Raw genomic sequence first — 115343 nt, 5'->3', positions numbered from 1 at the left:
TTCAGACTCCCGCGGGCGTGGCGACGTCGGCGTCGGACAGGTCGGCCGGTGAGGCCAGATGGCCGAGAACCGCTGTTGCGGCGGCGACCTGTGGCGAGACCAGGTGCGTACGACCGCCCTTGCCCTGCCGGCCCTCGAAGTTGCGGTTGGAGGTGGACGCGGAGCGCTCACCGGGCGCCAGCTGGTCGGGGTTCATGCCCAGACACATCGAGCAGCCCGCATGCCGCCATTCGGCGCCCGCCGCGGTGAAGACCTTGTCCAGACCCTCGGCGACGGCCTCCAGGGAGACCCGGACCGAGCCGGGAACGACCAGCATCCGTACGCCGTCGGCGACCTTGCGGCCCTCCAGGATCGAGGCGGCGGAGCGCAGGTCCTCGATGCGGCCGTTGGTGCACGAACCTACGAAGACGGTGTCCACGTTGATCTCGCGCAGCGGCTGACCCGCCGTCAACCCCATGTACTCCAGGGCCTTTTCCGCGGCCAGGCGCTCCGAGGCGTCCTCGTACGAAGCCGGGTCGGGGACGCTCGCCGAAAGCGGTGCTCCCTGGCCGGGGTTGGTGCCCCAGGTGACGAACGGCGCCAGGGAGGTGGCGTCGATGTGCACCTCGGCGTCGAAGACCGCGTCGTCGTCGGTGCGCAGCGTCTTCCAGTACGCGACCGCGGCGTCCCAGTCCTCGCCCTCGGGGGCGTGATCGCGGCCCTGCAGATAGTCGAACGTGGTCTTGTCGGGGGCGATCATGCCGGCCCGCGCGCCCGCCTCGATGGACATGTTGCAGATGGTCATCCGGGCTTCCATCGACAGTTTCTCGATGGCCGAGCCGCGGTATTCCAGGACATAGCCCTGGCCGCCGCCGGTGCCGATCCTGGCGATGATCGCCAGGATCAGGTCCTTGGCCGTCACGCCGTCGGGCAGCTCGCCGTCGACGGTGATCGCCATGGTCTTGAAGGGGGCCAGCGGCAGCGTCTGGGTGGCCAGGACGTGCTCGACCTGGCTGGTGCCGATACCGAACGCCAGCGCGCCGAAGGCTCCGTGGGTGGAGGTGTGGCTGTCACCGCAGACCACGGTGGTGCCGGGCTGGGTCAGTCCCAACTGCGGTCCCACGACGTGGACAACGCCCTGCTCGACATCGCCCAGCGGGTGCAGCCGGACGCCGAACTCCGCACAGTTCTTGCGCAGCGTCTCCAGCTGGGTGCGCGAGACCGGGTCGGCGATCGGCTTGTCGATGTCGAGGGTCGGGGTGTTGTGATCCTCGGTGGCGATGGTCAGGTCCGTACGGCGCACCTGGCGGCCGGCCTTGCGGAGGCCGTCGAACGCCTGCGGGCTGGTGACCTCGTGCAGCAGGTGGAGATCGATGAAGAGGAGGTCGGGCTCGCCTTCCGCGCGCCGGACGACATGGTCGTCCCAGACCTTCTCCGCGAGTGTCCGTCCCATCGCTTTCCCTCCGACCGGCCGCTTTGCCGGCCTTGCTCGTCCATGCGCGGTGCCCGCAGAAATCCCCCTGCCGGGCCGTACGCCGGGCCCTGGTCGAGGGCCACACCTACAGACTGACGACTTCCCTGGAAAATTGAACTTGCGTTTCACAGTGTGAGACGCGAGTATCGTTGCATGGACAACTCTAGCGGCGTCGGCGTTCTCGACAAGGCAGCTCTGGTTTTGAGTGCCCTGGAGTCCGGTCCGGCCACCCTCGCCGGGCTGGTCGCGGCGACAGGGCTTGCACGACCCACGGCTCACCGGCTGGCCGTGGCTCTGGAACACCACCGGATGGTGGCGAGGGACATGCAGGGCCGGTTCATCCTCGGCCCGCGGCTCTCCGAGCTGGCCGCGGCGGCCGGCGAGGACCGTCTGCTGGCCACGGCGGGACCGGTACTCACCCACCTACGCGATGTGACGGGCGAGAGCGCCCAGCTCTATCGCCGGCAGGGCGATATGCGTATCTGCGTGGCGGCGGCCGAGCGGCTGTCCGGACTGCGGGACACCGTCCCGGTCGGCTCCACGCTCCCCATGAAGGCCGGTTCGGCCGCCCAGATCCTGATGGCCTGGGAAGAGCCCGAGCGGCTGCACCGCGGTCTACAGGGCGCGCGCTTCACGGCCACCGCGCTCTCCGGCGTACGGCGCCGCGGCTGGGCCCAGTCGATCGGTGAGCGCGAGCCGGGCGTGGCGTCCGTCTCCGCCCCCGTACGCGGCCCCTCCAACCGCGTGGTGGCCGCCGTCTCGGTCTCCGGACCGATCGAGCGGCTGACCCGCCACCCGGGTCGTATGCACGCCCAGGCGGTCATCGACGCGGCCGCCCGCCTCTCCGAGGGCCTGCGCCGCAACAGCTGATCACAGCGCCCGGCCCCGCCCCTGCCCCACGATCCCCGCGGATCGGCGGGACGGGGCCGGGGCCCGGCGCTCAGACCGCCGGCCGGCCCGCGGCCGGCTCCCCGCGGCGGCCGACCGGCACCGCACCCAGGGCCTCCCCCAGCCCGAACGACGGCATATTGATGTAGATGCTCTCGTGCGCGCCCGCCGGGACGGCGAAGGTCTCGTGCCAGAAGCCGACCTTGTCCTTCCCCTCGCGCGCCCGCCGGTTGAACGCCGCCCACGCCGGCCGGTGCTCGCCACTCCGGTCCATCGCATAGGCCTGCAGCTTCTCCTTCGACTCCCAGTACTGGATGACGGCGAAATGCCGCGGGAGTCCCGGGAGCAGGCGATAGCCCAGCATCCCGCTATCCCGGTCCCGGGCCAGCTCCTTGATCATGCGCGGCATCGCCCGGAACACCGGCAGCCAACTGCGCACCGCGCGCCAGCTGTTGATCCGCATCCCGACGAGGAAGATCACCACCTCCCCGTCGCCGTCCGACGTCATCCGACCCTGCACCGGCTTGCCACCCACGACAGCCCCCTTCGACACATTGGATAGCGTCGCTATCCATGATTAGATAGTGACACTCTCCAATGGAAGGTGCAAGGGGTATGCGACTTGCGGAGCTGAGCGAGCGCAGCGGGGTGTCCACCGCCACGATCAAGTACTACCTGCGTGAACGGCTGCTACCTCCGGGCCGCCGGATCACCGCCACCCAGTCCGAGTACGACGCGGAGCATCTGCGCCGCCTGCGGCTCGTGCGGGCCCTGATCCAGGTCGGCCGGATACCGGTGAGCACCGCCCGGGAAGTGCTGGCCGCGGTCGAGGACGACGCCCGCGACCAGCTCTCACGCCTGGGCACGGCCATCGAGGCGCTCCCCCACGGCCCGGAGCCCGACGAGAGCGACCCCTCGACGGCGGTCGGCCGGCGCACCGCCACCCAGCTGCTGCGACGGCTCGACTGGCGCTTCAACCTCGAGATCGCGGACGGCTTCCCCGCCTTCCGGATGCTCGTCGCCGCCATCGCCGCGCTGCACCGCCTCGGCTACGCCTGCGACATCACACATCTGCTGCCCTACGCCCACCGGGCGGCACAGCTCGCGGTGGTCGACCTGGATCTGGTCGAGGAGTTCGGGACGCCGGCGGAGCAGGTGGAGGCGGCGGTGGCCCTGACGGTGCTCTACGAGCCGGTACTGCTGAGCCTGCGCCGGCTGGCGGAGGCCGAGGAGTCCAACAGGCGCTTCGGAACCGGCCGTTGACACGAAGAAGGCCCCCCGCATGATGCGGGGGGCCTTCTCTTCTTGTACCCCCGACCGGATTCGAACCGGCGCTACCGCCTTGAGAGGGCGGCGTGCTAGGCCGCTACACAACGGGGGCAAGTTTTCTTGCAGTTGAGCCTGTCGTAAAGACACGCTCCGCTGGGCTACCAGGACTCGAACCTAGACTAAATGAACCAGAATCACTCGTGCTGCCAATTACACCATAGCCCATGGTGGTTTAGACCAGTACCCCCGACCGGATTCGAACCGGCGCTACCGCCTTGAGAGGGCGGCGTGCTAGGCCGCTACACAACGGGGGCCCTAGCGATCCTGCATGAGTGACAGTGGGTGCGACCCGACTGTCTCCCTGGGAAGGATCTGTACCCCCGACCGGATTCGAACCGGCGCTACCGCCTTGAGAGGGCGGCGTGCTAGGCCGCTACACAACGGGGGCGTTGCAGATAAGCTCTGCGAGCTGGCCTACCAGGACTCGAACCTAGACTAACTGAACCAGAATCAGTCGTGCTGCCAATTACACCATAGGCCATCAAAGCGCAACCCCCTGTGCTGGGGGTCTTGTTTGACTTACGCTTCCCGGCCGGACCTCTCGGCCCTCTCGGGCGGCGCAGGAAGAACATTACCCGATCGTGGACGGGGCTCCAAAACCGATAACTCCGCGCAGCAGCTCGGGGAGCTCCGCCAGCCCGGCGATCCGCCGTACGCCCGGCGGCAGGTCCTCCCCGGTGTCCGTACGGTCCAGCCATATGGCGGTCAGCCCGGCATCCCGCGCGCCGAGCGCGTCGATGTCGAGACGGTCGCCGACGTAGGCGACCTCGGCGGGCGGCAGGCCCAGCGCCTCGCAGGCGCCGTGGAACGCCTCGCGGGCCGGTTTGGCATGACCCAGCTCGTCGGCGCAGACGATCGTCTCGAAGCGGGCGCGGATCCCCAGGGCGGTCAGCTTGCGCTCCTGGTTGGCGGTCGAGGAGTTGGACAACACCGCCTGCCGCACCAGCGGCGCAAGGGCCTCCAGCGCGGGTCCGGAGTCCGGGAAGAGGGTCCAGCACGCCTCGTAGTGGGCGACGTACCGGGCGAACCAGGCGTCCGCCTCGGCGTCGGAGAGCGCCACTCCCAAGAACGTCCGGGCGCGGCCCCTGCGGTGATCGAGAAACCCGACCTCACCGGCGAGGAACCGGGCGAACTCGGTCTCCATGGCGCTGCGCCAGCGGGCCAGCGCCACCTCCTCGCCGCCGTACGCGGCCACCAGCCCCTCGGCCCGGAGATGCCGCAGTACACCGGCACGGTCCGACCCGCTGTAGTCGAAGAGGGTGTCGTCGATGTCCCACAGGACGGCGCGAACGGGCATACGGGCAATCTAGCGGAGCCCCCGGATACACCACGGGCCCGGAAGCCGTGCGGCTTCCGGGCCCAGGGGCGTACGGCGACGTCAGCCGGCCAGCTTGGCCAGGGCCGCGTCGATGCGCTGGAGGGTGCGCTCCTTGCCGAGGACTTCGAGGGACTCGAAGAGCGGGAGGCCGACCGTGCGGCCGGTGACGGCCACCCGAACGGGGGCCTGGGCCTTGCCGAGCTTGAGGCCGTGCTCCTCGCCGGCGGCCAGGACGGCCTCCTTGAGGGACTCGGGGCTGGTCCAGTCGGCGTCGGCGAGCTTGGCGCGGGCCGTGGTGAGCAGGGCGGCCGGGTCGCCCTTCATCGCCTTCGCCCAGGACGCCTCGTCCTCGACCGGCTCCTTGAGGAACAGGAAGTCGACGTTGGCGGTGACGTCGGAGAGGACGGTGACGCGGGTCTGGGCGTGCGGGGCGATCGCCTCCCAGGCGGCCTGGTCGAAGTCCTCGGGGGCCCAGTTGGCGTGCGGGGCCTTCAGCCAGGGCTCGCAGGCCGCGGTGAAGTCCTTCACGTCCAGCTGCCTGATGTGGTCGGCGTTGATCGCCTCGGCCTTCTTCAGGTCGAAGCGGGCCGGGTTGGCGTTGACGTCCGCGATGTCGAACTTCTCGATCAGCTCGCTGACGGAGAAGATGTCCTGGTCTGCGGAGAACGACCAGCCGAGCAGCGCCAGGTAGTTGAGCAGGCCCTCGGGCAGGAAGCCGCGGTCGCGGTAGAGGTTGAGGGACGCCTGCGGGTCGCGCTTGGAGAGCTTCTTGTTGCCCTCGCCCATGACGTAGGGGAGGTGGCCGAAGGCCGGAATCTCCTTGGCCACACCCAGTTCGATCAGGGCCTTGTAGAGGGCGATCTGGCGGGGGGTGGAGGAGAGCAGGTCCTCGCCGCGCAGGACGTGGGTGATCCCCATCAGGGCGTCGTCGATGGGGTTGACGAGGGTGTACAGCGGCGCGCCGTTGGCGCGGACGATGCCGTAGTCCGGGACGTTCTCCGGGGTGAAGGTCAGCTCGCCGCGCACCAGGTCGGTGAAGGTGATCGGCTCGTCGGGCATCCGGAAGCGGACGATGGAGGTACGGCCCTCGGCCTCGTACGCGGCCTTCTGCTCGGCGGTCAGCTCGCGGCACGTGCCGTCGTAGCCGGAGGGCCTGCCGGCCTGGCGGGCGGCCTCACGGCGGGCGTCCAGCTCTTCGGTGGTGCAGTAGCAGTGGTAGGCGTGGCCGGCGGCGAGGAGCTTGTCGGCGACGTCCTTGTAGATGTCCATCCGCTGGGACTGGCGGTACGGCGCGTGCGGGCCGCCGACCTCAGGGCCCTCGTCCCAGTCGAAGCCGAGCCAGTGGAAGGAGTCCAGCAGCTGCTGGTAGGACTCTTCGGAGTCGCGGGCCGCGTCGGTGTCCTCGATGCGGAAGACCAGGGAGCCCTTGTTGTGCCGTGCGTAGGCCCAGTTGAACAGGGCGGTACGGATCAGGCCGACATGGGGGTTACCGGTCGGGGAGGGACAGAAACGGACGCGGACGGGGGTCGCGTTAGCCACGCTTGATCACCTTGTTGGTGAGAGTGCCGATGCCTTCGATGGTGACGGCGACCTCGTCGCCGACGTTGAGGGGGCCGACCCCGGCCGGGGTGCCCGTGAGGATGACGTCGCCGGGGAGCAGCGTCATCGCCTCGGTGATGTGGACGATCAGGTCCTCGATCGGGCGGAGCATGTCGCTGGTGCGGCCGAGCTGGCGCTGTTCGCCGTTGACGGTGCACTGGATCGTGAGGCCCTCGGCGATATCCGCCGGGGCGAGATCGGTCTCGACCCAGGGGCCGAGCGGGCAGGAGCTGTCGAAGCCCTTGGCCCGCGCCCACTGCTTCTCGCGCTGCTGGACGTCGCGTGCGGTGATGTCGTTGGCGCAGGTGTAGCCGAGGATGACGTCCTTGACGCGCTCACGGGGCACCTCACGGCACATCCGGCCGATGACGACGGCGAGCTCCGCCTCGTGGTGCACCTCCTGGGAGAAGGAGGGGTACGCGATGGGGTCGCCGGGGCCGATCACGGAGGTGGACGGCTTGAAGAAGGTGACCGGCACGTCCGGGACCGCATTGCCCAGCTCGGCGGCGTGTTCGGCGTAGTTGCGGCCGATCGCCACGACCTTGTTGGGCAGGACCGGCGGCAGCAGGCGGATCTTGTCGAGGGGGACCTTTTGGCCCGAGCGCTCGAATTCGGCGAAGGGGTGCCCCTTGATGACGTCGAGTTCGTCGCCCTCGACGACGCCGAAGCCGACGTTGCCGTCGATGGAGAATCTGGCGATGCGCACGGGTTGCCGCTGCCCCTCATTGATCACTGGCCGGAGTTGACACTCCAGGCTATCGCGGGGGCGCGGCCGCTCCGTCGTCCTTTATGGCCTGTTCCCCTGCTTCCGCTACGCCGGGACGTCCTGCTTGGGCGCGTCCATCAGGACGGTGCGGCGAGGGTTGGCGGTCTGCGCGGGGAGTTCGACGGTGTGCTCCGGCACCTCGGGGGCCGCGGTGCCGAGCTCGTCGGCGTCCGTGAGGTGGGCCAGGGTGGTGCGCCGCGGGTTGGCTATGTTGCGGAACATCGTCGTCGTCTTCACTGCTGTATGCCTCGCGATGTCGAAAGGGTCGGGAAAGGGGTTGCGGAAACCTGCCTTGTCGTTTCCGGCAACCATGTAAAGCGTCAGGCTAAGCGCGCTATTCCCTGCGAAGTGGTGGGGAACTCGACGATCTTCTTGTGAGTTTGCTCACGAACTGTGCGACAAATGCCGCATTTCCCTTGATCAACATCTATGGGCGAATCGGACAATGGCGGATTGAACCGCACGTTCCGCTCTGGATCACCGCACCTGGGACAGCCCGCAAGGGCGCACGACTCGCGGGCAAAAGTCCGTTATTTACCGCGAGACTCTCTACAAGTCGTGACGCGGCCCGTACATTGCGTCACTCATTGCACAGCGAGCGGCTCTGCTCTTGTTGGAGATCCTGCACTGTGCTGGAATTCCACGGACCGCCGCACGTTTCAGCCGGCGCGCAGGGCGCAAAGTGGCGCCGCGCGGTGGTGCCGCTCTCTCGGCCAGAGGGGGCAGCCCGCCGGTCAATCACGACCGCCATGGGGGACTTAGCGGTCCCCTATACGACTCGACACCGTCCCGCTGTGGTGGGACGCCTGGTCCAGAGGTTGCGACGCTAGTGCAGGGACGTTTCAAGAGGGATGGCAGCGCTGCGGCGGACCCGGAGCTGCGCGGCGGGACAGACCGCGCCTCCTCGCCCCAGCGCGCCCAGAGCAACGGCTCCGCGGGCGGCACTGTGCCGGCCGACCGGAGCGGCCAGGCGCCGGCCGTCGAGGCCGCGGACAGCACTGCGCCCAAGGAGCCGAAGGGCCCCACTGGGCCCGGCTCGCGAATAGCGCTGCGTAACTGGCGCATCAGTACCCGTCTGGTCTCCCTGCTCGCGCTACCCGTTGTCGCCGCGACCACGCTGGGTGGCATGCGCATCGCCACGTCGCTGGAGAACATCGACCAGCTCGACAAGATGCAGCTGCTCACCGAGATGACCCGGCAGGCGACCGAGCTCGCCGACGCGTTGCAGGTGGAGCGGGACAAGTCGGCCGGTCCGCTGGCCGGCAGCGGCAACGTCAAGGACGACGCCAACGTCGTCGCGCCCCGTGAGGCGACCGACCGCGCCCGGCTGTCGTTCAACCAGGCCACCGACGACATCCGTGGCCAGGACGCCACGATGACCGGTATCCACTCGACCGTCCTTGAGATCACCCGCCAGCTCAACAAGCTCAACGAGATCCGCACCAACGCGTACAAGGACGAAGACAACAGCGGGCGGACCGTCACCAGCTACAACCAGCTGATCAACTCGCTGCTGTCGCTCTCCCAGGACATGGCGCAGGCGACCAGCAACCCGGAGATGATCCGCAGTACCCGTGCGCTGGCGGCGTTCTCGTCGGCCAAGGAGTACGCGTCGATCCAGCGCGCCCTGGTCAGTGCCGGCCTCGCCCACAGCGGCGGCCCCCAACTGTCCTCCAACGACCGGCTGGCCGGCCGTAACGCCGAGGACAGCGAGAAGGCGGCCCGCGAGCGCTTCTCGCAGATCTACGCCAACAACACCGGCAACAGCGCCGACGGGCTCACCCGCGGTCTGGACGGCAGCAACGACGAGATCAAGGCCGCGGTCGCCTTCGCGCACCGCGCCTTCAACAGCAGTGACGGCATCCGCAGCCAGGACTACCGGTACCTCGACTGGTACGACTCCGACACCGTCAAGATCGACGAGATGTCGCGGATCGAGACCACGCTGCTCTCGGAGATGGAGCAGAAGTCCCGCGAGCTGCGCAACGAGGCCACCCAGTCCGCGATCATCAGCGGTGCGCTGATCCTGCTCGTCCTCGGCGTCTCGCTGGTCGGCGCGTTCGTCGTGGCGCGGTCCATGGTCCGCTCGCTGCGCCGACTGCAGGACACCGCGCAGAAGGTCGCCCAGGACCGGCTGCCCGAGCTGGTCAAGCAGCTGTCCGAGTCCGACCCGCAGGACGTGGACACCTCCGTCGAGTCGGTCGGTGTGCACAGCCGGGACGAGATCGGCCGGGTGGCCGCGGCCTTCGACGACGTGCACCGCGAGGCGGTCCGCCTCGCCTCCGAGCAGGCGCTGCTGCGGGGCAACGTCAACGCGATGTTCACCAACCTCTCGCGGCGTTCCCAGGGTCTGATCCAGCGCCAGCTCTCGCTGATCTCCGAGCTGGAGTCCCGCGAGGCCGACCCGGACCAGCTGTCCTCGCTCTTCAAGCTCGACCACCTCGCCACGCGTATGCGCCGTAACGGTGAGAACCTCCTGGTCCTCGCGGGTGAGGAGCCCGGGCGCCGGTGGACGCGGCCGGTCCCGCTGGTCGACGTGCTCCGTGCCGCCGCCTCCGAGGTGGAGCAGTACGAGCGGATCGAGCTCAGCGCCGTTCCGCAGACCGAGGTCGCCGGCCGGGTCGTCAACGACCTCGTGCACCTGCTCGCCGAGCTGCTGGAGAACGCCACCTCGTTCTCCTCCCCGCAGACCAAGGTCAAGGTCACCGGTCACGCACTGCCCGACGGCCGGGTGCTGGTCGAAATCCACGACACCGGTATCGGTCTGTCGCCCGAGGACCTCTCGGCGATCAACGAGCGGCTCGCCAGCCCGCCGACCGTGGACGTCTCGGTGTCCCGGCGGATGGGTCTGTTCGTGGTCGGCCGACTGTCGCTGCGACACGGCATCCGTATCCAGCTGCGGCCCTCCGACTCCGGCGGCACCACCGCGCTGGTCATGCTGCCGGTCGATGTCGCACAGGGCGGCAAGAAGCCGGCGCCGAGCAACGCCAAGGGCGGTGCCGGCGACGTCGGCGGCGGGCAGTCCAGCCGGCTCGCGGGGCTGCAGCCGCGCGGTCAGGTCGGTGCGGGCCCCTCGGCCGGCGGGCGCCCCGCGCTGCCCGGTCGCGGCGGTCCCGGCGGCGGCGCGCCGAACGCCTTCGGTGCCCCCGCGGCCCCGGGCCGTACGGCACCTCCCGGTGCGACTCCCCCCGGCGCGACTCCCCCCGGCGCAGCCTCCTTTGGCGCACCGGCGCAGGGCGGCGACACCCGTCCCTCCGCCGGCCGTCCCGGTGCCCCGCGCCCCTCGCTGCCCACCCGTGGTGCGGACAGCGGCCCGGCGCCCACCGTGGCGCCGCCGACCGGCGCACCGCGCCGCGAGGAGCGTCCGCAGCTGCCGCCGCGCAACGCCGCGGCCGAGCTGCCGGGCGGTCCGTCCACCGGCGGCCAGGGCGGCCAGGACAGCCAGGACCGGAGCGGTCAGCAGCCGGGCGGTACGAGCTGGGGTTCGCGCCGTGAGCGCGGCGCCGCCGACGACTGGCCGCTGGCGCCCCGCGAGGCGCAGGACCGGCCGCGTGGCCACGAGGAGCCGGACACCACCGGCAGCTTCGAGCGCCCCGCGCCGAGCGGCGGCCCCGGCGACACCACGCCGTTCGCCCGTCCCGACTTCAACGGCCCGCCGCCCGCGGCGGAAGGCTCCCAGGACGCGCTCCCGGCCGGCCGGGGTGCCGGCGGCGCGTACGACAACGACCAGTACGAGACGGGCCAGTTCCGGCAGCTCGACAGCGACACCGGCCAGTACGAGACGGGTAGCTACCAGCAGCCCGACAGCGACACCGGCCAGTACGACACCGGGCAGTACCAGACCGGCCAGTTCCAGCGGCCGGAAGCGGACCGCGCCGGGTTCGCCGACGAGCGGCAGAACACCGGCCAGTTCCCCGTGCAGCAGCAGCCGCAGGAGCGCGATGCGCGGTCCGAGGATGTGCTCGGCGGCGCGGACGCCGGTCCCGGTGACGGCCGTACGCCGATCTTCGACACGATCGAGTCCAACTGGTTCAACCACCCGGCGGCCGCCGCTGCCGGTGTGCCGCCGCAGGGCGCCGAGCCGGTCGAGCCGGCCGACGCGCCGCGGATGCCGCGCCGCGGGGCCGCGCAGGACGGCGCCCCGCGCGCCGACGCGCCGGTCAACGGCGCCCGCAACAGTGCGCCGGCCGAAGCCGCGCAGTGGCGCAGCTCGCCGAACGACGAGACCTGGCGGCAGGCGGAGCAGATCCGCCAGCCCGCAGCCGGCGGTATCACCACCTCCGGGCTGCCCCGAAGGGTCCCGCGGGCGAACCTCGTCGCGGGCACCGCGCAACAGCAGCAGTCCACCCAGAGCGGTCCACAGGTCTCGCGTGCGCCCAGCGAGGTACGGGGCCGGCTGACCAATCTTCGTCGGGGTATCCAGCAGGGCCGGCAGGCCGGGACATCGTCCACGGGCAACCACGGCATTGTCGACCCCACTCACCAGCAGGAGCGTTAGTTGAGTCCGATGAGCCAGGCGGCGCAGAATCTGAACTGGTTGATCACCAACTTCGTGGACAACACCCCCGGGGTGTCCCACACGGTGGTGGTCTCCGCGGACGGACTGCTCCTCGCGATGTCCGAGGGCTTTCCCCGCGACCGTGCCGACCAGTTGGCGGCGGTGGCCTCCGGGCTGACCTCGCTGACCTCCGGTGCGTCCCGCATCTTCGAGGGCGGGACCGTCAACCAGACCGTGGTGGAGATGGAGCGTGGCTTCCTCTTCATCATGTCCGTCTCCGACGGATCGTCGCTGGCCGTCCTGGCGCACCCCGAGTGCGACATCGGCCTCGTCGGTTACGAGATGGCTCTGCTGGTCGACCGCGCGGGCACGGTGCTGACGCCCGACCTGCGCGCCGAACTGCAGGGCAGCCTGCTGCACTGAGGCGTCCGCAGCGCCCCCGTTCAGCAATCCACCACCCGTTCAAGCCGCACCCCCCACCGGCCCAACCCGACGACAGTCAGCTGTCCCGTCCGGAGGACCCATGACCCCGCCACCTGCCACTTCCGGCCCGTACGGCGCCTACAGCCAAGCGCCGTACGGGAGCGAAGGTGACCAGCCGCTGGTGCGCCCGTACGCCATGACCGGAGGCCGGACCAGGCCGCGCTACCAGCTCGCCATCGAGGCACTGGTCAGCACGACCGCCGACCCCTCTCAGCTGCCCGGGCTGCTGCCCGAGCACCAGCGGATCTGCCACCTGTGTCGCGAGGTGAAGTCGGTCGCCGAGGTTTCCGCACTGCTGCACATCCCGCTGGGTGTGGCGCGGATTCTGGTCGCGGACCTGGCCGAGGCCGGGATGGTGGCGATCCACCAGCCCGGTGGCAGTGGCGAGGCCGGTGGCACGCCGGACGTGACCTTGCTGGAGAGGGTGCTCAGTGGACTTCGCAACCTCTGACAGCGGCGGGGGCCAGGCCCGCGCCACGACGTCCGCCAAGATCGTCGTGGCGGGCGGCTTCGGTGTGGGCAAGACCACCTTCGTCGGTGCGGTCTCGGAGATCAATCCGCTGCGTACGGAGGCCGTGATGACCTCCGCCTCGGCGGGGATCGACGACCTCAGCCACGTCCAGGACAAGACCACAACGACCGTGGCGATGGACTTCGGCCGTATCACCCTGGACCAGGACCTGATCCTGTACCTGTTCGGTACGCCCGGTCAGGACCGCTTCTGGTTCATGTGGGACGACCTGGTCCGCGGCGCGATCGGCGCGGTGGTGCTGGTCGACACCCGCCGGCTCGCCGACTGCTTCCCGGCCGTCGACTACTTCGAGAACAGCGGCCTGCCGTTCGTCATCGCCCTCAACGGCTTCGAGGGGCACCAGCCGTACACCCCCGACGAGGTCCGTGAGGCGCTGCAGATCGGCCCCGGGACCCCAATCATCACCACCGACGCACGGCACCGCAACGAGGCCAAGAGCGCGCTCATCACGCTCGTGGAGCACGCGCTGATGGCCCGCCTGCGCTAGGGCTCGCGTACGGCCCGTCCCACAACCGGCACGGGCCGTACGGAGTAGTGATCGGCCCGGTGCGCCGCCCTGCCCCGGGCCGGTTCCCGCCATCCATCAATGGATCTGTGTCCTTCGACACGCCCACAAATTTGCTTCATAACGTTTCGACAGTGAATCAGCGGGCTTTCGACACCCCGCGCGCATGCCCGGCTTCGCTGCGCTCACATTTCTCCTGCCTTTTGGCGCGGCTCGCCCTTAACGCCCCTTTTATCTAAGGCTCTTCTTCGCCCGCTCCGACTTTGTCCAGTGTTTGGAACGCACAGCCCTGACGTGCTGAAATTCGCTGAACTCCGGAGTAGGAACGCCCAGAAGAAACGGCACAGCAGGTCAGTGCCGGCGCCGAGAGGTTGTTGGTCGAGTGAGGCGAAGCAAGTCGAGCCCCGAGCCGCAGGAACCGCGGCGGGGCAACTTCACCCCGCCACCCAGAGGTGGCCTACCGGCTTCCGACGCGCCCGAAGACACGGTCGCGAAGCCTCCGGTCAGCGGCGGTAAGTACTCCCCGCGCAACTGGCGTGTGGCGACCCGTCTGAACGCCATCCTGCTGATCCCCGTACTCGTCGCCCTGGTCTTCGGCGGCCTGCGGGTGAACAGCTCGTTCGGCACCTGGCAGGAAGCGCAGGACGCGGAGAACACCGCGAAGCTGGTGCGCGCCGCGCTTTCCTACAGCACCGCCCTCATCGACGAGCGTGACCGCACCGCGGCGCCGCTGCTCAAGGGCAAGAAGGACGACCCGGTCGTGCAGCAGGCGCGGGACGCCACCGACGCCGCCGGGGACAAGTTCCACGAGGCCGCCAAGGCGATGCCCGACAAGCCGGGCCTCAAGCGCCGGCTCGCGGCGTTCGAGAAGACCGAGCCCAAGCTGGAGCAGCTGCGCCAGGCCGCCTACACCTCCAAGCTGCGCGGCGTGCAGACCGAAGAGGGTTACGTCGGGATCCAGCACCCGCTCATGGAGTTCGCCAACGAACTGGGCCTGGGCACCGGCAACATCACCTCCTACGGCCGTACCGTCTACGCCGTCGCGCTGGCCAAGGCCGCCGAGTCGCTGCAGCGCTCCATCGGCACCCACCTCCTGGTCGACCCGGCGTCCCCGCAGGGCGGCAAGGAGCACAAGCTGCAGCTGACCGCCTTCGCGTCGTACCGCTACCTGGAGGGCATCGCCATCGGCGAGTACACCTCCGGCGGTACGCCCGAGGACGTCCAGCGGCTGACGGACGACGCCGCGGCCCTCAAGAAGGCCGCGCAGCAGAAGATCGCACAGGCGAAGGAGCAGGCGCAGGCCGCCGGCCAGCCGTTCCGCACCCCGCCGTCGATCGACCAGATGTCCTCCCTGATCGCCACCGGCGCGGCGCCGGAGGCGCTGAGCGTGCGGGGCGTCACCTCCGACACCTACTTCGCGGCCGCGTCCGGCAAGTTCGACATGTACCGGTCCATCGAGAAGGACCTGGCGGACAAGGCCGTGAACGAGGCGGCGCAGATCGCCGAGGACGCCCGGCAGTCCACCTTCGTCGACTCCGGCATCGTGGTGGCCGCGCTGATCGTCGCGTTCCTGGTGGCCGGCATGATGGCCCGCCGGATGAGCCGCAACATGCGCGCCCTGCGCACCGCCGCCTTCGGCATCGCCGAGCAGCGGCTGCCGATGCTGGTCGACCAGCTCTCGCGGACGGACCCGGGCCGGGTCGACACCCGCGTGACGCCCATCCCGATCTCCACCACCGACGAGATCGGCGAGGTCGCCCGCGCCTTCGACCAGGTGCACCGTGAGGCCGTCCGGCTCGCCGCCGAGCAGGCCCTGCTGCGGGGCAACGTCAACGCGATCTTCACCAACCTCTCCAGCCGTAACCAGGGTCTGATCGAGCGCCAGCTGGAGCTGATCACCGACCTGGAGAACAACGAGGCGGACCCGGACCAGCTGGAGAGCCTCTTCCGGCTCGACCACCTCGCCACGCGTATGCGGCGCAACGGCGAGAACCTCCTCATCCTCGCGGGCGAGGAGCCCGGCCGCCGCTGGAACCAGCCGGTGCCGCTGGTCGACGTCCTGCGGGCGGCGATCAGTGAGGTCGAGTCGTACGAGCGAATAGACCTCACCGGCGTCCCCGAGAGCGAGATCCACGGCACCGCCGTGACCGACCTCGTGCACCTGCTGTCGGAGCTGCTGGAGAACGCCACCACGTTCTCCTCCCCGCAGACCAAGGTGCGGGTGGCCGCGACCCGGCTGCCCGACGGCCGGGTGATGATCGAGATCCACGACAAGGGCATCGGGCTGACCCCCGAGGACTTCACGGACATCAACCACAAGCTGGCCAACCCGCCGAGCGTGGATGCCGCGATCTCCCAGCGCATGGGCCTGTTCGTGGTCGGCCGGCTGGCCGACCGGCACGGGATCCGGGTGCAGCTGCGCCCCTCCGGCGAGCAGGCTGGCACCACGTCCCTGGTCATGCTGCCCGAGGCGATCACCCACGGTGGTGGCGGCGAGGAGCAGTACGAGGACGACTTCACGGTCTCGCGGATCGTGCCGGAGCATCAGCACGCTTCGTACGACAGCCAGCAGCGCACCGCCGCCGAGCTGGGCTTCGACGACAGCCGCTACGGCCGGTCGGGCGACGCCGCGGAGCTGGACATGGTGGGCCGCTCGCTGCTCCGCGAGGAGCGCCGGGCAGCGCTGGAGGCCCAGACGGTGGGTGATCAGCCGGCCGAGCAGGGCGCTGAGCATCCATTCTTCCGGGACGAGGCACCGGCCGACGGCGGCTACCAGGGCTACCCCGCCCAGGGATATGCGGAAGCTGATCAGCCGCTCTACGACGACCGCTCCCACGGCGGCCAGGCATTCGGCGATCCGGGCTTCTCGGAGACCACGGGCCAGCAGCCCTATGTCTCCCACGAAGCGGCACAGCCGGACGAATGGGCCGAACGCCCCTCGTTCGAGGGCTACTTCGGGACCGAAGCGGAATCCGACCGGAATACAACTGCCGCTCCCGCTGGCGCTCCTGAGCGCGTACCATTCGAGCGTCCGGGCCCCACACCGAGCGACGCTCCCTCGCTGACGGACGCCGGCCTTCCGCGCCGCGGAGGCCGCGACCAGCAGGCACCGCAGGTGCAACAGCAGCGGAGCGCGCCGGAGACCGGCCAGGACGACTCGGACTGGCGCAGCTCCAACGACGAGCGCTGGGAGCGGGCGGAGCGGCTGCGCGAGCCGAAGGCGGGCGGAGTCACAGCCTCCGGCCTCCCCCGGCGGGTGCCCAAGGCCAACCTGGTCGAGGGCGCCGCGGAGCAGACCCCGCAGGGCGGCCCTCAGGTCTCCCGCGCCCCGGAGGATGTCCGCGGCAGGCTGAGCAACCTGCGCCGCGGTGTCCAGCAGGGACGCAACGTCGGCACGGACCCCTCCGGGGTCCCCCAGAATGACCAACAGGGCTTCGGCCCCGGCAGCACCTACGATCAGGAGCGTTAGTGTGAGCCCGATGAGCCAGGCGGCGCAGAATCTGAACTGGTTGATCACCAACTTCGTGGACAACACCCCTGGGGTGTCCCACACGGTCGTGGTCTCCGCCGACGGACTCCTTCTCGCGATGTCCGAGGGCTTCCCTCGTGACAGAGCCGATCAGTTGGCGGCGGTGGCCTCCGGGCTGACCTCGCTGACCTCGGGCGCGTCCCGCATCTTCGAGGGCGGGAGCGTCAACCAGACCGTGGTGGAGATGGAGCGTGGCTTCCTCTTCATCATGTCCGTCTCCGACGGATCGTCGCTGGCCGTTCTCGCGCACCCCGAGTGCGACATCGGCCTCGTCGGTTACGAGATGGCTCTACTGGTCGACCGTGCGGGTAGCGTCCTGACGCCCGACCTGCGCGCCGAACTGCAGGGCAGCCTTCTCAACTAACAGACAGGCAGTGCGTTTCCCGCCACCGAGCCTTATGGTTCGGTGGCGCGACCGGCGTCAGACAGGCAAGTTGGAGGAGGAGACGTGGCAACGCCCCCGAGCGGATACCCGTATGGTTCCGGGCAGGAGTCCGGGCCACAGGGCGAGACCCATAACAACCGCTTCAACTTCCCGTCTGCGCCGAGCCGCCGGCCGCAGCGGCTCCAGCCGCCGCAGTCACAGCGCCCCCAGCAGCAACAGCCCCGGCCGTACGACTCCCAGCCGTACGAACCGTCGGTGTACGACCAGCCGCAGGCACCGCGCATCCAGCCGGTTCAGCCGCAGCGGCGCGCGCCGGAGGCCTCTCCCTCCGGCGGCACGAACAACTCGCTCGTGCGCCCGTACGCCATGACCGGAGGCCGGACCAGGCCGCGCTACCAGCTCGCCATCGAGGCACTGGTCAGCACGACCGCCGACCCCTCCAAGTTGCAGGGCCAGCTGCCGGAGCACCAGCGCATCTGCCACCTCTGCCGCGAGATCAAGTCAGTGGCCGAGATCTCCGCGCTTCTCTCCATCCCCCTCGGCGTCGCCCGGATCCTCGTCGCCGACCTGGCGGAGGCCGGACTCGTCGCCATCCATCAGCCCGGCGGGGACGAGACCGCCGGCGGACAGCCAGATGTGACACTGCTCGAAAGGGTGCTCAGTGGACTTCGCAAGCTCTAGCGGTGCAGCCCGCTCCACCACCTCCGCGAAGATCGTGGTGGCGGGCGGCTTCGGCGTGGGCAAGACCACGTTCGTCGGGGCCGTCTCAGAGATCAATCCGCTGCGTACCGAAGCCGTGATGACCTCCGCCTCGGCGGGGATCGACGACCTCACGCACGCGCCGGACAAGACGACCACGACCGTGGCGATGGACTTCGGCCGTATCACGCTGGACCAGGACCTGATCCTGTACCTGTTCGGTACGCCCGGTCAGGACCGCTTCTGGTTCATGTGGGACGACCTGGTCCGCGGCGCGATCGGCGCGGTGGTGCTGGTCGACACCCGCCGGCTCGCCGACTGCTTCCCCGCGGTCGACTACTTCGAGAACAGCGGCCTGCCGTTCGTCATCGCCCTCAACGGCTTCGACGGACACCAGCCCTACACGCCCGACGAGGTCCGTGAGGCGCTGCAGATCGGCCCGGACGCGCCGATCATCATCACCGACGCGCGGCACCGCAGCGAGGCCAAGAGCGCGCTCATCACGCTCGTGGAGCACGCGCTGATGGCCCGCCTGCGCTAGGACGCGTACGGGCTCCCCGTGCCCGCTCGCGCCGTATGACGAAAGGCCCCCTCACCGGTCAGGTGCGGGGGCCTTCGTCGTGTCCGGGGCGGCGCTCAGCGTGTCCGGCCCGGGGCCGCCCTCGGCCGAGGGTCTCGCCGGCCGCCGTGAGGATCAGCGCGAGGGAGACCGCGCCGGCGTCCGGATGGCCGTAACCCAGCGCTCCCATACGGGCCGCACGGCCGCGGGCCGGGGTGAGCTGAGCGGTGTCGGCGGTGTCGGCAGTGGCCCGGGTGGCGGCCTCCGCGGCCGCCTCGGCCTTGACCAGGACCGGCGCCGGTCTCGGCGAGCAGCGCGCCGTACAGGGCGCCCGAGGCGCCACACGAGGCGCCGCGAGGGCGAGGCCGGCGGTGAGCAGCCGGCGAAAGCGGCGCCGAAGGTGCTCGACGCACCCCAAGGTCGCCGTCGGCTGCGTGGTGCGCATCATCAACACCGCGCCGGAATTCGGCTTCCTGGTCTTCCTGCCCACCTTCTTCTCCAAGGAGTTGGGCTTCGGCGAGGGCCGCTGGCCGACCCTGCTCGCCGTCATCCACGGCACCAACGTCTTCTGCGCGGGCGGCGCCGCGTTCGTCGGCCCGGCCATCGTCAGTATTTTCCTCGGTCTGAAGCTCCCGGACGAACCGGCCCAGGCCTCTCCCCCGGCCACTCCCCCGGTCGAGCCGGCCGCGCGGGTACGCGCCTGACCCCGGGGCCCGTACGCACCGGCGTACGGGCCCCGGGTCAGCATCCCGGCATCACCTGCGCGGGGGGCACTGCTTCCATGCGAAGTGGTACAGGGTGTTGATGCTGCCGTCGGTGGAGTCCATGGCCATGAAGCTGGTGGCCTTGGGGTCCGCCGACTTGCCGTCCACCCTCAGTTCGGTGTTGATGTTGAAGTAGCGCTCCTCGCCGCAGGGTGCGTACACCAGCGCATCGATGTCGGTCTCGTCCGACGACTGCCAGTTGTTGTCGTAGGGCCCGGCGAAGGTGTGGCTCTTACGGGCCGTCTGCTGCTGGCCCTGGAAGTAGTAGTTCGCCTGCTCCAGCCCCTTGGCGCCCGGGGCCAGGGAGGCGTAGCCCCGGTAGTCGGCCCGGGCGATCGCGTAGGTGAAGCCTTGCGGGACATGCACGTTCAGCGCGATCTGGCAGTTCTTGCGGGCGTCGGTGGGCTGGCTGGAGCCGCCCGCCTGGGCGAGATACTCGCTGTAGGTGACGGTGAAGGCGGTGTTGTCGGGTGCGATGGCCACTGCGGCGCTGCCGGGTCTGCAGCCCGATCCGTTGACCGTCGCGACGGTTATCGTGATCTTGCCGGTCGGCGGTTCGTCGCCGAACCGTGCTGGCGTTGTGGGGGATGCCGATCCGGCGAGGAGCAAGGATGCCACTGCGGCACCAGCACTGAGCGTGCTGAGCATGGGCTCTTCCTTCCGGTCGTCCTAGGGCCCGCGGTGCGGGAACACCAGGAGTGGGATGACGAGCGCATGCCAGCACGGGAATCTCGGCTTGAACAGCTCTACTCCCCAGGATTGAGGCGAACCTACGCCTTGATCCGGCCGCGGGCTGCCGAACCGGTACACCTCGGCTGGAAAGTGATGGGGCCTCAAGTCGCTTTGTTGTGGCGGTAGTTGAGGCTTCACCGTCTCATGGCTGGGACCGGTTGCGCGTTCGCTTGGTGGGTGGTGGGCCGGAGGGGACACCCGGTAACCCTCCCCCAGCCTTCGGCCGGGAGGTGCCCCCACGGCGCGGGCGTCGCGGCTCCATGGGACTGATTACCCCGGCGTTTGCTCCAGGTCCTGCGGGCGGGTCACCGGGCATCCCCTCCGGCCTCCGCGCGTTGACGTCCGTCCCGCCGTACCAATGGCCGTTACGAACTGACACGGCTCGGGTCTTGGCGTACGCGTCGGCGCAGGGGCTTGTGGTCTTTGGTCTTTGGTCTGTGGTCTGTGGTCTGTGGTCTGTGGTCTGTGACGGGCAGTGCCACCGGGCGACAGACGGGACAACACGTAGGCCGGAGGGGACGTACCGGGACCCGCCCGCAGGACCTGGAGCAAACGCCGGGGTGCCTAGATCTGGGAGCCGAGACGCCCGCGCCGAGGACGGGTGCCGGTGCGGCCCCTCCGGCCCCCGCGACACACACGCAACCCGCAAGACCTCAGCCCCCACCGACCGGCAAGAGGGAGAACGGCAAACGACCGAGGGGCCCCGCAACAGCGCGGGGCCCCTCAGACCTTCAACGACTCGATCAACGCTGCCAGCTGGTCGCCCCGTGGAAGCCGCTCTGGCGCTCCAGCCGGCGCCAGCGGGCGGCCGTGGCGCGCGGGTGGGCCGGGGCGGCGGCCGGCTGGTGGGCGGCGCGGGCCAGGAGGACGGCGGTCAGGGCGGCGAGTTCTTCCTCGCTGGCCTGGCCCTTCTCCACGCGGATGGGGTCGGTGCGTTGGGCAGGATTCACGGTGTCTTCTCCGTCGTCGCGATGGCGTGGTGCCGGGTGCGGTGCGGTGCGTGTGGCTACTGGGGCGGGTTGCCGTGCTTACGAGCCGGCAGGTCCGCGTGCTTGGTGCGCAGCATGTCCAGGGCGCGGATGAGGGTGTGGCGTGTCTCGGCGGGGTCGATGACGTCGTCGACCAGGCCGCGCTCGGCCGCGTAATACGGGTGCATCAGCTCGGACTTGTACTCCTTGACCATGCGGGTGCGCATGGCCTCGGAGTCGTCCGCCTCGGCGATCTGCTTGCGGAAGATGACGTTGGCGGCGCCCTCGGCACCCATCACCGCGATCTCGTTGGTGGGCCAGGCGTAGGTCAGGTCGGCGCCGATGGACTGCGAGTCCATGACGATGTAGGCGCCGCCGTAGGCCTTGCGCAGCACGATGGAGATGCGGGGGACGGTGGCGTTGCAGTAGGCGTAGAGCAGCTTGGCGCCGTGCCGGATGATGCCGCCGTGCTCCTGGTCGACGCCGGGCAGGAACCCGGGCACGTCCAGGAGGGTGATGATCGGGATGTTGAAGGCGTCACACATCTGGACGAAGCGGGCGGACTTCTCGGACGCCTCGATGTCCAGCACACCGGCCAGCGACTGCGGTTGGTTGGCGACGATGCCCACCACCCGGCCGTCGAGCCGGGACAGCGCGCAGATGATGTTGGTCGCCCAGCGCTCGTGGACCTCGAGGTATTCGCCGTCGTCGACGATCTCCTCGATGACCTTGCGCATGTCGTACGGGCGGTTGCCGTCGGCCGGCACCAGGTCCAGCAGCGCGTCACCGGAGCGGTCGGCGGGGTCCTCGCAGGCCACCGTCGGCGGGTTCTCGCGGTTGTTGGCCGGCAGGAGGGAGAGGAGGTAGCGGACCTCTTCCAGGCAGGTGGCCTCGTCGTCATAGGCGAAGTGCGCCACACCGGAGGTCTCGGCGTGCACATCGGCGCCGCCCAGACCGTTCTGGGTGATCTCCTCGCCGGTCACCGCACGCACCACGTCGGGGCCGGTGATGAACATCTGCGAGGTCTCACGGACCATGAAGACGAAGTCGGTCAGCGCCGGGCTGTAGGCGGCGCCGCCCGCGCAGGGGCCGAGCATGACGGAGATCTGCGGGATGACACCCGAGGCCTTGGTGTTGCGCTGGAAGATGCCGCCGTAGCCGGCCAGCGCGGAGACGCCCTCCTGGATACGGGCGCCGGCGCCGTCGTTGAGCGACACCAGCGGGGCACCGGCCTGGATGGCCATGTCCATGATCTTGTGGATCTTGGTGGCGTGCGCCTCGCCCAGCGCGCCGCCGAAGATCCGGAAGTCGTGGGCATAGGTGAACACGGTCCGGCCGTGCACGGTGCCCCAGCCGGTGATCACGCCGTCGGTGTAGGGCTTCTTGGCCTCCAGGCCGAAACCCGTCGCGCGGTGCCGCCGCAGCGGCTCGACCTCGTTGAACGAACCCTCGTCCAGCAGCAGCTCGATCCGCTCGCGTGCCGTCAGCTTGCCCTTGGCACGCTGCGCTTCGGTCGCACGCTCGCTGGGGCCTCGCCGAACCTGCTCACGGATGGCGTGCAGCTCGGCGACGCGCCCGCGGGCGTCGTTGGCGCCGGCGGGCACATCTTCGACAGTGGTCATGTATCGACGGTACGTGGGCGAGGCGCCGCACACCGATGTCGGTTTCGTACAACGTCGCATGCGATTTGGTGGGCAGGCAGCACAGAACCGTCCTGTACGCGGCCTGCTGCCCGGCGTCCGTTCGGGTGGCGGGAGTGCCCCTCGTCTGTAGGGGCCCGACAAACGACAGCGGACGGATGTTGTCGTAACCGGTGGACCGGCAGGGGGCCGATCCGGTCAGTGCAGGCGCACCGTGCAGGTGTGGGTGGCGCAGCTCGTACCGGGTCGGATGCGCAGTCGCAGGGCCCGCCCGGTGGCCGGCACCTCGACCGACGGGTCGTGGTCGAGCACCGCGCGCACCGGCCGCGACCAGGTGATCTCCAGCGTATCGCCGGAGCGCTCCGGGCCGGCGATGCACAGCCGCGCCGTCCGGCCGTGTCCCGCCGTCCGCCGCTCGCGCACCAGCACGCTCGCCGGGCCGCTGCTGCGAAGCGGCCCGGCGTGGCCCGCCCGCCAGAAGTTGGCGGCCGTTAGGCCGAGCGGGTCGACGGCGATCGCCTGCCGGCCGGCGTCGTTGGCGAGGACGGTCAGCCAGCGCCGGTCGGCGGCGCGGGCGGCGACGGTGCGGGCGGTGGCGCCCGGCATGAGGAGGTAGGCGTAGCCCCCGTCGGTCGGGTCGGTGCCGTGGTCGTGCCAGAGGGTGAGATAGCGGCGGGTGAACGGCTGGGTGGAGGAGGTGGTGTTGATGTCGTGCCAGGAGCCGGTACGGGCCTCGCGCAGCGCCTGGAGGGGTGCGCCGCCGGGGAAGACATAGCCGCCGTGTCCGTCGAGGTGGGCCCAGTGGGCGCGGCCGAAGGAGCCGGTCGTGCCGGGCCGGCGTACGCCGTCGACGGTGAGCACCGCGTCGCCGGACTCGCCCAGGCAGCGGTTGTCGACGATGGTCTCGGCGGGGACGCCGTCGCGGCCGGTGATGCCGGCGCCCAGGCAGACGATGCAGTCCGCGAGCGCGAACCAGGATTTCTTGGCGGTGAGGGTGGAGGCCAGACCGCGCAGGTCCTGGCCGATCGCGGCGAATTCGCCGTCGGTGGTGCCGCCGACCCAGCGGGCGGCGGGCTTGGGCTCGCCCCAGCCGCCGCCTTCGTTGTCGGCGAGGCGCTTGGTGGACACGGTCGTACCGGGGAGCCGGTAGGGGTCGACGGTGGGCCAGAAAGCGTCCGTGTACTGGTCGCCCGCGAAATCGGCGCCCCACCAAGAGAGCATGCCGGCGCCGGTGTGCCAGCCGTGCGGGTTCTCGCCGTTGCCGTTCTCGTAGTACGCGATGCGGTCGGAGGCCATGGCCAGGCCGGCGGCCCAGCCGGGGCGGCGGTGCACGGCGCGGTCCATGGCGGGGAAGAGCCGGTGGCCGACGGGTTCGGGGGCGGCGGCCACGGAGCTGTCGGCGATCTTTTGGAGGCGGGCGAGGTCGGCGACGGTGTACTGCCGGTCGGTGAGAACCGGCAGCGTACGGTCGCGGGCGGTCCAGCCCTTGACCATGGCGTGCCAGCGGTCCCGCTCGGCGCCGCTCGCGGCCTGGCCGAGCAGCGCGACGGCGGCGATCAGCGCATGGCCGTGGTAGTGGTCGCTGCGCAGGATGTGCCGCTCGTCGTTGCGGAGGTAGCCGCGGCTGATGGCGCGCCCGTTGACGCTGTCCATCATCAGGCCGTTGTAGAGCAGCGGCGCGTAGGCATGCTCGACGCTGTCGAAGATGATCTGCCGGGCCGGGTCGGTCACCTCCCAGGACGAGCCGCCGAGCAGGGTGAACAGCCGGCCCAGGCCGTCCAGCAGGACATAGCCGTAGGTGCCGGAGTAGGCGACCCAGGTGTGCTGGACGAAGGAGCCGTCGGCGTAGAGGCCGTCCCCCTTGGTGACGTAGGGGAAGACCGGCGAGAGGGCGTCACGGGCGAGTGCGATCTTGGCGGGGTCGCGGCCGAGGATGCCGCACAGTGCGACCACCCGGCACAGGTCGACGCGGTTGGCGCCGGTGCTGGTGCCGGTGTAGTCGCCGAGCAGGGAGTCGGGGACGAAGTGGTCGACGGCGGCGAGGCAGCGGGCGCGCAGATCGTCGGGCAGACCGCCGTCGGGCAGGTGCTCGTCGAGGATCGTGAGGGTGTCCAGGAGGAGTCTGGGGCTGCCGATCTGCCATTCCCACCAGTTGCCGTAGCGGGTGGCGGCGGTGTTGTAGACGGTGGCTTCGAGGTGGTCGAGGCCCTTGAGGAGGTCGTCGGCGAGGCCGGGGTCGCCGGTGCGGCCGGTGCCGGGCTGGGCGTAGGCCTGGGCCATCGTGTTCAGCCGGCTGTAGCTCTGGGTGATGCCGGACGGCGGGTCGTAGCGGCAGTCCGGCCAGAGCGAGCCGGCGGCCGGCCGCATGCCCGCCCGGAAGGTGCCGGCGAGGGTGCCGGTCTCCTGGAGGACGGCGGCGTACGGCGGGGCGGCGGGGTCGAAGCCGGCGCCGAGGGTGAGCGCGCACCAGCGGGCGCGGAGGGCGTCGTACTCTCCCCCGGCCGCGGCAGCCGGTGCTGCCGGCCTGGGGGCGGCGTACCCGGGGCGGGCGGCGAGGCCGAGCGCGCTCGCGGTGGATACGGCGAGAAATCCTCTGCGTGACCAGACGGACGTGGCGGAGACAGGCGGCACGGTCGGTCCTCTCCATGGCGTCAACTGGGGTGTGGCGCTGCGCACTTGGGAGTTTTCGACGGTCTAGCACGGGCCGTGGCGGAGCGGCAATGGCCGCGCCGGAACGCCGGCCGCCACCCACCCTCCGCCACCCGCCCGGCCGAGCCCGGCAACACCCGACCGAGACAAGAGGTTGAATTTTGAACGACATGCCGCTACGGTGAATCTCGTTGAAGGTTAAACAAACCTGCTCGCACCGAGCGACCCGTCTTTGAGGAGGAGCCATGGCTCTGTTCAACCGCAAGCGCACTGCCGCCCCCGCCGACACCGCCCCCGCCGCGACCGCCGGGGCCGCCGTCCTCGAGGCGGACCCCGCGCTCGCCGCGCTGACCGGCGACTACACCATCGACCCGGCCCACAGCAGCATCGGCTTCACCGTCCGGCACGCCATGGTCACCAACGTCCGCGGCTCCTTCGGCGAGTACGAGGGCACGCTCACACTCGACGGCGCCGACCCGTCCCGCTCCACCGCGTCCATCGACACCAAGATCGCCAGCATCGACACCGGTATCGCGGACCGCGACGGCCATCTGCTCAGCGCCGACTTCTTCGACGCCGAGACCTTCCCGCTGATGACCTTCCGCAGCACCGCCGCCGAGCAGGTGTCCGGGGACCGCTACCGCATCACCGGCGATCTGACCCTCCGCGATGTCACCAAGCCGCTCACCATCGACCTGGAGTTCAACGGCTCGGCCACCGATGTCTACGGCGCCGAGCGGGTCGGCTTCGAGGGCAGCGCCGAGATCCTGCGCTCCGACTGGGGCCTGACCTGGAACGCCGCGCTGGAGACCGGCGGCGTGATGCTCAGCGACAAGGTCAAGCTCACCTTCGACATCTCCGCCGTCAAGGCGGCCCCGCAGGCCTGACCCCGCACAGGCCCACACAGCCCCGCGGCCCCGCACCCGCCCTTCCCCCGAGGGCCGTGCGGGGCCGCGGCCGTGCCACCGCCGCGGCGGTGCACACTCCGGATTCAGTCCTGCGGCTCGACCCCGGCCCGCAGCAGCCCGTACGCATACGCGTCGTCCAGCGCCTGCCAGGACGCGGCGATGACGTTCTCCGCGACGCCGACCGTGGACCACTCGCCCCGGCCGTCGCTGGTGGAGACCAGGACCCGGGTGATCGAGCCGGTGCCCAGCGCGCCTTCCAGGATGCGGACCTTGTAGTCGACCAGCTCCATATGGGCCAGCTGCGGGTAGATCCGCTCCAGGCCGACCCGCAGCGCCCGGTCCAGCGCGTTGACCGGGCCGTTGCCCTCGGCGGTGGCGACGATCCGCTCGCCCTTGGCCCACAGCTTCACGGTCGCCTCGTTGGCGTGCGTGCCGTCCGGACGGTCCTCGACGATCGCCCGCCAGGACTCCACCTGGAAGTAGCTGCGCGGGCGGCCCTCGACCTCGGCGCGCAGCAGCAGTTCGAAGGAGGCGTCGGCGGCCTCGTAGGTGTAGCCGGCCAGTTCACGCTCCTTGACCCGCTCGACGACCCGGCCGACCAGCGCGCGGTCGTCGCTCAGGTCGATGCCGAGCTCCTTGCCCTTGAGCTCGATCGAGGCCCGGCCGGCCATGTCGGAGACCAGCATCCGCATGGTGTTGCCGACCAGCGCCGGGTCGATGTGCTGGTAGAGGTCCGGGTCGACCTTGATGGCGGAGGCGTGCAGCCCGGCCTTGTGGGCGAACGCGGAGACGCCGACGTAGGGCTGGTGGGTGGAGGGGGTGAGGTTGACGACCTCGGCGATGGCGTGCGAGATCCGGGTGGTCTCGGCGAGCTTGCCCTCGGGCAGCACCCGGCGCCCGTACTTGAGCTCCAGGGCGGCGACGACCGGGAAGAGGTTGGAGTTGCCGACCCGCTCGCCATAGCCGTTGGCGGTGCACTGGACGTGGGTGGCGCCCGCGTCGACGGCGGCCAGGGTGTTGGCGACGGCGCAGCCGGTGTCGTCCTGGGCGTGGATGCCCAGCCGCGCGCCGGTGTCCGCGAGGACGGTCCGCACAACGGCGGTGACCTGCGCGGGGAGCATGCCGCCGTTGGTGTCGCAGAGCACCACGACATCGGCGCCGGCCTCACTCGCGGTCCGGACGACCTGTTTGGCGTAGACCGCGTCCAGCGCATAGCCGTCGAAGAAGTGCTCACAGTCGAGGAACACCCGGCGGCCCTGGGCGCGCAGATACGCGACGGTGTCCCGCACCATCGCGAGGTTCTCCTCGGGCGTGGTGCGCAGCGCCAGCTCCACATGCCCGACATGGGACTTGGCGACCAGCGTGATGACCGGGGCCCCGGACTCCAGGAGCGCGGCGACCTGCGGGTCGTCCTCGACGCGGACGCCGGCCCTGCGGGTGGCGCCGAACGCGACCAGCTGTGCGTGCCGGAAGTCGATCTCCTCCCGGGCCCGCTGGAAGAACTCGGTGTCGCGCGGGTTGGCGCCGGGCCAGCCGCCCTCGATGAATCCGACGCCGAACTCGTCGAGGTGCCGGGCGATGGTCAGCTTGTCGGAGACGGTCAGGTTGATGCCCTCGCGCTGCGCGCCGTCGCGCAGCGTCGTGTCGAACACATGGAAGTCGTCGGACACCGCGCCTTCGGGCCGGGGGGTCGAGGACGGGGAGGGCTCGTGTGCGTCCGTCATGCTGATCTGGCTCCTGTCGGGATCTCGGTCTACCGGAATAACCGGTTCCACCGTCCCTCCATGATCCCTCGCGCTCCGCCTCCGGTGAGGTGTGGGCCGGAAACGAAAAAACCTCTCGCGGGTGCGAGAGGTCTGCGCGCGGGTCTGGGACGACGGTGGCTACGCCGTACTCGGTTCGTACGGGCAGTCACTGCGGACCGGCGCGCCTGCTGCCAATAATCATGGCGAACGAGAGCACGGGGGCAGTCTGGCACAAACTGCCCCCGCGGCGTCGGTCGTCTCAGGATGCGAGCACGCGCTCGCCGCTGCCCTCGCCGGCGTCCTTCTTGCCGACGTGGTGCAGATCGATGGTGCGGGTCTCGCGCATCGTGATGTAGACGATCAGCGAGACGGCGGCGCAACCGGCGACGTACCAGTAGTAGCCGGACTCGATGCCGCCGTTCTTGAACCACAGGGCGACATATTCCGCGGTGCCGCCGAACAGGGCATTGGCGATGGCGTACGGCAGGGCGACGCCCAGCGCGCGGATGCCGGTCGGGAACAGCTCGGCCTTCACACAGGCGTTGATCGAGGTGTAGCCGGTGACCACGACCAGAGCCAGCAGCGAGAGCCCGAGGGCCGGCCAGAAGCTGCCGGCGTGCTGGAGCAGCGTCATGATCGGCACGGTCAGGAACGTCGAGCCGACCGCGAAGGTGATCAGCAGCGGACGCCGCCCGATCCGGTCGGACAGCTTTCCGGCGAACGGCTGGAGGCACATGAAGAGGAACAGGGCACAGAAGCTGACCAGGGAGGCGGTCGGCTTGGACAATCCGGCGCTGCCCGAGAGGTACTTGGTCAGATATGTCGTGTAGGTGTAGTACGCGACCGTGCCGCCCATGGTGAGCGCGATGACCAGGAACGCCTCGCGCTTGTGCGCCAGCAGCGCCTTGATGGTGCCGCGTTCCGGGTCGGCGTGGGCGTCCTCGTCCGCGGCGTAGACCTCGGTCTCCAGCATGTTGCGGCGCAGATAGAAGACGACGGCGGCGCCCAGCGCACCGACGATGAACGGGATCCGCCAGGCCCAGCTGTGCAGCGCGTCCTCGGACATGGTGCGTTGCAGCACGATCTGCAGGCCGAGGCCGAGCAGCTGGCCGGCGGTCATCGACACGTACTGGAAGCTGGAGGCGAAGCCGCGCTGCCCGGGCGCGGACGCCTCGGTGAGGTAGGTGGCACTGGCCGCGTACTCCCCGCCGACCGAGAGCCCCTGCAACATCCGGGCGATGAGCAGTACGGCCACACCGCCGTAGCCGGCGACGGAGTACGTAGGCGCGACGGCGATAAGGATCGCCGAGGCGGACATCAGCGTGACGGTCAGGGTGAGCGCGGCCTTACGCCCCTTGCGGTCGCCGACCCGGCCGAGCACCCAGCCGCCCACCGGGCGCATGAAGAAGCCGACGGCAAAGATCCCCATGGTGTTCATGAGGTTCGCGGTGTCATTCCCCTTGGGGAAGAACGAATCCGCGAAGTAGACCGCGAAACTGGCGTAGACGAACCAGTCGAACCACTCGACCATGTTGCCGGCCGAGCCGACCCAGATCTTCTTCCATTGCTCTCGTCCCATAGCCGATCACGGTCGCGGACCCGGGGGCCGTCGGCAAGAGCCGTGGCGGCAACGATCGTGCGTACTTGTGTGCGTTGTGGTCACGGGCGCACGGTGCCGAGCGATTCATCGAGGAAGTCGCCTATATGTTCCCGCACTTGGGCGCGGTCCGTGCCGGGGAGGCCGACGACGAGGTGGGTGCCGAAGCCGTCGAGGAGGGCGCGGGTGCGGGTGGCGAATCGTTCGGCGTCGACGGGCTGGAACTCGCCCTTCGAGGTGCCCTCGACGAGCAGCGCCACCAGGTCGCGGTGCCAGGCGAGTTCCAGGTCGAGCTGGCGTTCGCGGGTCTCCTCGTCGGCGTTCTGGGAGCGGTTCCAGACCTCCAGCCAGAGCGTCCAGCGCGGGTCGCGGTGGCCTTCGGGGAGGTAGAGGTCGACCAGGGCGTCAAGGCGTTCGCGGGCCGGGACACGGCGGGAGAGAGCGGCCCGGCGCTCGGCGCCGAGCTGCTCCTCGCTCCACTGGAGGGTCTGTAGCAGCAGCTCGTCCTTCGTACCGAAGTAGTAGAGGATGTGGCCGCTGCTCATGCCGACCTCGCGGCCCAGTCCGGCCATGGTCAGCCGGTCCAGGCCCTCCGCGGCGATGGTGGCCATCGCCGCGGCCAGGACCTGCTCGCGGGGCTGGTTGAGCCGGCGCCGGGGACGGCGCGCGGGACCGGGCACGGGGACCTCCGGGGTCGGCTGTGGACGGGGCCTGTCGGGGGCGATCAGACCTTCGGCTGCTGCTGGGTGATGCAGTGGATACCGCCACCCGCTGCGAAGATCGTACGGGCGTCGACGAGGGCGACCGTCCGGTCGGGGAAGAGCCGGCGGAAGATTCCGGCCGCGTGCTCGTCGCGCGGGTCGTCGAATCCGCACAGCACCACACCGTCGTTGCAGAGGTAGTGGTTGATGTAGGAGTAGTCGACCAGCTCACCGTCCTCCTCGATGACGGTGGGCGCGGGCACCTCCACGACCTCCAGCTGACGGCCCTTGGCGTCGGTGGCGGACCGCAGCAGCTTGACGATCTCGTGGCAGATCGCGTGGTCGGGGTGGTCGGGATCGGGCTGGGTGTGGACGAGTACGACGCCGGGGCGGGCGAAGGCGGCGACGATGTCGACATGGCCGCGGGTGCCGAACCGGCCGTAGTCGGCGGTGAGGCCGCGCGGCAGCCAGATCGCCTTGGTGGTGCCGAGGTGGGCGTGGATCTCGGCCTCGACCTCCTCGGCGGTGCGGCCGGGGTTACGGCCCGGGTCGAGCTGCACGGTCTCGGTGAGCAGGACGGTGCCCTCACCGTCGACGTGGATACCGCCGCCCTCGTTGACGAGGGGGGTGGCGTAGCGGCGGGCTCCGGCGAGTGCGGAGACCTGCTCGGCGATCTTCTCGTCGAGCTCCCAGCGGGCCCACTCCTGGGCGCCCCAGCCGTTGAACACCCAGTCGGCGGCGGCGAGCGAGCCCCTGCCGTCGGTGAGGAAGGTGGGGCCGATGTCGCGCATCCAGGCGTCGTTCAGCGGGCGCTCGACGAGGTCGATGTCCGCGCCGAGGAGTGCGCGGGCGCCCTCCGACTGGCCGGGGCCGGCGACGACGGTGACCGGCTCGAAGCGGCGGACCGCCCGGGCGACGGCGGCCCAGGCGCGACGGGCCTCGGCCAGTGTCTCGCCGCCCTCCTCACCGAAGGTGAAGTTGGGGCCGGGCCAGGCCATCCAGGTGCGCTCGTGCGGCGCCCACTCCGGGGGCATACGGAAGCCGTCGGCGACAGGGGTGTTCATGCGGAGGTCCTCACGGTTCACAGTGGGAGTCGGGCAAGGGTGCCGGTGGAGCAGGCGGGTGTCACAAGACGTACGGGTGTCACAAGAAGTACAGACGGGACAGCGAGACGGTGTCGGCCGGTTCCGAGCGCATCGGGTCGCCGTCGAGGGTGACCAGTCCGCTGTGCCCGTCGACCTGGACCTGTCCGACCCGGGAGTTGCGGACGAGATTGCCGGGGCCGATGCCGCGGGTGCCGCGGACGGCGACCCGGCGGCGACGGGTGGGCAGGTGGTCGCCGCCCTGTTCGGCCGCGGCGCGGGCGACGAAGGCGACCGAGATCTCGGCGGGGGTGGCGCCGTACGCCCCGAACTGCGGGCCGAGCACCAACGGCTCGCAGGTGTCGGTGGCGGCGTTCGGGTCGCCGGTGACGCCGTAGGCCGGGAAGCCGGACTTCAGTACCAGCTGCGGCTTGGCGCCGAAGTACTGCGGCTTCCACAGCACGATGTCGGCCATCTTGCCGACCTCGATCGAACCGATCTCGTGCGAGAGGCCGTGGGCGATGGCGGGGTTGATGGTGAGCTTGGCGATATAGCGCAGCACCCGCGCGTTGTCGTCATGGGCGCCGTCGCCGGCCTCCCCGTTTTGGGGAAGAAGGGGCCCGAGCTCGGCCTTCATCTTGCCGGCCATCGCGAAGGTACGGCGTACGGTCTCGCCCGCGCGGCCCATGCCCTGGGCGTCGGACGAGGTGATGCCGATCGCCCCGAGGTCGTGCAGCACGTCCTCGGCGCCCATCGTGCCGGCCCGGATGCGGTCGCGGGCCATGGCGGCGTCGCCCGGCAGATCGGTCTTCAGGTCGTGGACCGAGACGATCATGCCGTAGTGCTCGGCGACCGCGTCCCGCCCGAAGGGGAGGGTGGGGTTGGTGGAGGAGCCGATGACGTTGGGGACCCCGGCCATCTTCAGGACGTTGGGGACGTGTCCGCCGCCGCAGCCCTCGATGTGGAAGGCGTGGATGGTGCGGCCGTCCAGGACGCGCAGGGTGTCCTCGACGGTGAGGCATTCGTTGAGGCCGTCGCTGTGCAGCGCGACCTGGACGTCGTGGTCCTCGGCGACCCGCAGCGCGGTGTCCAGGGCGCGGGCGTGCGCACCCATGTCCTCGTGCACCTTGAAGCCGCAGGCACCGCCCTCGGCGAGCGCCTCGACCAGCGGGGCATCGCCCGAGGAGGAGCCGCGGCCGAGGAAGCCGATGTTGACCGGCCAGGCGTCGAAGGCGCCGAAGGCGTGCCCCAGAGCCCAGGGAGAGTTGACGCCGACGCCCCAGACCGGCCCGAATTCCTGGCCGATGATGGTGGTCACGCCGGAGGCCAGCGAGGCTTCCATGACGCGTGGCGAGAGCAGATGGACGTGGGTGTCGACGGCGCCCGCGGTGGCGATCATGCCTTCGCCGGAGACGATCGAGGTGCCGGTGCCGACGACGACATCGACGCCGTCGAGGGTGTCGGGGTTGCCGGCCCGCCCTATGGCGTGGATACGGCCCTGACGGATGCCGACGGACACCTTGCGGATGCCCTGGATCGCGTCGATGACCAGCACATTGCTGATCACCACATCGCAGGTCTCGCGCACCGCGGCGGCCTTGAGGTGCAGCCCGTCACGGGCGGTCTTGCCGAAGCCGGCCAGGAACTCGTCGCCGGGCTTCTGGGCGTCGGACTCGACCCGGACGACCAGGCCCGAGTCTCCGAGGACGACCCGGTCGCCGGCCCGCGGGCCGTGCACCGACGCGTACTCGTAGGGGTCGATGCTGCTGGTCATGCCTGCTCCTCCGCTCCCAGGTAGCCGCAGGCGGTGGCCCGCCGCAGCGCTTCTTCCTTGGCGCCCGGCGCGTCCAGCGGGCCGTCCACGAGACCGGCGAAGCCGATCGCGATCCGGTCGCCGCCGATCGGGACCAGACCGACCTCCGCGGCGCCGCCGGGGTCGAACCGCACCGACGAGCCGGCCGGGACGCACAGCCGCATGCCGTACGCGGCGCCGCGGTCGAAGTCCAGCCGGGGGTTGGCCTCGAAGAAGTGGAAGTGTGAGGTGACGCTGATGGGCACCGTCGCGGTGTTGCGGACGGTCAGCACCACCGTGGGCTCGGGCTGCGGGTCGGCCGGGCCGGGGAGCACCGCGCCGGGCGCGGGGGCCGCGGCCTCGTCGCGCTCCGCGGCCCGCGAGCCGGCGCCGATCGGGTCGCTGACCACCGCGAGCCGGGAGCCGTCGTCGAAAACGGCCTCGACATGCACCTCGGTGACCACATCGGCCACGCCCGGCAGCACATCGTCCGGGCCGAGCACGCCGCGTGCCGCCTCGATGGCTTGAGCGAGGCGGCGCCCGTCCCGCGCCGCCTCGCAGACTGTGTCCGCGATCAACGCGGTCGCCTCGGGCACATTCAGCTTCAGTCCGCGGGCCCGGCGCGTCCGCGCCAGCTCGGCTGCGCCGAACAGCAGCAGCCGGTCGCGTTCCGTCGGCGTCAACCGCATCCCGTCACACCTTCCAGCTCGATTAGAGCAGCACTCTAACCAACAAAATGGTCAACGCGAAAGCATTGACCTACTGCATGGGGATGAGCGACATTGAGCGCTGCTCTAACTAAGCAGCGAATTGAACGCCGCTCTAAATGATCTCGCGCCAAGAGTGCCCCTCACCGGCACCGCGAGTACCACTCGACGGAGCACTGTCCAGAACACGGAGCACTGCACTCGGAGCACTGCTCGCACACTGTTGTCCGGCCTCTCAGGGGAGCCCTCATGCCGATAGAACAACGCGGAGTCGACACCATCCCGGACGAGGAACGCACCAGCGGTCCCCGCGACCTCATCTCGATCCTGCTCGGCTCGAACCTCGCCCTCGGCGTGGTCATCTTCGGCTGGCTCCCGGTCTCCTTCGGGCTCGGCTTCTGGCCCTCGGTGACCTCCCTGGTCGCGGGCACCCTCGTCGGCACCCTGCTGACCGCCCCGCTCGCGCTGGTCTCGCTGCGCAGCGCCACCAACCTCTCCACCAGCAGCGGCGCCCACTTCGGCGTACGCGGCCGGCTCATCGGCTCGGTCATCGGTCTGCTGCTGTCGCTCGGCTACACCGCGCTGACCCTGTGGGTCGGTGGCGACGCGGTCGTCGGCGCTCTGCACCGCCTCGTCGGGCTGCCGACCGGCGGACCGACGTACGCCCTGGTCTACGCCCTGCTGGCGGGCGCCACCGCCGTCGGCGCGGTCTACGGCTACCGGGTGCTGCTGCGGCTGAGCAAGGTGCTCGCGATCGGCCTGACCGTCCTGCTGGCCGTCGGCATCGTCGCCTACGCCGGTACCTTCACCACCGCGGCGCCGCACGGCAGCTCGTATCTGCTCGGCGGCTTCTGGCCGACCTGGCTGCTGGCCGCCGTCTCCGCGGGCCTGAGCGGCCCCATCGCGTTCATCACCCTGCTCGGCGACTACAGCCGCTACATCTCCCCGCGCCGGCACAGCTCCAAGAAGGTCTTCGGCGCGACCTGTCTGGGCCTGGTGGTCGGTCTGCTGGTGCCGCAGCTCTTCGGTACGTTCACCGCGCTGGCGGTCGGCGCGGGCGAGGACTACGCGGGCCCGCTGGTGGCCGGCGCCCCCTTCTGGTACCTGGCGCTGCTGCTGCTCAACGCCTCGGCCGGATCGGTCGGCAACTCCGGTCTGATGCTCTACAGCATGGGCCTGGACCTGGACGCCATCCTGCCGCGGGCGACCCGCACCCAGGCCACGTACGTGGTCGCCGCGATCGCGACCGCGCTGGTCTACGCCGGCCACTTCCTGTGGGCCGCGCAGGACGCGATGACCTCCTTCGTCCTGCTGATGACCGCCGTCGGTACGCCGTGGGCGGTGATCACCGTGATCGGCTTCGTGCGCTGCCGCGGTGCGTACGACCCGGATGCGCTACAGGTCTACAACCGCGGTACGCGCGGCGGCGTGTACTGGTACCGGGCGGGCTGGAACATCAAGGCGGCCCTCGCCTGGGCGCTGGGCTCGGTGGTCGGCCTGATGGGCGTGGACACTCCGCTCTACTCGGGGCCGCTGCTCCCCTTCACCGGCGGTATCGACGTCAGCTTCCTGCTCGCGGCGGCCGTGGGCGCCGTCGCCTACCTGGCGCTCACCGCGCGCGAGCCGCGGCCGGTACCGGCGCTGCGGACCCTTGCGCCACATCCGCCGGCCGCCCCGGTGGAGGCCTCCGCGGAGGTCGGCTGAGCCGGCGTGACCATGGCTGAGGCCGCCCCCGACATCGTGTCGGAGGCGGCCTCGGTCGTGTTCGGGGCAGCGCCCCGGGGCGGGATCAGCCCAGGGGATGCATCCAGCTGTGCGTGTCCGCGGCAACGCCCCGCTGGATGTCGAGGAGCGCCTCGCGCAGCTTCAGCGTGACCTTGCCGGGCTCGCCGTCGGACTGGGTCCACGCGCCGCCCGCGCTCTTGACGGTGCCGACCGGGGTGATCACGGCGGCCGTGCCACAGGCGAAGACCTCGGTGAGCGTGCCGTTCTCCGTGTCGGTCTTCCACTGGTCGATGGAGACCCGGGCCTCCTCCGACGCGTAGCCCAGGTCGCGGGCGACGGACAGGAGGGAGTCACGGGTGACACCGGCGAGCAGGGAGCCGGTCAGCGTGGGGGTGACGATTTTATCGCCGTAGACGAAGTAGAGGTTCATCCCGCCGAGCTCCTCGACCCACTTGTGCTCCACGGCGTCGAGGTAGGCGACCTGGTCACAGCCGTGCACCGCGGCCTCGGCCTGCGCGAGCAGCGACGCGGCGTAGTTGCCGCCGGTCTTGGCGTCGCCCATGCCGCCGGGGACGGCGCGCACCCGGTCCTCGGACAGCCAGATGGAGACCGGCTTGACGCCACCGGCGAAGTACGCGCCCGCGGGCGAGGCGATGACGACGAAGAGGTACTCGTTGGCGGGCTTCACGCCCAGGCCGACCTCGGTCGCGATCATGAACGGGCGCAGATAGAGCGACTCCTCGCCGCCGTGCGCGGGCACCCAGTCCTTGTCCTGCTGGACGAGCAGGTCACACGCCTCGATGAAGGTCTCGACGGGCAGCTCCGGCATGGCCAGGCGGCGCGCGGAGGCCTGGAAGCGCCGGGCGTTGGCGTCGGGGCGGAAGGTGGCGACGGAGCCGTCGGGCTGGCGGTAGGCCTTGAGGCCCTCGAAGATCTCCTGGGCGTAGTGCAGGACATTGGTCGCCGGGTCGAGGGAGAGCGGCCCGTACGGCACGAGCTGCCCGTCGTGCCAGCCGCGGCCCTCCGTCCACTTGATCGTCACCATGTGGTCGGTGAAGTGGCGGCCGAAGCCGGGGGCGGCCAGGATCTGCTCCCGCTCCGCGTCGGACAGCGGGTGCGAGGAGGGCTTGAGCTCGATCGTGGGCGTCGTCATGAATGCATGTCCTTCACTGCGTGTTCCGATACCTGGGGGTACCTCCCAGCGTGCGCTGGGGGAGGGTCACCGGCCCAGCCCTCCGGCCGGGGGTCGGGGGGTCGGCCCCCCACCTTGCGGCACCGGTGCGGTTTGTGGCGGCCGCGCGCACGACGAGATCTTGAACGTACCGGTCGTTACTGGGACGTCCGAGTTTCCTCGCGGACGGCGACACCACGTCCGATTATCGCCCGTGGCTCTCCGCCGCTGGAACCGTGTGCGCGGTCCGGCTCCGATGGTCGCACCCAACCGGGCGGTAGCCCAGAGTGGATTAACGCGGACAGCGCCGGACCGTAGGCGGCCCGGCGCTGTCACGTTCTGCTCGGTGCGCGGGCGTCAGCCCGCTACGCGTGCCGCGAGCGCATCGCCAATCTCGTCCGTGCTGCGCGCCGTGCCGTCCCGGGCCTCCAGGTCGGCCGCGACGGCCTCCTCGATGCGGGCGGCCTGCGGCTCGAAGCCGAGGTGGCGCAGCAGCAGGGCGACGGAGAGGATCGTCGCCGTCGGGTCGGCCTTGCCGGTGCCCGCGATGTCCGGCGCGGAGCCGTGCACCGGCTCGAACATCGAAGGGAACTCGCCGGTCGGGTTGATGTTCCCGGAGGCGGCCAGGCCGATGCCGCCGGTGACGGCCGCGGCGAGGTCGGTGAGGATGTCGCCGAAGAGGTTGTCGGTGACGATCACGTCGAACCGCTCGGGCTGGGTGACGAAGAAGATCGTCGCGGCGTCGACATGCAGATAGTCGGTGGTGACCTCGGGGTACTCCTGGCCGACCTTGTCGAAGATGTTCTTCCACATGTGGCCCGCGTAGACCAGGACGTTGTTCTTGTGAACCAGCGTCAGCTTCTTGCGGGGGCGGGCGTTGGCCCGCTCGTACGCGTCCCGGACCACGCGCTCCACACCGTAGGCGGTGTTGACGCTGACCTCGGTGGCGACCTCGGCCGGGGTGCCGGTGCGCAGGCTGCCGCCGTTGCCGGTGTAGGGGCCTTCGGTGCCCTCGCGCACGACGACGAAGTCGATGTCGGGGCGGCCGGCGAGCGGGGTGGCCGTGTTCGGGAAGAGCTTCGAGGGGCGCAGGTTGACGAAGTGGTCGAAGGCGAAGCGGAGCTTGAGCAGCAGACCGCGCTCCAGCACACCGGAGGGTACGGACGGGTCGCCGATGGCGCCGAGCAGGATCGCGTCGTGCTGCTTGAGCGACTCCAGCTCCGCGTCCGGCAGGGTCTCGCCGGTCGCATGCCATCGCTTGGCACCAAGGTCGTACTCCTTGGTTTCCAGCTTGATGTCCTGCGGGAGGACCGCGGTCAGGACCTTCAGGCCCTGGGCCACGACTTCCTGGCCGATACCGTCACCGGGGATCACTGCGAGGCGAATGCTGCGAGACATGTTTGGACCCTACTCGCTGTCCCATTGATTGACACGTAACGTCCGCCATACGGACACATGGGAAGCCGGTCAGCTGCCGTTCACCCCAACGCCCCACTGTGGTCGGGTGATGCTGCGAAATTCGGCAGCATGACTGGAAACCCCCGGGGGGCCGAACCCCTGCCCTCGCACACCCCTCGCGTCGGTATACCGGAGCAGCTCGCGGCCCGGATGAGCATGCCCGAGCAGCATGACTACCTCCGTACGAAGCTGACCCGCCGGGGCCTGCTGCGCACCTCTGCCGCCACCGCGGGAGTGGTCGCGGGCTCCGGTCTGCTGGCCGGTTCGGCCCAGGCCGTCTCCCCCACCCTCCTCGCCTCGCGGGCCACCGCCACCGTCGACGGTTCGCTGGTGGCCCCCTTCGGCCGCCATCTGGCCTTCGGCGCCGACCCCAAGAGCCAGATGCGCGTCGGCTGGCAGGTGCCGTTCGCGGTGAAGCGGCCGTATCTGCGGGTGGGCCTCAAGCCGTGGGACCTGGGGCGCAAGATCGAGGCCGAGGTGCGCGATCTGCACACACCGTCGCTGTCCGCGAAGCTGCCCGCCGTGCAGCAGTACTACCTGCACGCCGCGCTGGACGGACTGCGCCCGGGAACGACGTACTACTACGGCGTCGGCCACGACGGCTTCGACCCCGCCGACCCGCGCCACTTCTCCACCGTCGGCACCTTCCGTACCGCCCCGGCCCGCGCCGAGAAGTTCGTCTTCACGGCCTTCGGCGACCAGGGCGTGAGCTACCACGCGCTCGCCAACGACCAGCTGATCCTGGGTCAGAACCCGTCCTTCCACCTGCACGCGGGCGACATCTGCTACGCGGACCCGGACGGCCAGGGCTCCGACCACGACACCTATGACGCACGGGTGTGGGACCAGTTCCTCGCCCAGACCGAGTCGGTGGCCAAGTCCGTGCCGTGGATGGTGACCACCGGCAACCACGACATGGAGGCCTGGTACTCACCCAACGGCTACGGCGGCCAGAACGCCCGCTGGACGCTGCCCGGCAACGGCCCGGACGCCAAGAACGCCCCCGGCGTCTACTCCTTCACCTACGGCAATGTCGCGGTCGTCGCCCTGGACGCCAACGACATCTCGTACGAGATCCCCGCCAACCAGGGCTACACCGACGGCAGGCAGACCCGCTGGCTGGACCGCCGGCTGGCCGAGCTGCGCGCCGCCAAGGGCATCGACTTCATCGTGGTCTTCTTCCACCACTGCGCCTTCTCCACCACCAACTCGCACGCCTCCGAGGGCGGGGTGCGCGACGCCTGGCTGCCGCTGTTCGAGAAGCACCGGGTGGACCTGGTCATCAACGGCCACAACCACGTCTACGAGCGGACCGACGCCATCAAGGGCGGCCGGGTCAGCAAGAAGATGCCGATCGGCGAGAGCGTCGACTCCGCACACGAGGGCATCGTCTACGTCACCGCCGGCGGCGCGGGCAAGTCGCTCTACGACTTCCCCGTACCCGACAGCTACGAGGGCCACGTCAAGGACCTCGACCACGTCGACACCTACCACTGGTCCAAGGGCCAGGTGAAGACCAAGGACACCGTGGAGTGGTCCCGGGTCCGCTACACCGGCTACTCCTTCATCGCCGTCGAGGTCTCGCCGGGCCACCGCCCCAGGATGAAGGTCACCGCGCTCGCCGAATCCGGCGAGCGCATCGACCACTTCGAGGTGACCCGCTCACACTGAGCCGGCTCACACCCACCCGCAGGGGCGCCCCGGATCCGGGCGCCCTTGTGGCGTTACGAGGGACCGATCCAACGGGCCAGCGACGACCGGATCCGCCACCAGCAGTGGCACAGCTCCGACGACAGCCGCGACGGCAGGGGCCCAACTTGTGCGCGCATCACTTCAGTGCCCGGTGGAGCCGCCGTTGTCGCGGCGGTCGAGGGCGCGCTGGAGAGCGGCCGCGGCGTTCCGGCGGTCGGCTTCGTTGGTCGTACGGGCGGAGTGACGGGTCCTGCGGACGGCAGTCTCGGCCATGATTCACGTCTCCAATGCCAAAGCCCCGAGAACGGTGGGGAAGCGTCGATCCAGAAGCGGCCGGTAGGGGCGGGGGCCTCGGCGCCGCAGGGGTCACCTGCGCTCGTGCACCGGGCCGCATCCGCAGTCGCTCGATGGAGCGTTACGTTCGGCTTCTACAAAGCTAGGGCAGCTCGGCCGTGATGTCTGCACAATTACTTGGGCTTCCTACTATCTGAGACGGCGACCGTGTTCCCGAACCGGTGATCCCCGGATATCCGCAGGTCACAGGCGTCCCACCCGATCCGGCTCGGCGGTGTCGGCTGCGCCACACGAAGTGCCCGGGAGCACGCCGACGGCCCGGCCGCCCCTGGTGAGGAGGGGCGCCGGGCCGTCGGTGTTCACGCGGGCATCAGCCCATGTGCGGGTAGCGGTAGTCCGTCGGCGGGACCAGGGTCTCCTTGATGGAGCGGGTGGAGGTCCAGCGCATCAGGTTCTGCTTGGCGCCGGCCTTGTCGTTGGTGCCGGAGGCGCGGCCGCCGCCGAAGGGCTGCTGGCCGACGACGGCACCGGTGGGCTTGTCGTTGATGTAGAAGTTGCCGGCCGCGAAGCGCAGCAGCTCGCAGGTGCGGGCCGCCTCGGCACGGTCCCGGGCGATGACGCAACCGGTCAGGCCGTAGGCAGAGGCGGACTCCATCTGGGTGAGCATGGCGTCGTAGTCGGCGTCGTCGTAGACGTAGACGCCGAGGATCGGGCCGAAGTACTCGTCCTTGAAGATCTCGTTCTCCGGGTCGGTGGAGACCAGGACCGTCGGGCGGACGAAGTAGCCCTCGCTGTCGTCGTACGTGCCGCCGGCCACGACCTCGACGGTCGGGTCGGCCTTGGCACGGTCGATCGCCGCCTTGTTCTTGGCGAACGAGCGCTCGTCGATGACGGCGGACATGAAGTTCGACAGGTCCGAGACATCGCCCATGCTGAGGGAGTCGACCTCGGCGGCGAACTCCTCCTTGAAGCCGTCGTTCCAGAGGGAGGCCGGGACGTAGGCGCGGGAGGCCGCGGAACACTTCTGGCCCTGGAACTCGAAGGCGCCACGGGTCATGGCGGTCTTCAGCACGGCGCGGTCGGCCGTGGGGTGGGCGACGATGAAGTCCTTGCCGCCGGTCTCGCCGACGAGCCGCGGGTAGGTCTTGTAGTTCTCGATGTTGAGGCCGACCGTCTTCCACAGGTACTGGAAGGTCTTGGTCGAACCGGTGAAGTGGATGCCCGCCAGGTCGGGGTGGGTCAGCGCCACCTCGGAGAGGTCCTTGCCGTCACCGGTGACGAGGTTGATGACGCCCTTGGGCAGCCCGGCCTCCTCCAGCAGCTGCATCAGCAGCACGGCGGCGTAGGTCTGGGTCGGGGACGGCTTCCAGACCACGACGTTGCCCATGAGGGCGGGCGCGGTCGGGAGGTTGCCGGCGATCGCGGTGAAGTTGAACGGCGTGATCGCGTAGACGAAGCCTTCGAGGGGGCGGTGGTCCGAGCGGTTCCAGACACCCGGGGAGTTCGCCGGGGGCTGCTCGGCGAGGATCTGGCGCGCGAAGTGCACATTGAAGCGCCAGAAGTCGATCAGCTCGCAGGGGGTGTCGATCTCGGCCTGCTGGACGGTCTTGGACTGGCCGAGCATGGTGGCGGCGGCCATCGTCTCGCGCCAGGGGCCGGCGAGCAGGTCGGCGGCCTTGAGGATGATCGCCGCGCGGTCGTCGAAGGACAGCGCACGCCAGGCCGGGGCGGCGGCCAGCGCGGCGTCGACCGCGTCCTGGGCGTCCTGGGCCGTGGCGTTGGCGTACGTACCGAGACGGGCGGAGTGGTTGTGCGGCTGCACGACGTCGAAGCGCTCGCCGCCGCCCATCCGCCGCTCGCCACCGATGGTCATCGGCAGCTCGATCGGGTTGTCGGCCAGCTCCTTGAGCTTGGCCTCCAGACGGGAACGCTCCGGGCTGCCGGGGGCGTAGGTGTGGACCGGCTCGTTCACCGGCACGGGGACCTGGGTCACAGCGTCCATAGCGGCCGTGTCTCCTTCGATTTCGCTCGTCGGTTTTCGTACGTCGGTGGGTGCGGCCGCGGCCACGTCGGGTGGGCGGCTGCGGGCGGCCACATCGGGGTCATCCCCCCGGCTTCCAGCATCCACCCGTGGCGCCGCCGGAGGCGATCAGCCTCGGGCCCTGTTCCGTCAGCCGCGGGTCGCCAGCGACCTCAGGAAGAATCCGAGGTTCGCCGGGCGCTCGGCGAGCCGGCGCATGAAGTAGCCGTACCAGTCGGTGCCATAGGGGATGTACACCCGCATACGGTTCCCCTCGGCGACCAGCCGCTGCTGCTCCGCCTCACGGATGCCGTACAGCATCTGGAATTCGTAGTCGGCCGGCTTGCGCCCGTTGCGGTGCGCCAGGTCCTGGGCGATGGCCACCATCCGCGGGTCGTGCGACCCGATCATGGGGTAGCCCTTCCCGGCCATGAGGATCTTCAGGCAGCGCACATAGGCCTTGTCGACCTCCCGCTTGTCCTGGAGGGCGACGGTCGCGGGCTCCTTGTACGCGCCCTTGACCAGCCGCACCCGGGACCCTTCCCCGGCGAGCGCATGGCAGTCGTCCTCGGTGCGGAAGAGGTAGGACTGCAGCACCGCACCCGTCTGGGGGAAGCGCTCGCGCAGGTCGGCGAGGATCGCGAGGGTGGAGTCGACCGTGGTGTGGTCCTCCATGTCGAGGGTCACGGTCGTTCCGGCCTCGGCGGCGGCCTCGACCACCGGAGTGACGTTCTTCAGCGCCAGCTCGTGCCCGCCGGTCAGCGCCTGGCCGAAGGCGGACAGCTTGACCGACATCTCGGCCTTCACGCCGAGCCCGTGCTCCTTGAGGGCCGCGGCCAGCTGGAGGTAGGCGTCGCGGTTGCGCAGCGCCTCGGCCGGGTCGGTGATGTCCTCGCCGAGGTGATCGAGGGTGACCTCCAGGCCTCGCGCGGCGAGGTTCCGCACCGCCGCCATGGACTCGTCCAGGTGCTCGCCGGCGACGAACCGGTCCACCACGGGGCGGGTGACCGGAGCGGCCGCGACGATACGGCGGATGCTGTCGCTGCGCGATGCGGCGAGAAGCACGGGACCCAGCATGGGGCACCTCCACGTTTCAGGGTGACAAGTGCCGGGCGGACACCGGACGGGGCGGACGCGTCGGCAAGATTGAGCCACCTGAAATTTAAGGATCGCGCCACTTCCCGGCCATCGACAGCTGTCACGCCTTCGTGGTCGGGATCTCAGACAGATGTATGAGAATAGGGGTAGGACACCCATGCCAGTGGTGACAGTGGTGTGACGGGTGTCCGAGATGCCGGCGGTGCCGGTGGTGTGGTGACAGGAGAGGGGCCGGACGGCGGATGAGGGGCGACTACCAGCAGCTTGTGGACGAGATCTCGGCGGCGCTCGGTGCGCCGGCGACGCTGGAGGACCGGGATTTCGGGCTGATTGCGTTCGGTGCGCACGAGGGCGACGACGACGAGGTCATGGACCCGGTGCGGACCCGCTCGATCCTGCAGCGCCGCTCGTCGGCGGCCGTACGGGCCTGGTTCGAGGCGTTCGGGATCGCCCGCGCCAAGACGGCGCTGCGCATTCCGCCCGACCCGGCGGCCGGGGTCTTCAGGGGCCGGATCTGCCTGCCCGTACGCCATCGGGGCATCGTGCACGGCTATGTCTGGCTGCTGGACGACGGGCATCTGACCGACCTCGCGCTGGGCGGCCGTGGCGCACCGCCCGACCCGCGGATCGCACAGGCGATGGAGACCGCCGCCCGGATCGGCGCGCTGCTGGCCGACGAGGCCCGTGCCGGGTCCGAACTCGGCGATCTGCTGCGGGAGTTGCTGATCTCGGAGCCCGCCGGGCGGCCCGGTGCCGCGGCCGCGCTGCGCGATGCGCTGCGGGACACCCTGCGCTTCACCCCGGGCGTCCCGCTCGCCCTGGTCGCGGTGCTGCCCTGGGACACCTCGGACACCGACGTGGCGCCGCTGCCGAGCCTGCCGGGCCTGCTCGCGGCCTGTGCGCTGCCGGCCGGCGGCGGCCCGGCCGACGCCGTGGAGCCCGCGCCCGTGGGGCCGGACGAGCCGGACACCGCCGCGCCGAACGGCAAGGGGCGCGGCCGCGCGGGGGACGCCGCCGTCCGCCCTCGGCCCACGGGGCCCGCACCGGCCCTGGCCGCGCTGGTACGACTGCGCTCGACCGGTGCGCTCGCCCCGGCCCATACGGTGGCCGAGCATCTGCTGCGCTCGCCGCGCGCGGGCGGCACACCGGCCGCCGCGGGCCGGTCCGGCGGCCCGGCGGACGGGCAGGCCGGGCGCGGCGCCGCGCGCGCCGGTGGCCCGGCCGGTCAGGGCGCCGCCGGAATCGGCATCGGCACAAGGGACTTGGCCGATCTGCCGGCCACCTGGCGGGAGGCGCTGGACGCGGCCCGCGCGGCCCGCGCCGAGCCCCGGCTGGGTCCGATCGCCCAATGGGATGCGATCGGCGGGTACCGCATGCTCACCGCGCTGCCGGCCGCCGCACCGGACCCGGCCATCGGCCCGCTGCTGGCCCCGGCACACGCCGAACTCGCCCGCACCGCCGAGGTGTTCCTCGACTGCGCGGGCCAGGCGAGCCGCACCGCGCAGGCGCTGGGCATCCACCGCCAGACGCTCTACTACCGCCTGGGCCGGGTGGAGAAGCTGACCGGCCTCGACCTGGACGACGGTGAGCACCGGCTGTTGCTGCACATGGCGCTCAAGGCGGCGCGGCTGTGAACCGGACGCGGGTCCGGGCTGATCCGAAAGACACGCCCTCGTCGGGGCCCGGCGGCGAACAACCCCCGGAAACAGCCGCGTCATCCGGAAAGCGGTCACCGGTAACACACTCTTCCTAGCCTCCGGGTCGCAGTCCCCACCGCACCCCAGGAGGCCTGGCATGAGCGTCGAGCCACAACTGACCGCACCCGACAGCGGCCGGCGGTTGCCACCGGCCGGGCCGAGCGCCGAGCAGGCAGCCGCCGATCACCTACGCCCCGACCAGGCGGTCACGGAGACCCTGGAGGACTACACCCTCCGGTTCGCCCCGCGGAGTTACCGCCGCTGGACGCCGATGGTGGTGGCGACCACCGCGCTGGGCGGTATCGCCTACATGGCCGACTTCTCCATCGGCGCCGGCATCGGCCTCGCCCACGGCACCGGCAACGCGCTGGCCGCGATCCTCCTGGCGGCCGTGGTCATCTTCGTCACCGGCTTTCCGCTCGCCTACTACGGGGCGCGCTACAACATCGACCTGGACCTGATCACCCGCGGCTCCGGCTTCGGGTACTACGGCTCGGTGCTCACCAGCGTCATCTTCGCCAGCTTCACCTTCATCTTCTTCGCGCTCGAAGGCTCGATCATGGCGCAGGGGCTGAAGCTGGGCCTCGGCCTGCCGCTGTGGCTGGGGTATCTGGTCTCCACCTTCCTGGTGATCCCGCTGGTCATCTACGGGATGAAGGCGCTCAGCAAGCTCCAGGTGTGGACGACCCCGGTCTGGCTGCTGCTGATGGTGGGGCCGCTGCTCTACCTGGTCGCCACCGACCCGGGAACGGTGAACCGCTTTCTGTCGTACGCGGGCGCAGACGGCCACGGCGGCGTCAACACCGCCTCGGTGCTGCTGGGCGCCGGCGTCTGCCTGTCGCTGATCGCCCAGATCGGTGAGCAGATCGACTATCTGCGCTTCATGCCGCCCAAGACCGAGGCGAACAAGCGCACCTGGTGGACGGCCGTGGTGATGGCCGGCCCCGGATGGGTGGTGCTGGGCGCCCTGAAGCAGGCCATCGGGCTCTTCCTCGCCGTCTACATCCTCGCCGAGGTGGGCCCGGCCGCGGCCACCGAACCGATCCAGCAGTTCAAGGGCGCCTTCGCCGCGATGATGCCGTCGTGGCTGGTGATCCCGCTTGCCGTGGTCCTCGTCGTGATCAGCCAGATCAAGATCAATGTGACCAACGCCTACTCGGGTTCGCTGGCATGGACCAACTCCTTCACCCGGGTCACCAAGCGCTACCCGGGCCGGATGGTGTTCGTACTGGCCAACCTGGCCTTCGCGCTGATCCTGATGGAGGCCGACATGTTCAGCTTCCTCAACGGCATCCTGGGCTTCTACTCCAACTGCGCCATCGCCTGGGTCGTCACCGTCGCCACCGACATCATGATCAACAAGTATCTGCTGAAGCTGTCTCCGCACGCGCCCGAGTTCCGCCGGGGCATGCTCTACCCGGTCAACCCCGTGGGCGTGGTGGCCTTCGTCGCCGCCTCCGGGCTGTCGATCGCGATGTACTTCCATGCCCTGGGCGACGCGCTCCAGCCGTACTCGCCGGTCGCCGCGGCCCTGATCGCGTTCGTCCTCACCCCGCTGGTGGCCGTGGTCACCAAGGGCCGGTACTACCTGCGGCGGACCGGCGACGGGATCGACGAGCCGCTGCTGGACGCGGACGGCAACCCCCGCGCGACCACGTACACCTGCCATGTGTGCCGGCAGGAGTTCGAGCGCCCGGACGTGGCCGCCTGCCGGACCCACGATGCGGTGGTCTGCTCGCTGTGTCTGAGCACCGACCGGATCGGCGACCATGTGCTGCCCGCGGAGCCCGCCACCTCGTAACACCCGGCGGCCGGCGGCCGGACCGGCGCGGCGGCCGTCGTCGCCGGGTGTCGCGCCGCCGTCCGTTACTTCCGCCCCAGCACCTCGCCCGCGCTGACCCGGCGCAGCGCGGACGCGAGGTCCTGGCCGGAGGGCATCGCGTCGGGCCGGATCAGCGACTGCACCATCAGGCCGGTGAGCAGGGCCTGGTAGAAGGAGCCGACGATGCGGGCAGCCTCCGCGTCGACCTCGGTGTCCGGCACCCCTTCGAAGATCGCGACGAGTCCCTCGCCGCCCTCCGGCAGCACCGCGCCGAGCGCCTCGCGCAACCCCTCGTCACGCGGCAGCAGCCCCAGCACCTCGACCTGCGCCGCGATGAACTCCCGTTCCGTGGCGATGCGTTGCAGGACCTTGTCCCAGACCACGGCGAACCGCTCCAGCGGGTCGCCGGCCTCCGTCGCGTCGCCGGTGGACTCGGCCGGCACCTCGGCCATGCCCCTGCCCCACTCCTCCGCGGAGGCGATGACCGCCTGGCGCATCAGCGCGTCCTTGGATCCGTAGTGGTATCCGATGGAGGCGAGGTTGGCGCCGGATGCCGCGACGATGTCGCGGGCGGTGGTGCGCGCATATCCCTTCTCCAGGAGGCAGCGCTTGGCGCCCTCCAGAAGATCTTCACGGTGTCCCATGGGGGCAGCTTATCCCCGGACCATACGCTCGTACCAGACGAACGTCTAATACGTACGTCTGGGACGGGCGTCTATCTGCCGGGAGTCGGGGGCCCGGGTCACCGTGGGCGGTCCGGGCCGGACTCCTTGCGTCCGCCGCCCCTGCCATCGTCGATCTCCAGCTCTTCCCTGCGGATCTCGGCGCTGACCTCCTGCTGCTCGGTCACCCACTCGGTCTCCAGCCGGACCCGTTCGACCGGCACGGTCTTCTTGCTGATCACGGCCTGTTCCTCGTGCAGCACGATCTCGACCTCGCCCTCGCCGAGCCGATGAGTGGTCCGTCCCGTCCGCCGCTCCTCCTCGGTGATCTTCTCGCGGACCACCCGCACCTCCTCATGGGTGAGGGGGACGGTGCGGTGCACCTCTTCGGTGACGACGTGCTTGCGCACATGGGCCCGGCCGCTCTCGCGCTCCTCGGTGCCGATCTCCATCTGCTCCTCGGACAGCACCATCTCGGGCGCCTGCTCCTTGCCGTTCACGGTGTCCAGCTCGTCGCGGCCGCGCGACATCGCCATCGGCCGGTCGAACAGCTTGTTGCGTTCGCCGCCCGCCGGGGGGTGGTGTGCGGTGTCCGCCGTCGGACGGGCGTGCTGTGCGGTGTCCTGGCTCGCCCGGTGCCTGATGCCGGTCGCCCCCGCCGCACCGGAGGGGTCGCCGGTCGTGTCGGGCCGGGGACCGGAGGACACCACGGTGTCCGCGCGCGAGGCGGCACCGCCGGGGCTCTCCAGCTCGCCCAGCTCGCCGGGGTTGGACATGCCCGGCCGGTCCAGCCCGTAGTGGCGGTAGAGCTCGGCCTCTTCGGAGGGGTCGAGATGGCCGTCGGCGTCGATCCTCGGCGCGTCCTTGATGGTGTCCTTGGCGTGCGGAACGTGCAGTTCATCGCCGGTCCGGCGGGCCCCGGCGAGCGGTATGAAGGTCTCCTTCATACCGAACAGCCCGGTACGCACGGTGATCCACTCGGGTTCGTTGGTGGCATCGTCCCGGTAGACCTGCTGGACCGTACCCACCTTCGCGCCGGTCGCATCGATCACATGCAGGCCGGTCAGACTCTGCGGGGCGTCACCCAGAGGTGCGTTCATGGCGTCTGTTCTCCTTCCGCACGCGCCGGCGGGGGCACGCACAGTTCCCATTGCGCGCCGCGAACATCTCCCCAGCGACTCGGGAAGCCCACAAGGCACCGGCTCCGACGTCCCCACCACGCTGCTGGCGGCCCCCTCGCCCTCACCACCGAATAGGCCATTCGGGTGAATGGTTGACGCATCAGCCAACGCCGGGCGCCGGTCCGCGGCGGCGTGCGGACGATGCCCGCACACGAACGGGCCCGGACTCCGCCGAAGCGGGGCCCGGGCCCGTTGACCTGCGAAAACCTACCGATCAGTGACCGAGGTTCACCGCGCGCACCGAGGTCGCGCCGATCTCCTCACCGATCTCGGCGAGCACATTCGGCGGAATGGTGTCGTCGACGGTCAGCGCGACCAGCGCCTCGCCACCGACATCGGCCCGGGAGACCTGCATCCCGCCGATGTTGATGCCCGCCTCGCCCAGGATCCGGCCGACGGTGCCGACGACACCGGGACGGTCGCTGTAGCGCATGAACGCCATGTGGTCGGCGAGCGACAGGTCGATGGAGTGCTCACCGACCGCGACGATCTTCTGGATGTTCTTGTGGCCGGCGAGCGTGCCGGAGATCGACACCTCGTCGCCGCCCGCGAGCGTGCCGCGCACGGTCACCACATTGCGGTGCTCGGGCGACTCGCTGCTGGTCGTCAGGCGCACCTCCACGCCACGCTCCTGCGCGAACAGCGGGGCGTTGACGTAGGACACCGTCTCGTCCACGACATCCTCGAACACGCCCTTGAGCGCGGAGAGTTCCAGCACCTTGACGTCGTGCTGGGTGATCTCGCCGTAGACCTCGACGTCGAGGCGCATCGCGACCTCGCCGGCCAGCGCGGTGAAGATCCGGCCGAGACGCTCGGCCAGCGGCAGGCCCGGCTTGACGTCCTCGGCGATCACCCCGCCCTGGACGTTGACCGCGTCCGGCACCAGCTCGCCGGCCAGCGCCAGTCGCACCGACTTGGCGACCGCGATACCGGCCTTCTCCTGGGCCTCACCCGTCGAGGCACCCAGGTGCGGGGTGGCGACGACCTGGTCGAACTCGAAGAGCGGCGAATCCGTGCAGGGCTCGGTCGCGTAGACGTCCAGACCCGCGCCGGCCACCCGGCCCTCCTTGAGCGCGCTGGCCAGCGCCACCTCGTCGACGATCCCGCCGCGCGCGGCGTTGACGATCCGGACCGACGGCTTGACCTTGTGCAGCGCCTCGTCGCCGATGAGACCGACGGTCTCGGGCGTCTTGGGGAGGTGGACGGTGATGAAGTCCGCGACCTCCAGCAGCTCGTCGAGGGTCAGCAGCTTGACGCCCATCTGCGCGGCCCGGGCCGGCTGGACGTAGGGGTCGTAGGCGACGACCTTCATACCGAACGCCGACATCCGCTGCGCGACCAGGACGCCGATCCGGCCGAGGCCGACCACACCGAGGGTCTTCTCGCTGAGCTCGACACCGGTGTACTTGCTGCGCTTCCACTCGCCGTTCTTCAGGGCGGTGTTGGCCTGCGGGATGTTGCGGGCCGTGGCGACGAGCAGACCGCAGGCCAGCTCGGCGGCGGTGACGATGTTGGAGGTCGGGGCGTTGACGACCATCACGCCGGCTTTGGTGGCGGCGGAGACATCGACGTTGTCCAGGCCCACGCCCGCACGGGCGACGACCTTCAGCTTCTTGGCGGCGGCGATCGCCTCGGCGTCGACCTTGGTCGCGCTGCGCACGAGGACGGCGTCGACGTCAACGATCGCGGGGAGCAGCTCGGCGCGGTCCGCGCCGTTGCAGTGCCGGATCTCGAAGTCCGGCCCGAGGGCGTCGACGGTGGCGGGCGACAGCTCTTCGGCGATCAGTACGACAGGTTTCGAGCTCACGTGGTCTTCAGTCCTCACTAGTCCTTCGCGGACGGCCGTCCCGACGGCCGAAGGCGGTGAAGGGGGAAAGCCGCGTGGAAGACACACGACGTTGTGAGCCTGACGCGCTTGTGATTGGCAGTGTAGTGGCGGTGGGGGGCGCGTCCTGTGCCGTTGCGGAAGGATCACCCGTGCGTGGTTCTACGCGGTGGACAAGGCGCCGTGACGGCGCTTGGGCGGACACATGGACGAGGGGGCCGCGAGTTGCTTCGCGGCCCCCTGTCCGTCGGGCTTACGCCTCGTCGTCCACCCAGCTCATCAGCTTCCGCAGCTGCTTGCCGGTGGTCTCCAGCAGGTGGTTCTCGTCGGCCTTCTTGTACTCGTTGTACTTCGGCAGACCGGCGTTGTACTCAGCCATCCAGTTGTTGGCGAAGGTGCCGTCCTGGATCTCGGCGAGCACCTTCTTCATCTCGGCCTTGGTGTTCTCGTTGATGATCCGCGGGCCGGTGATGTAGTCGCCCCACTCGGCGGTCTCGGAGACCGACCAGCGCATCTTCTCCAGGCCGCCCTCGTACATCAGGTCCACGATCAGCTTCAGCTCGTGGAGGCACTCGAAGTACGCGATCTCGGGCTGGTAGCCCGCCTCGACCAGGGTCTCGAAGCCGGCCTTGACCAGCGCCGAGGCGCCACCGCAGAGGACGGCCTGCTCACCGAACAGGTCGGTTTCGGTCTCCTCGGTGAACGTGGTCTTGATGACGCCGGCGCGGGTGCCGCCGATGCCCTTGGCGTAGGAGAGCGCGAGCGCGAAGGCGTTGCCGGTCGCGTCCTGCTCGACGCCCGCGATGCACGGGACGCCGCGGCCTTCCTCGTACTGGCGGCGGACCAGGTGGCCCGGGCCCTTGGGGGCGACGAGGGCGACGTCCACGCCGGCCGGGGGCTTGATGAAGCCGTAGCGGATGTTCAGACCGTGACCGAAGAACAGCGCGTCGCCGTCCTTGAGGTTGTCCTTGATGGACTCCTCGTAGACCTTGGCCTGGATCGGGTCCGGCACCAGGATCATGATGACGTCGGCCTCGGCGGCCGCCTCGGCAGGGGTCACCACGCGCAGGCCCTGCTCCTCGGCCTTCGCCTTGGACTTGGAACCCTCGTGCAGACCGACACGCACGTCGACGCCCGAGTCGCGCAGGGACAGCGCGTGGGCGTGACCCTGGCTCCCGTAGCCGATGACCGCGACCTTGCGGTTCTGGATGATGGACAGGTCGGCATCGTCGTCGTAGAACAGCTCGGCCACTTCGGGTATCTCCTTGGATCTAGCGGGGTGCCCACACAGTACGTCGGGCGGGGTCGGGAAGGTTGCGGGGTCTCGCCATACGGTCCAGTTGGACCGCGGGAATCAGGCCGAACGGTCCAGGGCGCGCAGCGAGCGGTCCGTGATGGACCGGGAACCCCGGCCTATGGCGATGGTGCCGGACTGCACCAATTCCTTGATGCCGAACGGCTCCAGCATCTTGAGCATCGCCTCCAGCTTTTCACTGGATCCGGTGGCTTCGATCGTGACGGCCTCCGGGGAGACGTCCACGGTCTTGGCGCGGAAGAGCTGGACGATCTCGACGATCTGCGAGCGGGTCTCGTTGTCGGCGCGGACCTTCACCAGGACGAGTTCGCGCTGGATGGCGGAGCCCGGCTCCAGCTCGACGATCTTCAGGACGTTGACGAGCTTGTTGAGCTGCTTGGTGACCTGCTCCAGCGGCAGCGATTCGACGCTGACGACGATGGTGATGCGGGAGATGTCGGGGTGCTCGGTGACCCCGACCGCGAGCGAGTCGATGTTGAAGCCGCGGCGGGAGAACAGGGCGGCGATCCGGGCGAGGATGCCGGGGGTGTTCTCCACCAGGACGGAGAGCGTGTGCTTGGACATGGTCTTCTCTCTTCTTCCGTGCGTCCGTGACGTCCTGGGCTCAGTCGTCTTCGTTGTCGCCGAAGTCGGGACGCACGCCCCGGGCGGCCATGACCTCGTCGTTGGAGGTGCCGGCGGCGACCATCGGCCACACCTGGGCGTCCTCGTGCACGATGAAGTCGATCACGACCGGACGGTCGTTGATGGCATTGGCCTTGGCGATGACCGCGTCCAGCTCGGCCGGGTCCTCGCAGCGCATCGCGACACAGCCCATCGCCTCGGACAGCTTCACGAAGTCCGGGATCCGGGTGCCTCCGCTGGGCTTGCCCTCCTCGGCGACGCCGTCCGACTCGGGGCCGGAGTGCAGCACGGTGTTGGAGTAGCGCTGGTTGTAGAACAGGGTCTGCCACTGGCGGACCATGCCCAGCGCGCCGTTGTTGATGATCGCGACCTTGATCGGGATGTTGTTCAGCGCGCAGGTGACCAGTTCCTGGTTGGTCATCTGGAAGCAGCCGTCGCCGTCGATCGCCCAGACCGTACGGCCGGGCTGACCGGCCTTGGCGCCCATGGCGGCCGGAACGGCGTAGCCCATCGTGCCGGCGCCGCCGGAGTTCAGCCACGTCGCGGGCTGCTCGTAGTCGATGAAGTGGGCGGCCCACATCTGGTGCTGGCCGACGCCCGCGGCGTAGATGGTGTCGGCGGGGGCGAGCTTGCCGATCCGCTCGATGACCTGCTGCGGGGAGAGGGTGCCGTCGTCCGGCTGGTCGTAGCCGAGCGGGTAGGTGTCGCGCCAGCGGTTGAGGTCCTTCCACCAGGCGCTGTAGTCGCCCTTGTGGCCGGCGTCGTACTCGGCCTGGACGGCGACGATCAGGTCGGCGATGACCTCGCGGGCGTCACCGACGATCGGCACGTCCGCGGCGCGGTTCTTGCCGATCTCCGCCGGGTCGATGTCCGCGTGCACGACCTTGGCGTACGGCGCGAAGGAGTCCAGCTTGCCGGTGACGCGGTCGTCGAAGCGGGCGCCGAGGGTGATCAGCAGGTCCGACTTCTGCAGCGCGGTGACGGCGGTGACCGCGCCGTGCATACCGGGCATGCCGACGTGCTGCGGGTGGCTGTCGGGGAAGGAGCCCAGCGCCATCAGGGTGGTGGTGACGGGGGCGCCGGTCAGCTCGGCGAGCACCTTGAGCTCGGCGGTGGCGCCGGCCTTCATCACTCCGCCGCCGACGTAGAGCACCGGGCGCTTGGACTCGACGATCAGCCGGGCGGCCTCGCGGATCTGCTTGGCGTGCGGCTTGGTGACCGGGCGGTAGCCGGGCAGCTCGGTGTGCGGCGGCCAGACGAAGGTGGTCTGCGCCTGGAGGGCGTCCTTGGCGATGTCGACCAGGACCGGGCCGGGGCGGCCGGTGGAGGCGATGTGGAAGGCCTCGGCGATCGTCCGGGGGATCTCGGCCGGGTCGGTGACCAGGAAGTTGTGCTTGGTGATCGGCATCGTGATGCCGCAGATGTCCGCCTCCTGGAAGGCGTCCGTGCCGATCGCCTTGGACGCGACCTGGCCGGTGATCGCGACCAACGGGACGGAGTCCATGTGGGCGTCGGCGATCGGGGTGACCAGGTTGGTGGCGCCCGGTCCGGAGGTCGCCATGCACACGCCGACCTTGCCGGTGGCCTGGGCGTATCCCGTGGCGGCGTGGCCGGCGCCCTGCTCGTGGCGGACCAGGACGTGCCGGACCTTCGAGGAGTCCATCATCGGGTCGTACGCAGGAAGGATCGCACCGCCGGGGATGCCGAACACGGTGTCGGCCCCGACCTCCTCGAGCGAACGGATGAGGGACTGCGCGCCCGTGACGTGCTCGACGGTGGCGGGCTGCTGCGGTCCGCCGGAGTTACGGGCCCGCGGCTGCGGATGGTGGGCCCCGGAGGCCTGCTCGGTCATCTGCGTCTCTTCTCGAAGCTGAGGGTTTTGACGGGATTTGTGAGGTTGCTGTGCAACAAAAAACCCCCCGTGCCAGGTGGCAAGCGAGGGGAGCGCGTCGGTGCGATTAGCCGGGTTTCGTCAGGGACCCAGCTTCAGCCGACGCGCTTTCCAAGTACGAGAATTCGGGTGCGCATGGCACTGACCCTCCCCCCGCCGTGCACCGAGTGTCAAGTGGGTGGGACGGAGGTCTCACTATTTGAGCGCAATGGCGGATGCACGAGCGCATCCGGTCCGGCCGGCCCGCCGTGCCGGACGGGCAGCGCACTGCCGCTGAGCACCACCGCCCGGCCCTGGCTCGCCACGTCCGGCACCGGATAGCCGTCGTGCGCCAGGGACCGCCGCAGCCGGTGCTCGTCGAGCGGTCCGGAGAACGCCGTGCCCATGCCGTGAGTGCAGCCCATCGAGCGCAGCGCGAGGACCTGCTCGGGCAGATCGACGCCGTCCGCGACGGACTGCATGCCCAGGTCACCGGCGATCCGCAGCAGCCCGGCGGTGATCTTGTGCAGCCGGGCGGACTCCACCACACCGTCGACCAGCCCGCGGTCCAGCCGCAGTACGTCGACCGGGAGCCGGCGCAGCGCGCTGATCGCGGCGTACCCGCTGCCGAAGCCGTCCAGCGCGATCCGTACGCCCAGACGGCGCAGCGCGACCAGTCGGCGCTCCAGGTCGTCCAGCGCGATACGGGGATCACTTTCGGACAATTCCAGGACGAGCGCGCGCGGGGGCAGACCGTGCCGGGTGAGCAGCGACTCGACGCCCTTGGGGGACAGTGCGCGGTCCAGCAGCCGCCGGGCGGAGAGCCGTACCGCGACCGGGACCGGATGACCGGCGCGGTGCCGCGCCGCGGCCTGCTCGACGGCCTCCTCCAGCTGCCAGCGGTCCAGCTCGGCGGCGCGGTTGCCGTCCTCGACGAACCGGCCGCGGTCCCCGACCCGCAGAAACTCGGCGGGGGTGAAGAGGATGCCCTGGGCGGAGCGCCAGCGGGCGTGTGCCGCGACCGCGGTGACCCGTCCGGTGGAGAGGTCCACGACAGGCTGGTGCAGCAGCGCGAATTCGCCCTCGTGCAGCGCCGTACGGAGCTTGGTGGCGAGCTCGGCGCGGTGTGCCACCTCGTCCTGCATCTGCGGGGCGTACAGCTCCACCCGGCCCTTGCCGGCCTGCTTGGCGCGGTACATCGCGAGGTCGGCGTTGCGCAGCAGGCCCGCGGGGGTGACTCCGGGCTCGGCGAAGGCGACCCCGATGCTGGCCGCCACCCGCACATCCCGGCCGTCGATGCGGTACGGCTCGGAGAGCTTGATGCGCAGCCGGTCGGCGATCTCGTGGATACGGAAGTCACGTGCGGCGCTGTCGCGGGTGCCGTCGCCCGTGATCAGCGCGGCGAACTCGTCGCCGCCCAGCCGGGCCGCTATGTCCCCCGAGCGCACGGACTCACCGAGCCTGCGGGCGGCCTGCACCAGCAGTTCGTCGCCCGCCTGATGCCCGATGGTGTCGTTGACCTGCTTGAAGCCGTCGAGGTCGATGTAGAGCACGGCGGTGTCGTGGTCGCTGGCCCGGCGGCCGGTGACGGCCTTGGTGACGCGCTCGGTGAACAGCGCACGGTTGGGCAGGTCGGTGAGCGCGTCGTGCGAGGCGTTGTGCTGGAGCTGAGCCTGCAGCCGGACCCGTTCGGTCACGTCTCGGGAGTTGAAGATCAGGCCGCCGTGGTGGCGGTTGACGGTGGATTCGACGTTCAGCCAGCCGTCGCCGCCCAGGCGCCGCTCACCGGCACGGAAGCGGCACTCGATACGGGTGGTCGGTTCGTCCTCGGGGGCGGCGGCGAGGAATCTGCGGACCTCGTGCACCACCCGCCCCAGGTCCTCGGGGTGGATCAGCGAGGCCAGCTCGGAGCCGACCAGCTCCTCCGCGTCCCGCCCGTAGACACCGGCGGCGGCCGGGCTCACATAGCGGAGCACACCGGACGGGGCGGCGATCATGATGACGTCGCTGGAGCCCTGCACCAGGGAGCGGAAGTGGTTCTCCTTCTGCGCCAGCTCCTGGGTGAGGGTGATGTTGTCGAGCAGCATGATGCCCTGGCGGACGACCAGCGCGAGAACGACCGTGCAGCCGGTGAAGAGCACCACGCGGTCGATCCGCCGCCCGTCGAGAACGTTGGTGAGGATGCCGAGCGTGCAGACGGCGGCGGCGAGATACGGCGTCAGCGCGGCGAGCGAGCCCGCGATCGGGCGGCTGCCGTGCGGCTGGGGCCGGCGGGCGGTGGGCTTGAGGTCCTCTTCGACGCACTCCTCGCCCGCGCGGCGGGCGACCCATGGCGCGTACGCGAGCAGCATCGAGCCGGCGAACCATCCGGCGTCCAGGATCTGGCCGGAGCGGTAGTGCTCGCGCAGCAGCGGCGAGCTGAACAGCGCGTCGCACAGCACCGTCAACGCCAGCGCCGCGACGGCGGTGTTGATGGCGGAGCGGTGCACCGAGGAGCGCCGGAAGTGCAGCGCGAGCACCATGCTCACCAGCACGATGTCCAGCAGCGGATAGGCCAGCGACAGGGCGCTCTGGGCCACGCTGCGGCCGTGGAAGTGGGCGGTGTGTGCGAGCGCGAGGCTCCATGAGAGGGTGAGCAGCGACCCTGCGATCAGCCAGGAGTCGAGGCCCAGGCAGACCCAACCGGCCCTGGTCACCGGCCTCTTGGCGAGCACCAGCAGGCCGACGATGGCCGGCGGCGCGAACAGCAGGAAGCAGAAGTCGGCCGGCGAGGGACTGGGGACCGCGGTCCCCTCGATGACCTCGTACCAGCCCCATACGCCGTTGCCGAGACCGGCCATCGCCGAGGATGCGGCGAAAAGCATCCAGGCCGGGCGGAACCGGCTGCGGTGCCTGCGTGCGTACAGACCGCAGGAGACGGCCGCCACCAGAGCCGCGATGCTGAGGCCGAAGTCCCCCATGATCAGCGCGACTTCGTGCGACCCCCAGCCGAGGGCGGCACCGACGGCATAGCCACCACAGAGCACGGCCAGGGCGATCTGCGGCACCGTGCTCGGCGGACGGTCGCCCGGCGCCGGTGGCCTGGAAAGCATCGCCCCGGGGGCGCTCACCGCGCACTCCCGTTCACCCGTACCGGGCGCCGTCGTGGGCGGTGCGCCAGGGGGCCTCGCAGTATTCCCGCGGGCGCTCGTGGATCGCGCATCTCGCGAATCATCCATCGGCCGTACATCGCCCGTCGCCCCCCTCGAGTTCCGGATCCTTCGCATTGCGCCGTATCCGTCCCGGCGCCGTCCCCGATCGGGACGATACACCAGATCCGTCACTCAGGGACATAGCGTCTCTACGGAGCGTGACTGATGGGGGGTTGACGAATACTCCTTGCAGTCGTACGGCCCCGTAGCGCTACCCGCAACCGCTTCAGTCGGCCGTGGCGATCACGTTCCGCAGGGGTTCGCCGGCCGCGAAAAGCGTCAACTGGTCGCGCAGCAGCCGCTTCGCACGGGGCAGGAATGCAGAGCTGGGGCCACCTACGTGTGGAGTGATGAGCACGCCCGGAGCGTGCCACAACGGGTGCCCGGCGGGCAGCGGTTCCGGGTCGGTGACATCGAGCGCCGCACGCAGCCGCTCCGACTCCAGTTCGGCGAGCAGCGCCTTGGTGTCGACGATCCCGCCGCGCGCGATGTTCACCAACAGTGCGCCGTCCTTCATCCGCGCCAGGAAATCGCTTCCGACCAGGCCACGGGTCCCGTCGGTGAGCGGAATCGCCAGAACGACGACGTCCGCGTCGGGCAAGAGGGCGGACAGGGAGGACAGTGGATGCACGGGACCGCGCACTGTGTCACGCGCGGTGCGCGCGACGCGCACCACCCGCGCGCATTCAAAGGGCGTGAGCCGGTCCTCGATGGCACTGCCGATCGAACCATAGCCCACAATGAGGACCGACTTGTCGGCAAGGGCCGGCCGGAAGCCCTGCCGCCACTCCCCCGCGTCCTGCCCCCGTACGAAGTCCGGGATATCGCGCAGTGACGCCAGGATCAGGGTGAGCGCGAGCTCGGCGGTGCTGGCGTCGTGCAGTCCGCGGGCGTTGCACAGTTGGGCACCGGACGGCATCTGCGACAGCCCGGGGAGCATGTGCTCTATGCCGGCGGTCAGGGTCTGCACCACCCGCACCCGGCTCATCCAGGACAGCGGCCGCAGGCTGACCTCCGCGCCCTTCATGTAGGGGACGGCGTAGAACACGCACCGGGCCGGATCGGCCGGGTAGTCGGGACCGGCGTCCCAATGGACGTAGTGGAGACCCTCGGGGAGGCCGTCGATCTCGTCGGGCGGGATCGGGAGCCATACGTCGTTCGCGCCGCTGCGCCGGTCTGCGGTTGCCATGGCCCGAGGCTATGCGAAGAGACGTTCTGCTCAGACGTTAGTTTGGTCTGGCCCTTGATCGGGGGCGAGGGGACGGAGGCACAACCAGGTGGAGCGCAGGACAATCGGTGCGGCGGCCCTCGAAGTGGGCGCCGTCGGGCTCGGCTGTATGCCGATGAGCTGGGGGTACACCGAGTCGCAGCGCAGCTTGGACAGCTCGCTGCGGGCCGTGCACACCGCGCTGGACCAGGGCTGCAGCCTGCTGGACACCGCCGACATGTACGGGCCGTTCACCAATGAGCTGTTGGTGGGCCGGGTGCTCAGGGAACGGCGGGCGGACGCGTTCGTGTCGACCAAGTGCGGGCTGCTGGTCGGCGAGCAGCACATCGTCGCCAACGGGCGGCCCGGCTACGTCAAGCGCGCCTGCGACGCCTCGCTGCGCCGGCTGCAGACCGACCGTATCGACCTCTACCAGCTGCACCGGGCCGATCCCGAGGTGCCCATCGAGGAGACCTGGGGGGCGATGGCGGAGCTGGTGGCGGCCGGGAAGGTGCGGTCGCTGGGGCTGTGCGCGGTGGGCGCCCGGGCGGTACGGCAGGCACGCACAGCCCGTACGGAGCGGCGGCCGGCGGGCCGTGGCGGGCTGCGCCCGCGCTCCCGGCTGCACGACGGCACACTGGCCCAACTGGAGCGTATCCAGCAGGTGTTCCCGGTCAGCAGTGTGCAGGCCGAGCTGTCGGTGTGGTCACCGGAGGCGCTGGAGGCGCTGCTGCCGTGGTGCGAGTCGCGGGGCGTCGGCTTCCTGGCGGCGATGCCGCTGGGCAACGGCTATCTGACCGGCACCCTCACCCCGGGGCAGGGCTTCGAACCGGAGGACATACGGGCCCGCCATCCGCGCTTCACCGCCGAGATGATGGCCGCGAACCAGCCGGTGGTGGCGGGGCTGCGGCGGGTCGGCGCCCGGCACGGCGCGACACCGGGGCAGGTGGCGCTGGCGTGGGTGCTGGCCCAGGGCCGTCATGTCGTCCCCGTACCGGGCACGAAGAAGGAGCGCTGGGCCGCGCAGAACGCCAAGTCCGCGGAGCTGGCGCTCACCCGCGAGGACCTGGCGGAGATAGCCGCCCTGCCGCCGGCGCGCGGCTCCTGGTACTAGGTCGGACACGCCCCGGGTCGGACACGCCCTGGGTTCCGCCGGCTCGCCCGCCCGCCGCCCGTGCCGGATCATGGCAGGTAGGGGCGGCTCCGGAACCCGTAACGCACGGCGCGGTGGCCCGCGATGTGGTGTTCTTGTGCACGCCCTGCCGACGAGAGGACCCCTGCCGTGCAACGCCGTTCCCAGACCGCCGTGTTGGCCGCCGCTTCGCTGCTCCTGGCAGCGGGCTGCTCGTCCGGCGGCGCGCAGCCCCACAGCGGCGGGAGTCCCTCCGCCCCGGCGAAGAGCCCCGGCGCCTCCGCCGGTGCCGCCTCGCCGAGCGCCACGCCGTCGTCCACCGCCCCGCCCGCCAAGGGCTCGGTGAAGGTGACCGACACCCTGACCACCGGTCTGAAGTCGCCGTGGGGCGTGGCGGTGCTGCCGGGCGGGGATCTGCTGGTCGCCTCCCGTGACACCGGGAAGATCGTCCGGGTCGCGGCGGACTGCGGGAAGACCACCGAACTGGGTTCGGTGCCGGGTGTGGACCCGGGGGGCGAGGGCGGTCTGCTGGGGATCGCGGTGTCCTCGACGTTCGGCGCGGACCATCAGGTGTACGCGTACTTCACCACCGCCTCCGACAACCGCATCGCCCGCATGATCTACGACGAGAAGCGCCCGCCGGGCAATCAACTGGGCGCGCCCGACACGATCTTCAAGGGCATCCCCAAGGGGCAGATCCACAACGGCGGCCGGATCGCGTTCGGCCCGGACAAGATGCTCTACGCCGGTACCGGCGAGACCGGTGACACCGGGCTGGCGCAGGACAAGGACTCGCCGGCCGGCAAGATCCTGCGGATGACGCCGGACGGCGAGCCGGCGCACGGCAACCCCGAGGCGGATTCGGTGGTGTACGACTACGGCCACCGCAACGTCCAAGGGCTGGCCTGGGACAGCGACAAGCGGCTGTGGGCCTCGGAGTTCGGGCAGGACACCTGGGACGAGCTCAATCTCATCGAGCCGGGCAAGAACTACGGCTGGCCGAAGGTCGAGGGCAAGGCCAAGGACAAGGCGGCCGGCTCCGGGTTCGTGGACCCGATCGAGCAGTGGAAGACCGCGGACGCCTCGCCCAGCGGTATCGCCTACGCCAAGGGCTCGATCTGGATGGCCTCGCTGCGCGGCGAGCGGCTGTGGCGGATCGCGCTGGACGGGACGAAGCCGGTGGCGGCGCCGCAGGCCTTTCTGAAGGGCACCTACGGGCGGCTGCGGACCGTTGTGGCGGCCGATGACGGTGCGTTGTGGCTGGTCACCAGCAACACGGACGGACGGGGCGAGCCGCGCAAGGGCGATGACCGGATTCTCCGCCTCGAAGTGAACTGATCCGGCTCGTCCCCTTTTCGCGTGACCTGCCTACACTCGGATGCCAGGGGGCGGGTGCGCGTTACGCCGAAAAGGGGGCAGGGCACCATGTTCAACATCGCGGAAGAACTGTTCGCACCTGGTCGCAAGCACACCGACGAGGAGCGGCAGAAGATGTCGCTGGTCGTCGATGACGTGGGCGACGGCGATCCCGGGAAGGGCCCGATAGACCTCTCCTCGGGGACCGTCGTCGTCAAGGCGCCACGGCGGCAGCAGGATCAGGGCGAGACCCAGGAAGAGCGCTAGCTGGGCGCCGGCTCGCTGAACAGCCGCAGACGGTGGGCGACCGCGCCCGCCTCGCCGCGGCCGGAGACGCCCAGCTTGGCGAGGATGTTGGAGACATGGACGCTGGCGGTCTTCGGGGAAATGAACAGCGCGTCGGCTATCTGGCGGTTGCTGCGGCCGTCGGCGACCAGACGGAGGACGTCCCGTTCGCGCGGGGTCAGCCCGAGGGATTCGGCGGGCGCGGCACCGGCGGATGAGGCGTCCTCGTCGGCGCCGCGGACGGCTCCGGCGGTCGTCCGCGGCGCGGCGGTCGATATCAGGCCCGGCAGCGGCATACGGGCGCGCTGGGCGAGGAGTTCGAGTTCGTCGGCGAGCGGGCGGGCGCCCATCGCCGTGGCGGCGGTGTGTGCCTGGGTGAGCAGGAGGACGGCGGCCTCGCGCGGGGTGCGGCCGTGCAGCCCGGTGGTGGCCCGCTCACTGCCGTGCAGCAGGGATTCGGCCCAGCGGTAGCAGGCCCGGGCGAGCTCGTGCGGACGCTCCAGGGGCTCGAAGGCGGCGACCGCCTCGGCCCAGGCATCGGGGGTGTCGCGGCCCTCGGCACGGCGGAGTTCGGCGTCGACCGCGCATCCGTACGCCTCCCAGACCGGGGAGAGCCGGGGCAGCTTCTTCGCGGCGTCCCGGATGTCGGCGAGGAGCGTGACCCGGCCGGGCTCGGCGGCCGGCAGTCCGCGGGCGTCCGATTCGGCGGCGGTGGCCGACCACAGCAGCGGCCAGGCGTAGCGCTGGGTGCCGGGCGGGAAGCCGGCGTCCAGGGCCTGCCGGACGATGCCGCGGGCGTCGAGGATCCGGCCCTGGGCCGCGGCGATCCGCAGGGCGTGGCGGGCGAGCGGGAGGGCGTGCTGCGGCTGGGGGTCGTGGGTGCCGTAGTGCTCGCGGGCGACGGCCAGTTCGCGCTCGGCCTCGGCGATCTCTCCCTTGTCCAGGGCGAGGTCGGTGAGGCGGTTGGCGGCCAGGGCGAGGGAGCGGGCGTTCTGGGCGAGGCGGCGGCAGTCGGCGGCGGCCTGGGCCGCTTCGTCCCAGCGGCCCAGTGACTGGAGCGATTCGGCGCGGTTGGCCGTCACCCAGCAGGTCTTGTCCTTGAGGCCGTAGCGGGTGGTGAGTTCGAGGCCCTGTGTGGTGACCTCGACGGCCTCGCGGGAGCGGCCGACGCCTTCCAGAGAGGACGGGAGGTTCACATGGCCGCGTCCGATGACGGCGAAGTAGCCGCGGTCGACGGCGCGGTCGAGGCCCGCGCGGAAGTCGGCGAGGCCCTCGTCCACCTCGCCGGCGTCGACCCGCAGCCCCGCGAGGGTCAGCCGGGAGTTGATCTCGGCCTCCTCGTCGCCCACCAACTGGGCTAGTTCCACGGCGCGTTCGGCCGTCGCGAAGGTGCCGGGGCCCGGTTCGTGCAGCACCGCCCAGCTGGCGACGGCGGCCATCACCTCGGCATGCACGGACGACGGCGGCAGTCCGCGCATCAGCTCCTGCGCCTTGCCCAGGTCCTCCCAGCCGTTGCCGCGGCCGGTGCCCTGGCAGAGCCGGGAGCGCTGCACCAGGAACCACGCCGTGCGGAGGGGGTCCTGCTCGGTGCGCAGGAACCGCAGGGCGCGCTTGGTGATCGTGAAGGCCCGCTCGCCGTCGCCGGAGAGCCGGGCGGCCACCGCGATCTCGGCGAGCAGGTCGAGGAAGCGCAGGGCGTCGTCGTCGCAGCCGTAGGCCGGATACGTCTCGGCGTAGTCGACCGGGCGGACCCCTTGCCGCACCTCCGGGGGCGCGTCGTCCCACAGCTCCAGGGCGCGGTCCAGCAGCCGCAGCTGCTCGGCGTAGGCGTGGCGGCGGCGGGCCTGGACGGAGGCGGCGAGGACGGCGGGCAGCGCCTTGGCGGCGTCATGGGCCTTGTACCAGTAGCTGGCCAGCCGGGCGGCGCAGACGTCGGCGCGGACCAGCGAGGGGTTGGTCTCCAGGGCCTGGGCGTAGCGGCGGTTGAGGCGGGTGCGCTCGCCGGGCAGCAGATCGTCGACGACGGCCTCGCGGACGAGGGCGTGCCGGAAGCGGTAGCCCGTGCCGTCCTGGGTGGGCACGAGGGTGTTGGTGCCGACGGCGGCCCGCAGCGCCTCGATGAGATCGTCCTCGGGCATCTGGCAGACGGCGGCGAGGAGTTCGTGCTCGACGGTGGAGCCGCCCTCGGCGGCGGTGCGCACCACCCGCTGGGTGTCCTCGGGCAGCGCCTCGACGCGCACCAGCAGCAGATCGCGCAGCGGGTCGCTGAGGCCGTGCAGACAGCCGTCGGCGAGGCTGCGGGCCAGCTCCTCGACGAAGAAGGCGTTGCCCTCGGAGCGCTTGAAGACCCGGTCGACGGTGTCCTCTTCGGGGTCGCTGCCGTTGATCCCGGCGATCTGGGAGCGGACCTCGTCGCGGTTGAAGCGGGCCAGCTCGACGCGCCGGACGGTCCGCATCCGGTCGATCTCGGCGAGGAAGGGCCGCAGCGGGTGGCGGCGGTGGATGTCGTCGGAGCGGTAGGTCGCCACCAGGAGGACGTTGGCGTCGTGCAGGGCGCGCAGCAGGTAGGCGAGCAGCTCGCGGGTGGAGCGGTCGGCCCAGTGGAGGTCCTCGACGATGATGACGAGGGTGCGGTGGGCGGCGAGCCGCTCCAGGAGGCGGGCGGTCAGCTCGAAGAGGCGGGCGCGGCCGATCTCCTCGTCGTGCGCCTCGCCGGGCGTCTCCCCCAATTCGGGCAGGATGCGGGAGAGTTCGCCCTCCTGGCCGGCGACGGCGGCGGCGAGCTCGTCGCGCAGATGCCAGTTGAGGGTGTGCAGGATGGCGGAGAACGGCGCGAAGGGCAGGCCTTCGGAGCCGATCTCGATGCAGCCGCCGAGGGCGATGAGCGCGCCCTGGGCGCGGGCGGCTTCGGTGAACTCCTCGATGAGGCGGGTCTTTCCGACCCCGGCCTCGCCCCCGATCAGCAGGGCCTGGGGCTCGCCTGAGGCCGCGATACGGGCGAGGGCGTCGCCCAGCGCGGCGAGTTCGGCCGCGCGGCCGACGAACACGGGACTGACGGACCTGGTCTCCACGCTGAGGAGCATCGCACAGCGGTCCGACAATCCGGCAGTGGGCTTCACCACGCAAAACGCCCGGCCCGGTGTGCGGAGCACCCGGGGCCGGGCGGAGTGCGGTCGGGCCGGCGGTGGGGCCGGCGCGCGGGACGGCATGTGCGCCTCGCGGTCAGGCGGCGGCGCGGCGTACCCGCACCCGCCGGCCCCACCGTGAACTCACCCGCCCTTCGGGATCGTTCGCCCCGGATCGGGCGGCGGCGCTCCGACCCTCGGTCGCCTCGCGCACCAGGCGCTGCCGGTCGGCCTCGCGGCGCAGCTCTTCGTAACGGACCCGGATCTCCAGCTCGGAGGTGTACATGGTGTCGCTCCCCTGACGGCGGTGAGGTGGTGTCTCGACGGCTTGTCGATGTGCTCAAGCCTCGTCGCCAAGGGGGGTCCGCCACATCGGGCGAGTTCCCGATCTTTGCGCCCGGGCGGTGCTTAGAAACCCGCCGCGCTGTCCGCGGGTTCCTTAGGCACCGTCCGCGGCACCCGTACGGAGTGGGGAAACCTGCGTCCGCGGCCGTCCGGAACCTAAGACTCCGGCTGCGTCGGCCGTGGGGGACTCAGGAGCCTGCCCCGGGGCCCTTAGGGATGCTGGGCATGCTGGCGAACAGGTCGAAGTACATGCCGGCGGAGATCAGGATCCCCAGCACACCGAGCGCCAGCCCGCCCCAGGCGACGGCCCGCACCCAGGTGGCGCGCGGGCGGCTCAGCACCACCGCGGCGACGATCACGGCGAGCAGTGCGAAGACGCCGTTGACCAGGGCGGTGGTGTGCCAGGGGGTGCCGTAGACGGCGGAGATCTGGTCGGTGGCCTGGCGCGACTGGAGCTTGATCTGGCCCAGCAGCGCCTGCCGCTCGGCCATCAGCGTGCCGAGCCAGGTGCCGGTGACGGACGCGAGGCCGAGCCCCGCGGCGACGACGGCACCGGCGCCGGCGGCGATGCCGGTGGCGGTCCCTACGGGCGCGGCGTCCTCGTCGTCGTCCTCGGCATCGTCATCAGCGCTCTCGGCGTCGAGGTCGCTGTCGTTGCCGTCCTCGTCGTGCTCGGCGGCCACGGCCCGGCCGTCGGCCGCGTCCGCGTCCTCCGTTGTGGCGGCCGCGTCCACGGCCTCCTTGCTCGTGGAGTCCTCCGTGGCGGCGGCCTGCGCCGGCACGGTCTCGTCGTCGGTTCGCTTCTCGGTCGTCCTGGTCGTTCCCATGGGCGCGACCGTAGGGGCCGCGTCTGAGAGTCGGATGAGAGCCGCTACGACGGGCGGGCGATCAGCGGCGACACGCCGCCCGGGCGCCAGGTCGTGTCCTGGCGCCCCGAGGGCATTTCCTAGACCCCGACCAGCGGCTTCTCGCCGGCCGGCTCGGCCGGGCCCGCCGCACCGTCCGGCTCCGGCGGCGGTTCGATGCTGATCCGGGGCAGCCGGCGGTCGAGCCATGACGGCAGCCACCAGTTGGCGCCGCCCAGCATGTGCATCAGGGCGGGCACCAGCAGCGTACGCAGGACGAAGGCGTCCAGGGCGACGGCGGAGGCCAGGCCGATGCCGAACATCGCGATCGTCCGGTCGCCGCTGAGGATGAACGCCGCGAAGACCGCGATCATGATGACCGCCGCCGAGTTGATCACCCGGCTGGTCTCGGCGAGTCCGACCCGTACCGCCCGGCAGTTGTCCCGCGTCAGCTGCCACTCCTCGTACATCCGGCTCACCAGGAAGACCTGGTAGTCCATGGACAGTCCGAAGAGCACCGACACCATGATGACCGGCAGGAACGGTTCGATCGGGCCGGCGCTGCCCAGCCCCAGCAGCTCACTGCCCCACCCCCACTGGAAGATCGCGGTGACGATCCCGAAGGAGGAGGCGACCGCCATGACATTCATCAGCGCGGCCTTGAGGGGGATGCCGATGCTGCGGAAGGCGAGCAGCAGCAGGAGCGAGCCGAACGCGATGACGACGCCGATGAAGAGCGGCAGCTTGCCGACGATGACGGACGCGAAGTCGTCGTAGCTCGCGGTGACGCCGCCGACCCGCACCTGCATCGTGGTCCGCCCCTCGGCGGCCGGCAGTACGTCCGTACGCAGCCGTGCCACCAGGTCGGAGGTCTGCCGGGACTGCGGTGAGCTGGTGGGTACCACCGTGATCACGCCGGTGCCGCGGCTGCCGTTGAACTCGGGGCCGCTGACCTGGGCGACGCCGGGCGTGTGCCGCAGCCGGTCGGGCAGTTTGTCGAAGGCGAGCCGGTCCTTGGCGCCGTCGAGGGTGCCGACGAGCGTCAGCGGCCCGTTGAAGCCGGGCCCGAAGCCGCCCCCTCGGCCGGCGCCGGCCCCGCCGCCGGCCAGCAGGTCGTAGGCCTTGCGGCTGGTCGACGTGGCGGGGTTGTTGCCCTGGTCGGAGGTGCCCAGGTGGAGGCCGAAGGTGGGCAGTGCGAGCACGATCATGAAGGCGGCCGCGGCCACGCCCAGCAGCTTGGGGTGCCGCTCGACGAAGCCCGACCAACGGGCGGCGATACCGGTGGGCCGCTCGCGCCGCGGTCCGTGCTCGGCCAGCTGCCGGCGCTCGCGGCGGCTCAGCGCCCGCATCCCGATCAGCCCGAGCAGCGCCGGCAGCAGGGTGATGGAGGCGGCCACGGTCAGGACGACGGTGAGCGAGGCGGCGAGGGCGACGCCGTTGAGGAAGCTCAGCCGCAGGATCAGCATGCCGAGCAGCGCGATACAGACGGTGGCCCCGGCGAAGACGACCGCGCGCCCGGACACCGTGACCGCACGGGTGGCGGCCTCGTCGACAGTGAGGCCCGCTCGAAGGCCCTTGCGGTGCCGGGTGACGATGAACAGCGCATAGTCGATGCCGACACCGAGGCCGATCAGCATGCCCAGCATCGGGGCGAAGTCGGCGACGGTCATGGCGTGGCTGAGCAGCGTGATGCCGGCCGAGGCGGTGCCGACGGCGGCGACCGCGGTGATGATCGGCAGGAAGGTCGCGGCGAGCGACCCGAAGGCGAGGAAGAGCACCACGGCCGCGGCGCACAGTCCGATGATCTCCGGGAGCTGGGCCCGTGGTGCCTCGGTCAGCGCGATCCCGGCGCCGCCCAGCTCGACCTGGAGCCCGTCGCCGGCAGCGGCCTGCGCGGTGTCGACGACCTTGTGGACCTGGGCCGGGTCCAGCTCGTCGGTGGGCCGGTCGAAGACGACGGAGGCGTAGGCGGTGTGCCCGTCCTTGCTGATCTGCCGCCCGCCCTGCGCTCCGTCGGCCTGCTTGCCGTACGGGCTCTGCACCTCGGAGACGCCGGGCAGCTCGGCGATCTTCGCCAGCGTACGCGACATGGTCTTCTCGACCGCGCCGGCCCGCACGGTGCCGGACTCCGTGTGCCACACGATGCTGTCGCTGTCCCCGGACCGGCCGGGGAAGGCCTGTGCCATCAGGGCCGAGGCCTGCCCGGATTCGGTCCCGGGCACCTCGTAGTTGTTCGAGTACGCGGAACCGGCCACCCCCGCGGCGACGGCGACCCCCGCGAAAGCGGCGAGCCAGAGGACGATCACCACGATGCGGCGCCTGAGACACCACCGAGCCAGAGCGGTCACGGATCTCGTCTGCTTCCCGGGTTGTGCGTCGATATCTCCCGGGGGCGGGTGGTGCCGAGCGCGGATGTACGGGTAGAAGGGGGCCCGCCGCTGCCGACGAAGGAGTGGCGGGCCCCCGACTGAGCAGACTGTCAGTCCGAAAAGATCCTTTGTCGCCTTTGTGGATTTCCCCACAAAGGGACGGGAAGCGGGAACTCTTCCCGCGGGCTGCTGCCCGCCACCTCAGCCGGTGATCGACTCCTCGCCGTTCTCCACATGCCCCATCAGCCGGCGGTGGAAGGTCGCGTCCTCGGCGACCGTGAGCGCGAGGTCGTACCAGCCGTGCGCGTCGGCGGCGGCATGCGCGACGGTGCGGGTGCTGTGGGCCTTCACCTTCACCGTGCGCGGCGCGGTGTCCGCGTACGCGAGCGGCTTGAGGGTGCAGGTCAGATCGTGGCGGCCGTGGTTGACGACGGTCAGATGGAGCTCCCGGCGCCCGGCGTCGATCCGCGTGCTGATCTTGACGGCCGCGGCCGCGCCCTGGCCCGTACCGGCGAATTCCCGTCGGAAGCCGTTCGGCCCGGTGACCGTGAAGCGGTACGTACCGTCCTTCACCGGCACGTCCCACTCCGCCGTGCCGCGCACATCGCGGTGCTGCGGCGCGTCGAACTCCTTCGCGTACGGATAGAGCGCGAGATGCGCGGAGGCCTTCCCGGCGTTGCGGACGGCCATCCGGAAGACCGAGGCGGCCGGGTCGAAGCCGCCGTCCGCGTCCGGCTGGTACGGCAGGGCCCTGGCCCGCCGGCTGCCGTGCTCCTGCCGCGGCAGCGCCTGCCGGGCCGGCGGCAGCGGCGACCAGCGCCCGCTGAACGCCGGGATCTCGCCCGGCTGCCGCACCGCCGGCTGCTTGCGCCCACGGGAGAAGTCGAAGGCGGCGGTCAGATCGCCGCACACGGTCCGCCGCCAGGCGCTGATGTTCGGCTCCTTGATCCCCGTCCAGCGCTCCAGGAACCGGTTGATCGAGGTGTGGTCGAAGACCTGCGAGCAGGCGTAGCCGCCGACCGTCCACGGCGAGATGACGATCATCGGCACCCGCATGCCCAGGCCGGTCGGGCGCCCGTCCCAGAACTCCCCGTCCGTCCCGGCCGGCGGCACCGGCGGCGGCACATGGTCGAAGAACCCGTCGTTCTCGTCGTACGTCAGGAAGAGCGCGGTGTGCCGCCAGACATCCGGGTTCTTGCCGAGCGCGTCCAGCACCTTGTAGACGATGGTGGCGCTCTCGACCGGCGAGGAATCGCCGGGGTGCTCGGAGTCCGCGGCGGACGGCACGATGTACGACACCTCGGGCAGCTTGCCGCTCGCCACATCGGCGGCGAAGGCGGTCGCGGTGGTGTCCGGCTCGCCCCGCCGCAGCGCCCGCTCGAACAGGCTCCGCTCGGCGCGGCTCAGCCCCTTGACACCCTCGTCCAGCAGCCCCTGCAGCCGCTTTTGGCCGGCCTTGTCGGCGCCGGCCACCTTCCCGTAGAAGGCGGTCATGGTGTGCACCCCGTCCACCTTCGCCAGGGCCTTCTTCGCGACCGCCTTGAAGCTCGCGTAGAACTCCAGGTTGTTGTCGGTGAAGTTGTCCCACTCCTGGTAGACCCGCCAGCTGCGGCCGGCCTTCTCCAGCCGCTCGGCGTAGGTCGTCCAGGTGTAGCCGGTGTGGGTGTCCTCGTCGTACGCGTCGTTGCCCACGGCCCGCTTGCCGTTGGGCTCGAAGCCGGTCCAGCCGCTGACCAGGTGGTTGCGGTTGGGGCTGGTGGAGGAGTGGATCGAGGAGTGGTACGCGTCGCAGACGGTGAAGGTGTCCGCGAGCTCGTAGTGCAGCGGAATGTCCTTACGGTCGTAGTGCGCCATCGTGGCGGCGGTCTTGGCGGTGACCCAGTTGTTCATCCAGCCGCCGTTCCACGCCTTGGACCCGCCGTCCCAGCCGTGGTCCAGCGCCCCGATGTACTGGAGGTCCTTGTTCTGCGCGGCGGCCGCCTCGCGCACCGAGAACGGCAGCACGGTCCCGACGCCCAGCAGCCCCGGCTGCTCGAAGACGCTCCGGCCGCCGGGCAGCTCGACCGCATTGCGGTCGGCGTAGCCGCGTACGCCGCGCAGCATCCCGAAGTAGTGGTCGAAGGAACGGTTCTCCTGCATCAGCACGACGACATGCTTGATGTCCTTGAGCCCGCCCTGCCCTCGCTCCGGCCGCGCCGCGTCGTCGGCCATCGCCTGCTGCAACGACGGCGGCAACAGTGAGCCGGCCATCGCCGCACCCGCCGCGGCAGCGCCAACTCCCAGTACGCGTCTACGAGATACCTCCGGTGCCACGCCCGACCTCCCAGTCGTCAGTCAATGGTTTGCACTCAGCCCATTGAGATGATGCGACGGGGACGGTAGCGAACTGCCGTGACGGGCGATAGGTCTCGGGGTGACAACTTTGGGAACGGTTGGTTCGCGCAAGTCCCCGATGCGCCCTACCTCTTGACCGGCCCATTGGTCTGAACCATTCTGTTGGCCCAGTAGCGGTGGCCACCGTCTCGCGCAGTTCTCCCCGTGTTCCCCCTTCGGCACTGGAGACAGGTATGCCTCGCACCGCACGCATCAGACGGTCCCGCCACAGACGCCTGCTCACCACACTCCTCGCGGTCGTCGCCGCCGCGGCGGCCACCACGACCGCCTCGGCCGCGCCCACCGCAGCCGCCGACGTCAACGTCGCCAAGAACGCCGGTTACGAATCCGGGCTGAGCAACTGGACCTGCTCGGCGTCGAGCGGCAGCACCGTCAGCTCGCCCACCCACAGCGGCACCGCCGCCCTCAAGGCCACCCCCACCGCCTCGGACAACGCCACCTGCTCCCAGACCGTCGCCGTCAAGCCCGACTCGACCTACCGGCTCAGCGCGTACGTCCAGGGCTCCTACGTCTACTTGGGCGCCTCCGGCACCGGCACCACCGACGTCTCCACCTGGACCCCGTCCGCCCCCACCTGGCAGCAGCTCACCACGAGCTTCACCACGGGCCCCCACACCACCTCCGTCACCGTCTACACCCACGGCTGGTACGCCCAACCGCCCTACTACGCCGATGACATCAGCGTCCTGGGCCCCGACGGCGGAGGCGGCACCGACCCCGGCCCCGAGATCCCGGCGACGCCCGGTGGCCTGGCCGCCGGTTCCGTGACCTCGTCATCTGTCGCCCTCTCCTGGAACCCGGTCTCCGGCGCCACCGGCTACACGGTCTACCGCGACGGCGCCAAGGACCGGACGGTGAACGGGACGTCCGCCACGGTCACCGGACTATCGCCCGCCACCGCCTACCGCTTCCAGGTCTCGGCCACCAACGCGGCCGGAGAATCGGCCCGTTCGGCAGAGATCACCGCCACCACCTCCCCGTCCGGCGGCGGCAGCGACCCTTCAGTCCCCCAGCACGCGGTCACCGGCTACTGGCAGAACTTCAACAACGGCGCCACCGTCCAGAAGATCAGCGACGTACCGGGCCAGTACGACATCATCGCGGTCGCCTTCGCGGACGCCACCACCACACCCGGCGCCGTCACCTTCAACCTCGACTCGGCCGGCCTGGGCGGCTACACCGTCGACCGGTTCAAGGCCGACATCAAGGCCAAGCAGGCGGCCGGCAAGTCGGTCGTCCTCTCCATCGGCGGCGAAAAGGGCACCGTCTCCGTCAACGACACCACTTCGGCGAACAACTTCGCCGACAGCCTCTACACCCTCATGCAGCAGTACGGCTTCAACGGCGTCGACATCGACCTGGAGAACGGCCTCGACCCCACCTATATGACCCAGGCGCTGCGCTCGCTCTCCCAGAAGGCGGGCAGCAAGCTCGTCATCACCATGGCCCCGCAGACCATCGACATGCAGTCCACCGCAGGCGGCTACTTCAAGACGGCGCTGAACATCAAGGACATCCTCACCGTCGTCAACACCCAGTACTACAACAGCGGTTCGATGAACGGCTGTGACGGCAAGGTCTACTCCCAGGGCACCGTCGACTTCCTCACCGCGCTGGCCTGCATCCAGCTCGAAGGCGGCCTCGACCCCTCCCAGGTGGGCCTGGGCCTGCCCGCCTCCACCCGCGGCGCGGGCAGCGGCTATGTCGCCCCGAGCGTCGTCAACGCCGCCCTGGACTGCCTGGCCAAGGGCACCAACTGCGGCTCCTTCAAACCGGCCCGAACCTACCCCGGCGTACGGGGCGCCATGACCTGGTCGACCAACTGGGACGCGGCGAGCGGCAACGCCTGGTCGAACGCGGTCGGCCCGCACGTTCACAGCCTGCCGTAGCCCTTGCCGTAGCCGCGGAACGCGCACCACACGGCCTTCCCCGGCACGCGCTCGCCGACGCCCCACGCGTCGGCGAGCGCGGACACCAGCAACAGCCCCCGCCCGGCCTCCCCCTCCACCTCGTCGTACGGCACCGGAACCCGCGGCTCCCCGTCACCGCTGTCATGCACCTCGACGCGCACCATCCCGTCCCCTTCCAGCGACAACCACAACCGGTAGCCGCGGCCGGGCGGGACGCCGTGCAGCAGGGCATTGGTGGCCAGTTCGCTCACGCACAGCAGGACGTCGTCCGCCAGGTGCTCCAGATCCCAGTCGGCGAGCGCGTTACGCGCGAACTCCCTTGCCAGCGGCACGGATCGGCGCTCTCGCCGGTAGAACGCCGTACGGGCGCAGAGCGCCTGCATCTCCTTTTGCATGCCGCCAATGTCACAGTGAGTGACTAGACTGAGCCACAGCGTGAAGTCGTACAGATGCGATGTACGACATTCCGCCGCATCAGACAGTCACGACGGGGGGAGGGCAAGCCGCATGTACCCGGCGAACAAACCACAGAGGATCACTTCCTGGCATGTGATCGGCGCCCAGTTGAGCCACTTCCGGAAGGCGGCCCGGTTAACGCAGCCGGCGCTGGCCGAGGCGGTGGGTCTGCACGAGGACACGATCGGCTCGATCGAGCAGGGCCGCAGGGCACTGAAGATCGATTTGGCCGAGACCTTCGATGAACTACTCGGCACCAAGGGCGCGTTGGCGGTCGCGGTGTCGAAGGTTCCGGAAAGAGAGAAGCTGCCTGCGTTCGTACAGGACCTGGTGGAGCACGAGGAGGAGGCGCTGACGCTGCTGTCGTACGAAAACCAGGTGATGCCTGGGCTGCTACAGACGGAGGCGTATGCGCGGGCGGTCTTCGACTGCCTCTATCCGCCACTCGACGAGGATCAGGCGGACGAGTGGGTCTCCGGGCGGCTCGACCGGCAGAAGCTGCTGGAACGCAAGAAGCCTCGACCGATGCTCAACTTCATTCTGGAGGAGGTGGTGCTGCACCGGCCGCTAGGAGGGCCGGACACCTGGCGTGAACAGATCCGCCATCTGCGGCGGTGCGCCGAACTTCCTTTCCTGGGGCTCCAGATCATGCCGACCGCCCGAGCCGCCCACGCTTCACTGGATGGGCCGCTCGTCCTCTTGGAGACGCCCGATCACGAACACCTCGTATACATCGAGGCACAACGGATCAGCTTCCTGGTCGATGACCCGGATGAGGTCAGCGTGTATCAACAGGTGTATGGGATGCTGCGGTCGCAGGCCCTCACCCCTGAGGAGACCAGGGGCCTGCTGGACGACTTGCTAGGAGAGCCATGACCAGCACACCAGCCCAGTCCTTCTCCAACGGCCTTGCCTGGTTCAAGTCCAGCTACAGCGGCAGTGCGGGCGGCAACTGCGTAGAGGTCGCCTACGCCTGGCGCAAGTCCAGCTACAGCAGCGACCAGGGCGGTGCCTGCGTCGAGGTCGCCTACGCCTGGCGCAAGTCCAGCTACAGCGCCAGCGGCGACTGCGTAGAGGTCGCCACCTGCTCGTCCCCCCACCCCACCATCCACGTCCGCGACTCCAAGAACCCCGACGGCCCGGCGCTCACTCTGAGCGCCACCGCCTGGGCCGCCTTCGTCGCGAACGTGTCCGCCTGACCGGCGCCGGGGCAACGATGAAGCGCCGTCGGCTCGGTACGCACGGTCCGGACGTCTCCGCGCTCGGCCTCGGCTGTATGGGGATGTCGACCGCGTACGGCGTCCCGGACGACGCGGAGTCCGTGCGGACCCTCGACCGCGCGGTCGAGCTCGGCGTCACCCTGCTCGACACCGCGGACGCCTACGGGCGGGGCGCCAACGAGGAGTTCGTCGGCCGCTGGCTGCGACGCCGTACGGCGTCGCAGCGGGACGGGCTGGTCGTGGCGACCAAGTTCGGGCTGCGGCACGACGCCGCCACCGGGCGGGTGAACGCGGTCGACACCTCCGCCGCCTGGGTGCGCGAGGCGTGCCACGCCTCGCTGCGCCGCCTCGGCACGGACCGCATCGACCTCTACTACATGCATCGCCGCGATCCGGCCGTCCCTATCGAGGAGACGGTGGGTGCGCTGGCCGAGCTGGTCGCCGCCGGTGCCGTACAGCATCTCGGCCTCAGCGAGGTGAGCCCGCAGACGCTGCGCCGGGCGCACGCCGTCCACCCCATCAGCGCCGTCCAGCTGGAGTACTCCCTCTTCACCCGCGATGTCGTGGAGGGCGAGATGCTGGCGACCTGCCGGGAACTCGGCATCGGCGTCGTGGCGTACTCCCCACTCGGGCGCGGCATGCTGACGGGTGCGCTGGCGTCCCGCGACGACCTCACCGCCGAGGACGCGCGGCGCCGGTGGCCGCGGTTCTCCGAGGAGAACATCGACCGCAATCTCCGCCTCGTCCAGGCCGTTCGCACCACCGCCGAGTCCCTCGGCCGCACCCCGGCACAGGCCGTGCTCGGCTGGCTGCTCGCCCAGGGCGAGGACATCGTCCCGATCCCCGGCACCAAGCGCCGGGCGTACCTGGAGGAGAACGCGGCGGCGGCCGGGATCCCGCTCGGCCCGGAGCAGGCGGCCCGGCTCCGGGCGGTCGTGCCCGACGGCGCCGTGGCCGGGGAACGCTACCCGCTCGCCGCCCTGGCCCGACTGGGCCACTGAGCCGGGCCGGGCGCCGCGGGAGTCGACTGCTTCGCCGCGGTGTGCCGCCCCGCACAACGTCCCCGCCCCCAGGCTCTCCGCGGCCCTCGCCACCAGCCGCAGCACGGCGGACTCGCCCATTCCGGCCTCACCGACAAGGAACGCCGCCTGAACGCTGTCTGCCCCGAACCCGTCGCAGCGAATGCCGCCGGCCTGGCCGATTCCGCCATCTCGGTCTCCCGGCCGAAGAAGCGCCCGTGGAATGCTCCATGCCCTCGCCTCTGTGCGTCAGTACGTGAACGGAGCAGGGACATCACCGGCCGGGTTCCTTTCACGTCAACGGAACCTTCATCTCCCGGGAGGCGGAATCCGTCGCCCGGTTCCCGCAATTCCGTCGTTGAAGGTCAGTCGTTGAAGGTCAGTCGTTGAAGGTCAGTCGTTGAAGGTCATCGGGTGCCGGGCGGGGGCGATGGAGTGGCCGCCGCACCAGATGTTGCGGATTTTGCGGGTGGCGGTGATGTCCGCCAGGGGATCGCCGTCGATGAGGAGGAGGTCGGCCCGTAGGCCCGGCTCGACGGCGCCGCGGTCGGTGAGCCCGAAGGCTCGGGCGGGCAGGATGGTGGCGGCCCGAAGCGCCTCCGCAGGGGAGAGGCCTGCCTGGACGAGGCGTTCCAGCTCGTGGTGAAGGCTTTCGCCGTGCTGAACGGCGAACGGGATGCCGGGCAGGGTGTTGGCGTCGGTGCCCGCCAGGACGTTCACGTGTGCGTGGTGGAGGTTGGCGACGCTCTTGAACAGGTGGGTGGTGGGCGCCCTGCCTGCCAGGACGCCCTCCATCATGGTGATCGTGGGGATGGCGATCTGGCCTGCCGCCGCCATCTTGGCGACGTCGGTCTCCGCGATGACCCCATCGTTGGGGACATGGGTGATGAAGTCCGCGCCGGAGTCGACGGCGATCGTGAACGCGCCGACGCCGGCCGCGTGGATGACCGTCTTCATGCCGTGCGCGCGGGCGGCGGTGACCAGGGCCCTCAGGCTCTCGCCGCTCGGGCCGCCGTCGCCGGGAGCCTCGGCGATGCCCTTGATGTAGTCGACGCCCTCCGCCACGCGGGCGGCGACATGGTTCCGGGCGTCCTGGGGAGTGCGGATGATCGCCTCCGGAGGCATCCCCGGGAAGCGGGAGTGGGCGCCGTCGGGGCCGATGGCGGGCAACCCGGCAGTACGGAAGTCCGCGTAGCCGGTGACCTTCCGCAGCGTGGCGACCAGTTCGGCGGGCCCGGCCCCCATGTCCAGCCCGGTGGTCACGCCGTAGGACGCCAGTTGCTCCAGCGCCCGGGAGTCGTGGAGGTGCACATGACTGTCGATCAGCCCCGGCAGCACGACGGCGCCGTCCGCGTCGAGCTCCTGCGCACCACGGGCATCGGTACCGATCCCGCCGCCATCGATGACGACGGTGCAGGGTGCGGACAGTTCCCGGCCGTCGAAGACACGCACGTTGGTCAGTGCGGTCTTGGCAGCGGATGTGGTGGCCATACGACACCTCCAAAATAGGGGACAGTTTTGTCCACTAACCTTACGCTACCGCCGCTCGGTTCGACGCACGGCAGCGGGCACGGCTATAACCGGAGAGGTGACCGGACTTCCTGGGGCCTCCGCCGACCCTCCTCCCCCCGCCGCTACAGAAGAGGGGGCGGCTGACGCCTCGCGCGCGCCTGCTCCCGCCGGGAAGTCGACGCGTCGGCGCGGAGGCGCGCTCACCCTGGCGATCTATGAGGCGACCTTCGAGGCGCTGGCCGCCACCGGCTTCGAAGGGCTCGCCTTCGACAAGATCGCCGCTCGCGCGGGCACCGGGAAGTCGGCGCTCTACCGGCGTTGGTCGACCCCCGCCGAACTGGTCCTGGCCGCCCTGGCAGACCCGGTCGCGGGCTTCGGCACCCCCGTCGTCCCCGACACCGGAACGCTGCGCGGCGATCTCATCGCCACGCTCGGCGCGTTCGCGCGTGTCCTGGACGAGCCCCGCGGGCGCGCCCTGCTGCCCTTGCTGACCCAGCGGGCCTGCCACCCCGAACTGTTCGCCCAGGTCCAGAGACTGGTCACCCTGCCCAACCAGAAGATCTTGCTGGGCATGCTCCGCGCCGCTGCCGACCGGGGCGAGACGGACCCGCGGTGCGTCACACCACGTATCGCCTCGGTGGGCCCACGCATGATCTTCGCCGAGCTGATGGCGAAGGGAACCGTTCCCGAGGAGGAGGTCTACGCGATCGTGGACGAGGTACTGCTCCCCCTCATGGCCCCGCAGAGGTAGGCCGGGCGCCCGGTCAGCTTCACCTTCTCGGCCACCAGCCGTGAGGGCCCGCACCGCTCGGCCGGCCGCATCACCGGGACCAGCCGGGCCTGCGCGATCGAATTCGGGTCGTCGAACACGGTGGATACCGCCGAAGCGGCACGGGAAGACCGCTAAGTCCCGTACACACTCGCCACGTTGTTCCGCGGCGCCGGCCGTGTCTTCGCGGCAGGGCCCACGGCGAACGCGCGGAGGAGGTTCTCGGTGGTGCGGGTGACGAAGGCTCCCGTTCGGCCGTCCATGCCGTGATTGCGGCCGTTCTCGCGCGTCCCGGCCATGAGGGCCTCGACCCACCGCATCGTTCCGGAGGAGAAGACTCCGGCGCCGCTCGGCACGGTGTGGTACGCGGAGTCCGCGTGGCTGCTCCGGCCGTTGCAGACCAGCGGGGAGTGGGCGAGGATCTCCAGCCGCGCCGGGGTGGGCGCCTCCGGGGTGACCCGGTCGTACTCGACCCCGATGAGGTGGTCGAAGGCCTCGCCGCGCTTCGCTCCGGTGCCCGCGAAGAGCCAGTGGTCCGCGCTGTGGACGACATAGGGCGCGTCCGTGGGGTAGCCCTCGTAGAGGACGCCGGTCAGTGCGGACTCCGGGTCGGCGGCGGGCGGTTGGCGGAAGTCGTGGGTCGGCGGTGCGCGGTGGCCGGCGAAGTCCGGATCGTCCCGGTAGGCGGTCTTGTAGCAGACCACGGTGCGGAACAGTTTCGGCTCAAGGGGAAGGTGGTGCACTGTCCACGAGGGAAACGCATGTCGAAACACAGTTCAGGGATGTTCCGAACTTTGCCAGAGCATTTCCCATGGGAGCGTTTTTACCTTGATGGGAAATCAAGGTTTCGACTGGGCCCCATGTATCGCCATTACGTGACTCGGTGTACATCGTCGACAGCTTCCGGTTAGGGTAGTCCCACGCCTGAAAGGTGCAGACCAGGATGTCATCCTGGAAGGCGGCGAGCGCGGGGCGAAAAGGGCTGTCGCGGGATGGGACTGTCTTTACGGGGCCCCATCCGCTGCCGTCGTAGGTTTGATATTGCAAATCGTTATTATAGTACCACCCGCAGTACAGGAGTCCGCCGAAAACGGCAGATGAATTGTGCCTACCTGCCACTGGAATTGAGGGGGCGGGTGCGCTCGTCCATCCCACTCCATCGAATGAGGCCATTGAGGTCGCGTTATTGCACGTGATCACAAAAAGCTTGCCCTTGAATACCGCAGCGCATAGCTCCCTATCGGGCGTGATGGCGACATGAGGGATGGTGAGCGGGGATTCCCAGGACTCGCCGTCGGTACTCGTGGAGTAGTACACCTCATCTGGGCCTGTATCCAAACTCCAGTTGACCCACGCGGCATACATCTGCTCCCTTCCGGTTTCCAGCTCACCGGTTACAAGAGCGGGGGAGCTTTTCTTCCCCTGAGGACTCAAGGGAAGAGCTTTGGTGCCGGACAGGTACCATGCGTCCCCATCTTCACTGTGGGCGATCTTACCTGAACTGTAGAGGCCGTACAGCTTCTGCTCGCCACTGGAATGGAATACGGTGAGAGCGGGGCCCTGATTTTCCTCCTCTGACGGGCCGATGACCGCAGTCGCAGGCGACCAATGATGGCCGTTGTAGCGCGAGCCCAAACTGGTCCAGCTTCCCCACTCTTCGTTTCCCTTTTGGTGCACTCCGGCCATGGCGTGTTCTCCTTTGGGTTGTGCTGGTGGGTGGTGTCTCTCGCTGGGAGGCCGCGGAGAGGTAGATGCGCGCTCCGTGTTGCTTTGCGACGAGATGCCGATTTCCCGGATGTACTTCTTGCGCCGGACCCCGAGTTTCTCGATGATGTCCTGGCGGGCGTCTAGATCTCCAGTTCCCGGAGGTACGCTTTGCGTCGGGCGCCGAGTTTCTCGATGATGTCCTGGCGGACGTCCGCGTATGCCTGCTGGTTGAAGGTCATGGTGCGGGTGCCCTTGTAGAAGGTGGCGTCCGATGCGCTGAAGTTGAACCACAGGAAATTGGTTACTTCCTGCCCTGCGGAGAAGTAGAAGGCACCAAGCTTCATCGCCACGGCGTCGTTCATCTGACTGCACAGGCCGATCTGGAAGTTCCCACCGTGGCTCTCGGAACTTTCCGACTCGAAGATCTTGACCTTCTCGTCCTCCTTGGGGAGTCCCCTGATGGCGTTGACGGTGCTTTCCGCGACCGTCAAGTCGTCACCGATGAGGATCGCCGCCAGCACTTCGAAGATCACCTTGTCGACCGTGAACGAGGCGGAATGTGCTTCCCAGTGGCTGAATTCTTTGCCCTGAATGACCCAGCCGCAAAGGTACTCCAGGACTTCGGTGTACTTGTGATACCAAGCGATCACGTCGTCCTCGCGGGGGTGGGCCTTGTTCGCCGCCAGTTGCGCGATGAGAGCGCTGTCCAGGACGTCCTGCCGCGCCAGTCCCTTAACCTCGGCGACGAACGAGACCAGGCTGCCGTCATCGACATAGCCTGCGGGCCGGTCTTCTTGGACCCGGACCTCCCCCTGAGGTGGAGCCTCGTCCTCAGGGGGCAAGGACAGAGCCCCGAGATAGGCCAGCCGCTCCGCCAAGGATGGGCCTGAGTTGGTCATGAGTGTTCCTCCTGCTCGGATTTGTGTTGCGCACTCAGAACATGCCGCGATGCTTCTTCCGCGGGACTTGGCGTGTGTCGTAGTCGTGGTGTGTTCCGTGCGACGTCCATGACTGCCTGCGCCGCGTGCGGCCATGTGTATCCACCGGCTGATTGGCCCCCGACATAGTGGGCGGCCGGGGCTTCTTCAGGTCGTTGATGACGTTCCACCACAGGGGCGGCCGGACGCCCGCATGCCCCTCGTCCCTGACCACGCAGGGGGCAGCGATACTCGCCGGCATGCGGATGGCGCCGATCAGGAGTTTCGCCCGCTCTCCTCAGCCATCAGAACGGGGACGCCCTGCTCGGTGGCTTCCAGACCTACGAGCCCGAACCCCTCCGTATGGGAGGGAACGATCACAGCGCGGGAGCCGCGGATGTCCTGCCCCTTCACAAAGGCTGGCGGCCCTAATGGAATTTAATGGCCACCCCCGAATCGAATAAATGGTGCGTTCCAGCGGATGAAACATCATTCTCATGACCCCCCTGCCCTTTGGGAAGAACGAAATTTGGACAGCGTTCTCCTGGGAAGGCAGGCGCACCACGGCGCCAACACAGAACACGAACCTTCTTTTTCAGTCCCGGCGCGCGCCCCTCGACAGGAATGCCCCCCTTTGCCGTCCCTCACAAGAGGCACTTTCGTGACTCCCCGTAAGGACGGGGCCCCGGTTCCATCTGGGCGGCTGCGCGTAAACGTGAATCGACGGCCATGGCCAATTTCGTTAATCCGCACGGGAATCTGTCACCTGTAACCACATCCGGGGACCTCAACGGACTGCGGACGAGGCGCCGCACCCTGCCAACTCGAAGCTCACGCATAACGGCGAACCCCACCAAGATCAATCACACCGGGATTGCCTGCACCTCAACTCACTGCTGTTTCATGGGTGTACAGCCGAGCGACACCGCCCCCGGCAGCGAGTGATTCGCACGAACGTCCCTTTGTCCGAGCAAGATCAAAAAGAGCCGCGCGAAGGTCGCGGAGAACCGGTCGGGTTCGCAGAACTCGCTCTCACGCAAAGGCGGGATGTACGACCCGAGTTGACCCGGCCGCCTGCTGTTCGCGTTCTTCGCCGCAATGGCGAAGAACGAGCGGGAGAACATCCAGGAGTCGCCCCTCGAAGGACTCGACGCGGCGGCCCACAAGGGCAAGCACGGCGGAGGGCCGCCCGTCATCACCGACGACATGCTGCACACCGTGCAACGGCGCCGCGCCGGCGGCGAGTCCGCGAGCAGATTCAGCCCGACCTGTTCATCCCCACCGGCGAGCGCAAGGGACAGAACCCGTCCGTGGCGAGCATCTACCGGGCACTCGCCGAGCACGCCAAGCACGAGGCGTACCCCGAAGCCGTCGAAGCAGCTCACGCCACTGACCTGTGCCAAGGCCCCACCCGACGTGTCATGTCAGGACCCGACACAGCCAAGAATGAAACGGGGCTTCAGCAAGCGCACCGCTACTTTGCACCGTGGGTCGGAGAGAGGAGACCGGGGCCTCCACTAGCTGGAGCCGGCGACCCCGTCCGCGTCCGCGGCGGACGGGGCCTCTCCCTGATCACAGCACGGCGGAACGCCCCGGCATTCCCGGGCCGGGCCAAACGGGTGGGGGTACGCGAAGCGGCCGCCCTCCCGTAGGAGGACGGCCGCTTCGCGCTACCGGATCAGTGGTGCGTCAGCCCTCGACGCCCAGCTTCTCCAAGATGAGTTCCCGTACGCGTGCCGCGTCGGCCTGGCCACGTGTGGCCTTCATGACCGCGCCGACCAGGGCGCCGGCCGCGGCGACCTTGCCGCCGCGGATCTTGTCGGCGATGGCCGCGTTGGCGGCGATCGCCTCGTCGACGGCGGTGCCCAGGGCGCCCTCGTCGGAGACGACCTTCAGACCGCGCTTCTCGACGACCGTGTCGGGGTCGCCCTCGCCGGCCAGCACGCCCTCGATCGTCTGGCGGGCCAGCTTGTCGTTGAGGGAACCGTCGGCGACCAGCGCGGTGACCCGGGCGACCTGCTCGGGGGTGATCGGCAGGGCGGCCAGCTCCACGCCGTCCTCGTTGGCGCGGCGCGCGAGCTCGCCCATCCACCACTTACGGGCGGCGGCGGAGTCGGCACCGGCCTCGACGGTGGCGGTGATCAGGTCGACCGCGCCCGCGTTGAGGATCGACTGCATGTCGTGCTCGGAGATGCCCCACTCCTCGCGCAGCCGGTTACGGCGTACGCGCGGAAGCTCGGGCAGCGTGCCGCGCAGCTCCTCGACCCACTCGCGGGAGGGGGCCACCGGCACCAGGTCCGGCTCGGGGAAGTAGCGGTAGTCCTCGGCCTCTTCCTTGACCCGGCCGGAGGTCGTGGAGCCGTCCTCCTCGTGGAAGTGACGGGTCTCCTGGATGATCGTGCCGCCGGACGAGAGCACCGCGGCGTGCCGCTGGATCTCGAAGCGGGCCGCACGCTCCACGGAGCGCAGGGAGTTGACGTTCTTCGTCTCGCTACGGGTGCCGAACTTCTCGGTGCCGTTGGGGCGCAGCGAGAGGTTCACGTCGCAGCGCATCTGGCCCTGCTCCATCCGGGCCTCGGAGACGCCCAGCGCCTTGATGAGCTCGCGCAGCTCGGCGACGTACGCCTTGGCGACTTCCGGAGCCCGCGACCCCGCTCCTTCGATCGGCTTGGTGACGATCTCGATGAGCGGGATGCCGGCGCGGTTGTAGTCCAGGAGGGAGTGCCGGGCGCCCTGGATACGGCCGGTGGCACCACCGACGTGGGTGGACTTGCCGGTGTCCTCCTCCATGTGGGCGCGCTCGATGTGCACCCGGAAGACCTCGCCGTCCTCCAGCTGTACGTCGAGGTAGCCGTCGAAGGCGATCGGCTCGTCGTACTGGGAGGTCTGGAAGTTCTTCGGCATGTCCGGATAGAAGTAGTTCTTCCGGGCGAAGCGGCACCATTCGGCGATGGTGCAGTTCAGCGCCAGGCCGATCTTGATGGCGGACTCGACGCCGATCGCGTTGACGACCGGCAGCGAGCCGGGCATGCCGAGGCAGGTGGGGCAGGTCTGCGAGTTGGGCTCGGCGCCGAGGGTGGTGGAACACCCGCAGAACATCTTGGTCTTGGTTCCGAGTTCGACGTGTACCTCGAGCCCCATGACGGGGTCGTAGGTGGCCAGCGCGTCCTCGTACGACACCAGGTCGGTGACAGTCACGGTGAAACTAACCTCTCAGGTCCGGCGCCGATCAGTCCGCGAGGACGTCGTCGTCGTTGAGACGGCGCAGTTCGCGGATGAGGAGCGCGACGCCGGTGACGATGGCGGCGGCGGAGACTACGGCGTCGACCAGCTGGAGCTTGTCCTGCTCCAGCTTGGCCTTCTTCGCCTGCTTGACGACGCTCACCGCGCCGAACAGCGTGGTGCCGATGGACAGATACGTACCGGGCTTGGACTTCTTGAAGCCCTTGGCCTTGGCAAGCTTTCCACTCACAGTGCGGGTGCCTCCTCTAGCAGCGGGTGGCCCCACTTGGCGGTGAACGCGGCCTCGACCGCGGCACCGACCTTGTAGAGCCGGTCGTCGGCCATGGCAGGGGCGATGATCTGCAGGCCCACCGGCAGCCCGTCCTCGGGGGCCAGGCCGCAGGGCAGCGACATGGCCGCGTTGCCTGCCAGGTTGGTGGGGATCGTGCACAGGTCGGCGAGGTACATGGCCATCGGGTCGTCGGCCCGCTCGCCGATCGGGAAGGCGGTGGTGGGCGTGGTCGGCGAGACGATCACGTCGACCTGCTCGAAGGCCTTCTCGAAGTCGCGGGTGATCAGCGTCCGCACCTTCTGGGCGGAGCCGTAGTACGCGTCGTAGTAGCCGGAGCTGAGCGCGTACGTGCCGAGCATGATCCGGCGCTTGACCTCGGGGCCGAAGCCGGCCTCACGGGTCAGGGCGGTGACGTCCTCGGCGGACTTCGTGCCGTCGTCGCCGACCCGCAGGCCGTAGCGCATGGCGTCGAAGCGGGCCAGGTTGGAGGAGCACTCCGAGGGCGCGATGAGGTAGTACGCGGACAGCGCCAGGTCGAAGGACGGGCAGTCCAGCTCGACGATCTCGGCGCCCAGCTCCTTCATCAGCGCGACCGACTCGTCGAAGCGCTGGATGACACCGGCCTGGTAGCCCTCGCCGCGGAACTGCTTGACGACGCCGACGCGCATGCCCTCGACGCTGCCGTTGCGGGCGGCCTCGACGACCGGCGGTACGGGCGCGTCGATGGAGGTGGAGTCCAGCGGGTCGTGCCCGGCGATCACCTCGTGCAGCAGCGCCGCGTCCAGGACCGTACGGGCACAGGGCCCGCCCTGGTCCAGGGAGCTGGAGAAGGCGACCATGCCGTAGCGGGAGACGCCGCCGTAGGTGGGCTTGACGCCGACGGTGCCGGTGACGGCGGCCGGCTGGCGGATGGAGCCGCCGGTGTCGGTGCCGATGGCGAGCGGGGCCTGGAAGGAGGCGAGCGCGGCGGACGAGCCGCCGCCGGAGCCGCCGGGGATCTTGGTCAGGTCCCAGGGGTTGCCGGTCGGCCCGTAGGCGCTGTTCTCGGTGGAGGACCCCATGGCGAACTCGTCCATGTTGGTCTTGCCGAGAATGACGACGTCGGCGGCCTTGAGCTTCTTGGTCAGGGTCGCGTCGTACGGCGGGATCCAGCCTTCGAGGATCTTCGAGCCGACGGTGGTGGGAATGCCCTCCGTCGTGAAGATGTCCTTGAGCGCGAGCGGGACGCCGGCCAGCGGGCCGAGCTTCTCGCCGCGGGCCTTCTTCTCGTCCACGGCGCGGGCCTGGGCGAGCGCGCCCTCGCGGTCGATGTGCAGGAAGGCGTTCACCTTCTCGTCGACGGCCTCGATCCGGGCCAGGTGGGCCTCGGTCACCTCGACGGCGGTGAGCTCGCCGGCGGCGATCTTCGCCGCGATCTCGGCGGCGGTGAGCTTGATCAGGTCTGCCATGTCGGTCACTCCTCACCCAGGATCTGCGGCACCTTGAAACGCTGCTGCTCCTGGGCCGGGGCGCCGGAGAGCGCCTGCTCGGGGGTCAGCGACGGACGGACCTCGTCCGGCCGCATGACATTGGTCAGGGGCAGCGGGTGGGAGGTCGGCGGTACGTCTTGGTCGGCGACCTCGGAGACGCGGGCGACCGCGCCGATGATGTCGTCGAGCTGTCCGGCGAAGTGGTCGAGCTCTTCGCCCTGCAGCTCCAGACGTGCCAGCCGGGCGAGGTGAGCGACCTCCTCGCGCGTGATGCCAGGCATGCAGCGATCCTCTGGTGTTCTTGGCGGAGTGTTCCGGGTGGAATGTCCAGGCGGAGCCTTCTTGGCGAATGCTCCTGTGAACTTTTCCGGCCCAATCCTATGGCGTACGGGAGAGCTGCCGCGAAACCCTTTCCCCGGGGCGGCCGGCGAACGCCGGGAGCGGCGGCTCTCCACGATCGGCCGGAGGGGGTGTGGCCTGCTAGGGAGCCTCCTGCCCGGGCGTTTCCTCCGCCTCGGCGGCACCCTCGGCCGCGTCCGCGTCGCCCGTCCCGTCGGCCTCGTCCGTCCCACCGGAGGGGTCGGGCTCGACGGATGCGTCGGACTCGTCGTCCGGCCCGGACTCATCGGGCCGGTCCTGCGCTGTGGGCACCTGCGAGGGGTCTTCGGAGCGGGGACACGGGACGGCCGGTGGCCGGGTCAGTTCAAGACCTGTCCCGAAGGGCGCTCGGCGGCCTTCTCCGCCGCCAGGGCGGCCGTCTCCGATTCGCGGTGCCAGCCGTGCTCGCCGCGGGCTCTCAGCCAGGCCGTGGTTTCGTCCGGTGGCATCGCGGCCGCCACCAGCCAGCCCTGTACGGCGTCACAGCCGAGGTCGCGCAGCCGCTCCCAGGTCTCGTCGTCCTCGACGCCCTCGGCGACGACCAGGAGGCCGAGGGAGTGGGCGAGGTCGAGGGTGCAGCGGACGATCTCGGCGTCCTCGTTGTCGACGGCGAGCCGGGCCACGAAGGAGCGGTCGATCTTGAGCTCGCTGACCGGGAGGCGCCGCAGATGGACCAGCGAGGAGTAGCCGGTGCCGAAGTCGTCGAGGGACATCTTCACGCCGTGGGCGGTGAGCCCGGCGAGGGTGTCGGCGGCCCGCTGCGGGTCCTCCAGGAGGACATGCTCGGTTATCTCCAGCTGGAGGGCGCCCGGTGGGACGCGATGCCGGGCCAGCCGGGCTGCGACCGCTCCGGCGAAGCCCGGGGAGTGCACATCGCGGGGGGAGACATTGACCGCGACCGGCACCTCCAGGCCCATCGCGCGCCAGCGCGCCACCTGGGCGAGCGCCGTCTCCAGGACGTACTCCGTCAGCCGTGGCATCAGGCCGGAGGACTCGGCGATGGCGATGAATTCGTCCGGTGGCACCCTGCCGCGGTCCGGATGCACCCAGCGGACCAGGGCCTCCAGCCCGGCGACATGGCCGTCGAAGCCGACCTTGGGCTGGTAGTGCAGCTCGACGTCGCCGGCGTCCAGGGCGCGCCGCAGATCGCCCAACAGGCCGAGCCGGTCGGGGGTGTTGCCGTCCCGCTTGGCCTCGTAGAGCTCGACGCCGCTGCGGTCCCGCTTGGCCTGGTACATCGCCACATCGGCGCGGCGCAGCAGTCCTTCGGCGTCCAGGGCGTGGTCCGGGAAGACGGCGACCCCCGCGCTGGCTTCGAGCACGAGGGTCAGTCCGTCGAGATCCAGGGGGGATCCGAGGGCGGCGACGAGGTTGCGGGCCACCCGCTGGGAGCTGGTGAGGGAGTCGGTGGTGGGCAGCAGGACGGCGAACTCGTCGCCGCCGAGCCGGGCCGCCTCGGCGCCGCGCGGGAGGGCGTGCCGCAGCCGGTCGGCGATCTGCAGCAGCAGGCGGTCGCCCGCGAGGTGGCCGAGGGTGTCGTTGACGGAGCGGAAGCGGTCCAGGTCGATGAGGACCAGCGCCGAGCGGGTGCCGACGCGCTCGGCGTCGTCCAGCGCGGTCCAGGTGCGCTCCAGCAGCCACTGCCGGTTGGGCAGGCCGGTGAGCGGGTCGCGCAGCTGTTCCTCGGCGCGGGCGCGGGCTATCCAGAGGGTGGAGTCCAGTGCGATCAGCGGGACCGCGAACAGCGGCAGCAGCAGCGGCGCGTGGACGGCGCAGATGGCGATCAGCGGGGAGATGCCGAGCAGCGCGATGCCGACGAGTGCCTGGCGGACGACGGCCGTTCGGGGGATGGCGGGCAGCCCGCCGCTGCGCGGGGCGAGGCTGACCCAGAGCAGGGCGCGGCTGACGAGGAGGTAGCCGGCGGCGGTGACGAGGACCTCGGGCAGGACGGAGAGGTTCCAGGCCTCCGGGGTCCAGGGGCGGCGGACGCTGGAGACCACGCCGAACGCGGCGAGGCCGAGCGCCGCGGCGCCGATGCCGAGGATGTCCACGGCACCGTGCACCAGGGCCTGTCGCCAGCGGTGCCGGCGGGCGGCACCGACGAGGACGACGACGGAGAGGCTGACGAGGGTGGCGGGCAGCCAGCCGTACAGCAGCAGGACGGCGAGGGAGAGCGCGGCGCCGGAGCCCGTGCCGCCCCACCAGCGGTCCCGGCCGAGGGCGACCAGGTGCCCGACGATGACGCCGGTGAGTATCGCCAGCGACCAGCCTACGGAGCCCCCGGGGAACAGTGCGTCACCTTCGCCCAGGGTGCGTATGACACCTGTGGCGAGCGCGAGGCCCGCCACGATGACGATGGTCGCGGGCAGCGCGGGCACGACGAGCCGCCGGAGCCGCGACGCCGGAGCGGCGCTGTCGGTCGGTTTCATTCCGATCCCTCTCACAGCCGGCTGTGCCCGCGCCACGGCAGGCGCACACCTCAACAGTAGGCCGCGGAAGGCCGCTGCGGGCAGCGATCGACGACGGTTGCCCGAATGCGACCTGGCGTCCCGGATCAATCTGGTATGCGCCGATGGGGTGACACCTCACTCCTCCTCAGGCGGAGTGACAGCTACCGCTCGTGCCGCGTCAGGACCCTGCTCCAGCAGCACCGCGAAGCCATCATCGTCCAATACGGGGACCTTCAACTGCATGGCTTTGTCGTACTTCGAACCGGGGTTGTCGCCCACCACTACGAAACCGGTCTTCTTCGAAACGGATCCGGTCACCTTCGCTCCGAGGTTCTGGAGGGCCTCTTTCGCGCCATCTCTGGTGTGTGACTGAAGTGTGCCCGTTACGACGACGGTGACGCCTTCCAGCGGCCGCGGGCCCTCATCACCCGTTCGCTCCTCCTCCATTCGGACCCCTGCGGCCCGCCACTTCTCGATGATCTGCTGGTGCCAGTCCTCGGCGAACCACTGCTTCAACGAGGCGGCGATCGTGGCCCCGACACCGTCCACGGCGGCCAGCTCGGTCTCGTCCGCGTCCCTGATGCGGTCGATCGAGCGGAACTCGCGCGCCAGTGCCTCGGCCGCCACCGGGCCCACATGGCGGATCGACAGACCGGTGAGGATCCGGGCCAGCGGGCGCTGCTTGGCGGCCTGGATGTTCTCCAGCATGGCCAGGGCGTTCTTCTTCGGCTCGCCCTTCTGGTTGGCGAAGAAGGTGACGACCTTCTCCCGGCCGGTCTTCGGATCGCGCTTGGGCAGACCGGAGTCGGGGTCGAGGACGTACGACTTGATGGGCAGCAGCTGCTCGATGGAGAGGCTGAAAAGATCACCCTCGTCCTTCAGCGGCGGCTCGGCGGGCTCCAGCGGCTGACTGAGCGCCGTGGCCGCGACATAGCCGAAGTTCTCGATGTCCAGGCTTTTGCGGCCGGCCAGGTAGAAGAGCCGCTCACGGATCTGGGCGGGGCAGGAACGGGCGTTGGGGCACCGCAGGTCGATATCGCCTTCCTTGGCGGGCTGCAGCGCCGCCCCGCACTCGGGGCACTCGGCCGGCATCACGAACTCCCGCTCGTCGCCGTCCCGTAGATCGACGACCGGACCGAGGATCTCCGGGATGACATCGCCGGCCTTGCGGATCACGACGGTGTCGCCGATCAGCACGCCCTTGGCCTTGACCACGTCCTGGTTGTGCAGGGTCGCGAACTCCACCTCGGACCCGGCCACCGTCACCGGCTCGACCACGGCATACGGCGTGACCCGTCCCGTGCGGCCGACGCCGACGCGGATGTCGACCAGCTTGGTGTTGACCTCCTCCGGCGGGTACTTCCAGGCGATCGCCCAGCGCGGCGCCCGCGAGGTCGAGCCCAGCCGTCCCTGGAGGCGGATCTCGTCCAGCTTGACGACCACTCCGTCGATCTCGTGCTCGACGGCCGTACGGCGGGTCTCGGGGTCGCCGTAGTGGGCGATGAACTCCCGCACCTCCTCCAGGGAGTCGACGACCCTGTTGTGCGTGGCCGTCGGCAGGCCCCACTCCTTGAGCAGGTCGTACGCCTGCGACAGCCGGTCGATCTCCAGGCCCTCGCGGGCGCCCAGGCCGTGCACGACCATGTGCAGCGGGCGGCCGGCCGTGACCTTGGGGTCCTTCTGGCGCAGCGAACCGGCCGCGGCGTTACGGGGGTTGGCGAACGGCGGCTTGCCGTCGGCCACCAACCGCTCGTTGAGCTCCAGGAACTTCTCCATCGGGAAGTAGACCTCCCCGCGCACCTCGACCAGATCCGGGATCCTCTCGCCCTTCAGGCGGTGCGGGATCTCGGCGATCGTACGGACGTTGGGGGTGATGTCCTCGCCCGTACGCCCGTCGCCACGGGTGGCGGCGCGGGTCAGCCGGCCCTGCTCGTAGGTGAGGTTGACCGCGAGACCGTCGACCTTCAGCTCGCACAGGAAGTGATAGCCGGCGCTCTTGGGATCGCCGCCCAGCTCACCGGCGATCCGCTCGGCCCAGGCCGCCAACTCGTCGTTGTCGAAGGCGTTGTCGAGCGAGAGCATCCGCTCGCGGTGCTCGACCTCGGTGAACTCCGTGGCGTACGCCCCGGCGACCTTCTGGGTCGGCGAATCCGGGGTGCGCAGCTCCGTGTACTCGTCCTCCAGGGCCTCCAGGGCGCGCAGCAGCGTGTCGAACTCCGCGTCGCTGACGATCGGGGCGTCCTTCACGTAATACCGGAAGCGATGCTCCTCGATCTGCTCAGCGAGCTGCGCGTGCTTCTCCCGCGCCGCTGCGGGCACCTTGGATTCCGCTGCGTGCTGTTCGCCAGCCACCGTCTTGTCCTCCCGTGGTCCTTGAGTGCGGTCACTCAGGGTTGTCTGCGAGTGATCTCGCCGCCCGGACGCAGTGGGCGAGGGCGGAGCGGGCATATGCGGGCGAAGCGCCCGCGAGTCCGCACGACGGAGTGATGACCACGGACTCGCTGAGAGTCCCCGGCGTCAGCCCCAGCCTGCGCCACAGCGTCCTGACACCCATGACGCTACCGGCAGGGTCTGACAATCGGCCGTCCACGCCCGGCACCACGCCCGCGAACAGCGCGGTACCGCCCTCGACCGCCTCCCCGATCGCCTCCTCCTCACGCTCGGTGAGCAGCGAGAAATCGAACGAGACGCCCGTGACACCGGCCCGTCGCAGCAGCCCGAACGGCACCTCGGGCGCGCACGAGTGGACGACCACGGGACCGCCCTCCGCCACCCCGACAAGATCACGCAGCGCGCCCTCGACGACCGCCCGGTCCACGGCCCGGTGGGTGCGGTAGCCGCTCGCGGTCTTCACCCGCCCCTGGAGCACCGCCGTCAGCGACGGCTCGTCGAGCTGGAGCACCACCCGCGCGCCCGGCACCCGTCGCCGCACCTCCGCGAGATGGCCGCGCAGCCCCTCCGCCAGGGACGCCGCGAGGTCCCGGCAGGCCCCGGGGTCATGCAGGGCCGCCTCGCCGTTGCGCGTCTCCAGTGCGGTGGCCAGCGTCCACGGGCCGACCGCGGAGACCTTCAGCGGCCCCTCGTAGCCTTGCGTGAACTCCTCCAGGGCATCGAGGTCCTCACCGAGCCAGGACCGGGCCCGCCGGGTGTCCCGGCCCGGCCGGTCGCTGATCCGCCAGCCGCTGGGCTCCACATGGCCGTAGACCTCGACGAGCATCCCGATGGTCCGCCCGATCATGTCGGCGCCGGGCCCCCGCGCCGGGAGCTCCGGCAAATACGGGAAGGTCTCCAGCGACCCGGTGACGGTCCTGGCCGCCTCCCGCGCGTCACCGCCCGGCATCGACCCGATCCCGGTCGCCGCACCCGCGGCCCACTCGTACGTGCTGTTCTCGCTCACCCAGGAAGGGTATGCGGCGGTGGGGTGGCCGGGGCGCGCCCACCCCACCCGCCCCCCGGTCAGGCCCGCTCGCGCATGCCCGCCCAGCCGGCCACCGCCGCGACGGCCAGCGCACCCGCCGTCAGCGCGAAGGCGTGCACCGCGCCCTGGTAGCCGCCGCCCGCCGCCGTCAGTACGGCGCCCATCCCGGCGATGCCGACCAGCGAGCCGACCTGGCGGTTGGCGTTGAGGGTCGCACTGCCGATGTCGGCGTGCTCACGGCCCGCGGCCTCCATCAGGACACCGGTCATCGCCGGGGAGCTGACCCCGCTGCCGATGTTGGTGACCGCGAGGACCACCGCGATCACCCAGTACGGCAGTTCGGGCGCGAGGATCAGGAACAGCAGCACATAGCCCGCCGCGGAGAGCGCCAGCGAGCCGGCGAGCGCGACCCGGTTGCCGATCCGCAGTCCGATCCGGGCGTAGAGCATGTTGCCGAACGGGATGACCAGGACGGCCGGCAGCATCTGCAGCCCCGCCGTCACCGGGCTCGCACCGCGCGCCGTCTGGAGGAAGAGCCCGAGGACGAACAGCGCCCCGTAGAAAGCGAAGTTGAAGAGGAAGCCGACCGCGTTCGCCGCGGAGAACCGGCTGTCCGAGAAGAGCGCGACCGGCAGGATCGGGGTGCGGGCGGTCCGTTCGCGGACGAGGAAGCCGGCCGCCGCGACCGCCGCGACCGCGAACGCACCCAGGACGAACGGTGCGGACCAGCCCTTGTCGGGCCCTTCGATGAGCGCGTAGCTGAGAGATCCGAGGGCGAGCAGTCCCAGGACGTGGCCGCTGCCGCCGAGCGCCGAGCCGCGGGCCGGGATCGCCGCGACGACCCGCCGGGTGAGCAACAGCCCCGCGACACCGATGGGGAGGTTGACCAGGAAGATGCTGCGCCAGCCGAGGGTGCCGACCAGGAGGCCGCCGATGGTCGGCGCGAGCCCGACGGACGTGGAGACGATCGCCGACCAGATACCGAGGATCTTCGCCCGGCGGGCCGGCTCCGGGAAGGCGTTCATCAGCAGCGACAGCGAGCTGGGCATGAAGAGCGCGGCGCCCACCCCCTGGGCGAAGCGGGCCGCCACCAGGACGGTGCCGTCGGGTGCGACGGCACCCAGCAGGGACGCGGCGGTGAACGCGGCGAGTCCGACGAGGTAGATCCGGCGGGCACCGAACCGCTTCGCCAGCGAGCCGGCGAGCAGCAGAAGCGACGCGAAGGCGAGAACATAGCCGTCGACGACCCAGGTGAGGCCGGACATGCTCAGTCCGAGCCGGGCCCGCAGGTCGTTCGAGGCGACATTCATGATGCCGGTGTCCAGGCTCGCCATCACGAACCCGAGGGCGAGGACGACGAGTTGGGCCCCGCCACGGGAACGGGAACGGGTCCGGGTGCGGTCGTCCGTCCCGCCCTGGGCCGTGCGGTCCTGGTCCCGGGCCGTCCGCCCCTCGCTCGCCGTCGCGTCCGGCGCCGCATTCTCAGTGATCATGGATTTAGTTAAAGCTGTATCCATCCTCACCGACAATAGTTACAGCTATAACTTTACTGAACGCATACGAACGAAGCCCCGGGCAGACACCCGGGGCCTCGGCAAGGTCCTTTGGAAAGCGGCCGGCGGCCGCGAGCGGCTACTCGCCCCGCCCCAACGCCTTCAGCAGATCGTCGCGCAGCGCGATCCGCTCCTCGTGCGAAAGATGGTCGAGCGGCGATGCGGTACCCATCCGCCGCAGCAGATCGAGCCGCAACTCCCGCCCCGCCTCGGTCAGTACGAGCTGCTTGGCCCGCCCGTCCAACGGGTGCGGCTGCCGCACGACCATGCCCTGCTTCTCCAGTTTGGAGATGACATACGTGACATTCGGCGGCTCACAGCACAGCACCCCGGCCAACTCCCGCGCGGTCTTCGGCTCACCGAGCTCCTCCAGCGCCTTGGCCTGCGTCGGCGTCAGATCGAGCTCGGCGATCCGGCTGCGCTGATGGGCGTCCAGCCGGCGGCTCAGCTCGGTGACGAGCCCCCGGATCTCCCGGAACCCGCACCCCGCCGCCGCGGTCGACTTCGCTTCAGTGGTCACCCCAGCAGCGTACGTCGCCTCGGCGGGCCCTTGCGGGCTCAGCGCCCCGGCCGCACCGACACATCGTTGATCTCCGCGTCCCGCGGCAGATCGATGGCGGTGAGGATGGCCGTCGCGACCGACTCCGGGTCGATCCAGCGGGACGGGTCGTACTCCTTGCCCTCCTGCCGGTGGGTGCTCTCCTGCATCGGCGTGGCCGTACGCCCCGGGTAGACCGAGGTCACCCGGACGCCGTTGCCGTGCTCCTCCGCCCGCAGCGAGTCGGCCAGCGCCTTCAGGCCGTGCTTGCTCGCGGCGTAGGCGCTCCACTGGGCGTGCGCGTTGAGCCCGGCACCGGAGTTGACGAAGACGACATGCCCCTTGGCGACCCGTACCAGCGGCAGCAGCAGACGGGTCAGCTCGGCGGGCGCGACGAGATTGGCGGCGAGCTGCCGCTGCCAGGCCTTGGCCGGCAGATCGGCGACCGCGCCCAGCTCGATGACGCCCGCGATGTGCTGAAGGGAGTCGATACGGTCCGGCAGCGGCTGCTGCCCGAAGGCCCAGGACAGTTTCTCAGGGTTGGCGAGGTCACCCACGAGCGTGCGGGCGCCGGGGAACTGCGCGGCCAGCTCCTTGGCCCGGACCGCGTTGCGGGCCAGCAGCCACAGGTCCTCCCCGCGCTCGGCGAGCCGCCGTGCGACCGCCGCTCCGATGCCCGACCCTGCGCCCGTGATCAAGTGCGTACCCATGAGGCCGATCCTAACGAGCGGGCCGGCGAAGGCCCGGCTCCACCGGGGCGCCGGACGCGGGCGACGGGCTGCGGGGCGGGCGGTGGCTCACGCCTGCACGCCCGCCTTCTCCTCCAGGTACGCCAGCGCACCCACGCCGTCCGCCGCGAAGAAGACCAGGTCGGTCAGCGGGAGCGGCAGGAACCCCTCCGACTCCATCCGCTGGAACTGCTCCTTCAACCCGTCGTAGAAACCGGCGGTGTTCAGCAGCACCACGGGCTTGGTGTGCAGCCCGTGCTTGCGCAGCTCCAGGATCTCGGTGGCCTCGTCCAGCGTGCCCATACCGCCGACCATGATGACGATGGCATCGGCGCGCGCCAGCATCTGCGCCTTCCGCTCGGCGAGGTCCTTGGTGACGACCATCTCATCGGCGCCCTTGCGCGCCTTGTGCGCCAGGAACTCCACGGAGACACCGATCAGCTTCCCGCCGGCCTCCTGCACCCCGTCGGCCATGACCTTCATCAGACCGGCGTCCGAACCGCCCCAGACCAGCGCATGCCCGCCCTTGCCTATCAGCTCGGCGAACTGACGGGCGGGGGTGACATAACGGTCGTCGAGATCGGCCGCGGAGCAGAAGACACAGATATTCATGCGGCCACCTTACGAGCCGGGGCCGGGGGCGGGGGCGCGGCCGGCGTCACCGGCCCCGCCCCCGGGCTCGCCCTTCCGGCCCCGCGCCCGGATCAGATCAGCCCCTGGTCCAGCATCGCGTCCGCGACCCGCTCGAAACCGGCGATGTTGGCGCCGGCGACGTAGTCACCGGGCAGCCCGAACCGTTCGGCGGTCTCGTAGCAGGTGCGGTGGATCCCGCGCATGATCGCCGCGAGTTCGCCCTCCGTACGCTCGAAGGGCCACGCCTCACGTGCGGAGTTCTGCCGCATCTCCAGCGCGCTGGTCGCCACGCCGCCCGCGTTGGCGGCCTTGCCGGGGCCGAACGCCACCCCGGCCTCCTTGAGGAGCGTCACCGCGTCCGGCGTGGTCGGCATGTTGGCGCCCTCGGAGACCGCCTTGACGCCGTTACGGACAAGGATCCGGGCGGCGTCCGCGTCCAGCTCGTTCTGGGTCGCCGACGGCAGCGCCACATCGCACGCGACATCCCACACCCGCCCACCGGGCACGTAGGTGGCGGACACCCCGCGCCGCTCGGCGTACACGCTGATCCGGCCGCGCTCGACCTCCTTGATCTGCCGCAGCAGCGCCAGATCGATGCCCTTCTCGTCGACGACATAGCCGCCGGAGTCCGAGCAGGTCAGCACGTTGGCGCCGAGCGCCTGCGCCTTCTCGATGGTGTAGATCGCGACATTGCCGGACCCGGAGACCACCACCTGCTGCCCGTCCAGCTCCTCACCGCGCTGCTTGAGCATCTCCTCGGTGAACAGCACATTGCCGTAACCGGTGGCCTCCGTACGGGCCTTGGAGCCGCCCCAGGCCAGGCCCTTGCCGGTCAGTACACCGGCCTCCCAGCGGTTGGTGATCCGCCGGTACTGGCCGAAGAGATAGCCGATCTCCCGGCCTCCGACGCCGATGTCGCCGGCGGGTACGTCGGTGTGCTCGCCGAGATGGCGGTGCAGCTCCGTCATGAACGACTGACAGAACCGCATCACCTCGGCATCCGACTTGCCGTGCGGGTCGAAATCGCTGCCGCCCTTGCCGCCGCCGATGTTCAGGCCGGTCAGGGAATTCTTGAAGATCTGCTCGAAGCCGAGGAACTTCACAATCCCCAGATTCACGGACGAGTGGAAGCGCAGACCGCCCTTGTACGGACCGAGCGCGCTGTTGAATTCCACCCGGAATCCGCGGTTGACGTGAATCGCCCCGGAATCGTCCTGCCAGGGAACCCGGAACATGATCTGCCGCTCCGGCTCACAGATCCGCTCCAGAATTCTCGCCTCGGCGAATTCCGGGCGGGCGGTCAGTACGGGGGCGAGCGTCTCCAGTACCTCCAGAGCCGCCTGGTGGAATTCGGGCTCCCCGGGATTCCGCCGGACCAGCTCGGCGTACAGGGATGCCGGCCCGGCCCTATGAACGCCGGGCTTGACCTCAGTTTGCACAGTCGACATGACTTCCGTTCCCTTCGTCGCCGAGGAAAGGCCGCCTGCGGTCCGGACCGTGACGCGCCTTCACGAGTCCTTCAACTCCTCACGAGTCCTCGGCGTCACCCATCCTTGGCGCAGTTGCCTGTGCCCTCCCGTCGCTCCGCCGACCCTATTTGCCGACACCCCACCGGCCGGCTGTGGGATACACGACAAATCGATCCCCTATGCAGGCGCACCACCCCGCCCACTCCCCCGGGCCCGCCCCTTCCGTACGCCATGCCCCCAGGTCAGCGTGCCGGCGTCGGCCACGCCCGGCCTCGCACGCCCATCGCCCGCTGTGCGACACCTCACAGTGGACCGCCGCGCCCTGACCCGCCGTGAGCCCGCCGCCCCGTTCGGCCGCCTGGCGAGGGACACCGTCACTCACAGGGGCGGATTTCGGACGGTATGCGCATAACGCGGAACTCCGGGTGCCACCCTCTCCGTGGCTGTCCTGAGACACAGGCCATCTCGCCTCACAGCCCCCGGACAGGGACTCACAGCGAAGAGAGATCTCCTCATGCTCACGCTTCGGCGCACCACCACGACCGTCTCCGCCATGGCAGCCGGTCTGCTGCTCGCCATGGCACCCGCCCTCGCCCACGCCGTCACCCCGGCGGCCGCACACACCGCCGTCTCCCCGGCGCGGGTGGTCGCCCACTGCGGCTACTACGACGGCGATGCGACAACCGGGTTCGGCGATACCGGCTACCGGGTCCGCGAGATCCAGTGCCTCATCAACCACTGGAGGGGAGGCACCCCGCTGGAGGTCGATGGCGACTTCGGTCCGCGCACCGAGAGTTGGGTGGCGCGCTTCCAGGACGTGAAGGGCCTCCTCGTCGACGGCGTGGTCGGCCCGCTGACCTGGGCAGCCCTGCGAGGTGCCTGAGCCGGCCGACCCCCGTATCGGCCGCCCGGCTTCAGCCGCCGGCGCCGACCACCGCCGTGGCAGCGGAGGCGTCGGCAGCGGCAGGCGCGGCCGCCGTCCCCGCTTCGCCCTCACCGGTCCCGGCGGTGCGCTCGATCTCGGCCTTGACCATCTTCTCCATCGGTTCGGCGGAGCTTGCGCCCGCGATGAACATGGCCAGCAGGATGGCCACGATGGTCAGCACCGTGCTCAGCCAGACCATCGTGTGCACCGGCAGGGTGTACGCGCCGATGACCTTGAGCACGCACTCGGTCAGCAGCGCGGTCCCCCATATCGCCGAGAACCGCCGCTCGGCCCGCCGGAACCGCTCCGAGCCGGCCAGCAGCCGGTCCCAGGCGGCGTTGCCGGCCGCGCTCCCCTTGGTGACCCAGGGCTTGAGGCCCGCGGTCATCAGCGGCCGCTTCGTCCGTACGGAGAGGAGGATCGCGATGCCGACGACGCTGCTGACGCCGCTGTCCTTGGCCAGCATCAGCCGCGGATCGCCGGCCACCGTGCTCAGCGCCAGGCCCACGACGTTGACGATCAGTATCAGCAGTGCGAGGCCGTTGACGCTGCGGCTTCTGACCAGGCCCCAGACCGTGCGCAGCGCCGGGACCACGCTGCTCCAGCCCAGTGCGGCCACCGTGCTCATCCCGAAGCCTTCGCTGAGGAGGTAGTACGAGGCGAGCGGAATCCCGGCGTCCACGATCAGCGGCATAAAGCTGTCGAGCAGCGGGTTGCTCCGCTTGCCCTCGGCGACGGGCTGGCTCTGACTCACGGCGCACTCCCCCAAGTTGGGCTGTGAACTGCTGCTTCCTGCAACGCATTCAGCTTCGTCCACAGCCCCGCCCGGCAACAGTTTCGACTGTCCTGGGTTCGGCATGACATTTGTCAGGCCGGGCGCCGAAAAAACACGCCCTACGCCTGCACGCGCCCTGCGCCTGTCCGCGCGCCAGGCCTGTCCGCGCGCTACGCCTCTGCTCGCGCCCGCCGCTCCGTGGTGGCGATGGTCGCCGAGCCGACCACCCGCGTCCCGTCGTAGAGGACGATCGCCTGGCCCGGTGCCACACCGCGGACGGGCTCGGTGAAGGACACCTGGAGTTCGCCGCCGTCGACCAGCTCGGCGGTGACCTCGGTCTCGCCTCCGTGGGCGCGGAGCTGGGCGGTGTACGTGGCGGGGCCGGCGGTCGGGGGGCGGCCGCACCAGCGAGGGCGGATGGCGGTGAGGCCGGTGACGTCGAGGGACTCGGCGGGGCCGACGGTGACGGTGTTGTCGACCGGCGAGATGTCGAGGACATAGCGCGGCTTGCCGTCGGGGGCCGGGTGGCCGATCCGCAGGCCCTTGCGCTGGCCGATCGTGAAGCCGTACGCGCCCTCGTGGGTGCCCAGGCGGTTCCCGGACTCGTCGACGATGTCGCCCTGGGCCGTGCCGAGCCGCTTGGCGAGGAAGCCCTGGGTGTCGCCGTCGGCGATGAAGCAGATGTCGTGGCTGTCCGGCTTCTTGGCGACGAACAGACCGCGGCGGGCCGCCTCTTCGCGGATCTCGGCCTTGGTGGTGAGGGTGTCGCCGAGCGGGAACATGGCGTGCGCCAGCTGGCGGTCGTCGAGGACACCGAGGACGTACGACTGGTCCTTGGCCATGTCGGAGGCGCGGTGCAGCTCACGGCTGCCGTCCTCGCGCAGCACGACCGTGGCGTAGTGGCCGGTGCAGACCGCGTCGAAGCCGAGGGCCAGGGCCTTGTCGAGGAGCGCGGCGAACTTGATCTTCTCGTTGCAGCGCAGGCAGGGGTTCGGGGTGCGCCCGGCCTCGTACTCGGCGATGAAGTCGTCGACGACGTCCTCGCGGAAGCGTTCGGCGAGGTCCCAGACGTAGAAGGGGATGCCGATGACGTCGGCGGCGCGGCGCGCGTCGTGGGAGTCCTCGATCGTGCAGCAGCCGCGGGCACCTGTACGGAACGACTTCGGGTTCTCGGAGAGCGCGAGATGCACGCCGGTCACATCGTGGCCGGCCTCGGCGGCGCGGGCGGCGGCGACGGCGGAGTCGACACCGCCGGACATGGCGGCGAGTACGCGGAGGCGGCGGGGGGCGTCATCAGTCATAGCCCGTCCAGAGTAGACGGAACCGCCGACAGGTCGGAAAGCGTTATGCAGCGCATGGGGATGAGGGCTGGGGAAAAGGGCGGCAGGAGCGGCGCCAAGGGGGGCTCGTCCGGGGTCACACGGCGGCGGGCGTTGTGGATCGGCGGCGGGGCGGTGGCCACCGGGGCCGCCGCGCTCGCGGGGCGGGACGAGCTGGCGCACTGGTGGTGGCGGCTGCCGGGGCATGACAAGCCCCGCACACCGGGCGCGGTCGACCATCCGGGCGCCCAGTGGGTCGAGGCGTCCCCGGAGAACTACCGGCGGGCGGACCGGCCGGCGGATTACGAGATCGACCGGGTGGTCGTCCATGTCGTCCAGGGCAGCTTCGCGACGGCGCTGAAAGTGTTCCAGGACCCGGATCATGAAGCCGCCGCCCACTACGTCGTCCGCAAGGACGGGCACATGGCCCAGATGATCCGCGAGCTGGATGTGGCGTTCCACGCCGGGAACCGCGGCTACAACGAGCGGAGCGTCGGCATCGAGCACGAGGGGTTCGTGGACCGGCCGGAGTCGTTCACGGCTGCCATGTACGCGTCGTCCGCGCGGCTGACGGCGGGGATCTGCCGGCGGTACGGCTTCCCGGCCGACCGGGAGCACATCGTGGGGCATGTCGAGGTACCCGGAACGGATCACACCGATCCCGGACCGCACTGGGACTGGGACCGCTACCTGCGGCTCGTACGGGCCGAGCTGCGCAAGCCCGTACGGCCGAAGGGGCACAAGCCCGTACGGGAGAGCTAGCCCCCTACGGGAGAGCTAGCTCAGCCCCGCGCTCCGCGCCCGTTCCACCACCGGGCCGATGGCCTGCGCCAGCGCCGCCACGTCCTCCGCGGTGGAGGTGTGCCCCAGGGAGAACCGCAGGGTGCCGCGGGCGAGCTCCGGCGACATACCGGTGGCCAGCAGGACATGGCTGGGCTGGGCGACGCCGGCGGTGCAGGCGGAGCCCGTGGAGCAGGCGATGCCCTGGGCGTCCAGGAGGAGCAGCAGGGAGTCGCCCTCGCAGCCGGGGAAGGAGAAGTGCGCGTTGGCGGGCAGTCGGCCCGCGGGGTCCGGGTCGCCGCCGAGGACGGCGTCCGGGGCGGCGGCGCGTACCGCCTTGATCAGGTCGTCGCGCAGTGCGCCGATGTCGCGGGCGAAGTCCTCGCGGTGCGCGACGGCGTGCCGACCGGCGGCGGCGAAGGCGGCGATGGCGGGGGTGTCCAGGGTGCCGGAGCGCACATGCCGCTCCTGGCCGCCGCCGTGCAGCACCGGAACGGGGGCGTACTCGCGGCCCAGCAGCAGCGCGCCGATGCCGTACGGCCCGCCGATCTTGTGGCCGGAGACCGTCATCGCGGCGAGTCCGGAGGCGGCGAAGTCGACCTCCAGCTGGCCGACCGCCTGCACCGCGTCCGCATGCAGCGGGATCTCGAACTCCCTTGCCACCTCGGCCAGTTCACGGACCGGCTGGATGGTGCCGATCTCGTTGTTGGCCCACATGACAGTGGCGAGCGCGACATCGGCGGGGTTGCGCTCGATGGCCTCGCGCAGGGCGTCGGCGTGCACCCGGCCGTAGGTGTCCACCGGCAGCCAGTCGATATGGGCGCCTTCCTGCTCGGCGAGCCACTGCACGGCGTCGAGGACGGCGTGGTGTTCGACGGGGCTGGCGAGCACGCGGGTGCGGGCCGGATCGGCGGCCCGGCGGGACCAGTACAGGCCCTTGACCGCGAGGTTGTCGGCCTCGGTGCCGCCCGCCGTGAAGACGATCTCGCTCGGGCGTGCGCCGAGGGAGGCGGCGAGGGATTCCCGCGCCTCCTCGACGGTGCGCCGGGCCCGCCGGCCGTCGGCGTGCAAAGAGGACGCATTGCCGGTGACGGTCAGCTGGGCGGTCATCGCCTGCACCGCCTCCGGGAGCATCGGGGTGGTGGCGGCGTGGTCGAGGTAAACCATGGTGTGCCGATTCTACGAGGCGCCGCCAGGGCGCAGGCAGGGCGCGGTGGCGCATTCGTTCGAGACGCGGACTTCTCCACTCGACTGTACAGAAGTGTACACTTCTGTACATGAGTGACACGGTGCCCATGACAGAGGCCAGAGCGCGCTTCGGATCGCTGGTCCGCCGGACCGCACTCGCACGAGAGCGCATCACCATCACCGACCACGGCCAGGCCGCGGCCGTCTTGATAAACCCACAGGAGTTGGCGGATCTGGAGGACGCACTGGCGCTCTACGAGCACCGGGCGCGCCAAGCCTCCGGGACGTTCCGCGGCATCCCGCACGACGAGGTACGCGCCCGACTCGGCCTGGAGCCCGAGTGAGCTGCACCATCATCTGGGACGAGTCCGCCCTGGACACGGCGGCTCGGTTCCTCAAGGACGACCCGGAGGGCTTACGTCAGCTTTTCGCGTCCATCGACCTCTTGGCCGGCTCCCCTCGGCCTGCGGGCTCCCTTCCGTACGGTTCCCCGGATCTGCGCCGCATCCATAGCGGCAGGTACCGCGCGCTCTACGAGATCAACGACTCCACGGTGACGATCATCGTCATCCACATCGGGCGGGCAGGCTGACCGGCCGCGCGGATACGAGCTGCCGACACTGATCTGCTGGGGCGCCCAGGACAGCTGGATCCCGGTGGCGAAGGGCCGCGAGCTGGCCTCGCGGATTCCGGGTGCCCGGCTCCGGATCATCGAGGGCGCGGGGCATCTTGTGCAGGAAGATGCCCCGGGCGAGCTCACGGCGGCGCTGGCGGATTTCCTCCGGGAGGGTGAGGGGGGCCGGGGGACTCCTACCGGGTGAGCCGGCGGCCGAGGTCGCGGACCGTGGCGGCCGCATCGGCCACTCCGACCGCTCCGGACGTCGACTCCGTCAGCGCCTCGTGGGAGGTCACCGTCTCCAGGGATGACCGCAGACGTGTCAGGTCGGCGCGCGGAGGGCGGCCCGTACGCGCGAACTCGGCGACCCGATCCGCGAGTTCGGCCTCGACGGCGCCAAGGATCTCCAGGGCTTCGAGGGTGCCGCGGGGGGCGGCCGGTCCGCCGGCCGGGTCGGCTCCCGGGTCGGCCGTCCCGTGGTCGGGCTGCACGACGGCCTGCTGGAGCCTGAGCCGGTCGTGGAGGGTGCGGACGGCCGCCGTCAGATCGCGCAGGACCGTGCCGGTGCTCGCGGTGTCCGCGGTGCGCGAGACGCCGGGTCCGCGCGAACCGGCCGACGACGGGCCCGTCTTGTCCCGCAGCAGGGCCCGCACACCGCGCGCCTCCGGGGCGTCGAACGCCTCGTAGACGGCGAGCGCCTCCCGCCAGTGCGCCCGGGCTCCCTGCTTGCGGCCCAGGGCCGTCTCCGCGTGCCCCAGCGCGACCAGCGCGTCGGCACGCCAGCGCTCACCGCCCGGCACCAGCAGCCGCTTCGCCGCGACCTCCGCGGCGGCCGCCGCGTCGCTCGGCCGGATCAGGGCGACCATCGCCTCGGCCGTCCGGCAGCGGGTGCGGCCCGCCCAGAGGTGCTGCCGGTCCTCCTCGAACAGCGGCAGGGCCTGGACCAGTTCCCGGAGCGCGTCGGCATGCCGGCCGGCCGACGACAGCGCCTCGGACAGCGCGTACAGACCGTGCGCCAGCCGTGGGGAGTCGCCGCCGGTCCGGCGGTGGATCCCCACGCTCCGCTCGGCGAACAGCACGGCGTCGTTGCTGCTGCCGGTCGCCGCCCAGACCCGGGCCAGCGCGCCGAGCACGGCCGCCTCCCCCAGCTGGTCGTCGCGGGTGCGGCAGCGCTCCCAGACCGCGGTCAGATGGCGCTCCGCCTCGTCGTGCCTGCCCTGGTGGAGGGCGATGACCGCGCGTGCGTACGGGGCGCGGAAGCCGGTCAGCGGGTCGCGGGAGCGGCCGGCGAGCCGGTCCGCCCGCCGTGCTTCGGGCTCGGCCTCGGTGAACTTGCCCATCGTGAGGTACGCCTCGGCCAGCGCGGCCCGGGCCCGGCCTTCCGCCCGGTCGTCGTCCGCCATGGCGGCCCGTTCGGCCACCGCCCGCGCGGCCGGTTCGTACGCCGCGGAGAGCACCCCGGAATCCGCCGTCACCTGGGCGAGCAGCAGGAGATCCGCGGCGCGCCGGACATGCCGCGGGCTCCGCACCGCGATCTGGCGGACCAGCGCGAGCAGTTGGGGCGTCTCGTCGGCCCAGACGGCCAGGGCGGACGTGCTGTCCTTCATCTTGGGCAGGCCCGTCCTGGGGAGGGCGGACGACGCGACGCGGGTGAGGTCGTTCCGCCACCGCTCCCCGGGATACCGCCGCTCATGGACCTGGCGGCCCAGGGCCAGATAGAAGTCCAGCAGCCGGGACAGCGCCTCGTCGTGCTGTGCTTCGGGCAGCTCCTGAACGGCGGTCTCGCGGGCGAGGGCCCGGAGTTCACCCGCGTAGTGACAGCGGCCGGGGGCCGTCCTGCGGAGCACACCGGCCGCCTGCAACTCGTCCAGGGAGGAACGGGTGCGGTCCGCCGTCGTGTCGAGAAGCGCGCTTGCGGCGCCGAGCGAGATCACCGCGGACGAGAGGTCCGCCTCGGGCACGGCGAGGACCCGGAAGGCGCGCCGCGCGGGCGGGGTGAGCTGGGCGTCGAGCCACTGGAGCAGCGGGCGCCGGGGCAGGGCGCGGTGCGCCTCGGCGGCCGTCAGCCGGTCCAGCGCGAGGGCGCCGGTGAGCGAACGGTGCTGTGGGCGGCGGCGGCCGGTGAGGAGTACGGCGCCGCCCCGGGCCGACGGTGTGCCCGTGGGGCCCGGCAGCACGGAGGTCAGCGTCTCCGCCGCATCGGACGCATCGTCCAGCACGATCAGGACGCGGCGCTCCGCCAGCAACGTACGGCAGAGCGTGAGGCGCTCGGGTCCGCTGTCGCGCAGGTCCACGAACAGCTGCCCGTCCGGGAAGTGTTCCGCCGCCTCGTGCGCCACCCGCAGCGCGAGCGCCGTCTTGCCGACGCCGGCCGGTCCGTGAACGGCCCAGCAGGGCGGCGAGTCGCCGTCGGTGCGGGTCAGCTCCTCGACGAGCCGGGAGATCTCCTTCGTACGGCCGAAGAAGTGCTCGGGGGCGGGGGGCAGGGCGCGGGGCAGGGCCACGGGTGCCGGCTCGGGTTCGCGGTCCTGCGCCAACGGGCGGTACACCTCGGCCATGAGGTCGTTCCGCCACCGCTCCAGCCGCGCACGGTGCGCCTCGGCGAACGGTCCCGGCAGCCCGGCGAGCGGTGCGCCCTCCCACAACGCCAGTGCCGCATCGCGCAGTTGGCGGGCCTCGGCCGGGTCTTCGGCGTGGCGGGCGCGGGCACGGGCGATCAGCCGGTCGGCCTCGTCGAGGTCGAGGTCCGGGTCGGGGTCGGGGGCGAGGGCGGGGTCGTGCGGCCCGGCTCCGGGGCGGCGGAGGGTGTAGCCGCCGCCCGGCTCGCGTGCCAGCACGTCCGCGCCCAGCGCCGTACGCAGCCGTGAGGCGTATGCGTGCAGCGTCGCGAGCGCGCTCCGGGGCGGCTCATCGCCCCAGATGTCGGCCACCAGCTCGGGCGCGGTGGCGGAGCGCCCGGGCCGCAGCAGGAGCGCCGCGAGCAGCGCCTGCTCCTTCAAGCTGCCCAGGCGGACCGGGGTGCGGCCGCGCCAGGCACGTACGGAACCGAGCACCGCGAAGCGCACCGGCTGCGGCGGCGAAGCGGGCACGGACCGCGGCCCGGCGCTGTCCGGGCTGCCGGTCCGCTGCCCCGGCACCACCCCGTCCAGCCGCTCCGGCACCACACCCCCCATCCGCTCCAGCACCGGACTCGCGAGGACGGCGAAGGCCCGCGCCGACGCATGCAGCCGCAGCTCCCCCTCCTCGTCGCCCATCAGGACGGGGAAGTCCGGCAGCCGGCCCATGTACGGCTCCAGGGACCGGCCGACGGCCTCGACGACCTCCACGGCCTGTTCGGCGCCGAGCCCGGAGAACAGCAGCTCCCGTACGCCGGGGCGGAAGTCGTATACGGGCTGCACCGGTTGGCCCGGTGGTGGGGCGCCCAGGGCACGGTCCAGTGTCAGCGCGGCGGCCGCGTCCCGTCCCTGGTCGGTGCGCTCCAGCAGGCCACCGAGCAGGATCTCCGCGACATGGGTGGGGCCCGCGTCGCGCATCGTGGCGGCCCGCACCAATTGCATCAGCGGTGTGGTCAGGGGCCGGATCGCGGAGAGCCGGACGGCGAGCCGATAGGACTCGGGCGAGAACGCTCCCCGGAAGTGGGTCAGCAACTCCTCGGCGGTGCCGTGCGGTTGGCGCGGCAGGACCGGCGGCGGCGCCTCGTCCAGCAGCGCCGTTTCGATCAGGTGCGGCACTCCGGGGCGGGTGAGCAGCCCGGCCCACTGCTCCAGCGCGGAGGCGGTCGGATGCAGGACGGGCAGCGCCAGGACGCCGTCCGCCTCCGGGTCGGGCTCACCGCTGAGCGCATCGCAGACGAGGAGCCGCCCGACGCCGTCGAACTCGCCCGGTGCGGTGAGCAGCCGGGGCCGTGCGTCCAGGGCGGTGCCCCGCCACAGCCGCCGGGGCAGCGGGTTGAGTACGGCTACCGGGCCGCCGCGGCCCCATGCGGACAGGGCCCGGACGGCCTGCGGGGCGCGCCATCCCGGGCTCGTGCCGTCGGTGAGCAGGAAGGTCACCGCCGCGCCCGCGGCCGGCCGGCGCCGCGCCGGGCCGCTCGGGTCCTGGGGGTCGATCGTATGGACCTGGACGGAGCGGAAGACGGTGCTCCGGGTGAGGAGTGCGCGCAGCTCGGCGGCCAGCGGCCCCCACACCTGCATGGACGGCGAGCAGTCCACCAACAGCACGGCCGACCAGCGCCGTTCCTGGTCCGGGCGGGAGACGACGTCGAGGAAGCCGGTCTCGGCGGCGATCCGGACGGTGGCCTCGATGTCGGTGACGGTGCGCTGCGGGTGGTCCCGGGACCGGCGCAGCGGGCGCAGCGCCCGGCCCAGCTGCTGGGCGTCGGGCAGCGCGCGCCCGCCGGGGACCCGCGCCGGCCGGACACGGTCGGCGCCCGCCTCGCCGCCCTGACTGCCCATCGCGTAGAGGGCGCGACGGGGCGGGCCGGCGGGAGTCACGGGCTCAGGGTGATCGGTGAGGCGGGTGGAACCCTGCGGGTCGGTGGCATCGGCGGGATCGGCGTGCTCCGTGCGATCGGTGGGATCGTCGGGCCCGGTGGGATCGTCGGGCCCGGTGGGATCGTCGGGCCCGGTGGGATCAGCAGAATCGGTGGGATCAGCGGGATCGGCAGGGCGTGCGGGATCGGTGCCGCCCGGGCGCCCGGCCGACGCCGAGGCGTCGGCGGACCCGGCGGGCGCCCCGTCGGCCCGCGCGGGCTCACCGGATGCGGCCTCCGTCTTCTCGGCAGCCGCAGGTCCGGCACCGTCACCCGCCCCGGCCGCACACTCTCCCGGGTCCGCCGCACCGCCCGTCTCGCCCGGCTCACCCGTCTCGCGCGGCTCGCCCGGCGTCCCGCGCCCCTCCATCACCCGCGCCAGCCACAGCACATCGAGGAGCTCCGTGGCCCCGAGGTCGTAGCCGGCGGCCGACATCGCCTGTCGTAGTGGTTCGATCATGGCGACATGGGCTCGTCGAGGCGGTGCAGCACGGCGGCGAGCAGCTCTTCCTTGCTGAGATCGGCGCCGCTGATCCGCAGATGGACGGCGGCCAGCAGCTGATCCGTGGCGAGCGTCTGGGTCTTCGAGCGCTGGTGGAAGACCTCGATGAGGTCCTCGGCGGCGGCGACCGCGCGCTCGCCCAGGTTGTGTTCGATGATCTTCCGCAGCCGGTCGCCGGTCGGCTCCGGCAGATCCAGCCGTACGCAGCGGCGCATGAACGCGGGCGGGAAGTCGCGTTCGCCGTTGCTGGTCATGATGACGACCGGGAAGTGGGCGCAGCGGACCACCCCGCGGTGGACCGTCACCCGCTCCCGGCTTCCGCTCAGCAGGACCTGGACCTCCTGCTGGTGCTCGGGCAGCCGGGCCAGTTCCGGGATCTCGAACTCGCCCTCCTCCAGGACGACCAGCAGGTCGTTGGGCAGGTCGATATCGGCCTTGTCGAGTTCGTCGACGAGCAGGACCCGGGGCCGGTCGGCGGCCAGTGCGCTGCCGAGCGGGCCCAGGCGCAGGTACTGACCGATGTCGCCGGCCGACGGCGTACGCCGGGCCCTGGGGCGGCGGGCGGAGCCGCGCGGCGCCGTCTCGTGCTCGCGGCGCAGCGAGGCCTCCCGCAGCCGGCCGACGGCGTCGTAGCGGTAGAGGGCGTCCTGGAGCGTGGAGCGGCTGTTGACCGACCAGCGCAGTACGTCGCCCAGGCCCAGCTCCTCGGCGACGGCGCGGGCCAGCGAGCTCTTGCCGGCGCCGGGGCGGCCGGTGACCAGCAGGGGGCGGTGCAGATGCAGCGCGGCGTTGACGACGGAGATCTCGTTGCGCTCCAGGAGGTACGGCGCGCGGGGCGCCGTGCCGCGAGTGGCCGGAAAGCGTCGCCAGGGCGGTGGGGCGGGCAGGTCCGACGGGCCGCGGAAGACCCACCAGCCCTCCGGCTCCGCCACCGGGTCGTCATGTGCGCCTGCTGCGCTCTGTCCGGTCACCGCACGTTCTCCTCGTTCATTGCTGCGTCCCCCACACAGGCGTTCATGGTTGCGTCAACACCCAGGCATCAGGGGCGAGTTGCGGGGGCCGGTGGTCCGGCGCGTCGTACAGCAGGGACAGCCGCCTGCCGTGGTGGGTGTCGCTCTCCGGCTCGGCCATCGCCTTGGCCCGCTCCAGGCGCACCACCTCGGGGACCTCGGAGTGGTCCGTGCCGTCCACCAGGGCCAGCAGGTCCTGGGCGATGCGTTCGCCGTGTTCGGCGCGGTGCCACAGGACCGTGTGGACGCCCGCCTGAACGCACTGCCGCAACAGCGTTCCGTGGTGGTGCGGTTCGCAGCACACGATCACCGTGCCGGCGTCGCGGTGCACTTCCAGCTGCGCGCGGGCGACCTTGCGGTCGGTGTGCCGGTGGTCCAGGACCAGCCGCTTGGCGTGCGGCAGCGCCGCGGTGCGCTGTTTCCAGCCGGCGTAGCTCTCCCGGGAGCGTTCCGTGGTGCGCACCACCACCCGGCGGGTGATACCCGGCGCGAACGGCCCGTCCTCGTCGCTGTCGGGCGACTCCCAGGAGTCGACGTCCAGGCCGAGCCAGGCGGACGGCAGGAAGTACTCCACCAGTGCGGTCTCCGGGTCCTCCCTGACCTCGGTGCGCAGCACCCGGCGGATGTCGTCGACCACCTGCTCGCTGCCCGCCTCGGCGTCCCTGACCAGCGCGAGGCGGTGCGACTGGCGGTCGGCGAAGGTCCAGATCTGGTACGTGAAGCGGCGTCCGGTGGGGGTGGGCAGCAGCTCCACCTGGACGCGGGGAGCGGTGGCCGGCGCCTCGGGTCCGCCGCCCGGCCGGCCGGGGGCGCGCACCGGTGTCGCGGCCGCCTCGACATCCGCACGGAACTGGCTGACCGCCGCCTCGTCGACACCCGACCGGGCGGCCACCCGCTCGACCCAGGCATCCAGGTCCTCGGCGGGATAGGCACCGGCCGCCCGCTCCTCGACGCTGATCCGCACCACCCCTTGCAGCAGCGGCGGCACCGGCGCGCCGGTGGTGGAGCTGAAGCCCTCCAGGGCGTCCATGGCATCGGCCAGGCCGGTGACGGCGGGCAACTCGGGGGCGTGCGGCAGTACGCGTTCCAGGAGGGTGCGAGGGTCGGTGCGGGTGCAGTGGGCCAACAGGCCGGAGAGGTCACGGCGTTGGCGGGTGGTCAGATACTCGCCGGGGCGGACCGTGCGGGCGGCGCGGCGGAGCCGTTCCCAGTCCTCGCGGGCGCCGTAGAGGCCGGGCCGGGCATGCGGGTCGTAGGGGTCGGCGAGGACCGGTGGCTCGTAGTCCCGTACCAGGTCGAGGAGTTCGGGGATACCGCGGCGGACGCCGACCGCCAGGCCGACGAGCCGTTCGAGGTCGGCCGCCGGGCCCGCCGAGGGCCTGCCGAGCCGGGCGGCGAGCCGCTGCTCGCAGGCGAGCACCGCCTCCCGGCCTTTCAGTACGCGTTCCAGTGCGGTGAGCAGCTGCTGCACCCCGCGCCGGGCGGTGGGCACCGCCGAGGGCGGAAGGTCGGGGAGTTCGGCCTCGACGGCCGGGACGCTGATGGCGTACATCGTCGTCGGCCGGTCCCCGGGGGCGGCCGGCTCGGGGGCCCGGTGCACGGCCGCGACCAGGCCGACCACGGCCTGCCGCTCGCGGTCCCACAGCGGCCCGCCGCTGAAGCCCTCGGTGACCTGGGCGCCGCCGAGCACATCCAGCGCGATCCAGGGCGGCGCCGAGACCCGGGGCACCGCGCGGACCGTGGGCAGCGGATTGCCGCTGGCCCATAACGCGATGGTTTCGTTGGCGTAGCTGTGCTGGAGGAACGGTGCCGGTTCGGCGCCGTCGGGCGGGGCGGCGGTCAGTTCGAGTACGGCGAGGTCACCGTGGTACGGCACCCGTCCGGGCTCGACCGGATCCCTCCCGGTCGCCTTGGCCCTGGGCGGCACCCACATCTCGCGCACCACCCGCGCGGTCAGATCCCGGCCGGCCGCGACATGGGGCAGCCGGAGCGTGACCGTGTCGTCGTGGCCGGGGGTGTCCTGGGTGAAACGTCCCCTGCCCAGCGCACTGTTGACGACATGGGCGCAGGTCAGGACGAGCCGCTCGGCGACCAGCACGCCCGCGCCGACGGCCTGCCCGCCGTGGCGCACGGAGACGAAGGAGAGCTGGAGCGGGGTGTCCGGGCCTGCGCCTTCGATCACGGCGCCGTCCCGCCGGGTTCACCCGCGCCACTGCCGAGGTTCCAGGTGGCGGAGACCTTGAAGCTCGCCTCGCCGTTGCCGGAGAACACACCGAGGCGCAGATCGGATCCGAGCGTGACGCCGAACTCCACGGTGACCTCGTCGGGGCGGTGGCTGCCGCTGGAGATCGAGCGGTGGATCTGGCCGAGTACGCCGCCGAGCGGACGCAGGGCTTCCTCCAGGACCTCCCCGCCGCGGGTCAGCGCCCGGGCCGCCCGGCTGTCCACGCTGACCGGCTGCGCGGACCCGAACCCGTCGGGCAGCTCCAGTTCGCCGTCGGCGGCCGGGGGTTGGTCCGGGGCCGCGCCAAAGTGCCCGTCGGCCACCGGCACTTCGGCCCGCAGCCATACGACGGTTCCGTCATCCATCTTCAGTGCCACGTCCCCCATGGCGATCAGTCTGACATGAGCCGCACCGCCACCGCGCGCGGTTTCACGTCACAGTCTCCGCTTGTTCACCCGGAGCCACCTGCGAAAAGGGCACCGGCAGCGGCGCCGGGGACGGTGGGCTACGCCGCCTGTACCGCGCGCGCCAACTGCCGTGACTGGGCGACCAGACGGTCCTCGGCGTCCCACACCTCGGCGTCCTCCTCCAGGAAGCCGCCCGCCAGGTTGCGGGTGGTGATCGCGACCCGGAGCGGGCCGGGGGCCGGGCGGTGGCGGATGTGGGTGGTCAGTTCGACGGTGGGGACCCAGCCGGACAGGCCCATTTCGAAGGCGGTGGGCGGCAGCGCGTCGACGGCCAGCAGAAGGGAGAGCGGGTCGGGGTCGCGGCCGTCGGCGAGGCCGAACCATGCGCGCATCTCGCCCTTGCCGGACGGGGCGCCGACGGCCCAGCCGGCGGTCGCCGGGTCCAGCCGGAGGGTGAGCCGGTCGGCGATGGCCGTGCTGCCGGGGATGGCGGGGCGCTCGCCGGGGGCGCTGTCGGGGCCCAGGCAGTGTTCGTACGGCGGGATGGCGGGCGGCTTGGCGGTCGTGCGGACGTCGTCGGACAGCGCGCCGAGGTCGCCGTACGTGGCGAGCACCCGCAGCCGCTCGACCTCGCTGCCGTCGTCCGCGAACTGGACGAGGGTGGCGGTGCCGGTGGACATCGCGCGGCCGGTGCGGACCACTTCGGTGCGGATCACGGCGGGGCCCGGCACGGAGGCGGTCAGATAGTGCGCGGTGACCGAGAGCGGGTCGGGGTGCGGGAGGGCGTCGCCCAGGGCGCGGCCCATCAGGGCGAGGAGGTAGCCGCCGTTGACCGCGCGGATGATCGTCCAGCCGGCGGAGAGATGGGCGTCGTACACGCCGGGGGTGCGACGGGTGACCGCCGTATCGCGGTCGAACTCGCTGTTGCCTATGGTCACCAGAGCCATGGGTTGCACGCTACACCGGATAGTTACCGACCGGTAGTGTCAGATTTAACGGCCTCGCGCGGAAGCACTCCCTCCGGGCCTGCGATTATGGCGCCATGCTTCATGTGCTCTACCTGGCCGGCGTCGCGGCCTTCGCGGCGAGCGGAGTGCTGGCCGCCTACCGCGCCAACATGGACCCCTTCGGCGGACTGGTGCTCGCCTTCGCCGCCTCGATCTCCGGCGGCACACTGCGCGATCTCGTCCTCGACCGGCAGCCGCTGTACTGGACGCACGACTGGGTACTGCTCACCGTGATCATCTGTGTCGGCGTCGGCACCATGATCTATCTGCGGTTCTGGTCGCTGCCCCGCAAATCGCTGCTGGTGGTCGATGCGGTCGGACTGTCCGTCGTCACGGTGATCGGCGCCCGGGCGGCCATCGACGCGGGCGCCACCCCGCTCGCCGTGATCATCCTGGCGGTGCTGACCGGTGTCGCCGGTGAGGTCATCCGCGATGTGCTGTGCGGGGAGTTCCCGCCGCTGCTGCTGCGCGAGGACGTATACGCGATCGCCGCACTGGCCGGCGGCTGCTGCTATCTGCTGCTGCACCACCTCGGCGTCGGGGCCACCCCCGCCGCGGCGGTCTCGGCGGGGGTGGTGTTCGCGCTGCGCATGGGCGCGGTCTATCTGGGGCTGCATCTGCCGCGGCCGCAGCAGCTGCGCAGCCGCAGCGGACAGCAGGACTCCGACTGACCCGTACGGGACAGCAGGACTCCGACTGACCCGTACGGGTCGATGTGCTCGACCCGTACGGGCCGGGGCCCTACTTCGCCGGCAGCGCCGGCTTGCTCTCCGTGTTCAGCCAGACGTCGAAGAGATCGTCCAGCTGCTGACCGGAGATCTTCTCGGCGAGCGCGATGAACTGGGAGGTCTCCGCGTTGCCGTAGCGGTGCGCGGAGGTCCAGGCCGGCAGCAGCTTGAAGAACGCCTTGTCACCGATCCGCTCGCGCAGCGACTGGAGCGTCATCGCGCCCCGCTGGTAGACCGCGCTGGAGAACATGGTGTCCCGCTGGGGATCGGCGATCTTCTGCTTCCAGAAGCCGTCGTCGGCGGGGAGGGCGTTGTAGGCCTTGCGGAAGGCGTCATGGGCGCTCTGGGTGCCGCGGTGCTCGGCCCACAGCCACTGCGCGTACGTGGCGAAGCCCTCGTTGAGCCAGATGTTCTTCCACTGCTTGACCGAGACCGAGTCGCCGAACCACTGGTGGGCCAGCTCGTGGACGATCGTCGACTCGCTGCGGACCGCCGAGTAGACGGGCTTGGACTGCACCTCCAGCGAGAAGCCGGCCTGCGGCATGTCGTCGACGATCGCGCCCGTCTCCTCGAACGGGTACGGACCGAAGACCTTCGACCAGTAGTCGGTGGCCTCGGAGGTGATGCCGTAGACATCGACCTTGCCGGTGGGCAGGGTCGGGTCGGTGGCGACGTAGATGGGCGTGCCGCCGGGCGTGGTGCCCGTACGGACGTCGAACTTCCCGATGGTGGCGGTGGCCAGGTACGTCGCCATCGGGCGCTTCTCGCGCCAGTGGGCGTACGAGCGGCCGTGCGCCTCCCCCGAGCTGATGAGCCGGCCGTTGGAGACACCGGTCAGGCCCTTGGGGGCGTCGATACGGATGTCGTAGGTGGCCTTGTCGGCGGGGTGGTCGCTGGAGGGGAACCACGTCGAGGCGGCGTTCGGCTCGCAGGCGACGAAGACGCCGTCCTTGGTCTTCATCCAGCCGTAGTCGGAGCCGAAGATGATCGGGCCGCCGAGCGGCTTGGGGACGCCGTGGTAAGTGACGGTGACGGTGAACTTTCCGCCACTGCGCAGCCGGGAGTCGGGGCGTACGGATATCTCGTCGCCCGACCTGCTGAAGTGGGCCCGCCGGCCGTTCACCTTCACCGAGTCGACCGTCAGCTTCTGCAGATCGAGATCGAAGGCGGAGAGGTTCTGGGTGGCCCTGGCGGTGAGGGTGGTGCGGCCGTCGAGGCGGCCGCTGTCGGGGTGGTAGCTGACGCCGAGGTCGTAGTGCAGGGCGTCGTAGCCGCCGTTGCCCAGGTCAGGGAAGTAGGAGTCGCCGACGCCCGGGGCACCGGGACTTGCGCCGGGTGCGGCGGCGATGGTGGCGGCCGAGGCCACCGCGGTCGCCAGGGCGAGCCAGCGGGAGGTGCGACGCGCAGAACGGGAGAGTGCCATGAGCCATCCCTTCGGACACACGGATAAAGTCGAAAAAAGTTCGAACAACCGTGCTGACTCTGCACTCTCCCGTCCCGCTTTACCCAGGACTTTGCCAATTCCTCAGGTGTTACTTGTCGGTTGCTGCCTTACCGACCGGACCTTCGGTCGCCGCGGCGGCGGCCGGGGCCTGGTCCGGCGCGTTCTCCGGGTGGTGGCAGGCCACCTGATGGCCCGTCCGCAGCGCGACCAGCGGCGGCTCGGTGGTGGTGCACACCTCGGTCGCCTTCCAGCAGCGGGTACGGAACCGGCAGCCGGAGGGCGGGTTGATCGGCGAGGGCACATCGCCCTTGAGCAGGATCCGGTCGCGCTGGGTGCGCCGCTTGGGGTCGGGCACCGGCACGGCGGACAGCAGCGCCTTGGTGTACGGGTGCATCGGCGTCTCGTAGAGCCCCTTGCGGTCGCTCAACTCCACGATCTTGCCGAGGTACATGACCGCGATCCGGTCCGACACATGCCGGATGACCGAGAGGTCGTGGGCGATGATGACGTACGTCAGGCCCAGCTCCTCCTGGAGGTCGTCCATGAGGTTGACGACCTGCGCCTGGATGGAGACGTCGAGGGCCGAGACCGGCTCGTCGGCGACGACCAGCTTCGGCTTGAGCGCCAGCGCCCGGGCGATACCGATGCGCTGTCGCTGACCGCCGGAGAACTCGTGCGGATAGCGGTTGTAGTGCTCCGGGCTCAGGCCCACCAGCTCCAGCAGCCGCTGCACCTCCTTCTTCACGCCGCCCTCGGGCTCGACGCCCTGGAGCCGGAAGGGGGTGGAGACGATCCCGCCGATGGTGTGCCGCGGGTTCAGCGAACCGTACGGGTCCTGGAAGATCATCTGGACGTCACGGCGCATCGGCCGCAGCTTCCCGGTGGACAGATGGGTGATGTCCTGGCCCTGGAACTCGATGGAGCCGCCGGTCGGCTCGTCGAGCCGGGTGATCAGCCGGCCCATGGTCGACTTGCCGCAGCCGGACTCGCCGACGACACCGAGCGTCTCGCCCGGCCGTACGTCGAAGTCGATGCCGTCGACCGCCTGCACCGCCCCGACCTGCCGCTTGAGCAGGCCCTTGGTGATCGGGAAGTGCCGGACCAGACCGCGGACCTTGAGCAGCGGCTCGGCGTCGGCGGAGGAGGACTCCTTGGAGGTCTCCGCGGACTCCGCCTCCTTCTGGAGCGGGATCTTCTTGTTCTGGTCGTCAGTCGTCTCGGTCACAGCTTCGGCGCAATCTCTTCGGTCCAGATACGCTCCCGCTCCTCCTGCGACATATGGCAGGCGGAGAAGTGCCCGCCGTCTGCCTCGCGCAGTTCGGGGCGGACCGTACGGGTGAGGTTGTCCTTGGGCACATCCGCGTACGGGCAGCGGGGGTTGAAGGCACAGCCGGACGGGACGTTGATCAGGCTGGGCGGAGAGCCCTTGACCGGGATCAGCCGCTCGGTCTGATCACGGTCGATGCGCGGCATGGAGCCGAGCAGCCCCCAGGTGTAGGGGTGCTGGGGCCGGTAGAAGACCTTCTCGGCCGGGCCGCGCTCGACGCACCGCCCGCCGTACATCACCAGCAGATCGTCCGCGAGCTCGGCGACCACACCGAGGTCGTGGGTGATGATGATGACCGCCGAGCCGAACTCCTTCTGCAGATCGCGGATCAGGTCCAGGATCTGCGCCTGGACGGTGACGTCCAGGGCG

95 protein-coding genes, 5 tRNA genes and 2 pseudogenes (1 of these 102 only partly in view) are annotated in these 115343 nt (G+C 70.6%); 31 read left to right on the top strand and 71 right to left on the bottom strand.

Features of this window, described 5'->3' with window-relative positions; genetic code table 11:
* Position 1: 1 nt before the first annotated feature.
* Positions 2-1432, bottom strand: a complete 1431-nt coding sequence (gene leuC / locus KI385_RS31480) for a 3-isopropylmalate dehydratase large subunit (protein WP_238575482.1) — start codon at positions 1430-1432, stop codon at positions 2-4.
* A gap of 174 nt (positions 1433-1606) precedes the next feature.
* Here leuC and ndgR point away from each other — a divergent pair, with 174 nt between their 5' ends.
* Complete coding sequence (ndgR, locus tag KI385_RS31475; RefSeq protein ID WP_238575481.1) at positions 1607-2323, top strand: IclR family transcriptional regulator NdgR; 717 nt, start codon at positions 1607-1609, stop codon at positions 2321-2323.
* Positions 2324-2393: 70 nt separating this feature from the next.
* Here ndgR and KI385_RS31470 read toward each other — a convergent pair whose 3' ends face one another.
* Complete coding sequence (locus tag KI385_RS31470; protein ID WP_238575480.1) at positions 2394-2876, bottom strand: DUF4188 domain-containing protein; 483 nt, start codon at positions 2874-2876, stop codon at positions 2394-2396.
* Positions 2877-2956: 80 nt separating this feature from the next.
* Here KI385_RS31470 and KI385_RS31465 point away from each other — a divergent pair, with 80 nt between their 5' ends.
* Complete coding sequence (locus KI385_RS31465) at positions 2957-3604, top strand: MerR family transcriptional regulator (protein ID WP_238575479.1); 648 nt, start codon at positions 2957-2959, stop codon at positions 3602-3604.
* Positions 3605-3649: 45 nt separating this feature from the next.
* Here KI385_RS31465 and KI385_RS31460 read toward each other — a convergent pair.
* The 9 genes from KI385_RS31460 to KI385_RS31420 all read right to left on the bottom strand — a co-directional run bounded on the left by KI385_RS31460 (position 3650) and on the right by KI385_RS31420 (position 7575).
* Positions 3650-3722 (bottom strand) — tRNA-Glu (locus KI385_RS31460).
* Between the two features lie 41 nt (positions 3723-3763).
* Positions 3764-3835: transfer RNA gene (locus tag KI385_RS31455), tRNA-Gln, on the bottom strand.
* 16 nt (positions 3836-3851) lie between these two features.
* Positions 3852-3924 (bottom strand) — tRNA-Glu (locus KI385_RS31450).
* A gap of 61 nt (positions 3925-3985) precedes the next feature.
* A tRNA-Glu gene (locus tag KI385_RS31445) sits at positions 3986-4058 on the bottom strand.
* A 21-nt stretch (positions 4059-4079) separates the two neighbouring features.
* Positions 4080-4151, bottom strand: a tRNA-Gln gene (locus tag KI385_RS31440).
* Between the two features lie 90 nt (positions 4152-4241).
* Positions 4242-4967 (bottom strand): HAD family hydrolase, encoded by a 726-nt coding sequence (locus KI385_RS31435; protein WP_238575478.1) that lies wholly within the window; start codon positions 4965-4967, stop codon positions 4242-4244.
* An 81-nt stretch (positions 4968-5048) separates the two neighbouring features.
* Complete coding sequence (gltX, locus tag KI385_RS31430) at positions 5049-6527, bottom strand: glutamate--tRNA ligase (protein ID WP_238575477.1); 1479 nt, start codon at positions 6525-6527, stop codon at positions 5049-5051.
* Complete coding sequence (locus KI385_RS31425) at positions 6520-7293, bottom strand: fumarylacetoacetate hydrolase family protein (protein WP_238575476.1); 774 nt, start codon at positions 7291-7293, stop codon at positions 6520-6522. Before KI385_RS31425 ends, gltX begins: the two co-directional genes overlap by 8 nt.
* Before the next feature lie 105 nt (positions 7294-7398).
* Positions 7399-7575, bottom strand: coding sequence for a hypothetical protein (locus KI385_RS31420; RefSeq protein WP_238575475.1), 177 nt, complete (start codon positions 7573-7575; stop codon positions 7399-7401).
* Between the two features lie 607 nt (positions 7576-8182).
* On the opposite strand from KI385_RS31420, the gene KI385_RS31415 reads away from it, so the two are divergent.
* From KI385_RS31415 to KI385_RS31380, 8 genes are all read left to right on the top strand, one after another.
* Positions 8183-11851: a sensor histidine kinase gene (locus tag KI385_RS31415; protein WP_238575474.1), complete on the top strand. Its 3669-nt coding sequence runs from the start codon at positions 8183-8185 to the stop codon at positions 11849-11851.
* 9 nt (positions 11852-11860) lie between these two features.
* Positions 11861-12274, top strand: coding sequence for a roadblock/LC7 domain-containing protein (locus KI385_RS31410; protein ID WP_018087200.1), 414 nt, complete (start codon positions 11861-11863; stop codon positions 12272-12274).
* Between the two features lie 100 nt (positions 12275-12374).
* Positions 12375-12785 (top strand): DUF742 domain-containing protein, encoded by a 411-nt coding sequence (locus KI385_RS31405; RefSeq protein WP_238575473.1) that lies wholly within the window; start codon positions 12375-12377, stop codon positions 12783-12785.
* On the top strand, positions 12766-13353 hold the full coding sequence (locus KI385_RS31400) for a GTP-binding protein (RefSeq protein WP_238575472.1): 588 nt from the start codon (positions 12766-12768) through the stop codon (positions 13351-13353). Before KI385_RS31405 ends, KI385_RS31400 begins: the two co-directional genes overlap by 20 nt.
* Before the next feature lie 400 nt (positions 13354-13753).
* Positions 13754-16840, top strand: coding sequence for a sensor histidine kinase (locus KI385_RS31395; protein ID WP_238575471.1), 3087 nt, complete (start codon positions 13754-13756; stop codon positions 16838-16840).
* A 10-nt stretch (positions 16841-16850) separates the two neighbouring features.
* Complete coding sequence (locus KI385_RS31390) at positions 16851-17264, top strand: roadblock/LC7 domain-containing protein (protein WP_030257992.1); 414 nt, start codon at positions 16851-16853, stop codon at positions 17262-17264.
* Between the two features lie 84 nt (positions 17265-17348).
* Positions 17349-17966 (top strand): DUF742 domain-containing protein, encoded by a 618-nt coding sequence (locus tag KI385_RS31385; RefSeq protein WP_238575470.1) that lies wholly within the window; start codon positions 17349-17351, stop codon positions 17964-17966.
* On the top strand, positions 17947-18525 hold the full coding sequence (locus tag KI385_RS31380; RefSeq protein WP_073760799.1) for a GTP-binding protein: 579 nt from the start codon (positions 17947-17949) through the stop codon (positions 18523-18525). Before KI385_RS31385 ends, KI385_RS31380 begins: the two co-directional genes overlap by 20 nt.
* 58 nt (positions 18526-18583) lie before the next feature.
* Here KI385_RS31380 and KI385_RS31375 read toward each other — a convergent pair whose 3' ends face one another.
* The gene (locus KI385_RS31375; RefSeq protein WP_238575469.1) at positions 18584-18988 is read right to left on the bottom strand and encodes a DAK2 domain-containing protein; all 405 of its coding nucleotides are present in this window, start codon (positions 18986-18988) and stop codon (positions 18584-18586) included.
* Between KI385_RS31375 and KI385_RS44260 the strand changes: the two genes are divergently transcribed.
* Positions 18978-19247, top strand: coding sequence for a hypothetical protein (locus tag KI385_RS44260; RefSeq protein ID WP_342593479.1), 270 nt, complete (start codon positions 18978-18980; stop codon positions 19245-19247). The genes KI385_RS31375 and KI385_RS44260 overlap by 11 nt on opposite strands.
* Positions 19248-19298: 51 nt before the next feature.
* Here the strand turns inward: KI385_RS44260 and KI385_RS31365 are convergent, their stop codons facing one another.
* From KI385_RS31365 to KI385_RS31350, 4 genes are all read right to left on the bottom strand, one after another.
* Positions 19299-19955: a DUF4360 domain-containing protein gene (locus KI385_RS31365; RefSeq protein WP_238575468.1), complete on the bottom strand. Its 657-nt coding sequence runs from the start codon at positions 19953-19955 to the stop codon at positions 19299-19301.
* Between the two features lie 827 nt (positions 19956-20782).
* Positions 20783-20989, bottom strand: coding sequence for an acyl-CoA carboxylase epsilon subunit (locus KI385_RS31360; protein WP_238575467.1), 207 nt, complete (start codon positions 20987-20989; stop codon positions 20783-20785).
* A gap of 56 nt (positions 20990-21045) precedes the next feature.
* Positions 21046-22629 (bottom strand): acyl-CoA carboxylase subunit beta, encoded by a 1584-nt coding sequence (locus tag KI385_RS31355; RefSeq protein WP_128509861.1) that lies wholly within the window; start codon positions 22627-22629, stop codon positions 21046-21048.
* Positions 22630-22845: 216 nt separating this feature from the next.
* Entirely contained in the window at positions 22846-25278 is a 2433-nt protein-coding gene (locus KI385_RS31350; protein WP_238575466.1) for a polysaccharide lyase 8 family protein, read from the bottom strand.
* Positions 25279-25541: 263 nt separating this feature from the next.
* Between KI385_RS31350 and KI385_RS31345 the strand changes: the two genes are divergently transcribed.
* Positions 25542-26183 (top strand): YceI family protein, encoded by a 642-nt coding sequence (locus KI385_RS31345; protein ID WP_238575465.1) that lies wholly within the window; start codon positions 25542-25544, stop codon positions 26181-26183.
* Positions 26184-26287: 104 nt separating this feature from the next.
* Here KI385_RS31345 and cimA read toward each other — a convergent pair whose 3' ends face one another.
* The 6 genes from cimA to ureA form a co-directional block, all read right to left on the bottom strand.
* On the bottom strand, positions 26288-27928 hold the full coding sequence (cimA, locus tag KI385_RS31340; protein ID WP_238575464.1) for a citramalate synthase: 1641 nt from the start codon (positions 27926-27928) through the stop codon (positions 26288-26290).
* Between the two features lie 280 nt (positions 27929-28208).
* The gene (locus KI385_RS31335; RefSeq protein ID WP_238575463.1) at positions 28209-29528 is read right to left on the bottom strand and encodes an MFS transporter; all 1320 of its coding nucleotides are present in this window, start codon (positions 29526-29528) and stop codon (positions 28209-28211) included.
* Positions 29529-29608: 80 nt separating this feature from the next.
* Positions 29609-30226, bottom strand: coding sequence for a TetR/AcrR family transcriptional regulator (locus KI385_RS31330; RefSeq protein ID WP_238575462.1), 618 nt, complete (start codon positions 30224-30226; stop codon positions 29609-29611).
* Between the two features lie 44 nt (positions 30227-30270).
* Positions 30271-31311 carry an agmatine deiminase family protein gene (locus tag KI385_RS31325; protein ID WP_238575461.1) on the bottom strand — a complete coding sequence of 347 codons (1041 nt, stop codon included), beginning with the start codon at positions 31309-31311 and terminating at the stop codon, positions 30271-30273.
* A gap of 79 nt (positions 31312-31390) precedes the next feature.
* On the bottom strand, positions 31391-33103 hold the full coding sequence (locus tag KI385_RS31320) for an urease subunit alpha (protein WP_238575460.1): 1713 nt from the start codon (positions 33101-33103) through the stop codon (positions 31391-31393).
* A complete protein-coding gene (gene ureA / locus KI385_RS31315) occupies positions 33100-33810 on the bottom strand; it encodes an urease subunit gamma (protein WP_238575459.1) in 711 nt (236 codons plus the stop codon). The genes KI385_RS31320 and ureA overlap by 4 nt, the downstream gene beginning before the upstream one ends.
* Before the next feature lie 267 nt (positions 33811-34077).
* Between ureA and KI385_RS31310 the strand changes: the two genes are divergently transcribed.
* Positions 34078-35532 (top strand): cytosine permease, encoded by a 1455-nt coding sequence (locus KI385_RS31310; RefSeq protein ID WP_238575458.1) that lies wholly within the window; start codon positions 34078-34080, stop codon positions 35530-35532.
* An 85-nt stretch (positions 35533-35617) separates the two neighbouring features.
* Here KI385_RS31310 and KI385_RS31305 read toward each other — a convergent pair whose 3' ends face one another.
* Both KI385_RS31305 and KI385_RS31300 read right to left on the bottom strand, forming a co-directional pair.
* Positions 35618-36706, bottom strand: coding sequence for a branched-chain amino acid aminotransferase (locus KI385_RS31305; RefSeq protein WP_238575457.1), 1089 nt, complete (start codon positions 36704-36706; stop codon positions 35618-35620).
* Positions 36707-37081: 375 nt separating this feature from the next.
* The gene (locus KI385_RS31300; protein ID WP_238575456.1) at positions 37082-38122 is read right to left on the bottom strand and encodes a 3-isopropylmalate dehydrogenase; all 1041 of its coding nucleotides are present in this window, start codon (positions 38120-38122) and stop codon (positions 37082-37084) included.
* A gap of 129 nt (positions 38123-38251) precedes the next feature.
* Between KI385_RS31300 and KI385_RS31295 the strand changes: the two genes are divergently transcribed.
* The gene (locus KI385_RS31295; RefSeq protein WP_238575455.1) at positions 38252-39853 is read left to right on the top strand and encodes a fibronectin type III domain-containing protein; all 1602 of its coding nucleotides are present in this window, start codon (positions 38252-38254) and stop codon (positions 39851-39853) included.
* Positions 39854-40015: 162 nt separating this feature from the next.
* Here the strand turns inward: KI385_RS31295 and KI385_RS44025 are convergent, their stop codons facing one another.
* From KI385_RS44025 to KI385_RS31285, 3 genes are all read right to left on the bottom strand, one after another.
* Positions 40016-40147: a hypothetical protein gene (locus KI385_RS44025; RefSeq protein WP_099055466.1), complete on the bottom strand. Its 132-nt coding sequence runs from the start codon at positions 40145-40147 to the stop codon at positions 40016-40018.
* Between the two features lie 391 nt (positions 40148-40538).
* On the bottom strand, positions 40539-42170 hold the full coding sequence (pruA, locus tag KI385_RS31290; RefSeq protein ID WP_238575454.1) for an L-glutamate gamma-semialdehyde dehydrogenase: 1632 nt from the start codon (positions 42168-42170) through the stop codon (positions 40539-40541).
* Positions 42171-42338: 168 nt separating this feature from the next.
* A complete protein-coding gene (locus KI385_RS31285; protein ID WP_238575453.1) occupies positions 42339-43265 on the bottom strand; it encodes a proline dehydrogenase family protein in 927 nt (308 codons plus the stop codon).
* 263 nt (positions 43266-43528) lie between these two features.
* On the opposite strand from KI385_RS31285, the gene KI385_RS31280 reads away from it, so the two are divergent.
* Together KI385_RS31280 and KI385_RS31275 are read left to right on the top strand one after the other, a co-directional pair.
* Positions 43529-44920 (top strand): helix-turn-helix domain-containing protein, encoded by a 1392-nt coding sequence (locus KI385_RS31280; RefSeq protein WP_238575452.1) that lies wholly within the window; start codon positions 43529-43531, stop codon positions 44918-44920.
* A gap of 160 nt (positions 44921-45080) precedes the next feature.
* Positions 45081-46784 (top strand): purine-cytosine permease family protein, encoded by a 1704-nt coding sequence (locus tag KI385_RS31275; protein WP_238575451.1) that lies wholly within the window; start codon positions 45081-45083, stop codon positions 46782-46784.
* 65 nt (positions 46785-46849) lie between these two features.
* Here KI385_RS31275 and KI385_RS31270 read toward each other — a convergent pair whose 3' ends face one another.
* From KI385_RS31270 to KI385_RS31240, 7 genes are all read right to left on the bottom strand, one after another.
* Positions 46850-47449, bottom strand: coding sequence for a TetR/AcrR family transcriptional regulator (locus KI385_RS31270; protein ID WP_238575450.1), 600 nt, complete (start codon positions 47447-47449; stop codon positions 46850-46852).
* Between the two features lie 98 nt (positions 47450-47547).
* Positions 47548-48567, bottom strand: a complete 1020-nt coding sequence (locus tag KI385_RS31265) for a PRC and DUF2382 domain-containing protein (RefSeq protein ID WP_238575449.1) — start codon at positions 48565-48567, stop codon at positions 47548-47550.
* A gap of 295 nt (positions 48568-48862) precedes the next feature.
* Positions 48863-50455 (bottom strand): phosphoglycerate dehydrogenase, encoded by a 1593-nt coding sequence (gene serA / locus KI385_RS31260; RefSeq protein WP_238575448.1) that lies wholly within the window; start codon positions 50453-50455, stop codon positions 48863-48865.
* Between the two features lie 271 nt (positions 50456-50726).
* Complete coding sequence (ilvC, locus tag KI385_RS31255; RefSeq protein WP_128507782.1) at positions 50727-51725, bottom strand: ketol-acid reductoisomerase; 999 nt, start codon at positions 51723-51725, stop codon at positions 50727-50729.
* 102 nt (positions 51726-51827) lie between these two features.
* Positions 51828-52352 (bottom strand): acetolactate synthase small subunit, encoded by a 525-nt coding sequence (gene ilvN, locus KI385_RS31250; protein ID WP_128507784.1) that lies wholly within the window; start codon positions 52350-52352, stop codon positions 51828-51830.
* 40 nt (positions 52353-52392) lie between these two features.
* Positions 52393-54264, bottom strand: a complete 1872-nt coding sequence (locus tag KI385_RS31245; RefSeq protein WP_238575447.1) for an acetolactate synthase large subunit — start codon at positions 54262-54264, stop codon at positions 52393-52395.
* A gap of 209 nt (positions 54265-54473) precedes the next feature.
* Positions 54474-56369, bottom strand: coding sequence for a putative bifunctional diguanylate cyclase/phosphodiesterase (locus KI385_RS31240; RefSeq protein WP_425357109.1), 1896 nt, complete (start codon positions 56367-56369; stop codon positions 54474-54476).
* Here KI385_RS31240 and KI385_RS44685 point away from each other — a divergent pair.
* Positions 56316-56909, top strand: a complete 594-nt coding sequence (locus KI385_RS44685; RefSeq protein WP_425357108.1) for a putative alpha/beta hydrolase — start codon at positions 56316-56318, stop codon at positions 56907-56909. The genes KI385_RS31240 and KI385_RS44685 overlap by 54 nt on opposite strands.
* A gap of 790 nt (positions 56910-57699) precedes the next feature.
* Here KI385_RS44685 and KI385_RS31235 read toward each other — a convergent pair.
* Positions 57700-58662, bottom strand: a complete 963-nt coding sequence (locus tag KI385_RS31235) for a 2-hydroxyacid dehydrogenase (protein WP_238575446.1) — start codon at positions 58660-58662, stop codon at positions 57700-57702.
* Positions 58663-58750: 88 nt separating this feature from the next.
* On the opposite strand from KI385_RS31235, the gene KI385_RS31230 reads away from it, so the two are divergent.
* The 3 genes from KI385_RS31230 to KI385_RS31220 all read left to right on the top strand — a co-directional run bounded on the left by KI385_RS31230 (position 58751) and on the right by KI385_RS31220 (position 61435).
* Positions 58751-59794 (top strand): aldo/keto reductase, encoded by a 1044-nt coding sequence (locus KI385_RS31230; RefSeq protein WP_238575445.1) that lies wholly within the window; start codon positions 58751-58753, stop codon positions 59792-59794.
* A gap of 168 nt (positions 59795-59962) precedes the next feature.
* Positions 59963-61150, top strand: coding sequence for a PQQ-dependent sugar dehydrogenase (locus KI385_RS31225; RefSeq protein ID WP_238575444.1), 1188 nt, complete (start codon positions 59963-59965; stop codon positions 61148-61150).
* A gap of 87 nt (positions 61151-61237) precedes the next feature.
* Positions 61238-61435 carry a DUF6191 domain-containing protein gene (locus KI385_RS31220; protein WP_238575443.1) on the top strand — a complete coding sequence of 66 codons (198 nt, stop codon included), beginning with the start codon at positions 61238-61240 and terminating at the stop codon, positions 61433-61435.
* Here KI385_RS31220 and KI385_RS31215 read toward each other — a convergent pair.
* From KI385_RS31215 to KI385_RS31195, 5 genes are all read right to left on the bottom strand, one after another.
* Positions 61432-64536: a helix-turn-helix transcriptional regulator gene (locus KI385_RS31215; protein ID WP_342593531.1), complete on the bottom strand. Its 3105-nt coding sequence runs from the start codon at positions 64534-64536 to the stop codon at positions 61432-61434. The two genes, KI385_RS31220 and KI385_RS31215, sit on opposite strands and share 4 nt — an antisense overlap.
* A gap of 139 nt (positions 64537-64675) precedes the next feature.
* Complete coding sequence (locus KI385_RS31210; RefSeq protein WP_238575441.1) at positions 64676-64864, bottom strand: hypothetical protein; 189 nt, start codon at positions 64862-64864, stop codon at positions 64676-64678.
* A 247-nt stretch (positions 64865-65111) separates the two neighbouring features.
* The gene (locus KI385_RS31205) at positions 65112-65750 is read right to left on the bottom strand and encodes a hypothetical protein (RefSeq protein WP_238575440.1); all 639 of its coding nucleotides are present in this window, start codon (positions 65748-65750) and stop codon (positions 65112-65114) included.
* 119 nt (positions 65751-65869) lie between these two features.
* Entirely contained in the window at positions 65870-68116 is a 2247-nt protein-coding gene (locus KI385_RS31200) for an MMPL family transporter (RefSeq protein ID WP_238575439.1), read from the bottom strand.
* Positions 68117-68338: 222 nt separating this feature from the next.
* Positions 68339-70450, bottom strand: a complete 2112-nt coding sequence (locus KI385_RS31195) for a phosphocholine-specific phospholipase C (protein WP_238575438.1) — start codon at positions 70448-70450, stop codon at positions 68339-68341.
* Between the two features lie 254 nt (positions 70451-70704).
* Between KI385_RS31195 and KI385_RS31190 the strand changes: the two genes are divergently transcribed.
* Entirely contained in the window at positions 70705-72420 is a 1716-nt protein-coding gene (locus KI385_RS31190) for a chitinase (RefSeq protein WP_238575437.1), read from the top strand.
* Here the strand turns inward: KI385_RS31190 and KI385_RS31185 are convergent.
* The gene (locus KI385_RS31185; RefSeq protein ID WP_238575436.1) at positions 72405-72836 is read right to left on the bottom strand and encodes an ATP-binding protein; all 432 of its coding nucleotides are present in this window, start codon (positions 72834-72836) and stop codon (positions 72405-72407) included. The two genes, KI385_RS31190 and KI385_RS31185, sit on opposite strands and share 16 nt — an antisense overlap.
* 112 nt (positions 72837-72948) lie before the next feature.
* On the opposite strand from KI385_RS31185, the gene KI385_RS31180 reads away from it, so the two are divergent.
* From KI385_RS31180 to KI385_RS31170, 3 genes are read left to right on the top strand one after another with little or no spacing between them, the layout of a single operon-like run.
* Positions 72949-73773: a helix-turn-helix domain-containing protein gene (locus KI385_RS31180; RefSeq protein WP_238575435.1), complete on the top strand. Its 825-nt coding sequence runs from the start codon at positions 72949-72951 to the stop codon at positions 73771-73773.
* Positions 73770-74096 carry a DUF397 domain-containing protein gene (locus KI385_RS31175; RefSeq protein WP_238575434.1) on the top strand — a complete coding sequence of 109 codons (327 nt, stop codon included), beginning with the start codon at positions 73770-73772 and terminating at the stop codon, positions 74094-74096. Before KI385_RS31180 ends, KI385_RS31175 begins: the two co-directional genes overlap by 4 nt.
* A 17-nt stretch (positions 74097-74113) precedes the next feature.
* Positions 74114-75118: an aldo/keto reductase gene (locus KI385_RS31170; protein WP_238575433.1), complete on the top strand. Its 1005-nt coding sequence runs from the start codon at positions 74114-74116 to the stop codon at positions 75116-75118.
* Between the two features lie 411 nt (positions 75119-75529).
* Here KI385_RS31170 and KI385_RS31165 read toward each other — a convergent pair whose 3' ends face one another.
* The gene (locus tag KI385_RS31165) at positions 75530-76627 is read right to left on the bottom strand and encodes an amidohydrolase family protein (RefSeq protein ID WP_238575432.1); all 1098 of its coding nucleotides are present in this window, start codon (positions 76625-76627) and stop codon (positions 75530-75532) included.
* Positions 76628-76724: 97 nt separating this feature from the next.
* Here KI385_RS31165 and KI385_RS31160 point away from each other — a divergent pair, with 97 nt between their 5' ends.
* Positions 76725-77399 (top strand): TetR/AcrR family transcriptional regulator, encoded by a 675-nt coding sequence (locus tag KI385_RS31160; protein WP_238575431.1) that lies wholly within the window; start codon positions 76725-76727, stop codon positions 77397-77399.
* Positions 77400-77551: 152 nt separating this feature from the next.
* On the opposite strand, the pseudogene KI385_RS31155 reads toward KI385_RS31160, so the two are convergent.
* The 18 genes and pseudogenes from KI385_RS31155 to gdhA form a co-directional block, all read right to left on the bottom strand.
* A pseudogene (locus KI385_RS31155) lies at positions 77552-78127 on the bottom strand (N,N-dimethylformamidase beta subunit family domain-containing protein); the annotation flags it as partial.
* A 13-nt stretch (positions 78128-78140) separates the two neighbouring features.
* Positions 78141-79103: a hypothetical protein gene (locus KI385_RS31150; RefSeq protein ID WP_238575430.1), complete on the bottom strand. Its 963-nt coding sequence runs from the start codon at positions 79101-79103 to the stop codon at positions 78141-78143.
* Between the two features lie 161 nt (positions 79104-79264).
* Positions 79265-80023 (bottom strand): hypothetical protein, encoded by a 759-nt coding sequence (locus KI385_RS31145; RefSeq protein ID WP_238575429.1) that lies wholly within the window; start codon positions 80021-80023, stop codon positions 79265-79267.
* Between the two features lie 294 nt (positions 80024-80317).
* Positions 80318-80455 carry a glycosyltransferase gene (locus KI385_RS44680; protein ID WP_425356986.1) on the bottom strand — a complete coding sequence of 46 codons (138 nt, stop codon included), beginning with the start codon at positions 80453-80455 and terminating at the stop codon, positions 80318-80320.
* 476 nt (positions 80456-80931) lie between these two features.
* A complete protein-coding gene (locus tag KI385_RS31140) occupies positions 80932-81426 on the bottom strand; it encodes a hypothetical protein (protein ID WP_238575428.1) in 495 nt (164 codons plus the stop codon).
* A gap of 304 nt (positions 81427-81730) precedes the next feature.
* On the bottom strand, positions 81731-83239 hold the full coding sequence (gene gatB / locus KI385_RS31135; protein ID WP_238575427.1) for an Asp-tRNA(Asn)/Glu-tRNA(Gln) amidotransferase subunit GatB: 1509 nt from the start codon (positions 83237-83239) through the stop codon (positions 81731-81733).
* A gap of 31 nt (positions 83240-83270) precedes the next feature.
* Positions 83271-83513: a hypothetical protein gene (locus tag KI385_RS31130; protein ID WP_128507816.1), complete on the bottom strand. Its 243-nt coding sequence runs from the start codon at positions 83511-83513 to the stop codon at positions 83271-83273.
* Positions 83510-85003 carry an Asp-tRNA(Asn)/Glu-tRNA(Gln) amidotransferase subunit GatA gene (gene gatA / locus KI385_RS31125; protein WP_425356985.1) on the bottom strand — a complete coding sequence of 498 codons (1494 nt, stop codon included), beginning with the start codon at positions 85001-85003 and terminating at the stop codon, positions 83510-83512. The genes KI385_RS31130 and gatA overlap by 4 nt, the downstream gene beginning before the upstream one ends.
* Positions 85004-85008: 5 nt before the next feature.
* Positions 85009-85305, bottom strand: coding sequence for an Asp-tRNA(Asn)/Glu-tRNA(Gln) amidotransferase subunit GatC (gatC, locus tag KI385_RS31120; protein ID WP_181923696.1), 297 nt, complete (start codon positions 85303-85305; stop codon positions 85009-85011).
* Positions 85306-85504: 199 nt separating this feature from the next.
* Positions 85505-85675 (bottom strand): hypothetical protein, encoded by a 171-nt coding sequence (locus tag KI385_RS31115; protein WP_181923697.1) that lies wholly within the window; start codon positions 85673-85675, stop codon positions 85505-85507.
* Positions 85676-85722: 47 nt separating this feature from the next.
* Positions 85723-87831, bottom strand: a complete 2109-nt coding sequence (locus KI385_RS31110; RefSeq protein ID WP_238575425.1) for a putative bifunctional diguanylate cyclase/phosphodiesterase — start codon at positions 87829-87831, stop codon at positions 85723-85725.
* Positions 87832-87987: 156 nt separating this feature from the next.
* On the bottom strand, positions 87988-90204 hold the full coding sequence (ligA, locus tag KI385_RS31105; RefSeq protein ID WP_238575424.1) for an NAD-dependent DNA ligase LigA: 2217 nt from the start codon (positions 90202-90204) through the stop codon (positions 87988-87990).
* Positions 90205-90235: 31 nt separating this feature from the next.
* A complete protein-coding gene (locus tag KI385_RS31100) occupies positions 90236-91249 on the bottom strand; it encodes a methionine synthase (RefSeq protein ID WP_238575423.1) in 1014 nt (337 codons plus the stop codon).
* A gap of 59 nt (positions 91250-91308) precedes the next feature.
* Entirely contained in the window at positions 91309-92763 is a 1455-nt protein-coding gene (locus KI385_RS31095) for an MFS transporter (RefSeq protein WP_238575422.1), read from the bottom strand.
* 139 nt (positions 92764-92902) lie between these two features.
* Positions 92903-93292: a MarR family winged helix-turn-helix transcriptional regulator gene (locus KI385_RS31090; RefSeq protein WP_238577934.1), complete on the bottom strand. Its 390-nt coding sequence runs from the start codon at positions 93290-93292 to the stop codon at positions 92903-92905.
* An 89-nt stretch (positions 93293-93381) separates the two neighbouring features.
* Positions 93382-94071 carry an SDR family oxidoreductase gene (locus KI385_RS31085; RefSeq protein ID WP_238575421.1) on the bottom strand — a complete coding sequence of 230 codons (690 nt, stop codon included), beginning with the start codon at positions 94069-94071 and terminating at the stop codon, positions 93382-93384.
* Positions 94072-94158: 87 nt separating this feature from the next.
* Positions 94159-94701: an LOG family protein gene (locus KI385_RS31080; RefSeq protein WP_238575420.1), complete on the bottom strand. Its 543-nt coding sequence runs from the start codon at positions 94699-94701 to the stop codon at positions 94159-94161.
* A gap of 92 nt (positions 94702-94793) precedes the next feature.
* Entirely contained in the window at positions 94794-96170 is a 1377-nt protein-coding gene (gene gdhA / locus KI385_RS31075; protein ID WP_238575419.1) for an NADP-specific glutamate dehydrogenase, read from the bottom strand.
* Positions 96171-96705: 535 nt separating this feature from the next.
* Here gdhA and KI385_RS31070 point away from each other — a divergent pair.
* A complete protein-coding gene (locus tag KI385_RS31070) occupies positions 96706-97074 on the top strand; it encodes a peptidoglycan-binding domain-containing protein (RefSeq protein ID WP_238575418.1) in 369 nt (122 codons plus the stop codon).
* Between the two features lie 31 nt (positions 97075-97105).
* Here KI385_RS31070 and KI385_RS31065 read toward each other — a convergent pair whose 3' ends face one another.
* Both KI385_RS31065 and mnmA read right to left on the bottom strand, forming a co-directional pair.
* Positions 97106-97810 carry a VC0807 family protein gene (locus tag KI385_RS31065; RefSeq protein ID WP_238577933.1) on the bottom strand — a complete coding sequence of 235 codons (705 nt, stop codon included), beginning with the start codon at positions 97808-97810 and terminating at the stop codon, positions 97106-97108.
* Positions 97811-98061: 251 nt separating this feature from the next.
* Positions 98062-99192 carry a tRNA 2-thiouridine(34) synthase MnmA gene (mnmA, locus tag KI385_RS31060; RefSeq protein ID WP_238575417.1) on the bottom strand — a complete coding sequence of 377 codons (1131 nt, stop codon included), beginning with the start codon at positions 99190-99192 and terminating at the stop codon, positions 98062-98064.
* A gap of 60 nt (positions 99193-99252) precedes the next feature.
* Here mnmA and KI385_RS31055 point away from each other — a divergent pair, with 60 nt between their 5' ends.
* Positions 99253-99972 carry an N-acetylmuramoyl-L-alanine amidase gene (locus KI385_RS31055; protein ID WP_238575416.1) on the top strand — a complete coding sequence of 240 codons (720 nt, stop codon included), beginning with the start codon at positions 99253-99255 and terminating at the stop codon, positions 99970-99972.
* A 15-nt stretch (positions 99973-99987) separates the two neighbouring features.
* Here the strand turns inward: KI385_RS31055 and KI385_RS31050 are convergent, their stop codons facing one another.
* The gene (locus KI385_RS31050; RefSeq protein ID WP_238575415.1) at positions 99988-101157 is read right to left on the bottom strand and encodes a cysteine desulfurase family protein; all 1170 of its coding nucleotides are present in this window, start codon (positions 101155-101157) and stop codon (positions 99988-99990) included.
* 110 nt (positions 101158-101267) lie between these two features.
* Between KI385_RS31050 and KI385_RS31045 the strand changes: the two genes are divergently transcribed.
* The 3 genes and pseudogenes from KI385_RS31045 to KI385_RS31035 form a co-directional block, all read left to right on the top strand.
* Positions 101268-101522, top strand: a complete 255-nt coding sequence (locus tag KI385_RS31045) for a type II toxin-antitoxin system Phd/YefM family antitoxin (protein ID WP_238575414.1) — start codon at positions 101268-101270, stop codon at positions 101520-101522.
* On the top strand, positions 101519-101770 hold the full coding sequence (locus KI385_RS31040; RefSeq protein WP_238575413.1) for a type II toxin-antitoxin system RelE family toxin: 252 nt from the start codon (positions 101519-101521) through the stop codon (positions 101768-101770). The genes KI385_RS31045 and KI385_RS31040 overlap by 4 nt, the downstream gene beginning before the upstream one ends.
* Positions 101769-101999: pseudogene (locus tag KI385_RS31035) on the top strand (alpha/beta fold hydrolase); the annotation flags it as partial. The gene KI385_RS31040 and the pseudogene KI385_RS31035, both read left to right, overlap by 2 nt.
* On the opposite strand, the gene KI385_RS31030 reads toward KI385_RS31035, so the two are convergent.
* From KI385_RS31030 to KI385_RS31010, 5 genes are all read right to left on the bottom strand, one after another.
* The gene (locus tag KI385_RS31030) at positions 101989-106785 is read right to left on the bottom strand and encodes an AfsR/SARP family transcriptional regulator (protein ID WP_238575412.1); all 4797 of its coding nucleotides are present in this window, start codon (positions 106783-106785) and stop codon (positions 101989-101991) included. The pseudogene KI385_RS31035 and the gene KI385_RS31030 overlap by 11 nt on opposite strands.
* The gene (locus tag KI385_RS31025) at positions 106782-107798 is read right to left on the bottom strand and encodes an AAA family ATPase (protein WP_238575411.1); all 1017 of its coding nucleotides are present in this window, start codon (positions 107796-107798) and stop codon (positions 106782-106784) included. Before KI385_RS31025 ends, KI385_RS31030 begins: the two co-directional genes overlap by 4 nt.
* A gap of 43 nt (positions 107799-107841) precedes the next feature.
* Positions 107842-110019 (bottom strand): VMAP-C domain-containing protein, encoded by a 2178-nt coding sequence (locus KI385_RS31020; RefSeq protein WP_238575410.1) that lies wholly within the window; start codon positions 110017-110019, stop codon positions 107842-107844.
* Positions 110016-110447, bottom strand: coding sequence for a CU044_2847 family protein (locus tag KI385_RS31015; RefSeq protein ID WP_238575409.1), 432 nt, complete (start codon positions 110445-110447; stop codon positions 110016-110018). Before KI385_RS31015 ends, KI385_RS31020 begins: the two co-directional genes overlap by 4 nt.
* Before the next feature lie 119 nt (positions 110448-110566).
* Positions 110567-111415, bottom strand: coding sequence for a thioesterase family protein (locus KI385_RS31010; RefSeq protein WP_238575408.1), 849 nt, complete (start codon positions 111413-111415; stop codon positions 110567-110569).
* Between the two features lie 95 nt (positions 111416-111510).
* Between KI385_RS31010 and KI385_RS31005 the strand changes: the two genes are divergently transcribed.
* Positions 111511-112146: a trimeric intracellular cation channel family protein gene (locus KI385_RS31005; protein WP_238575407.1), complete on the top strand. Its 636-nt coding sequence runs from the start codon at positions 111511-111513 to the stop codon at positions 112144-112146.
* 70 nt (positions 112147-112216) lie between these two features.
* Here the strand turns inward: KI385_RS31005 and KI385_RS31000 are convergent, their stop codons facing one another.
* The 3 genes from KI385_RS31000 to KI385_RS30990 all read right to left on the bottom strand — a co-directional run.
* On the bottom strand, positions 112217-113626 hold the full coding sequence (locus tag KI385_RS31000) for a M1 family metallopeptidase (protein WP_238575406.1): 1410 nt from the start codon (positions 113624-113626) through the stop codon (positions 112217-112219).
* A 109-nt stretch (positions 113627-113735) separates the two neighbouring features.
* Positions 113736-114872, bottom strand: a complete 1137-nt coding sequence (locus tag KI385_RS30995; protein ID WP_238575405.1) for an ABC transporter ATP-binding protein — start codon at positions 114870-114872, stop codon at positions 113736-113738.
* A protein-coding gene (locus tag KI385_RS30990) for an ABC transporter ATP-binding protein (protein ID WP_238575404.1) crosses the window boundary here: on the bottom strand, positions 114869-115343 show its final stretch. 632 nt of this gene lie beyond the right edge of the window; 475 of the gene's 1107 nt are visible here — the last part of the coding sequence; the start codon falls outside the window, past its right edge; the stop codon is at positions 114869-114871. The genes KI385_RS30995 and KI385_RS30990 overlap by 4 nt, the downstream gene beginning before the upstream one ends.

Origin of the sequence: Streptomyces inhibens (genome assembly GCF_022221585.1) — a bacterium.
GTDB lineage: Bacteria > Actinomycetota > Actinomycetes > Streptomycetales > Streptomycetaceae > Streptomyces > Streptomyces inhibens.
The sequence above is the reverse complement of the archived record's forward strand: the minus strand, read 5'-3'. Positions and strand labels throughout refer to the sequence as shown.

Bases quoted from the DNA above. Each gene is read 5' to 3' on its own strand.
- KI385_RS31150 (WP_238575430.1), bottom strand. From the start codon at position 79,103: ATGGCCGGAGTGCACCAAAAGGGAAACGAAGAGTGGGGAAGCTGGACC.
- cimA (WP_238575464.1), bottom strand. From the start codon at position 27,928: ATGACGGACGCACACGAGCCCTCCCCGTCCTCGACCCCCCGGCCCGAA.
- KI385_RS44025 (WP_099055466.1), bottom strand. From the start codon at position 40,147: ATGGCCGAGACTGCCGTCCGCAGGACCCGTCACTCCGCCCGTACGACC.
- KI385_RS31235 (WP_238575446.1), bottom strand. From the start codon at position 58,662: ATGGCAACCGCAGACCGGCGCAGCGGCGCGAACGACGTATGGCTCCCG.
- KI385_RS31295 (WP_238575455.1), top strand. From the start codon at position 38,252: ATGACTGGAAACCCCCGGGGGGCCGAACCCCTGCCCTCGCACACCCCT.
- pruA (WP_238575454.1), bottom strand. From the start codon at position 42,170: ATGGACGCTGTGACCCAGGTCCCCGTGCCGGTGAACGAGCCGGTCCAC.
- KI385_RS31030 (WP_238575412.1), bottom strand. From the start codon at position 106,785: ATGATCGAACCACTACGACAGGCGATGTCGGCCGCCGGCTACGACCTC.
- KI385_RS31325 (WP_238575461.1), bottom strand. From the start codon at position 31,311: ATGAACACCCCTGTCGCCGACGGCTTCCGTATGCCCCCGGAGTGGGCG.
- ureA (WP_238575459.1), bottom strand. From the start codon at position 33,810: ATGCGGTTGACGCCGACGGAACGCGACCGGCTGCTGCTGTTCGGCGCA.
- mnmA (WP_238575417.1), bottom strand. From the start codon at position 99,192: ATGACTGATGACGCCCCCCGCCGCCTCCGCGTACTCGCCGCCATGTCC.
- KI385_RS31410 (WP_018087200.1), top strand. From the start codon at position 11,861: ATGAGCCAGGCGGCGCAGAATCTGAACTGGTTGATCACCAACTTCGTG.
- KI385_RS31175 (WP_238575434.1), top strand. From the start codon at position 73,770: ATGACCAGCACACCAGCCCAGTCCTTCTCCAACGGCCTTGCCTGGTTC.
- KI385_RS31365 (WP_238575468.1), bottom strand. From the start codon at position 19,955: ATGCTCAGCACGCTCAGTGCTGGTGCCGCAGTGGCATCCTTGCTCCTC.
- KI385_RS31170 (WP_238575433.1), top strand. From the start codon at position 74,114: ATGAAGCGCCGTCGGCTCGGTACGCACGGTCCGGACGTCTCCGCGCTC.
- KI385_RS31190 (WP_238575437.1), top strand. From the start codon at position 70,705: ATGCCTCGCACCGCACGCATCAGACGGTCCCGCCACAGACGCCTGCTC.
- KI385_RS31045 (WP_238575414.1), top strand. From the start codon at position 101,268: ATGAGTGACACGGTGCCCATGACAGAGGCCAGAGCGCGCTTCGGATCG.
- KI385_RS31275 (WP_238575451.1), top strand. From the start codon at position 45,081: ATGAGCGTCGAGCCACAACTGACCGCACCCGACAGCGGCCGGCGGTTG.
- KI385_RS31145 (WP_238575429.1), bottom strand. From the start codon at position 80,023: ATGACCAACTCAGGCCCATCCTTGGCGGAGCGGCTGGCCTATCTCGGG.
- KI385_RS31310 (WP_238575458.1), top strand. From the start codon at position 34,078: ATGCCGATAGAACAACGCGGAGTCGACACCATCCCGGACGAGGAACGC.
- gatC (WP_181923696.1), bottom strand. From the start codon at position 85,305: ATGCCTGGCATCACGCGCGAGGAGGTCGCTCACCTCGCCCGGCTGGCA.
- gatA (WP_425356985.1), bottom strand. From the start codon at position 85,003: ATGGCAGACCTGATCAAGCTCACCGCCGCCGAGATCGCGGCGAAGATC.
- ndgR (WP_238575481.1), top strand. From the start codon at position 1,607: ATGGACAACTCTAGCGGCGTCGGCGTTCTCGACAAGGCAGCTCTGGTT.
- KI385_RS31240 (WP_425357109.1), bottom strand. From the start codon at position 56,369: ATGCTGCTCGACAACATCACCCTCACCCAGGAGCTGGCGCAGAAGGAG.
- KI385_RS31055 (WP_238575416.1), top strand. From the start codon at position 99,253: ATGAGGGCTGGGGAAAAGGGCGGCAGGAGCGGCGCCAAGGGGGGCTCG.
- KI385_RS31005 (WP_238575407.1), top strand. From the start codon at position 111,511: ATGCTTCATGTGCTCTACCTGGCCGGCGTCGCGGCCTTCGCGGCGAGC.
- KI385_RS31070 (WP_238575418.1), top strand. From the start codon at position 96,706: ATGCTCACGCTTCGGCGCACCACCACGACCGTCTCCGCCATGGCAGCC.
- KI385_RS31270 (WP_238575450.1), bottom strand. From the start codon at position 47,449: ATGGGACACCGTGAAGATCTTCTGGAGGGCGCCAAGCGCTGCCTCCTG.
- KI385_RS31305 (WP_238575457.1), bottom strand. From the start codon at position 36,706: ATGACGACGCCCACGATCGAGCTCAAGCCCTCCTCGCACCCGCTGTCC.
- KI385_RS31185 (WP_238575436.1), bottom strand. From the start codon at position 72,836: ATGCAAAAGGAGATGCAGGCGCTCTGCGCCCGTACGGCGTTCTACCGG.
- KI385_RS31420 (WP_238575475.1), bottom strand. From the start codon at position 7,575: ATGTTCCGCAACATAGCCAACCCGCGGCGCACCACCCTGGCCCACCTC.
- KI385_RS31355 (WP_128509861.1), bottom strand. From the start codon at position 22,629: ATGACCACTGTCGAAGATGTGCCCGCCGGCGCCAACGACGCCCGCGGG.
- KI385_RS31065 (WP_238577933.1), bottom strand. From the start codon at position 97,810: ATGCCGCTGATCGTGGACGCCGGGATTCCGCTCGCCTCGTACTACCTC.
- KI385_RS31285 (WP_238575453.1), bottom strand. From the start codon at position 43,265: ATGCTGGGTCCCGTGCTTCTCGCCGCATCGCGCAGCGACAGCATCCGC.
- KI385_RS31165 (WP_238575432.1), bottom strand. From the start codon at position 76,627: ATGGCCACCACATCCGCTGCCAAGACCGCACTGACCAACGTGCGTGTC.
- KI385_RS31435 (WP_238575478.1), bottom strand. From the start codon at position 4,967: ATGCCCGTTCGCGCCGTCCTGTGGGACATCGACGACACCCTCTTCGAC.
- KI385_RS31280 (WP_238575452.1), top strand. From the start codon at position 43,529: ATGAGGGGCGACTACCAGCAGCTTGTGGACGAGATCTCGGCGGCGCTC.
- KI385_RS31300 (WP_238575456.1), bottom strand. From the start codon at position 38,122: ATGTCTCGCAGCATTCGCCTCGCAGTGATCCCCGGTGACGGTATCGGC.
- KI385_RS31390 (WP_030257992.1), top strand. From the start codon at position 16,851: ATGAGCCAGGCGGCGCAGAATCTGAACTGGTTGATCACCAACTTCGTG.
- KI385_RS31320 (WP_238575460.1), bottom strand. From the start codon at position 33,103: ATGACCAGCAGCATCGACCCCTACGAGTACGCGTCGGTGCACGGCCCG.
- KI385_RS31000 (WP_238575406.1), bottom strand. From the start codon at position 113,626: ATGGCACTCTCCCGTTCTGCGCGTCGCACCTCCCGCTGGCTCGCCCTG.
- KI385_RS31465 (WP_238575479.1), top strand. From the start codon at position 2,957: ATGCGACTTGCGGAGCTGAGCGAGCGCAGCGGGGTGTCCACCGCCACG.
- KI385_RS31050 (WP_238575415.1), bottom strand. From the start codon at position 101,157: ATGGTTTACCTCGACCACGCCGCCACCACCCCGATGCTCCCGGAGGCG.
- KI385_RS31010 (WP_238575408.1), bottom strand. From the start codon at position 111,415: ATGGCTCTGGTGACCATAGGCAACAGCGAGTTCGACCGCGATACGGCG.
- KI385_RS31265 (WP_238575449.1), bottom strand. From the start codon at position 48,567: ATGAACGCACCTCTGGGTGACGCCCCGCAGAGTCTGACCGGCCTGCAT.
- KI385_RS31345 (WP_238575465.1), top strand. From the start codon at position 25,542: ATGGCTCTGTTCAACCGCAAGCGCACTGCCGCCCCCGCCGACACCGCC.
- KI385_RS31210 (WP_238575441.1), bottom strand. From the start codon at position 64,864: ATGTACACCTCCGAGCTGGAGATCCGGGTCCGTTACGAAGAGCTGCGC.
- KI385_RS31110 (WP_238575425.1), bottom strand. From the start codon at position 87,831: ATGAAACCGACCGACAGCGCCGCTCCGGCGTCGCGGCTCCGGCGGCTC.
- leuC (WP_238575482.1), bottom strand. From the start codon at position 1,432: ATGGGACGGACACTCGCGGAGAAGGTCTGGGACGACCATGTCGTCCGG.
- KI385_RS31180 (WP_238575435.1), top strand. From the start codon at position 72,949: ATGTACCCGGCGAACAAACCACAGAGGATCACTTCCTGGCATGTGATC.
- KI385_RS31015 (WP_238575409.1), bottom strand. From the start codon at position 110,447: ATGGGGGACGTGGCACTGAAGATGGATGACGGAACCGTCGTATGGCTG.
- KI385_RS31405 (WP_238575473.1), top strand. From the start codon at position 12,375: ATGACCCCGCCACCTGCCACTTCCGGCCCGTACGGCGCCTACAGCCAA.
- KI385_RS31245 (WP_238575447.1), bottom strand. From the start codon at position 54,264: ATGACCGAGCAGGCCTCCGGGGCCCACCATCCGCAGCCGCGGGCCCGT.
- gdhA (WP_238575419.1), bottom strand. From the start codon at position 96,170: ATGTCGACTGTGCAAACTGAGGTCAAGCCCGGCGTTCATAGGGCCGGG.
- KI385_RS31080 (WP_238575420.1), bottom strand. From the start codon at position 94,701: ATGAATATCTGTGTCTTCTGCTCCGCGGCCGATCTCGACGACCGTTAT.
- KI385_RS31095 (WP_238575422.1), bottom strand. From the start codon at position 92,763: ATGATCACTGAGAATGCGGCGCCGGACGCGACGGCGAGCGAGGGGCGG.
- KI385_RS31215 (WP_342593531.1), bottom strand. From the start codon at position 64,536: ATGCTCCTCAGCGTGGAGACCAGGTCCGTCAGTCCCGTGTTCGTCGGC.
- KI385_RS31085 (WP_238575421.1), bottom strand. From the start codon at position 94,071: ATGGGTACGCACTTGATCACGGGCGCAGGGTCGGGCATCGGAGCGGCG.
- ilvN (WP_128507784.1), bottom strand. From the start codon at position 52,352: ATGTCCAAGCACACGCTCTCCGTCCTGGTGGAGAACACCCCCGGCATC.
- KI385_RS31335 (WP_238575463.1), bottom strand. From the start codon at position 29,528: ATGGGACGAGAGCAATGGAAGAAGATCTGGGTCGGCTCGGCCGGCAAC.
- KI385_RS31375 (WP_238575469.1), bottom strand. From the start codon at position 18,988: ATGCGCACCACGCAGCCGACGGCGACCTTGGGGTGCGTCGAGCACCTT.
- KI385_RS31205 (WP_238575440.1), bottom strand. From the start codon at position 65,750: ATGGGAACGACCAGGACGACCGAGAAGCGAACCGACGACGAGACCGTG.
- KI385_RS31220 (WP_238575443.1), top strand. From the start codon at position 61,238: ATGTTCAACATCGCGGAAGAACTGTTCGCACCTGGTCGCAAGCACACC.